We start from the raw sequence: 114,077 nt of genomic DNA, 5'->3' as shown, positions 1-114,077 counted from the left end.
GTGTCGACCTCAATCCCGGCGCCAAACAGCAGGGCGAAAAGTCCTGTTGTAGTAATGAGCTTAATCCCTGCCCCACCATAAAAGTCCCGCAAAACCAGGCCTACGCTCTCTTTCGTCACCTTGCGGCGCAGAACCCAGAGCGTGAACAGGGCTTGAGGAACCCAGTACATCCCCCCTCCGTAGAGAGAGGATTGTCCGGCGAACTCTCCCGCCTGATAAAACCAGACGGTGGCGATCGCCAGGATCAGGACCAGCTGACAAACGAGCATAGCCAAGGCCAGCGTCAAACCTTCCAAGGCTATTTTCTGCTTCACCAACCTACCCCTGAACATTACAGAACTGTAAAAAATCGGGATCCGAAGACCCCAGGTTCACAGCTCGAAAAGCCGGTCAAATTATACCCGTGAAGACGGCTATTGCAACATGGCAAAAATCCTTAATTTTTGCGGCTTTCCGCGCGAAATTAAGGTTATGTTCATATCGAAAGTAATGGATGTTTTATTACTACAAAAAGCGTAAAAATCACGATTCTGACAGGCCAAAATAGCCCAATACCCGGTCCAAATCTGCCAAGTTATCGTAACTTATTACTAACTTGCCGCTATCTTTCTTACCCGGCTGAAGTTGCACCTGATTGCCAATTTTTTCAGAAATCTGGCGCTCGAGATAACCAAACTGCGGATCGCGGACGGGTTCAACCCTGGTTTTTGCCGGTTCCAGTGCTTTTTGCACCAGCTTCTCGGTATCTCGCACTGTCAGCCCCTTCTGGGCCACCAGTTTGGCCAGCTCTGACTGGGCCTGGCCGCTCAGGGCCAGCAGGGCACGGGCATGCCCCATGTCGAGGTCGCCGTGTTCCACGAAGCGCTTCACGTCCTCGTTGAGCTGGTTGAGACGCAGCAGGTTGGTGACCGTGGTGCGGGACTTGCCTACCGCCTCGGCAACCTGCTGGTGAGTCAGTTCGAACTCCGTCAGCAGGCGCTGGAGGGCGACGGCCTCCTCGATGGCGTTGAGATCTTCACGCTGGATATTCTCTATGAGTGCGATGGCGACGGCCGCCTCGTCGGCGACATCCTTGACCAGGCAGGGCACCACTTCGAGACGGGCCAGCTGGGAGGCGCGCCAGCGGCGTTCACCAGCAATGATTTCGAAACGGTTTTCACCGATGGAGCGAACCACTATGGGCTGGATCACCCCTTGTGCACGGATGGAGTTGGCCAGCTCCTCCAGCGCGTCCTGGGACATATCTTTGCGCGGTTGGTATTTGCCGGACTGCAGCCACTCCACCGGCAGCTTGCGCAATTCCCCCTGATTGGTCGGGGCCATGGCCTGTTCGGTGCGCTGGTCGCTCATCACCTGTTTCTGGCGGGCGGCCGTGCTGGTGCTGAGCAGGGCGTCCAGCCCCTTGCCCAGCCCACGTTTCTTCGGCGTCATATGCTCTCTCGATCTGCGGTGAGCGGCTGGGACTCCTGTTCCTGGCGGCGCAGGATCTCGCCAGCCAGGGCCAGATAGGCCTTGGCCCCCACCGATGATTTGTCATAGTGCATGGCTGGCGCGCCAAAGCTCGGCGCCTCCGCCAGTCTTACGTTGCGGGGAATGATGGTGCGATAGACCTTGTCCCCGAAATGCTGCTTCAGCTGATCGGACACATCATTGGCCAGCCGGTTGCGATGATCGAACATGGTGCGCAGCACCCCTTCGATCTTCAGCTCCGGATTGACCACGGCTGCCAGCTTGCTGATGGTGTCCACCAGGGCGGTCAGCCCTTCCAGCGCATAGTATTCGCACTGCATGGGCACCAGCACGGAGTCGGCGGCGGCCATGGCGTTCACCGTCAGCATGTTGAGAGAAGGCGGGCAGTCGATGAAGACGTAGTCGTACTTCTCCCTGACCGAGGCCAGGGCGTTGCGCAGGCGGATCTCGCGGGCAAAAAACTCCATCAGGCGGATTTCTGCCGCGGTCACGTCGGCATTGGCGGCGATCAGGTGATAGCCTCCCGAGGTTTCGGGGATGATCACCTCGCCGATGGGGGCATCTTCGATCAGCAGTTCATAGGCGGTGCGCTCGACATCGTACTTGTCGACGCCACTGCCCATGGTGGCATTGCCCTGCGGATCCAGATCGATCACCAGCACCTTGCGCCGGGTAGCGGCCATGGAGGCGGCCAGATTCACACAGGTGGTGGTTTTACCCACTCCACCCTTCTGGTTGGCTATGGCAATGACTTTTCCCACACTGTCCCCTAAATGAATGCGGCGGCCCTATTCGGGCTGGATGGCTTTAAACTCCAGCAGATGGCGTTCGCCTTCCAGTTCCGGCACCACCAGCTTGTGGGTGGCAACCAGACGAATGCTGTCAGGCAACTGTGCCAGCTCCTGCTCGGGGTATTGTCCCTTGAGCGCCAGGAAGCTGCCCTCGGGTGACGGCAGATGATGACACCAGCTCAGCATGTCCTCCAGGGAGGCGAAAGCCCGGCTCAGTACACCATCAAATCCGGTCTCGGGTTGATACTCCTCCACCCGGGATTTGACGGGGGTCACATTGGTCAACCCCAGTTCCAGGATCACCTGGCGGATGAAGTTGATCCGCTTGCCCAGGCTGTCGAGCAGCACGAACTGTTTGTCCGGATTGATGATGGCCAGCGGCAGTCCGGGCAGACCCGGACCCGTTCCCACATCGATGAAGCGTTCACCGTGCAGGTGAGGACTCACCACCAGACTGTCGAGGATATGCTTGACCAGCATGGCGTCCGGATCTCGCACCGAGGTGAGATTGTAAGCCTTGTTCCACTTGTGCAGCAACTCGACCAACTGCACCAACTGGGTCTTCTGGGTTTCGGTGATAACAATTCCGGCCTGCATGAGCAGGCCGTTCAATCTTTGCAGCATGTTGTCCAACGGGGAATTCCTCAGGCGGTTTTACGCAGCAGGCCGTGTTTCTTCAGGTGCACCAGCAGAATGGAGATGGCCGCAGGGGTGATGCCGGAGATGCGGGACGCCTGACCAATGGTCTCTGGCTTGGCATCGTTGAGCTTGGCGATCACCTCGTTGGAGAGACCGTTCACGTCGCGGTAGTTCATATCCAGCGGCAGCAGGGTGTTTTCGTTGCGCAGCTGTTTCTCCACCTCGTCGTGCTGACGCTCGATATAACCGGCGTACTTGATCTGGATCTCCACCTGATCCGCGGCAGCCGCATCGGTCAATGCAGGCCCCACACCCTCGATGGCCATCAGGGCATCGTAGGTCACCTCGGGGCGACGCAGCAGCTCTTCCAGGCTCTGCTCCCGGGTCAGGGGAGTGTTGACCAGGGCGTTGACGGCCTCCAGAGACGGATGCTGCGGGTGGATCCAGGTCGAGCGCATGCGCTGACGTTCCTGCTCCACCTGTTCCACCTTGGCATTGAACAGGCTCCAGCGATGATCATCCACCAGACCCAGCTCGCGGCCGATGGCGGTCAGGCGCAGATCCGCGTTGTCTTCCCGCAGCAGCAGGCGATATTCGGCACGGCTGGTGAACATGCGATAGGGTTCGCGGGTCCCCAGTGTGGAGAGATCGTCCATCATCACGCCCATGTAGGCCTGATCCCGGCGTGGGTGCCAGGCTTCCTTGCCCTGGGCGCGCAAGCCCGCGTTCAGACCGGCCATCAAGCCCTGGGCAGCGGCCTCTTCATAGCCGGTGGTGCCGTTGATCTGGCCGGCGAAGAAGAGGTTCTCGATGCACTTGCTCTCCATGTTGGCCTTGAGATCCCGCGGATCGAAGAAATCGTACTCGATGGCGTAGCCAGGGCGAGTGATATGGGCATTCTCGAAGCCACGGATCGAGCGGACGATCTGCACCTGCACGTCGAACGGCAGGCTGGTGGAGATCCCGTTCGGGTAGAGCTCGTGGGTGGTCAGGCCTTCCGGTTCCACAAAGATCTGGTGCGCCGTCTTGTCGGCAAAGCGGGTGATCTTGTCTTCGATCGACGGGCAGTAGCGCGGGCCTATCCCCTCGATCACCCCGGCGTACATGGGGCTGCGATCCAGGTTGTTGCGGATCACCTCGTGGGTCTGCTCATTGGTATGGGTCACGTAGCAAGGCATCTGGCGCGGATGTTGGCTGGCGTTGCCAATGAAGGAGAAGACCGGGCGAGGATCGTCACCATGTTGCTGCTGCATCACGGAAAAATCGACGGTGCGTGCATCGATGCGTGGTGGCGTGCCCGTTTTGAGGCGATCGATGCGCAGCGGCATTTCACGCAGGCGCTGGGCGAGGGCAATTGAGGGAGGATCCCCGGCGCGGCCCCCTTTGTAGTTCTCCATGCCGATGTGGATCAGACCATTGAGGAAGGTGCCAACGGTCAGTACGACCGTCTTGCCGCTGATGCGGATCCCGCTCTGGGTAACGACCCCGGCGACGCGATCCCCGTCCATGACCAGATCGTCGCAGGCCTGCTGGAAGATCTTCAGGTTCGGGTAGTTCTCCAGGGTCTGACGCACCACAGCCTTGTACAGCAGGCGATCCGCCTGGGCACGAGTAGCCCGCACCGCAGGGCCCTTGGAAGAGTTGAGCGTGCGGAACTGGATCCCGCCGAGATCGATGGCCTGCGCCATGATCCCGCCAAGGGCGTCGACTTCCTTGACCAGGTGTCCCTTGCCGATCCCGCCGATCGCCGGATTGCAGGACATATGCCCCAGCGTATCTATGTTGTGGGTGAGCAACAGGGTATTGAGACCCATGCGGGCTGCCGCTGTTGCTGCTTCGGTTCCTGCATGACCGCCACCGACGACGATCACATCAAATTGTTCATGGTATTGCATTGGGGATCACCTTGATCTGCACGCCTGAAGATCTTTGTTTGCCTGGTCTGAAGGGCGGATCATTCTATCTGTTTAGCATCCGGAGGGGAACGTCTACTTCAGGATCAGTATGGATCAGGGATCAGTTAAATAGATCTTAAGGATCTTTAGATCGATCTTTTATTGGATCTTTTATTAGGATCCGCGACTTCTGTTGATAAGGCATTTTTGATCATAAAGATCATTCGGTTAAGGTCGATCGCTGCTTGTGGAAAAGCTTGGATCCAGAGGGGGCAAACGGAGGGATAACATGGGTTTTTATACACAGAAGCATGGTCGTCAAGATCTAATACATGAATAACTATAGGTTTTGCAGAGCTTAGCACCTAAGTTATGCACAATTATCCGAGCTCATGTGGGGAGCTCTCGGGAAAAACTTATCCGGATCCCCCTGTTAATAACCTGGTGGATAGGGAGCTGGGGATAACCAGGGAGATCGGGGGTCGTGACCGGATCTCCCTGGCCCTGATCAGCCGATCAAGGTCATCCAGTCGTGGATCCAGGTTTCTGCGGCATCTTCGGGGATCTCGTGCTGGGTCACGTCTATTTCCAGGAGATCCCCCAGTCGGCTGGCACCGCACCCGGCCAGCAGCCGATCCAGCGTCTTGCCGCCCTGGCAGAAGGTGTCATAACTGCGATCCCCCAGGGCGATCACTCCGTACTTGAAGGCGGCGAGATCCGGCTGCTGCTCGGCAAGATCCCGGGCAAAGGGCTGCAGATTGTCGGGTACATCCCCCGCACCATGGGTGGAAGTGACCACCAACACGATGGCTTCTGGCTCGGTCAGGATCCTGGCCAGGCTGGCGGGGTTGTGGATCTCCGCCTGGTGGCCCGCCTGTTCAAGCAGGCCGACCACATGATCTGCGACATATTCGGAGGCCCCCAGCATGGAGCCGACGACGAGGTTGAGTTTGGCCATGGAATGGATCCTGATGTCATCGAAAAAGTGAAGAGCGGGGATCTTACCGCCAAAGCATGTGGATAAATATGGATAAAGCTTGGGGATAAGGATCCTGTCCACTTTTTTGTTGCCAAAACCGGTCTCGTGGCCGCCATGCTGCCTTCTTTCCACCTGTTGTGACCTCATCGCACCTTTCGTTGTCAAACGACACTTCAAAACATCAATTAACAATGCAGATGCAAATGATTAGCAATTATTGAATCGATTCGATCACGGCACCTGTAGTAGCATGGCGCTGCTTTATTCGCCTGAGGCGCCGGGCTGACCGGTCCAATTGGGCACCCATAATAAGAAATCAAACATAACTTATTGATATTTGAGACACTTATATGATTGCGCAAAAAAATACCCCGAATGCCGTGATGCGAAAGAGAGGCGCACAGCTGCTGCCGCTCTCCTGTCTGCTGGCGTCCCTGCCCGTGTTGGCGGCGGAACAGACGGATAAAGAGTTGCCCAAGGCGGGTGAAACCATGGTCGTGACCGGGACCGCCATGAAGGTCGAGGTCCCCATGGCAGAGACCCCCCGTGCCGTCTCCGTGGTCAATCGCGAAGAGCTGGACCAGCACGCCGTACTCAAGCTCGACGAGTCCCTGCGCTATCGCTCCGGCGTCCTGTCCCAGTCCTATGGTTCGGACACGGATGCTGACTGGTTCAAGGTGCGCGGCTTCGATGCGGCTTCTTACCTGGATGGCAACCGCCTGTTCAGCACCGGTTACTATGTCTGGACCCCGGAACCCTTCGGCCTTGAGAGCGTGGAAGTGCTCAAAGGCCCGGCCTCCATTCTGTATGGCGAAGCCCCTCCCGGAGGCGTCATCAACGCCATCAGCAAGCGTCCGACAGCGACCCCGCAGGGTCTGGTGAACCTGCAACTGGGCAACCGGGATCTGCGCCAGGTCGGGGTGGATGTCTCTGACTCTCTTACCGACAACAGCCGTTATCGTCTGGTGGCCCTCTACAACGAGCGGGACGGCGTGCTGGATGGCACCTACAACGAGCGCGCCTATCTGGCGCCGAGCGTAACTCTGGATATTTCGGATCGCACCACGCTGACGCTGCTTTCCAGCTTCAAGCACGATGAAGGGGTGCCGACCAACGGCTTCTTCCCGGTTTACGGCACCCTGAATACCTCCGGCGGCCAGATCGATCCCTCCACCAACCTGAGCCAGCCGGATTACGACCGCAATCGCAATACCCAGATCTCCGCCGGGTACGAGCTGGCCCACCAGCTCAACCAGACCTGGGAGTTCAAGCAGAACGTTCGCTTCAACTACAACGATCTGCTGCTGCGCCAGACCTACATCTTCCCGACCTATGAAGGCACCACCGCCTACCGCGGCCTGGTCTACCGGGATGGGGATACCAAGAGCGCCACCATGGACAACCAGATGGTGGGCTACTGGAACACCGACAGCACGGAGCAGACCCTGCTGCTGGGGGTGGATCTGCAGCGCCATGTGAATGAAGGCCAGGAAGCCGACAACTATGGCATGGGCGCCATCAACACCATGAACCCGGATTACAGCGGTTTCCCCGGTTTTGATGAATCCACCGCGACCCATCAGAGGAGCACCAAGGGTCAGAGCGGCCTCTATGCCCAGCACCAGATCCGCTGGGATGATCGCTGGCTGCTGACCGCGGGCGGTCGTTTCGATTACGTGGAAACCCACAACATCAGCGAAGCCAAGAGCAAGAACGAGAAACAGTACGACGACAACCTCTCTCTCTCCGGCAGCCTGATGTACCTGGCCGACAACGGTCTCTCCCCTTACTTCGCCTATGCGGAATCCTTCGAAGTGCTGCCGGGGATAGACCCCAACACCGGCAACTCCTACAAGCCGCTGGAAGGCAAGCTCTACGAGACCGGCGTCAAGTACGCACCCAGCTTCCTCGATGGCTACATCAACCTGGCGCTGTTCGATCTGGAGCAGACCAACTCCCTGGTCTCTACCGGCTCCGGCCAGCAGACCCAGGCCGGTGAAGTGACCTCCCAGGGGGTCGAGCTGGAGGGGAGCGTGCAGGCCACCGAGGCCTTGCGCCTGACCGCTGCCTATACCTATACCGATGCCAAGACCAACGACACCGGCAACGGCGATCGTCGTGCGAGCCTGATCCCGCGCCACCAGGCCTCCTTCTGGGGCAACTACAAGGTGCAGCAGGGCCCGGTATCCGGTCTTGAGCTGGGTTCCGGCGTGCGCTATGTGGGTTCCAGCGTCGGCATCGGCGCGGTGAATGCGGACTACTCCCCCATCTATGGTTCCGCCCAGGTACCGGCACACACCGTATGGGATGCGATGATCGGGTATGACTTTGCCAAGAACTGGCGTGCCCAGATCAACGTCAACAACCTGCTGAACGACACCTATGTGGCGAGCTGCGACTACTACTGCTACTACGGCGAGCCGCGCAGCATAGTCGGCACCGTCAACTACCGCTGGTAAGCGACAGGCCGGGCGGGGGCGAAGGCTCCCGCCCTCCTTCCATTCATCTACAGGCCTGTCATGGAACTCTTGTCACTGGTTTATCGCCAATACCGTTGGCCCTTCATCGCCATTACCCTGCTCAGCCTGCTGAGTGCTGTCAGTGGGATAGGCGTCATTGCCTTCATCAATCAATCACTTATCGAATCAGTCGGGGATCCGCTGCCGATCCTGGGTCAGCTTGTCGGCCTTGTCTTGCTGCTGCTGGTGATCACGCTCGGATCCCAACTGGCCCTGACCACCCTGGGTCACCATTTCGTCTACCGGTTGCGTGGCCGCCTGCTCAAGCAACTGCTGGATACCGACGTCGCCCGTCTGCGTCAAATAGGGCAGGGGCCGCTCCTGGCCTCCCTTTCCAGCGACATCGGTCAGATCACCATCGCCTTCGTGCGCCTGCCGGAGCTGGTACAGGGCCTGGTGCTCACCCTGGGCTCCATCATCTACCTTGGCCTGCTCTCTCCCGCCTTGCTCGGTGTTACCGCCCTCTGGGTCACCGTGACCATGGTGGTGGGCTGGCTGCTGGTGAACCGGGTCTATCGCCACCTGGCGCACATGCGCCAGGCCGAAGACAGGCTCTACCAGAACTACCAGTCCATCATCGCCGGGAGCAAGGAGCTGGCGCTCAACCGCGAGCGTGCCCACTTCGTCTACCACCAGCTCTATGAGCAGAATGCCCGGGACTACCGGGAGCAGATCATCCGCGCCGATACCTACCACCTGAGCGCGGTGAACTGGTCGAACATCATGATGCTGGGTGCCATCGGCCTGGTCTTCTTTCTGGCCAACGGGCTGGGCTGGGCCAACACCAATGTGGCCGCCACCTTCGCCCTGACCCTGCTGTTCCTGCGCACTCCCTTGCTACAAGGGATCGGAGCCTTGCCGACCCTGATCGCCGCCCAGGTGGCGTTCGACAAGATAGCTGCCCTCAATCTGGCGGAGCCGGACGAGGCATTCCCGTTGCCGCCTGCGCCTCGCCCCTGGCAGCGCATCGAGCTGGAGCAGGTGAGCTTTCACTACCAGGGGGAGGGCGGTTTCTCCGTGGGCCCCATCAATTTGGTGATCGAGCGGGGGGAACAGATATTCCTCATCGGTGGCAATGGCTCCGGCAAGTCGACCCTGGCCATGCTGCTGACCGGGCTCTATCAACCGGTCTCTGGCCGGATCCTGCTGGATGGGGAGCCGATCACCGATCGCAACGGCTATCTGGGGCTCTTCTCCGCCATCTTCACCGACTACCACCTGTTCCAGCATTTGCTGGGGCCCGAGCCGAAAGAGGCGTTGGTCGCCGAGTGGCTTGAGCGGTTGCAGATGGGCAGCAAGCTTGCCATCGAGGATGGCTTCATCGCCGATATCGACCTCTCCCAGGGCCAGCGCAAGCGGGTCGCCCTGCTGCTGGCCCTGGCAGAGCAGCGGGAGGTGATGCTGTTCGACGAGTGGGCTGCGGATCAGGATCCCCAGTTCCGCCGCATCTTCTATCAGGTGCTGTTGCCGCGTCTCAAGGAGATGGGCAAGACGGTGATCGCCATCAGCCACGACGATCACTACTTCTCTCTGGCCGATCGCCTGCTGGAGATGCGCCAGGGCCGCCTCACCGAACTTACCGGCGAGCAGCGCGAGCAGGTGAGCCGGGATGCGGTCGCCCATCTGGATGGCAAGGTGCCGGCCTGATGCTGGCACCGATGAGACTGGCAGCAAGCCAGCACAGGAATTGCTTATGTTCGAGATGAAATCCGCCAGCTTCGCGGTCAATGACCGCACGCTGCTGCACCCCACCAGCCTTCGCTTCGAGCAAGGTCGGGTCTATGGCCTCATCGGCCACAACGGGTCGGGCAAATCGACCCTGATCAAGCTGCTGGCGCGCCAGCAACCCCACAGCGGCGGGGAGATCCTGTTCGATGACCAGCCGTTGTCTGCCTGGGGCAACCGGGAGTTTGCCCGTCAGGTGGCCTATCTGCCCCAGCACCTGCCGAGTGCCGAAAACCTGCTCGGCCGCGAACTGGTGGAGATGGGGCGCTACCCCTGGCGCGGACTGCTGGGCCGGATGGGAGCGGAAGATCACCGTCAGGTGGAGCGTGCCATCGCCCTGACCCACACCGAACGCTTTGCCGATCGGCTGGTGGATACCCTCTCCGGCGGTGAGCGGGGGCGAGTCTGGCTCGCCATGCTGCTGGCTCAGGAGAGCCGTTTCATCCTGCTGGACGAGCCGCTGGCCGCCCTGGACGTGGCCCATCAGGTGGAGGTGCTCACGCTCGTCAAGCAGCTCAGCCGCCAGCTCAACCTCGGGGTCATCATCGTCATTCACGACATCAACATGGCCTCCCGTTTCTGCGATCGGCTGGTGGCGCTGCACTCCGGCCGTCTGCTGACCCACGGCGAGCCCGAACAGATCATGACAGGGGAGACCCTGAACGCCATCTATGGCATCCCCATGGAGGTCATTCGCCATCCGGCCCATGACCACGCCATCGCCATCGTCTGACCGGGGGCCGCTCTTGAACCGTTTATTGAAGATGGCGCCCTGTCTGCTCAGTCTGCTGCTGCCCCTGGCAGGGGAGGCCGGGCAGCTTGTCACCGCCACCAGCGCCACGCCCCGCATCGCCACCGTGGACTGGACCATAGCCGAAACCCTGCTGGCGCTCGGAGTGACACCGATGGCGGTGGGGGATGTGGCCCCCTATCGCGCCTGGGTCGGTGAACCCCAGCTTCCTGCCGGGGTGATCGATATCGGGCTGCGTGCCCAACCCAACCGGGAACTGCTGGCGGAGCTCAAACCGGATCTTATTCTCATCTCGCCGCTGGCGGCCCCCCTGGCGCCGACCCTCTCCCGCATCGCGCCGGTGCACTCCATCGCCCTGTATGAACCGGGCACCGATCTGTGGCAGCGACTGCGGGAAGCGACCCTGACCATAGCCGCCCTGGTCAACAAAGAGACCGAGGCCGAACGCCAGCTCGCCGCGCTGGAGCTGGATCTGGCACAGATGCAGGCGGCGCAGCCCGCCGATCTGCCCCCCTTGCTGGTGGTGCAATTCATCGATGAGCGCCATGTGCGGGTGTTTGGCCGTGGCAGCCTGTTCGAGGCAGTGATGCAGCGCCTCGGCCTTCGCAACGCCTGGCAGGGAGAGACCAATGCCTGGGGATTCTCGGTCGCGAGCCTGGAGCAGTTTCTCGGGATGCCGGAGGCCAGGCTGGTGGTGGTGGACCCCGTGCCCGTAGGAGTTGGTGAAAAACTTCAGGAGCCTGGATTGTGGCAGCATCTCCCGCTGGTACAGAACAATCCGGTGATCCATCTGCCTGCGACATGGAGTTTTGGTGGCATATTGGCGGCCCGCCGCTTCGCCACCCTGCTGGACGGTGCCCTGCGGGAGCAGGCTGTCCACAGTGCAACCGGGGGATCAAATCAATGAGCTCTTCTCTTTCTTCGCCCCTGCTGCGCCCGGGTCTCTGCCTGTTGGTGCTGACACTGGGGCTGGCTTGCGCCGAGCTGGCGCGTCAACTGCCGGGGGCGCTCTGGTGGCAGGCCCTGTTCTCCCCCGAGCTGGACGATGCCCGCCAGGCGGTGGTTCATTTCAGCTGGCTGCCGCGCCTAGCCATCTGCCTGCTGGCCGGTGCCGCCCTCGGGCTCGCCGGTACCCTGATGCAGCAGGTGCTGCGCAATCCCCTGGCCTCGCCCACCACCCTGGGGGTGGCTTCCGGCGCCCAGCTGGCGCTGATGATGGTGACCCTGCTCGCCCCCTCCTGGCTGCTGATCGGGCGGGAGTGGATCGCCATGGCCGGGGGAAGCCTGGCCATGGGGCTGGTCTTCGCCCTGGCCTGGCGCCGCCAGCTCAATCCCGTGGTCATCGTCTTTGCTGGGCTGGTGATCAACCTCTATCTGGCCGCCATCAGCATGGGATTGCTGCTGTTCTTCCAGGAGGAGCTCAAAGGGTTGCTGGTGTGGGGGAGCGGATCTCTGGCCCAGAACAGCTGGAGCGGCGTCGGCTATCTGCTGCCACGGTTGCTGCTGGCCGCGATGCTGGCGGTGGTGCTGGTGCGCCCGCTGGCAGTGCTGGAGCTGGACGATGCCAGCGCACGCAGCCTGGGGGTCTCCCTCAAGCATCTGCGCCTGGCTGGTCTGGGTCTCGCCGTGTTCGTCACCGCCTGCGTGGTGAGTGTGGTGGGGCTGATCGGTTTTATCGGGCTGGCGGCGCCCGCCATGGTGCGGCTGCTGGGGGTCAGAAAACTGGCCCAGCGGCTGCTGTGGGCACCCATCCTCGGCGCCCTGTTGCTGGCGGCCACCGATCTGCTGCTGCAGACCCTGAGCCGGTTCTGGCCTGTGCTGATCCCGACCGGCGCCATGACGGCCCTGTTGGGGGCGCCGCTGCTGCTCTGGCTTATCCCGCGTCTTGGTATCAAGCAGAGTGCGCCTAAGGCAAACTCCTCCCTGCAGTTGGCCCGCCATCCGGCGCCGACTCGCCTTGTCGGCCTGATGGTGTTGGGGCTGGCTGCGGCGGTGATCGCCTCCCTGTTGTTTGGGCAGGGGATGGGCGGCTGGGGCTGGCCGAGCTGGCTGCGGTGGCAGGCCCAGCTGGAGTGGCGCTTGCCGCGCACGCTGGCAGCGGGTGCCGCAGGCGTGTTGCTGGCGCTGGCAGGCACCCTGTTGCAGCGAGTCAGCAACAACCCCATGGCGAGCCCCGAACTGCTGGGGGTAAGCGGTGGCACCTTCATGGGGGTGATTGCGGCGGCCCTGTTGCTGCCCGCCTTGCCGCTGCCCATGATGCTGCTGGGGGGGCTGGTGGGCGCCTTCGCCTGCCTGTTGCTGCTGGTGCTTATCAACCGGCGCAACGGCTTCCAGCCGGAGCGGATACTGCTGTCTGGCATCGCCATCACGGCGCTGTTCGAGCCGTTGCAGGCCATCGCCCTGGCCAATGGCGACCTGCGGGTGCAGCAACTGCTCTCCTGGATGTCCGGCTCCACCTATTACGTCACCCAGCCGGTGGCCCTTGCCCTGGTGGTGCTGGCGCTGCTGATGCTGGCAGCCTGCCTGCTGGTGAGCCGCTGGCTCGATCTCATGCCCATGGGGCCGGCGGTAGCGACGGCGCTCGGCATTCGCCTGAGCCGCGCCCAGCTCACCATCCTGCTGCTGGTGGCCGTGCTCACCGCCAGTGCCACCATGGTGATAGGCCCGCTCTCCTTTGCCGGTCTGCTGGCGCCGCACCTGGCCAGATTGATGGGGCTGGTGAGGGCGCGCTGGCACCTGCTCGGCGCCGCAGGCTGTGGTGCTTTGCTGATGGTGTCGGCGGACTGGATCGGCCAGCAGCTCCTCTTTCCCCAGGAGGTGCCCGTCGGTCTGGTCTCCACCCTGTTAGGGGGTGCTTACTTCATGTGGTGCCTGCGCCGCCTCTAGGTTGGTGGATGAAAAGCGCACAAAAAAAGCCCGGGATGAACCCGGGCTTTTCATTGCCTGCTCTGCGGACTTACTTGCCGATGCAGAATGTAAATAATCTATTATCTTCAATATGTTAGTGGCTTTTCGGGGGCCGCTTGGGGTAAAAGTAACTAAAACAGCATATTGAGAGGCCGCTCACGGGTTTCTGCTATCGTGCAGCGTTCCCACATAGTCCATTCTCGATCGTGCAGCCTTCCCATATGAATCAACGCGATGCTACTACACGCATTCAAAACCGCTTTTTAGGTGAGTTTTGAACATATTTTGAACCGCCCATAGCACCGTCCGGTGCCTGGAAAGCCGCTTTTACTCTTCGAACCGTGCAAACTTCCCATAGGTGGTTTGGCTAACCGTGCAATCATCCCACATACCGTCAATTTAATCCCAGCCCTTTATCAGCCTGGCTGAGCGGGCTTTTAGGCCCTCTAGAATGGTGCTGCTGATGGCATCGGGGAAGCCTGCTGGCAATTGCTGGGTAACACGCTCAATAACATCATCAACGGAGTTGGCCAGTTCTGTCAGGATCTCTTCCATAGCAGAACGCTCAAATCCCACAGCTTTTGCCGTTTGGAAGAAATGACGCGGGAATATCTGCTCAATGGCGTATTTCTTTCCCTTGCTGCTTGCTAGGCCCATAGCGAGCTTGGCGTCCCTTCGGTTGAGGCCTCGGCCGCCAAACACTGGATAGACAGATAGGATGTCGTAAAAAGGGGTCAGGCGAAAACGCCCTTCCGGTTCAATAAAGACCGAGAAGTTCTTTGCATGGCCATCGGTGGCTGCCAGCAGCCAGAACAGGACCTGAGATTTCATGAACAGGTAGCGATCCTGTTCTGGTGTCGCAGAGCCCAGCAAGGTTTTCATGATGTCAGTGATCCCTGGTCCTCCATGACTCTCGTATTTCCGTGCTGACGGAACATTCAATACCTGACAGAAATCTTCTTGGGGAAGGCGCATGATCCAACTGCGATCGGCAGCGTAACGTCTGTCGAAGCGTTCCACAGCCAGTGCTTTGACCTGGCCAACCTGCATCATGAAGCAGTGAGGTACGGGTAGACCAAACTCCTTGGCACTCAGAGTGCAGAGATATTCGTTTTCTACGCTCTGGGAGAGGTCTATCGAGTAGGAGTGGCTTTCAATCTTGCCAATAGGGAGTTTGATAATGTGGGTTGTCGGCGTTGCGTTGAGTGGCAAGTACCAACGGCCATCGATATAGAGCAGCGCAGTCTTTTCTTGCGCCCCGGCGATAGAGATCCGGAACTCCTCTTGCTCCCTGACCATCCCCAAAGGGATTCCTGATTTGTAGCTGGTCAGGATCTGCTCGAGCTCGTCATCGGAAAGTGCCTTGTAGTCGATTCGCCTGACATCTGGAACATCGTGCCCTTCGGTAACCAGCTGTAATGCCCCTACGCTATCCTGGCCAATGCAACTGAGCAGATCGAAGGGCTGGGTTGATGCCGCTTGATAGCGTGCTACAACCCTGTTTCTCACCTCCGTATTATCTGGCAGCAGGTTGTCGAAGAAGTTATAGGCTTCATTGCCCCGGTAGGCCTGATGGCGCAATGGCATGGAGAGTGAGATCGGACGGCTGCCCGGTTGTGCTAGCCATGACTCATGGTACTGAAACTGATGGGCACCGCTGGTAGTTTTGGTGAATGTGCCTACCCGATAGCCGTTCATGTAGACAGCCAGATTGGCCATTACCACTCCTCCTTCCAGCCCGATGCCGGACTCTCGGATGACTCATTGCGGGGTTTGATATCCACTGACAATTCGAGTGCCGCGAGGATCTTGAACAGGGTCTCCAGCTTGGTGGATTCAGGATTGAGCTCGAAGCTGGAGACTGTGTCTTGCCTAATCCCCACTTTCTCGGCCACTTTGCCTTGAGAGAGCTTTTGAGAAAGCCTGGCATCCTTGATACAGGCGCTCAGCTGCTTGGCGCTGGTTACTTTCATGATTCGACAACCTGGTAGCGTGCCTTCTTCCAATTTACACGCTATGGCAGGTATATCAATGTTTACCTGTTATAGAGGGTAAGTATCATTTACACGCCATAGGCGGTATTTAACATTTATTCCCTATAGCGGGTAAGAGAACAGCAGACGGGGAAATTACCAAACCATGGGGTAAAGAACTGCCGCGCTACGCTTGGCTGCTGGCTTGTTCGGCGAGTCGAAAAGATGACTCACCTCAAAGCCCAGCTTCTGTAGATTTCCTCCTTTGGCATCCCATTCAGCAGATCAGGAATCGTGGGCAACGTCGCTTAAATACTCAAATACAACTCAAAAGCGACTTTGTGGTGACGGATCATACTTAAATTTTGTGCTGTCAGATCAAAAGGCTATCGAAAGGTCGTGTTTTGATCGTCATGCGGTGGTTTCAAAAAAGGTATACCCCATAAAAACCACTTAATGCCCTCTCGAAAATCATATTGAAACCACTTATATTGAACCAATAATTAGGAACCACTTTAAACAGACTGATGGGGGCTCAATGTTCATACGGGCGTATTTACGTGCATCGACTGTGGAACAGGATGCTGAGCGGGCACGAGAGCTGCTGATTGGTTTTGCTGCAGAGCATGGCCATCAGATAGCCAGTTTCTATGTGGAGAATGAGTCTGGTGCAACGTTGGACAGGCCTGAGCTTATGCGGCTGATCCGCGACGCTGCAGATCGTGACATTGTGCTGGTAGAGCAGATTGATCGTCTGGCCCGTCTCAATCAGACGGATTGGCAAACATTGAAGCAGTTGCTGGCTCAGAAACAGCTCTCAATCGTTTCTCCGGAGCTTCCGACTTCCTGGGTGGCGTTACAGGGGGACTGCCGCTCCGAGTTCACCAGCGCCATTTTGCAGGCTGTAAATGGCATGCTGTTGGATATGCTCGCAGCAGTTGCTCGCAAAGATTATGAAGATCGCAGACGCAGGCAGCAGCAGGGTATTGCCAAGGCCAGGGATGAGGGGAAATATCGCGGTCGCCAGAAAGATGAAAAGAAGCGTCAGCACATCGCACAGTTGTTGAGCACCGGACACAGCTACTCGGTGATCCAGGAAATGTTGGGCTGCTCCCGCCATCTGATTTCGTGCGTGGCAAAAGAGGTCCGTTCAGCAAAATAGCGAGTCATTTATCCGAGGCACCCATGCGACGCTTCTCGATATACAGCCACGCAGCAAAGGCGCCAAACCCTATCAGGAATGAAAACAGGAGGATCAGGATGACGATGCTGTTCATGGTGATGGGCCTCAGGTGTAGCGGATAAAGGATGCAATCAGGTGATCGTGTGACCAAACTCCATATCACCATGGACTTCGCTCAGGAAAAAATCAACAAAGCACTGAAAGTATTGAAGTTTGTTCGCTCGTAACAAACATGATTGCGTGGAATCACGCAGGATGTGGAGCCATGGAATGAACACTGTCATTCCCAACCAATTCCTGTCCAGTTTCTTTCCACATAACTATCTATCTGGAAAAGTGGTGTGAATTTTCCACATAGTGGAATGCCTGTTCAGAACGAGTTATGTGGAATCCTGATCGAAGACTTCCTATCTATCTGGAAATTTCGTGCCGTTTTTCTCTTTGGAATATTGGTCATCTTGTTTGAAGGGATGATGGACTCTGGTGTGCTGAAATATGGGGAGCGGATTCCTATCTATCTGGAATTTTGCCCCTCATATTTCAGGATGTCAGCAGTCGGTGGGCCATCCCGTCGAGTAGCAGCTTAGTCTTCTCCCAAGTCGGCATCACCTGGCTGAGCAACCGCCAGAATCGCTCGCTGTGGTTGTGCTCGGCTAGGTGGCAAAGCTCGTGGAGGATGACGTAATCAATGCACTCTCTAGGGGCTTTTACCAAATGAGGATTGAGTGTGATCCGGCCATTGGGCGAACAGCTTCCCCATTGGGTTTGCATATTCAGCAGGCGTAACGGAGGGCGATCCACAACCCACAAGGCTTGTTCCAGCATGGCATCGAGACGTTTGGCGAAAAGCTCTCTGGCGCGGGTTCTATACCACTGGGTCAGTTGAGCCTTCACTGTCTCGGGTCCTGGCTTCCTGACTGATACTTCCAGCTTGCCTCGCAGCAGTTTGACCCCTTGCACACTGCTTGGTGCAACGATGACCTTGAGCAGGTATTGCTTGCCGAGGTAAAGGTGACTCTCGCCACTGACATAACGGCGTGGCGTGACATGTTCCAACTGCTGACGAAAGTCACGCAACTGCTCGTAGATCCAGCGGGCACGCTTTTTTACCGCCGCAAGCACCTCTTCATCTGGCGTTTGCGGCGGAGCCATCACCTCAACCCGGCAGTCAGGATGCACCTTGATCAGCAGTTTGCCTGCCTTGGGTCTGGTGAGCCGTTCGAACCTGATAAGCTCGCCACCATAGGAAAAGTGCTGGAGCCTATTGGCCATGTTGCCGGAGGTGCTCATCTGCAGTTACATCCCACTGTGACCAACTCGGGTAATCTGCACGACCATTTCCACCATGCGCTTGGCTTGATCCATGCCACAGCCGATGGACTTGCACTCGGTGAACAGCAATGGCAGCAGCTTCTTGCGAATATCGGCTTCAATATTTTGCGGGTTGATAGAGTGTTCGGCGACCGAGGCATCAACCAACCGGTCGATCTCGAAAGCGAGTTTGACCCACTTTTCTTCAACCTGAGCATCCTGGTTGTCAAACAGTTGTGGAAGGTTCTTTTTAAAGACACCGAAGTAGGCCTGAGCATGGCGGTTAGTGCCAAAAGCATCAGGCATATCGTTCAGGCGGCGTTCCTGTACCTGCTCTTCAAACTCGCGGAACAGCATGTACTGCTTGAGAGGGTGATCAAACAGTTTTTCCGCCTCTTCAATGGCGAGGCGCAACAAGGTTGAGAAAGACTCCTGAGCATAAGGGTCATCCATGAGATCCTGCTCAATCATGCGTGTGACGCGAGTCTTGATGATGTCAGTCTCGTTGCGGGTCTTCTCTTTGCTCCACTCTTCCGGCGGTTTTTGCAGTCCCATCTTGCCAACTTCATACACACCACCGGGCTCTTTGACCTCGACACCAACCACATGCTTGTCGAGCAGCTTTTTCACCTGCTGGGCATACTCGTCGTAGTCGACTCGTTCACCTGCATCCTGTTGCACTGTTTGCCGCAGGCTGGAGAACTGTTGCAGCGTCTCTTTGTAATGGCGGCGATCCGCTTCGGTAAAGGCGGTGTCCTCGAAGAACGAGGCCGACTGTAGAGCTACTTTCAGGCAACTGGCAAAGCGGGAGAGTGCCTCATAGAAGTCTTCACGCACCTTGAGATGCACATCTACCAGCTCTCCCTCTACCTCTTCCATTCGGGGTACCAGCACCTGGCGCAGTTGCTCTATGTCCTGCTTGTTCTTTACCCCGGCAAAGATGTTCCACAGGTCCTTGTAGAGCTGTGGCAGGCGCTTGTATTCAGAGCTCATCTGGTTGTAGAGGCCGGCGATGTCGTCAAGGTCGTAGCCGCCCTGAGTGCGTGAGGCGAGATCCTGATACTTGGCGATAGTGGTATCTAGCTCCGAGAGAATGCCGCGGTAGTCGATGAGCAAGCCAAACTCTTTGTCCGGGTGCAACCGGTTAACTCGGGCGATGGCCTGGATCAGGTTGTGTTCCTTCAAGGGTTTGTCGATGTAAAGCACCGTATTCTTGGGCTCATCGAAACCGGTCAGTAACTTGTCTACCACGATCAAGAGCTTGAGCGGATCATCCTTGTCGGCGAAGCGTTCGATAATCTGCTTGGTGTAGAGCTGCTCATCCTGGCTACCCACGTTATCTTTCCACCACTGCACGACCAGAGGGAGGGTTGATTCATCAACATCGGTATTGCCCTCCCGGCTATCGGGGGAGCTGATAACAATGGCAGATTCGAACAATCCAACCTCATCGAGATATTGCTTGTACTTGATGGCGGAAGACTTGCTGTCGCAGGCGAGCTGACCTTTCAGCCCTTCCGGAATGTTTTTGTCGAAGTGCTCGGCTATGTCGCGAGCGATTAGCTGGAGCCGGTCATCGGCTTTGTAGAGTTCACCTTTGCGCGTGTATTTGCGCTTCAGGTCAGCCTTTTGCTCCTCGGTCAGGTTGGTGGCGATGCGGTTAAAACCGGCATCAATCGCCCTGTCGTTCACATCGAGATCCGGGATGCGTTCTTCATAGAGCAGGGGGGTGACCGCCTTGTCCTCAACGGCTCGCTGCATGGTGTAAGCGTGCAGGATGGGGCCAAACTTGTTGGTCGTCTTGTCGTTTTTCAGTAGAGGGGTGCCGGTAAAGGCCACAAAGGCGGCATTGGGCAGGGCCAGTTGCATGCGAATGTTGTTTTCGCCCCCTTGGCTACGGTGCCCCTCATCAATCAGCACGATGAGGTCCGGGCTCTTGTTGACGCACTCAGGCAATTTGGTAGCAGTGTTGAACTTCTGGATCAGCGAGAAAATGATGCGCTCGGTACCCTTGCCAATTTGCTCGGCCAGTCGCGGGCCGGAGGTGGCCATCGCCGCGTCCTTGTCCTTCTTGCCAGCCAGTTCACCACTGGATGAGAAGGTCTTGCTGAGCTGGCTTTCCAGATCCACCCGGTCGGTAACGACAATGATGCGGCAGGCTTTCAGCGCATCATGCAAGATCATCGCCTTGCTCAGGAAGACCATGGTGAACGACTTGCCTGATCCTGTTGTGTGCCAGATCACCCCGCCTTGGCGGCCGCCATCAGGGCGCTTTTGGCTGATCCGCTCGATCAGTCGCTTGATGCCAAATACCTGCTGATAGCGGGCCACTATCTTGCCGGCTTTCTTGTCAAATAGGGTAAACAGACGGGTCATCTCCAGCAGCCGATCAGGTGACAGCAGGCTGATAAGCAGCCGATCCTGGTCTGTCACCGCCAACTCGCCCGCGGCTAATAGAGTCTGGTACCAATCCTGTGTGGCCGGTGGGCGATGATAAAACAGTGTCGAGAGGGTATCTTGGGGAATCGGCCGATTCTTGATCTCGGCCATCTGCGCGTCGCTTATGTCCTCTTCACGCCAGGCTGCCCAGAATTTTTCCGGTGTACCGCAGGTGCCATAGCGTCCTTCGATTCCGCTGATGGAGAGCAGCAACTGGCTATAGGCGAACAACAGCGGGATCTCACCGTGTAGCTGGTTGCGAATAGTCTGGGAGATCCCTTCTTTGACGGTTGGCCCCTTTTTGGCGTTGCTATCCGGGCGTTTCGCCTCGATCACCGCCAATGGCAGGCCATTGACGAAGCAGACGATATCGGGGCGACGAGACTCTATGCCACTGGCTCGGGTGACATGAAACTCTTCGGTAAAGGTGAAGCGGTTATTGTGCGGGTTATGCCAGTCGATCAAGGCAATGGTCGGGCTCACCTTCTTGCCGTCAATGAATTCGGTGACCGACATGCCATAGAGCAAATGGTTATAGATCCGTTCATTGGCGGTCATCAGCCCTTCGTTAAGCGCTGGAGTACACAGCTCACTTACCAGATTGTCGACTGACTTGGCGGACAGCGGATACCTCTTGCCAGCATATACAAAGGCGCGCTTGCTCAGCTCCTCGCGCAAAATCTGGCTCAGAACGACCTGGTCATATTTATTGTTACGGGCTGCCAGCGCCTGCTTGGGGGACAGAAAAGTCCAGCCCAGCTTGGTCAGCAGGGTCAGGGCTGGGATCTTGGCGCTGAACTCTTCTTGAAACTTGGGTGCGTGGTGATGATCAGTCATTGAGTTCAATTCCTCGTGCAGCGAGCCATTGGCGTCCTTTCTCTGTGGTTTGGTAAGCCTGTTCCGGATGATTGGGCACTTCTGGGTAGGCATAGCCAATCAAGCCCTCTTGTTCCCGCATAATGTTCAAATGGGACGCTTTTAGTGCGTTTTCCCGCCGGTTCAGCGTTTTGGCCAGTTGCTCAGTCTTGTAAGGACGCATGGCACAGAGCCACAGAATCACTGGCCACAGGTTATTTCTGCGTGCTTTGGGGGTGAGTTGGTCTATACGAGCGAGCAGATCTGACGGGAGGTCACCCGCATTTGAGCCGAGGTCACCTCTATTTGCCGCGAGGTCACCCGTATTTGCGTCGAGGTCACCCGTATTTGCCACATGGTCACCCGCATTTGAGCGGGGGCCCTCATCATTGGCAGCAGCAAACAGCGGGAGTTCGTGAGGCGCTGACAGCTCGTAGTAAGTGGAGGAGCCTGCCCCCCCTTTGACCAACAACTGGTACTGATGATGCAATCTTCCCAGTATCTGGCTGGCGGCGAGCGTATCAAGGCCGGTAATGGCGCGAAGGCCTGCGTTATCCACCGCTCCCGTCTCTTTGGCCAGGATCAGTGCTTTCGCCTCATCGTTGTTCAAGGTGAAATGAGCGAACTGTTTGAGCCAGGCCAACTGCTCTTCGCCCATCAGTTGATGCAATAGATAGGTTGCCAGAAACTGGTTCTGGATGACCTGACTCATGAAAACAGGCGCGGTCAGACCCACCTGGTCCAGCAGACGTCGCATGGTGCGGATGCCGGAGCCTTTGGTCTCGGCAAAGCTGACGTCGTAGAGCACAGAAGCCAGCACCGGATTGCGCAGGATAGAGCCCATCTCCCCCAGCATCGCCTCCGGCTTAAGAGAGTAGCCGGCGTTGCGTATCTCGAGGCGGTTGCTAAAGCGCACCACTATGATGGGCTGATTAACCTGATAATCACGGTGCATGACGGCGTTGACCACCGCTTCGCGAATCACCTTCTGTGGCAGCAAGGGCTGGTCGTCTCGCTGGGTTTTGCCCTCTTCCAGACGAAAATGCTTTGGCAAGTCATCCAGTATGGTGGCCTCCAGTTTGGGGATCAGCGTCAGCAGGGGTTCACGCAGATCCAGCGTAGTGTCGAAGCGCTGTTGAGGGTCTTCCACCCACTGAGTGCCGGCGACGCGCACGTAGTCCACGCGCATGGCGGGTAACAGTCTTCGCAGCGCCAGCGGTTTGCCAAGGAGCAACAAGCCGGCGATATTGGGTACCCATTCACCCAGGCGCTTTTTCACCAGATTGAGGGATTGGAGCATCTCACTGTCACTGGCCTGCAACTCTTCAGCATGAGGGCGAACCTTGCTGCGCAGCGTGCGATAGAGCTCGATGGCGTGGGGATCGAGATCATCCCAGTGGGCGTCAGGCAGCAGAACCTGCTCGAACCCTAGGCCATTTTTGGCGAGCAGCAAGGGCTCCAGCTCCAGCTGGGAGCATTCGTAATCACCGTTCAATCCCCGTCGCCAGACGCCGCTCTTGCGCTTGTTCTTGCTGTCGAACTTCCCCTTAAAGGTGCAAGGCTTGGCTGCCGGCTCCAGTTCGGGGACAAAGACGACTAGCACACGTTTGCCCTCCAGCTGATGGGCTTGCGCCTGTACCGGGATCGGCTGTTCAAACTGATCACGGCAGTTGGTCTGCAGCGTGTTGAGGAGCTGGTCACTGTGGCTGACACCGCATACCGAAAAGGTGTCGTGTGTTTCATCTGGCTCGTTAACCCCGAGCAGCAGATAGCCACCACCAAGGCTAGGCTCATTGGCAAAGGCACAGATCGACTGCATGACGGATGAACCGATGTCGCTGCCTCGCTTGGCCTCGATACGGGGACACTCATCCAGCTCGCGCAACTGAGCCAGCAACTGCTCCGGGGTAAATTCGATCATGCCTTTGAACGCTCCTTCAACTGTGTGCTACCGATGGCGTCTGTTCGGGGTCTTGCCATCTCAACTCAGTGCAAACAGCACTGTTTGAACTTCTTGCCGCTGCCACAGGGGCAGGGGTCATTGCGCCCGATCTTGGGGGTCGCTCTAACCGGCGGGGTTACTGGCGTGAGTGTTGGCGCAGATATCGGTGCTGTGCTTGGCCCCCGTTGGGCGAGAAAATGGGCGTGCAGCCGCAGGGCGGCAGGGCCCACTTCGGCCACGCTCTGTTGATGTTCCGGTAGCGAGAGGCTGGCAAGCTGTGGCAGCAGATCATCGCTGCCATGCAGGCGGATCACCTCAAGGGAGCGGCCCAGTGCCTCTGGCAAGGCTGGCCAGTTCCCCAGCGCCATGCCACGCAGATAGCCAAAGCACCAATCTTCGGCGTTGCAGATCTCCTGCCCTTCGACATAGTTGGCCATTAGCACCGGGATAAAGTGCTGAGGCTGATAACAGAGGGTGTGGGCCAGAATATTCATATGGTCGAGGATCAAATCCAGCGCCTGTTTCATCTCATGCTCGGAAGACCACTCAGGGGGCGTGCCACCCCAGAGTACCGGCCACCACTGGCTGGGTGGCACCAGCTCGGGGCCGGAGAGTACCGCAGTCAGAAAGCCGTCGAGCGCCGACAGACTCAGCATCGAGTCGTCGTTGCCATGGTCCATCAGCCGCTGCTCCAACCACTCCACATCGGCCTCTGTCATGGGGTGAATGGTCACTTTTTTCATGCGGCCTCCTCCACCTTGACCCGCCGTTTGCCGGTCAGCAGCTGTTGCATCAGCGCTTTTTTCTCTTGCTTTAGGGCGTCGAGCTTTTGTTGCAGGGCACTGATTTCTTGATCGGTGGTGGACAGGACTGCGGCGATTTTTTGTTGTTCCTCAAGCGTGGCTGGAATAACAACCTTTTCCTTTACAAACATATTGAAATTGAAGGTCATCTTTTCAATATGAACACCATAGCTACAAAGGAATGCCTTGTGATACATTATTTTTTGTTTGCTGAACCAAGAGAAAAAAGCAATATCTATTTTTTCATCATCTTTTGGCCTTAGAGCAATGTATGAGTCTGATATGTGACACTTATTAAACTCTTCTGTTACTAACCCTGTGGCTCCGTGAACAACCTGCATCTTTGAGATTAAAAAGTCACCGGCAAGTGCAGTGTTCATTTTTTTTGTCAAAATCTCTGAACCCTTTAAAATTTCACGAAGCACAACTCCCTCCGAGCGGCGCTTGACACTTAAAAGGTGATATTGACGATCATCGTCCCATTGAACTGGCCGCTTAACCTCTTTTAAAAGAGAACCAATACGTTGAGCTTTCCACTCCCCACTAAACCTCACCCCATTCTTATCCAATAGGCGTTTTTTGCCGGTCAGCAGTTGTTGCATCAGGGCTTTTTTCTGCTGCTGGCTATTGGCCAGCAGTTGCTCGGTGGTAGTGATAGCCTTGTCCCAAGTGGAAAGGATTTTGGCTATTTTCTTTTGTTCGTGGAGTGGAGGCAGCAAAAATACAACGTCGCTTAAAATCTGCTGACTTAAGTTGGAAATATTTGTCCCGCCACCATTTTTTGATATTTGTTGCTTCATCAGAGATGAACGCGCGACTAAGGAAATATATTCAGGTAAAGCAAACTTTTTGTTAACTCGACCTCGTATTGTGAAGCCTGAATATGAAAGTCTAGTGGCGACGGCAGGAAAAAATAAGCAGCGGCCAATTAAGTCTTTATTGCCATTCGACCTTACAAATAGCAAGTCTCCATCTTCCAAAAGCTCTTCGTCTCGAACCCTATTGTTTACATAAATCGTTTCCAGTAGATCAGTTGACCTGAGCTCGGCGAAGTCTTTGAAGTCGCCAACACCAACGATCTTAATCGCCTCACCCTTGTCTGATTTAGTGAAGTTAAGCCCATTTTTAAATTCGGCAATCTCTCCCAGAGTTGTGCGGTTCCAACCATTAGGCACCATAACCCAACTCCTCCAGATAGTTGGCCATCTCGGTTTCCAACTCGAGCAGCTGAGTTTTTAGCTGTTCACGCTCGGCACGCACCGCCAGCAGATCGATCTCTTCCTCTTCCTCGAAGGTATCCACATAGCGGGGGATATTGAGGTTGTAGTCGTTCTCCTTGATCTCTTTGAGCGAGGCAAGATAGGCGTATTTCTCGACATTGCCGCCGTTGCGGTAGGTTTTGACTATCTTGGCGATATTCTCCGGGCTCAGCATGTTCTGGTTCTTGCCGGCCTTGAACTCGCGGCTGGCGTCGATAAACAGCACATTGTCGTCCACCTTCTCTTTTTTGAAGATCAGGATGGCGGCGGGGATGCCGGTGCCAAAGAACAGCTTCTCCGGCAGGCCGATCACCGCATCGAGCAGGTTCTCGTCAATCAGATTTTGGCGGATCTTGCCTTCGCTGGAGCCGCGGAACAGCACGCCATGAGGGACTACGACACCCATGCGACCGCTTTTGGGTTTCAGGGTCTCGATCATATGGAGGATAAAGGCGTAATCCCCCTTGGTCTTGGGCGGGATGCCGCGCTTGAAGCGGCCGAACTTATCGTGCTCGGCCTCATCATGCCCCCACTTGTCCAGTGAGAACGGCGGGTTGGCTGTCACGATATCGAAGCGCATCAGATCGCCGTTTTTATCCAGCAGCTTGGGGTTGCGGATGGTGTCGCCCCACTCGATTTTGTGGTTGTCTTCCCCATGCAGGAACATGTTCATCTTGGCCAGCGACCAGGTGGAGCCGATGGCTTCCTGCCCGTAGAGGGCGTAACGCTTCTTGCCGTGGTTTTGCACCACCTTGCGGCCGCACTTCATCAAGAGCGACCCGGAACCACAGGCGGGATCACAGATGGTATCGTCGAGCTGCGGATCGAGCAGTTCGGCCATCAGGTCGGAGACCTCGGGCGGGGTGTAGTACTCGCCAGCCTTCTGGCCGCTGTTGGCGGCAAACTTGCCGATCAGGTACTCGTAGGCGTTGCCAATCACGTCAAGGTTGCCGACCCGGCTTGGTTTCAGGTTGAGCTCCGGTTTGGCAAATTCCTCCAGCAGATAGCGCAGTATGGTGTTTTTCTGCTTCTCTTCGCCGAGGCGATCGCTGTTGAAGCTGATGTCCTGGAACACGCTCTTGTTGCCATCTTTGAGCTTGGTACCGTTGGCTTCTTCCAGTGCATGCAGAGCCTGATCGATCCGCTCGCCGTTTCCTGGCTCGTGACGTCGTTCATAGAGTGTGTAGAAGCTGGATTGTTTGGGCAGCACAAAGCGCTCGCTCTTCATCATCTCTTCGATAAGCTCTGGTGCGTCGCCGTACTCTTTCTTGTAGCTGTCGTAATGGTCCTGCCAGACATCGGAGATGTACTTCAGGAACAGCATGGTGAGGATGAAGTCTTTGTAGGTGTCGGCGCTGATGGTGCCGCGGAAGACATCGCAAGCACCCCAAACGGTGTTGTTGATAACGTCCTGATTGATCTGAGTTGTCATTGTTTTTTCTCCTTAAGCAAATTCTGAAACATGCCTTGCAGCATGGTTTCTCGATTCTTTAACAAGGCTTGTGTCAGCTGTTGCTCCTGTTCCCACAATTTGTTCAGGTGCAGAATTTTTTCTTGCGTGGCTAGGGTTGGAATCTCCAGTTTTAGTTCTTTGGCCACCTTTGTATTGAGCATCACAATGTTGGTTCCCTGACTTGCCCCTTCAGACAACCAATACTGCATTGCCGGGCGGTTAAGCGCCCAGCACAAGAACTCAGGTAGAACACCTTGTTTCGGAGTAATAATTAGAAGCTGGCTACTGACCACAACAGGCAATTGACTCTGTTGGTCAGATGACAGATAAGAGGCTCGAAAGTATCCCCCTTTAGCTCCTCTAGCTGGAAGCAGAACTGAACCTGGGGAGGCAAAAGCTTTGTTACTACCCTCCCAGCGGATCAAAGGAAGTCGCTGAGCTTGAATGAGTGGGGTGTTTGTTCTCTCCCATATGTTGCGAACATCTTTGATTTGAACCACATGAGCATCGGCTTGACTATTAGATGAGACCTCATCGACTCTTTCTCGAAAGGTATACCCAGTTCGTATATCGGCAATATCCCCTAGTGAGAGAAGGTTAGGTATTGATGACATTACACTTTTCCCCATGACTGGGCCGGAGCGCGAAGCATGAAGCCTGCACACCGACAAGCTTGGATATTCGTCAGGAACACGACATCTTCCCAACCCGCGCGATAAGCTTCTTTTGTAAACCATGCCTTAACTGGGCTCGTAATTTTTTGCTGAGAGCCGCCATGATGTTTGTTGTAAAGAGCAATGATGCGGTCTGCATCGCAGAAAACTGCATCTTTTGCTGATTTCACGCTGTCGGGGGTAGGGAATGCCCATTTCCCGCGTTTGACTTCTAAACGAGGTTGGGGACCTGCATCATTGGGTTGTGTCATAGCCTTTGCTAACGCATTGCTCTGAACAAGACAGAAGCCTCTTACGATCCATCCATCTTGTAGTACTTCGTTTGTTTGATATGCTTGCATCATTCAAATCCTCCATAGTGACTAACTTCGGGTTGCTTGTGGTGTTTGAACGCAGAGACAGGCGGCCACCTGTCTCTGCATTTTCTCCCATCTCATACAGTAGAGCGTCTACGCACAAGATGTTTGTGTATGATGACTGCTCATATCGGTCTTTGTCAACCAAAAAATGACAGTAATCCTTCTACTGCATCGTGCTGTCTTGCCATACTTTATGAATTTCACATGTGAAATTTTTCCCGAAAGCGCTGTAAGAGCCCAAAACGGGCACTTACAGCGCTCTGGATTTTGTTAGGTCCCCGATACGCTCTTGCATGCTGATGTTTGTAACTAGGAGACAATCTGCATGCGCGAACAAAATTCGTCAGTTTTCAGTGATCCGAATGGGGCAATCCTGAAAGAGCTTTATGAGCTTAAGCAGTTGGTAATCCAGCAAGGACAGGCGCAAAAAGAGGTGCTTTCTGCCGAGGAGTGCGCTGAGTTGCTGGGGGTTTCTGTCTGCTATGTGTACCGGCTGACCAGCGAAAAGCGTCTGCCGCATTACAAGCCACAAGGCAAAAAGATCTACTTCAAGCGCGTTGAGCTGCTGGACTGGTTGCTCTCCCACCGCATTTCAGCAGACGCCGAACTCACTGAGCATGTAACCAAGCGTGTGCGGCAAGCTAGCCATGGGCGGTTGTGAGGTGGGTATGACACAGGATCTGATTACATCTCTCTGCCCCCAGGATCTCCGGTCGGCTTTTGTTGAGCCTCCAAAACCCCTCGATTTTGTCCTCCCGGGGCTGCCTGTTGGCTGCGTTGGTGCTTTGGTGTCACCGGGAGGGGTGGGCAAATCGATGTTGGCATTACAACTGGCAATGCAGATATCCGGTGGGCCGGATTGGATTGGGCTTGGCAATCTGGGCAGGGGAGCTGTGCTCTACCTGCCTGCCGAGGACCCTTGGCCTGTACTGCACCAGCGCTTGTTTGCCTTGGGCAGAGGTCTTGATGCTGAACTTCGTGCCAACGTTGAACGATACCTTCGTTTGATATCGCTTCAGGGTGCCAGCCCGAATGTGCTGGATAGCCATTGGTGGGAAGCGATTGCCATTTGGGCTGAGGGGGTCAGGTTGGTGGTTATCGATACACTGAGACGCTTTCACGATGCTGATGAGAATGCAGCCTGTGCTATGACACTGGTGCTGGGTCAGCTGGAACGGCTGGCCATGCTGAAGGGATGCGCTGTGTTGTTTGTACACCACACCAGTAAATCTGCGGTATTCCAAGAAGCTGGCGATCTGCAGCAGGCAAGCCGTGGTTCGTCGGTACTGGTGGACAACGTTCGCTGGCAGGCCTATCTCGCCACTATGACCAAGAAAGAGGCGCAGAAGCTGGGCGTATCGGTAGAGAAGAGCCAGCTTTACGTGCGGTTTGGGGTAAGCAAAAGCAATTATGGGCCGCCACTACCGGAGCGCTGGCTGGAGCGGAAGGAAGGAGGTGTGCTGTACCCCGCTGGTTTTGACGAAATACGCTGGGCTGGGGGCAAACGTGCCTTGCTTTGAATTGACTCATGCCCGGCACGACCATATGCACTGCCTTGCTCCCGGGTTGTTTAGGGCGATCTCGAATGGCCAACGCCGCCGTGACAAGCTGGAGGTGATTTACCGTTTGGATAACGGTAATCAGATTGAGTTTTCTGGGCCAGAACCCTTGGGGGCTGACGATTTGCGCGTACTTCAAGGGTTGGTTGCCCTAGCTGGGCTTGAATCAGAAAGTGGCAAGATTGGGACTATTGCGAGTGGTGAAACCGGAGAGATATTACGAGACCTACTTCAGCTGCGTGGGATTGCCAACCAGCAGGATGTCTTGGTAGTCAAAAGCAGCTTGCGCAAACTGGCCAAGGAGATTGGTTACGCAAACCCTCGTGACACCAATACGGTGCGTCGCACTGTCGAGCGGTTGTGGAAGGTGTCGGTAATAGCACAGGTAGCAGGCTTGCGTAGTGGTTTTCGTCTGCTGGCGAACTATGCCAGCGATCCCCTGACCGATAGGCTCTTTGTGGCGCTTAATCCATTGCTGACCAATGCCATATTGGGTAATGGCCGATATACCTATATCGATCTGGCTGAGGTACGGCAACTGCGTAGTAGCACTGCCCGGATATTGCATCAGCGGCTTTGTGCCTGGATTGATTGTGGCCGCAGCAAGCCAGTAGGTTTAGATAAACTGGTCTCTTACGCTTTTCCTGATAAGTCCAGCGCGGCCACCAACCGAAAGCGGCAATCGCGAGTTCGCAAGGCACTGTATGAACTGGCTGAACTGGGTTGGTCAATCAGTGAACATGCCAAGGGGCGGTTTACCATCGGCCGGCCTGCACTATCACGATAACGGTCACAAACTATCACGAAAGTGGTCACAAAGTTCACGATAACGGTCACAAGCCAATTCAGTGAAACCCAGTTACCGCTTGGGCTGCAGGGCGATCCTGAAATCCGATCTATATTATCTAAGATAATCTAGGCCAGCGCATGGTTGCGCTGGCCTATTTGTTGGCTCTTCCTGGCCATGATCTTGTCGAGGGTGCTTCTATCACCCCAAGACATTGGGGAAATCGAGCATGGCATCTCGGCGCCGCGATTCAAGAATGTCGGCGTAGATCTCGGTGGTTCTCAGCTCACTGTGCCCCAGCAAGCGGGAAAGGGCATAGATATCGACGCCGCGGTTAAGCTGGATGACGGCGAAGGTATGACGCGCGCTGTGGAAGGTTACCTTCTTGGTTATACTCGCCTGCAACGCCCACCGGGTGAGCTCCATGTTGTGCCAAGCCGAGTACTTGAGGCCCTTGAAGATCCGCTCTGTTGCCTTGCCTGGGCGCCCCATCAGCTGCATCGCCATGTCATTCAAATCCAGGTATTGCAGGCCGCTGGTCTTTTTCTGGGTGAATACGATACGGTAATGGCCATAGAAGGGCTCCAGCTCTGCCCAGGTCAGCTTGTGAATGTCGGACCAGCGCAAGCCAGTGCAACAAGAGAACAGAAAGGCGCGCTTAAGAACGTCGTACCGGCACTCGGCCTGGGCCAGGGCTCGTACCTCGTCTTCGGTCAGGTAAACCCGTTTGTTCTTCTCCCCCTGGATAGCTTTGACACGTCGTACCGGATTATCCGGTAGCAGCCGTTCCTGCTCAGCCTGGTTCAGGGCCGCCCTTAACTTGTTGAAATAGGCACTTTGGGTGTTGCGGCTCAGTGGTGTGCCGCTTTTGGTGCGGGCCTTGTGCATCAGGTAATGCCGAAACCCCTCCAGGAACAGCTGATCTACTTCCTCGAAAGTCAGCTCCGGCAGCTTATGGTACTGGCGTAAATGCTTGAGGGCTGATATCCAGATGGAGTGGTTGCTCTTGCTACCTGCCGCTTTTTGGTCTGTAACCTCTTGGAAGTACTCGAAGAAGCTGGCCTTGTAGGCGTTCGAGAAATCCAGATGGTGTTTACCAGTCTCGTACTCGAAGAGTCGCTTGGCGCGGATGGCTTCGGCTGCTCGCTGGGTTTCTTTGTTGTGGAGCCGCTGTGCTGGGGTACGCGGCTTGTCGTACAGGAAGAGATCCAGGGTCTCTCTGCTGCGTTTGTGCTTGCGGATGCCCGTGGTTTGGTCAAGGTAGGAGCCGGCGTAGTAGGTTAAGCGCAGAGCGCGCTTGCCTTCGGCGTCCGGTGCGCGGTATTCGATGCTGATCTTCATAAGTGTCCCCCAAAAGTACCCCAAGAGGTTACTTTGGGGTACTCTCGGGGTAAATTCTCACGAAACAAGATCAGGCAAGAATAGCCAGTAAAAAACAAAGTCCAATATTTACAATGTCTTATGTTCTCACTGGCTGCTTTTTATTGCTGATTTTTCACCACATTACTTGCCGATGCAGAAGCTGGAGAAGATGCGGCCCAGCAGATCGTCGGAGCTGAACTCGCCGGTGATCTCGGACAGGGACTCCTGGGCCAGGCGCAGCTCCTCGGCTACCAGTTCGCCAGCCACATAGACCTCAAGCTGCTCCCTGGCTACCAGCAGCCGTTCGGCGGCACGCTCCAGTGCGTCCAGGTGGCGGCGGCGGGCCATGAAGCCCCCTTCGGTGTTGCCCTGGAAGCCCATGCAGGCCTTGAGGTGCTCGCGCAGTGCGGGCAGCCCCAGCTCGGTCTTGGCGGAGATGCGATAGACGGCGTGGCCCTGCTCCTGGCTCGGTGCCAGATCCTCGCCGGTCAGGTCCGCCTTGTTGCGCACCACGGTGAGGCCGATGTTTTTTGGCAACCGATCAACGAATTCCGGCCAGATGTCGTGGGGATCGACGGCATCCGTGGTGGTGCCGTCCACCATGAACAGCACCCGGTCGGCCTGTTCGATCTCGGCCCAGGCACGCTCGATGCCGATCTGTTCCACCTTGTCCTGGGTATCGCGCAGGCCCGCGGTGTCGATGATGTGCAGCGGCATGCCATCCAGATGGATGTGCTCGCGCAGCACGTCGCGGGTGGTACCGGCGATCTCGGTGACGATGGCGGACTCGCGGCCTGCGAGGGCGTTGAGCAGGCTCGATTTGCCAGCGTTGGGGCGACCGGCGATCACCACCTTCATCCCCTCTCGCAGCAGGGCACCCTGCTTGGCCTCGCCGCGCACGTCGTCCAGCTCGGACATGATGGCGTAGAGGTCACCCGCCACCTTGCCGTCGGAGAGAAAGTCGATCTCTTCATCCGGGAAGTCGATGGCCGCTTCCACATAGATGCGCAGCCGGGTGAGGCTCTCCACCAACTGCTGAACCTTGCCGGAGAACTGCCCCTGCAGGGAGTGCATGGCGCTGCGGGCGGCCTGCTCGCTGGAGGCTTCGATGAGATCGGCGATGGCCTCGGCCTGGGCCAGATCCAGCTTGTCGTTGAGGAAGGCGCGCTCGCTGAACTCGCCCGGGCGGGCGGGGCGGATGCCGTCGATCTGCAGGATGCGGCGGATCAGCATGTCGAGAATGACGGGGCCGCCATGGCCCTGCAGCTCCAGCACGTCTTCGCCGGTGAAGCTGTTGGGGGCCTTGAACAGCAGGGCGATGCCCTGATCCAGCGCCTGGCCCTGCTCGTCCCTGAACGGCAGATATTCGGCATAACGCACCCTGGGGAGCTTGCCGAGCACTATCTCGGCGACCCGCTCGGCGGCAGGGCCGGAGACGCGGACTATGCCGACGCCGCCACGGCCGGGGGCGGTGGCCTGGGCCACGATGGTATCTGTTGTCATCTTGCTTGACTCGCTGGTTGGCTGAATGAGTAAGAGGGTGGGGGACATTGTAATAAAAAAGGCGGCCCGAAGGCCGCCTCTTTTGTCATCAGGAAAGATGGGCTGCGCATCAGTTGCGTGAGTGCAGGCCTTTCTTCTCCAGCTGACGATAGATGATGGTCTGCTGGATGATGGAGATGACGTTGCTCACCAGCCAGTACAGAGTCAGACCTGCCGGGAACCAGAGGAACATGAAGGTGAAGATGATCGGCATGAACTGCATCACCTTCTGCTGCATCGGGTCCGTGATGGTGGTCGGGCTCATCTTCTGCAGATACCACATGGAGGCACCCATGAGGATTGGCAGTACGAAGAAGGGGTCCTTCACCGACAGGTCGGTGATCCACAGGGCGAACGGCGCGTGACGCAGCTCGACAGACTCCATCAGTGCCCAGTAGAGGGCGATGAAGATGGGCATCTGTACCAGGATGGGCAGGCAGCCGCCCAGCGGGTTGACCTTCTCCTTCTTGTACAGCTCCATCATGCCCTGGGACATCTTCTGGCGATCGTCACCGAAGCGTTCCTTGAGCGCAGCCAGCTTGGGCTGGAGCATGCGCATCTTGGCCATGGAGGTGTACTGGGCCTTGGTCAGCGGGAACATGATGCCGCGCACCAGCAGGGTCAGCATGATGATGGCCAGACCCCAGTTCTGGACGAAACCGTGGAACACGGTCAGCAGCCAGTGCAGCGGTTGGGCGATGAACCAGAGCCAGCCGTAGTCGACGGTCAGATCCAGGTGGTTTGCCACCTTGGCCATCTGATCCTGCAGCTTGGGACCGATCCACAGCTTGCCGCTCACTTCGGCCTGCTGGCCGGCAGCGACGTCAACCAGCGGCGCCTTGTAGCCGATGATGGCCTGGTCCTTGCCCGGGATCACGCGGCTGTAGAAGCTGTTGGTGTCGTTGGCATTCGGGGCCCAGGCGGAGACGAAGTAGTGCTGCAGCATGGCGACCCAACCACCCTGGGTGGTCTTGTTCAGGTCGGCATCCTTCATCTCGTCGAAGGTGTACTTCTTGTAGCGGGAGTCTTCGCTGGAGAAGGCTCCACCACGGTAGGCACTGGCCACCATGGCATGACCTTCCTGATCCTTCGGCGTGGTCATGGTCTGCTTCAGCTGACCGTAGAACTGTACCTGGACCGGCTCGGCAGACTTGTTGTCGATCTTGTAGTCGACGCCCACGGCGTAATCACCGCGCTTGAGCACGAACTCCTTGGTGAAGACCACACCCTTGCTGTCGGTCCAGGTCATCGGAACGACGACTTGATCCTGACCATCGGCCAGCTGATAGCTGGTCTGGGCGGCTTCATAGGTGGGACGACCCTGGGCCTGGCTGTCCGGACCATTGCGACCGACCAGACCGCTCTGGGCCACATAGAGGTGGGCAGGCTGGCTGGTCAGCAGGGTGAACGGCTGTTCCTTCCCTTCTTCCAGCTTGTGGGCCAGCAGTTCGGCAGAGACGATGTCACCGCCCTGGGTGTCCAGGGTCAATTTGAGCACGTCGGAGGAGACGGTGATCAGCTTGCGCGCGGCGTTACCATTTGCTTGCTCGGAAACCTGAGGAATATCACCGGTCTGACCGGCTTCAGGTACGAAATGTTCGGTTTGGGCCACGGTAGTCGGGGCCGGCTTCGGAGCCTTGTCGGACTCCCACTGTTGCCAGAGCAAGAAGCTCACGAACAGCAAACCGATCAGGAGTAAATTGCGTTGTGATTCCATAGTCTTCAGTTTCTTCGCTTTGGTTGCGGAACCGGGTCATAACCACCCTCGGATAAGGGATGGCATTTTAATAGACGTTTGCTGGCTAACCAAACGCCTTTTATGAAACCGTGAAGTCGGATTGCTTCTATCGCAAATTGGGAACAAGTCGGGGTGAAACGGCAGCGCGGCCCGAGCAGGGGACTAATGATTAGCTGATACAGGCGTATCAGTTTGATTGCTACCCATTGCAACGGCGTGACAGAGTGCGCCATAGCTTTTCCAGTAACTTGAACAGCGCTTCGTTGTCCATCTCCTTCACGCCACCCTTGGCGATCACGACGATGTCGATAGCGGGCAGATTGGCTTGATTGAGGCGAAAACTTTCCCGAACCACTCGTTTTACACGGTTGCGCCAGACGGCACGCTTGAGCGCCTTTTTGGGCACGGCGAGGCCAAGACGGGGGTGTTCGAGGGAGTTGGGGCAAGCAAGAAGCGTAATTTGCGGAGAAGCGGCCCGGACAGGCTCGGCGAAAACGCGTTTGAAGTGTTCGGGAGTTAACAGACGTAACTCCCGAGAGAAGGTGTGCTGGGTAGGCATTAGACTACCAGGCGGGCACGACCCTTGGCACGACGAGCGGCCAGAACTTTGCGGCCGTTGGCAGTAGCCATGCGAGCGCGGAAACCGTGAGAGCGCTTGCGCTTCAGGTTGGACGGTTGAAAAGTACGTTTCATGATTCGATTCCGTATTTCTGTACAGTTTTGATTGTCACACTTAGCCGACGCGCCAGCTATAGCGTGTGACGACTAGCAAAAGAGGCCGAATTCTAAACAGAGTTCAGCTTCTCGTCAATCCGCCGTTCCTTTCCATCTCGCCCCGTTCGTCGACCGAGCGGGATAAATCTGGCAGGATCCGGAGGATCAAGGGCCCCGAATTATACTGGCAACCCGGGGTTAAACAAGGATCCCTCAAGAAAAAAGGCGGCCAGGCCGCCAAAGAGAGAGCTATTTAAGTACTTTGCGCAGGAACTCCCGGGTACGGGGATCCTGCGGATCGACCAATATCTGATCCGGCGGGCCCTGCTCCACGATCCGGCCTCCTTCCATGAAGATCACCCGATCGGCGACATCACGGGCAAACTCGATCTCGTGGGTCACCACCACCATGGTCTGGTGCTGGCGGGCGAGCTGCTTCATCAGGCCCAGCACCTCGTCGACCCACTCGGGATCGAGGGCGGAGGTGGGCTCGTCAAACAGGATCACCTTGGAGTGGGCCGCCATGGCCCGGCCGATGCCGACGCGCTGTTGCTGGCCGCCGGAGAGGGAGGCCGGGTAGGCATCCTGTTTCTCGGCGAGGCCGATGTCCTTGAGGATGCCCAGGGCAGTGGCACGAGCCTCCGCCTTCGGCTGTTTCCAGACGGTGATCAGCCCCTCGGCGATGTTGTCCAGCGCCGTCTTGTTGGCGAACAGGGCGTAGTTCTGGAACACGAAAGAGGCGCGTTTGCGCAGTTCGATGGCCTGCTGGTCGCTGGCCTTGGCCAGATCCACGGCGAGGTCATCGATGACGAGCCGCCCTGCATCCGGGGTTTCCAGCAGGTTGAGGCAGCGCAGCAGAGTCGACTTGCCGGTACCGGAGGGGCCGATGATGACGACAATCTCCCCCTTCTTTACCTCAAGATCGATGCCGTTGAGCACCTGATTTCCGTCATAGGCCTTGGAGAGACCCGTTAGGTTGATCATGACAGGCCTCCTTTAATAAGCACGGTTCAGCCGCACTTCCAGCAGATGCTGCAAGCGGGTGAAGAAGATGACCACCACCCAGTAGATCAGCGCCACCGCCATGAAGCTCTCGAAGAACTTGAAGGAGGAGGCCGCTTCCATCTGGGCCTTGCCCATGATCTCCGCCACTCCCAGGGTAAACGCCAGGGAAGTGCTCTTGATCATGTCGATGAAGTAGTTCATCAGCGATGGTGTCGCGATGCGGGCCGCCTGGGGCAGGATGATCCGCTGCATCGCCTGCAGCCGACTCATGCCGATGCTGAGGGCGGCTTCCATCTGGCTCTTGTGGATGCCGAGAATGGCTGCCCGGATCGACTCGGCCATGTAGGCGGCGAAGTGCAGGGTCAGGCCGATGATGGCGGCGGTAAAGGCATCCATCCCCACGAAGATGGGGAAGAGCTGCGGCAGCCCGTAATAGAGCAGGAACAGCTGGACGAGCAGCGGTGTACCCCGGAAGAACGAGATATACAGCATCGCCAGCCAGTGAAGTGCGGGAACGCGAAACACCCGTACTATCGCCAGGATCAGCGACAGTACGAGTGCCAATACGAATCCCCACAGGGCCATTTCCATCGTGGTGCCCAGGTATTTGAGCAGGATGGGAAACAGCCCTAGCGTGTACTCGAGGTCAAATTCCATCATTTATTTGCTGGTGATGTCCGCTGCGAACCATTTTTCGGAGATTTTGGTCAGGGTGCCGTCTTTGCGCATGGCGGTGAGGGCATCGTCAACCTTCTTCAGCACGGCCTGCTTTTCCGGGGTCTTCAGGAAGGGCAGGGCGTTCTCGATGGTTTCGAACGGTGCACCAGCCTGTTGCAGCGGCAGCTTGGATTCCTTGATCAGCTGGGCGGTGGAGACGCGGTCCATCACGAAGGCGTCGATGCGGCCCAGGGCGACATCCTGCTCGAAGGCGGAGTCATAGGTGCGGATGTCGATCTTCTTGTTGGGGTCGTTCTTGCGCAGCAGCTCTTCGAAGTTGGAGCCCAGGTTGACGGCGACCTTCTTGCCTTCCAGATCCTTGATGCCGTGGATGGTGTTGTTGCCCTTGCGGACCACGATCTGGGCACCGTCATAGACATAGGGCTGGGAGAAGGCGTACTTGGCCTTGCGCTCGTCGGTGATGGTGATCTGGTTGGAGATGGTGTCAACGCGGCCGGTTTCCAGCATGCCGAACAGGCCGGAGAAGCTGGCGGTCACGAACTCGACCTTGTAGCCGGTGCGCTCACCGATCTGGTTCCACATGTCCACCTCGAAGCCCTGCAGCTTGTCCTGCTTGACGAAGGTGAACGGGAAATATTTGCCGGACATGCCGACCTTGATGGTTTCCTGGGCGATGGCCTGGCCGGACAGGCTGGCCAGCAGAATGGCGGCGCCGGAAATCAGTTTGATGGTGGATTTCATGGGGATTCCTCTCTCTGTAGTGCTGTATTTTTAGTTGTAATCACGGGTTGGCGCTGATGTTATTGGAATAAAATATAAAAAATAAATGATATTTGGTTATATAAAATAACTATGGTTGCAGCGCGCCATTCTGTCCACATTGCCGATATCCGGCTGTGGGTAACTTTGGGGATGAAATGGGATCCTGGGGCGTTGGATCCTTGAAAGTCAAGGATCTTATTTGCTGGATCCGTGCGGCAGCAACTGGAGATCCGGCCACTAAAAACGTAGAATAGCCGGTCTTTACTTAATCAATTGACGGGAGTCTAGAGTGACTGCTTCGCTATGGCAGCAGTGCCTTAACCGGCTGCAAGATGAGTTGCCCTCGGCAGAATTCAGCATGTGGATCCGGCCGCTTCAAGCGGAGTTGAGTGACAATACTCTGACCCTGTATGCACCGAACCGCTTTGTTCTGGACTGGGTACGCGACAAGTACCTGCTCCGGGTCAACGGCATCATCAACGAGCTGTGCGGAGCCGACGCTCCCACCCTGCGTTTTGATATCGGCAATCGCCCTCATCCCGTCGCGGTCGCCAGGGCGCCGGCCCGTGGTGTCGATCCTGTGAATAACTCTCCCAAGAGCTGGGAAAACAAGGCCGAAAACAAGCCCGAGCCAAACCACAAGAGCAACACCAACGTGAACTATACCTTCGAGAATTTCGTCGAGGGTAAGTCCAACCAGCTGGCCCGTGCGGCCGCCCGTCAGGTGGCCGACAATCCGGGTGGTGCCTACAACCCGCTGTTCCTCTATGGCGGAACCGGCCTGGGCAAGACCCACCTGCTGCACGCCGTTGGCAATGCCATCAAGGATCGCAAGAAAGACGCCAAAGTCATCTACATGCACTCCGAACGGTTCGTGCAGGACATGGTGAAGGCGCTGCAGAATAACGCCATTGAAGAGTTCAAGCGTTATTACCGTAGCGTCGATGCCCTGCTCATCGATGACATCCAGTTCTTCGCCAACAAGGAGCGCTCCCAGGAGGAGTTCTTCCACACCTTCAATGCCCTGCTTGAAGGCAACCAGCAGATCATTCTGACCTCGGACCGCTATCCGAAAGAGATCAACGGGGTGGAAGATCGTCTCAAGTCCCGCTTCGGCTGGGGACTCACGGTGGCGATCGAGCCGCCCGAGCTGGAGACCCGGGTTGCCATCCTGATGCGCAAGGCGGACGAGAACCAGATCCATCTGCCGGACGAAGTGGCCTTTTTCATCGCCAAACGGCTTCGCTCCAACGTCCGTGAACTGGAAGGTGCCCTCAACCGGGTGATCGCCAACGCCAACTTCACCGGCCGCGCCATCAACATCGACTTCGTGCGCGAGGCGCTGCGCGATCTCCTGGCCTTGCAGGAGAAGCTGGTCACCATCGACAACATCCAGAAGACGGTGGCGGAGTATTACAAGATCAAGCTGGCGGATCTGCTCTCCAAGCGTCGCTCCCGCTCCGTTGCCCGCCCGCGCCAGCTGGCGATGGCGCTGGCCAAGGAGTTGACCAACCACAGTTTGCCTGAGATAGGGGATGCCTTTGGTGGCCGTGACCACACCACGGTTCTTCATGCCTGCCGCAAGATCGAGCAGCTGAAGGAAGAGAGTCACGACATCAAGGAAGACTATTCCAACCTGATCCGTACCCTTTCTTCCTGATAACGGAACGGAGTGCACAGATGCAGATTGCATGTTCCAGCCTGATCCTAATCCTTTCCTCCCAATAACAACGGAGAGCACAGATGCAGCTCGAAATTAGCCGTGAGGCCCTGTTACGTCCCCTGCAACTGGTGTCCGGTGCCCTGGGTGGCCGGCCGACCCTGCCCATCCTCGGCAACGTCCTGCTCGATGTCAGCAATGGCCTGCTGTCGCTGACCGGGACCGATCTCGAGGTGGAGATGATCGGACAGGTCTATCTCAACAGCGACAGCCAGGATGGCCGCACCACAGTGCCGGCGCGCAAGCTGCTGGACATCTGTCGCGGTCTGCCGGAGGGGGCGGAGATCCGCCTCAGCACCGAGGGAGAGCGCCTCATCATCCGTTCCGGTCGCTCCCGCTTCAACCTGTCGACCCTGCCGGCGACCGAATACCCGAACATCGAGGATTGGGAATCCGTGCTCGAGTTCGACATCAGCCAGCTGGAGCTGAAAAAACTCATCGACGCGACCCAGTTCTCCATGGCGAGCCAGGACGTGCGCTACTACCTGAACGGCATGCTGTTCGAGAGCGAAGGACACGGCCTGCGTACCGTGGCGACGGACGGTCACCGGCTGGCCACCTGCCGCCGCGAGGTGGTGGGGGAATCGTTGCCCGATCATCAGGTCATCCTGCCGCGCAAAGGGGTGCTGGAGCTGGTGCGCCTGCTGGAAGCAGAAGACAAGCCGGTACGGCTGCAAGTGGGCCGCAGCAACCTGCGCGCCGCCCTGGATGGCTTTATCTTCACCTCCAAGCTGGTGGATGGCCGTTTCCCGGACTGGCGCCGCGTCATCCCCCGGGGGAGTGATAAGGCCCTGATCGCCGGTCGCGAGGATCTGCGCCAGGCCTTTGCTCGTGCCGCCATCCTCTCCAACGAGAAATTCCGTGGGGTGCGTCTCAATCTGCAGGAAAACCTGCTGCGCATCACCGCCAACAACCCGGAACAGGAAGAAGCCGAAGAGCTGCTTGACGTACAATACGCCGCTGGCGAGATGGAGATCGGCTTCAACGTCTCCTATGTGCTGGACGTGTTGAATACGTTAAAATGTGACCAAATCCGGATCAGCCTGAGCGATTCCATCAGCAGCGCCATTATTGAGGATTTTGAGAACCAAGATGCCCAGTACGTGGTGATGCCGATGCGGATCTAGTCGTGTCCCTGGTCAAACTCCAGCTCAGCGACTTTCGCAATATTCAGCACGCCAGTCTCGCGCTGTCTCCCGGCCTCAATATCCTGGTCGGGAGCAACGGCAGCGGCAAGACCAGCGTGCTGGAAGCCATTCATTACCTTGGTCTCGGCCGCTCGTTTCGTACCCATTTGACCGGGCGGGTCATCCGCCAGGGCGAGCGGGCCTTTACCCTGTTTGCCCAGTGCGAGCTGGAGGGGCGTCAGGTGCCCATCGGGCTTGCCAAGGACAAGGGGGGCGAAACTCAGCTCAAGATCGCCGGTGCCCAGGCCCAGCGCCTGGCCGATCTGGCGGAGCTGTTGCCGGTACAGTTGATCCACCCCGATGGTTTCAGCCTGCTGACCGGTGGGCCCCAGGCTCGCCGGGCCTGGCTCGACTGGGGTGTTTTCCATCAGGAGCCGACCTTCTTCTCCCTCTGGGGGCGGGTGCGTCGGCTGTTGAAGCAGCGCAATGCCTTGTTGCGCCAGAGCACCCAGTATCGTCAACTGGCGTTCTGGGATCAGGAGCTGGTGCGACTGGGCGGCGAGCTGGCGGGTTTTCGCGCCAGTTATTGTCAGGCCATTACCCCCCTGATCAAGGAGATGACGGCAGATTTTCTGCCGGAGTTCGATATCAGTCTTGGATTCTATCGAGGCTGGGAAAAAGACACTCCCCTCGATGCATTGCTGGAGGCGGGGTTCGAACGGGATCGTTCGCTGGGGTACACTGGGGTCGGTCCGCAGAAGGCGGACGTGCGGCTCAAGGCGAACGGCGTGCCCGCGCAGGATATTTTGTCCAGGGGTCAGCTGAAGTTGCTGGTCTGTGCCATGCGGCTGGCCCAAGGGCTCTATTTGAATCAACATAGCAGCCGCGGCTGTATTTTTTTAATTGATGATTTTGCCTCTGAACTGGATGTCGACAAACGTCGTCTGCTGGCCGCAAGGCTGAAGCAGTGCGCGTCCCAGGTGTTCATCACCGCCATCGATACCGGTCAGCTCGCAGACATGATGGATGCGAGTGACTGCAAGCTGTTCCACGTGGAACAAGGCAAGATCTCCGAAACGTTAGAGAAGGCAGAGAGTAAGCTATGAGTGAAAATACTTACGACTCCTCGAATATCAAGGTGCTCAAGGGCCTGGATGCGGTCCGCAAGCGCCCGGGGATGTATATCGGCGATACGGACGATGGATCGGGCCTGCACCACATGGTGTTCGAGGTCGTCGACAACTCCATCGACGAGGCTCTGGCTGGCTACTGCTCCGATATCCAGGTCAAGATCCATTCCGACGGCTCCGTCTCCGTGCGCGACAACGGTCGCGGCATTCCGGTGGACATCCACCCGGAAGAGGGCCGCTCCGCCGCCGAAGTCATCATGACCGTGCTGCACGCCGGCGGCAAATTCGATGACAACTCCTACAAGGTGTCCGGCGGTCTGCACGGTGTGGGCGTTTCCGTGGTGAACGCGCTTTCCGACAAGCTGCTGCTGACCATCCGCCGCAACGGTCATGTCTACGAGCAGACCTATCACCTGGGCGAGCCGCAGGCACCCCTCAAGCAGATTGGTGACAGCACCGGCACCGGGACCGAAGTCCGCTTCTGGCCGAGCCCGACCATCTTCAGTGACACCCTGTTCCACTACGAGATCCTGGCCAAGCGTCTGCGCGAGCTCTCCTTCCTCAACTCCGGCGTCTCCATCCGTCTGATGGACGAGCGTGATGGCCGCGAGGCGCACTTCTGCTACGAAGGGGGCATCAAGGCCTTCGTCGAGTACCTGAACCAGAACAAGACCCCGATCCACCCCAAGGTGTTCCACTTCACCACAGAGCAGGACGGAATCGGTGTCGAAGTCGCCATGCAGTGGAACGACGCCTATCAGGAAGGGGTCTACTGCTTCACCAACAACATTCCGCAGCGGGATGGTGGTACCCACCTGGTGGGCTTCCGTACCGCGCTGACCCGGACGCTGAACAACTACATGGACAAGGAGGACTACAGCAAGAAGGCCAAGTCCGCCGCCAGTGGTGACGACGTCCGTGAAGGTCTGATTGCCGTTATCTCCGTCAAGGTACCGGATCCCAAGTTCTCCTCCCAGACCAAGGACAAGCTGGTCTCTTCCGAAGTGAAGACCGCCGTGGAACAGGCGATGGGTGAGAAGCTGGCCGACTTCCTGCTGGAAAACCCGGGCGACGCCAAAATCGTGGTCAACAAGATCATCGATGCGGCCCGTGCCCGTGAAGCGGCCCGCAAGGCCCGCGAACTGACCCGCCGCAAGGGCGCGCTGGATATCGCCGGTCTGCCCGGCAAGCTGGCGGACTGTCAGGAGAAAGACCCGGCGCTCTCCGAACTCTACATCGTGGAAGGGGACTCTGCTGGCGGTTCCGCCAAGCAGGGTCGCAACCGGAAGAACCAGGCCATCCTGCCCCTCAAGGGCAAGATCCTGAACGTGGAGAAGGCCCGTTTCGACAAGATGATCTCCTCCCAGGAGGTGGGCACCCTGATCACCGCCCTGGGCTGTGGCATCGGTCGCGACGAGTACAACCCGGACAAGCTGCGCTATCACAACATCATCATCATGACGGATGCGGACGTCGATGGTGCGCACATCCGTACCCTGCTGCTGACCTTCTTCTATCGTCAGATGCCGGAAATCATCGAGCGTGGCTATGTCTTCATCGCCCAGCCGCCGCTCTACAAGGTGAAGAAGGGCAAGCAGGAGCAGTACCTGAAAGACGAAGACGCATTGTTGCAGTACCAGACCGCCATGGCGCTGGACGGTGCGACCCTGCACGTCAACGAGTCTGCCCCGGCCATCGGTGGCGAGGCGCTGGAGCGTCTGGTCAACCAGCATCGCGCCGTGACTCACCTCATCACCCGCATGTCCCGCCGCGCGCCGGAAGCCGTGCTGACCCAGCTGATCTATCAGCCTGAGTTGAACGAAGCCCTGCTGGCCAGCGAGAGCGATCTGCAGGCCTGGTGCCAGAGCATGGAAGCCGTGCTCAACGAGAGCAACCACGGCATCCAGTACCAGATGCAGGTACGCCGCGACGAGGAGCGCAGCCTGTTCGTGCCCCACGCCGTGGTACGCCAGCACGGGGTTGATCGCGAATACCCGCTCAGCTATGACTTCCTGCAATCCTCCGAGTACCGTCAGCTGGTCTCCCTGGGCAAGGAGATCGCCAACCTGATCGAGGAAGGCGGTTACATCAAGCGTGGCGAGAAGGTGAAGCCGGTCGCCAGCTTCGTTGAAGCGGTCGAGTGGCTGATGGGCGAAGGCAAGCGTGGCATCTACATCCAGCGCTATAAAGGGCTGGGCGAGATGAACCCGGAGCAGCTGTGGGAAACCACCATGGATCCGGAAGCCCGTCGCATGCTGCGTGTCACCATCGACGACGCAGTCGGCGCCGACCAGCTCTTCTCCACCCTGATGGGTGACGCCGTAGAGCCCCGTCGCGACTTCATCGAGACCAACGCCCTGCGGGTTGCCAACCTCGACGTCTAACAGACGGTCCGACAACCATCAAAAGCCGCTCCTCGTGAGCGGCTTTTTGTTTTCTGGGGCAAGGAAAAGGGCGCGTTCCACGTGAAACATGAGGGACCTAGACTCTGTCACCGCGAAAGGTGCGGCGCCACTCCCGCGGCGACACTCCGAAGCGGGCGCGAAAGTGCTTGCGCAATATGGTGGCAGATCCGAGCCCCACCAGTTCGGCGATGCGTTCCACGGTGTGGGCGCTGGACTCCAGCAGCGTCTGGCTGCGGCGCAGACGCTCCGCCATCAGCCACTCCCCGAGGGAGAGACCGGTGGCGAGCTGGAAGCGGCGGCTAAAGGTGCGTCGGCTCATCATGCAATGTTCCGCCAGGCTGTCCAGGGTGTGGGGCGCGGCCAGGTGCAGGCGCAGGTGATCGAACAGCTGGTTGATCCTGGCATCCCGGGTGGTGGCGGGTACCGGCTGCTCGATGAACTGGGCCTGGCCACCCTCCCGGTGGGGAGGCACCACCAGCCGCCTGGCCAGCTTGTTGGCAATCTGGCTGCCGTGATGCTGGCGAACCAGATAGAGGCAGCAGTCCAGGCTGGCGGCGGTGCCAGCCGAGGTGATGAGCCCGTCGTCGTCGACGTAGAGGGCATTGGTATCGAGCCGCACCCGGGGGAAGCGCTGGACGAACTCCTGCTCAAATTCCCAGTGGGTGGCGGCACCGCGCCCGTCCAGCAGGCCGGCATAGGCCAGCACATAGGTACCGAGACAGAGCCCCACGATCTGGGCTCCCCTGATCCGGGCGGCAACCAGGGCATCGAGCAAGGGTTGGGCGGGGCGCTCGGCCGGATCGCGCCAGAAGGGGATGATGATGATATCCGCCTCCAGCAGACCCTCCAGGCCATAGTCGGCCTCCATGCGAAAGCCCTGGGAGGAGGCGGGTTGCCGCGTGTCATCCCCGGCGCAGAGTCTCAGCTCGAACAACGACTGGCCCGGCATCATCTTGTCGCCAAAGATGAGGCAGGGCACCGAGCAGTGAAAGGGGCTGAAGCGATCGAAGGTGATGACGGCGACGATGAGGGGACGGGGCATGGTGGCAAACTCCTTTGCACTCGGATCCCCATCATACGGGGCAGTAACAGAAAGCCGAAGAGCCATGTGGTGCCCGGCCCCTCGCTCAGAGCACCATGGTGTCGCCATCCTCGGGCACCCTTACCCGGGCGGCCATCCCCTGGCTGTCCAGGTAGTCGCGCAGCTCCCGCCGGGACAGCAGGGCATGATTGACCGCCTCCATGTGGCTGGCGATCAGGGTGGCCTGCGGGGCGGCCTGATAGACGGCGGCCACATCCTCCTTGCCCATGATGATGGCGCCCAGACCCGTCACCTGGGCATCACCGCAGTTGAGGACGACAACCTCGGGTTGGTGCCGGTGCAGCGCTTGTTCAACCTGGGCATTCCAGACGGTGTCGCCGGCCAGATAGAGGGTCTTTTCGGCGGGATGGGAGAAGACCACTCCACTGACCTCGCCAAGGCGATCCCCCAGCAGGGCCATGATGGTATCGCTGCCGTGTCGGCCTTCCGTCTGTTGCAGGCGGATGCCGGCGAACTCGCCGACCTCGCCCAGCAGGCGCACATCCTCGAAGCCGCATCCCCTCATGGTGTCGGCATCTTTTTGATGCTGCACGAACAGGGGAAGGTGCTTGGGGATCTTCGCTTTCGCGACATCGTCCCAGTGATCCAGATGGTCATGGGTGACGATCACCGCATCCACCTCCAGCAGGGTCGCCATGGGCAGCGGCAGCTCGACCAGGGGGTTGCGAAGATGGCTGTTGGCCATGCCTTCGAAGCCGGGGTAGCTCCCCTTGGGGGCCAGCATGGGGTCGATGAGGAAGCGGGTTCCTGCGTAGTGGATGAGCAGGGTGGCGTTGCGAACCTGGGTAATCTTCATGGCGTGCTCCGGTTTCTCGTTGGGGACACGGCCAGTATGGAGGGATGAGGGACGGATCATGAGTGGCCCGCAGGCCTATTATCGATCTAATCGGGCCATTTTTGATGGCCTGCATTTCTTTTGTTTTTACCCCTTGAAAGCCAAATGTTGGCCCCTATATAGATAACAAGGCCGGAACGCTCGACAGAGGTTTCGACCAGGCGCCCGTCCATCAGGAGGGCAAACAATCCGTTATCGCTCACAAGAGGGTAATACTATGCGTTCTATCGACTTTTCTCCGCTCTATCGTTCTGCCATCGGCTTCGATCGTCTGGCCACTCTCATCGAATCTGCGGCCAGCAATGGCAATGCCGGCTATCCCCCCTACAACATCGAGCAGCTGGGTGACAGCGACTACCGCATCAGCATGGCGGTGGCGGGCTTTACCCAGGAAGAGCTGGAGCTGAGCTTCCAGGAAAATCTGCTGACGGTGAAGGGCAGCAAGCAGGCCGACACCGAGCGCAACTACCTCTACCAAGGCATTGCCGAACGCGGCTTCGAGCGTCGCTTCCAGCTGGCCGACTATGTGCGGGTGAAGGGGGCCGACCTCAAGAACGGTCTGCTGCACATCGACCTGGTGCGCGAAGTGCCCGAGGCGATGAAGCCCCGCAAGATCGAGATCAACGGCTGACAGCCTGACCTCGTTGCATTGCTGATGTTTCCCGGGTGCCGATGGCGGGCCCGTGGAGAGTAAACCCTGTTGCTTTATAGAAGGATAGGATCATGCGTAACCTCGATTTTTCTCATCTCTATTCCAATGCCGTCGGCTTCGAGCGGATGGCCCGCGAGCTGGAAGGCCTGTTCGATCAGAAGACCTCGGCCTACCCCCCGTACAACATCGAAAAGCGGGATCACGACAGCTACCTCATCACGGTTGCCGTGGCCGGTTTCGATCGCAATGAGCTGGAGCTGGAGACCGAAAATGGCACCCTCAAGGTGAAGGGGCGCAAGGTCGCCACCATGGGCGAGCGCCAGTTCCTCCATCAGGGGATCGCCGAGCGGGACTTCGAGCTCGCCTTCAAGCTGAGCCAGCACGTGGAAGTGCAGGGGGCCAGGCTGGAGCACGGTCTGCTGACCATAGAGCTGGCCCGGGAGCTGCCGGAAGCGCTCAAGCCCCGCGCCATCCCCATCGGCAAACCCGATCAGCTGGCACTGCCCGGTTAAACAACATCGCTGACCACCTGATAGAAAAGAGGCCTGCATCTGCAGGCCTCTTTTTTTCATGCCGAAGGGGGAATCAACCGGCGTAGAGGGCGTTGATCTCGTCGGCCAGGATGGCGATGCCGCGACGCACCAGATCTTCGCTCTGGGCATAGTTGAGGCGGATGCACTCCTGGCTGTGGCGCCACTCGGGGTCGTCGATGCCGGGGAAGAAGTAGTGGCCGGGCACGATCAGCAGGTTCTTCGCCTTCAGTCGCTCATACAGCTCCTGGCAGTGGATCGGCAGGTCTTCGAACCAGAGCCAGAGGAAGAGGGCACCCTCCGGCTTGTGGATGTGGAAGCGCGGATCCGGAATGGCCTCGCGCAGCAGCTGGACCGCGAAGGTGGCTTTCTGCTGGTAGAAGGGTTTCACCACCTGCTCGCTCAGGGTGATGATGTCACCGCTCTCGATCATCGGAATGGTGATGGCCGGACCCAGGCTGCCCGGCGCCAGATTGATGATGCCGCTCAGGTTGGTGATGGCCCGGATGATCTTCTCGTCGGCGATGACGATGCCGCAACGGGTGCCCGGCAGGCCGAGCTTGGAGAGGCTCATGCAGAGGATGGTGTTGGCGTTCCAGAACGGCTTGGCGTCGCTGAAGATGATGCCGGGGAAGGGCACGCCGTAGGCATTGTCGATGAGCAGCGGGATCCCCTTGTCACGGGCAATCTGATCGAGGTGCTCGATCTCCTCGTCGGTGAGCACGTTGCCGGTGGGGTTGGTCGGCCGGGAGACACAGATCACCCCGATGTCGTCGCCCACCTGCAGGCTCTCGAAATCCACGTGGTATTTGAACTGGCCGTCGGGCAGCTTCTCGATGGTGGGCTTGTAGGCGACGAAATGATCGTCCGAGAGGGCCGAGTCGGCATAGCCGATGTATTCGGGGGCCAGGGGGAACAGCACCTTCTTCTTGCGACCGTCGGCGAACTCGCCGGCCAGCAGGTTGAACAGATAGAAGAAGGCGTTCTGGCTGCCATTGGTCAGGGCGATGTTGCGGGCGGAGATCTCCCAGCCCAGCTCCTTGCTGAGCAGGGTCGCCAGCGCCTTGGTGAACCTGTCTTTGCCCTGGGGGCCATCGTAGTTGGCCATGGCCTTGATCAGTTCGCCGTTGTCGAGCAGGGTGTTGGCCTCGGCCTGAAAGCGTTCCAGCATGGCGGGGATGGGGGCCGGATTGCCGCCTCCCAGCATGATGGCGTCGGGATTCAGCAGCCCTTGATTGAGGTCGTCCATGAGTTGGGTAATACCGGCGTGGCGAGTGAACTTCTCGCCGAACAAGGAGAATTCCATTCGGTGGCAAATCCAGAGTCAGTTAAGGGGGGAGCTAGCACCATAGCTCACTTCAAAAGCGGGTGTCGATCAAAAAAACGGGGCGTTTCACGTGGAACAGGGTTGCCATGATGGAGGTGGTAAAAAAAACCATTTATAGGTTTTAAAATAACCAACATTCGATTCAGGAAGGGGGGGGGCAGCATCAAAAAATTATTTATATCAATAAAATCATGCTGTTACAAATCTGGCACAACTATTGGAATAGCTATCTGGTCATCTCAACCACACCGGAGCACACCAGATGAAGACCCTGATCGCTACCCTGATTGCCAGCAGCCTGAGCCTGAATGCCATGGCCGCCGAGAACCCCAGACCCGAGCTGGATAGCGCCGCCCTGCAACAGGAGATGCTGGCCTTGCAGCAGCAGGCCTCCCATGACGTGGTGGCAGAGGCCATCCACAACCTCAAGCCGCTGGCCCTGGAGACCCTGGTGGTGGAGGCGAGCTCGGCCGATGCGACTCATCCCGAGAGTTGAGGTAGCGCAAGGGGGTCTGCCCCGTGTGCTGCCTGAAGAAGGCGATGAAGGCGCTGTCGCTGGCGAACTCCAGGGCAGCGGCCACCCGGCTGATGGGCTCGGCTTCGGCCAGCAGCTCCATGGCCCGCAGCAGTCGCCACTGCTGGCGCCAGGCCTGGTAGCTCATGCCGGTCTCCCGCATGAAGATGCGGCCTATGGTCTTGTCACTGGCACCCACCCGTTCGGCCAGCCGGTTGAGCCGATCGGGCAGGGTGTCACCCCGCTTTATCTCCTGCAGCCAGCCGGTCAGACGCCCGTCTGACGGCAGCGGCAACTGCCAGGATTCCCGCGGCGCTTGCGCCAGCTCTTCTTTCAATAATGCCAGTGTGCAGGTTTGTTCTGCTTCCGGCTTGTCCCACGGCCAGAGCGCCATCCGCTCGATGATCTCCCGCAGCAGCGGGTTGACGGCCAGCACCGCCATCTCGTTTGGCAACGCGGGCTCCGGCTGGAAGTAGAGGGAGCGATAGGCCACTACCCCGCGCATCAACACCCGGTGGGGCAGGCCTGCTGGCAACCAGGCCGCTCGCGTCGGCGGCAGCAGGCAGACCTGATCGTCCAGCTCTATGGTCATGCAGCCTGCCTGGGCGAACAGCAGCTGGTGGCGCTGGTGCTGATGGCGGCCGGAGTCGTGCCAGCCGAGGGCGGCGGCAATACCGATGGCGCTGCCGTCGTGCTGGTCCGGATCAAAGGGGTGATCGGGAAGAATAAAGGCCATGTGTCCGATTCTTGCTGTTTATAGTCCGCCTTATTGTAATCGGACATGTTATCCCTCTCTAGAATGGCGACCTCTTGTGAAGGAGGTGTGTCATGAACAACAGGTTGCCACCGCGCTGGCTGGTGGTCGGATTGATGATGTTTCCCCAGATAGTGGAGACCATCTACAGCCCGGTGCTGACCCATATCGCCACTGAGTTTCGGGTGAGCGAGGGGCTGGCGTCCCAGACCCTGTCGGTCTATTTTCTGGCGTTTGCGGCGGGCGTGGTCTGCTGGGGCAGGTTGTGCGATCTGGTCGGGCGGCGTCCCGCCATGCTGGCGGGGCTGCTGACCTATGGCGCCGGCACCCTGCTGGCGTTGCTGGCCACTCAATTTGAAACCCTGCTGCTGGCCCGGGTCATCGCGGCCTTCGGCGCCGCCGTGGGTTCCGTGGTGACCCAGACCATGCTGCGCGACAGCTATCAGGGCAGCGATCTGGCGCGGGTCTTTTCGGTGATGGGCATCGCGCTCTCCCTCAGTCCGGTGCTGGGGCTGGTGAGCGGCGGCCAGCTGGCGAGCGGGTTCGGCTATCTCGGGGTATTCGGCGCCCTGCTGGTATTGGCAGTTGGATTGCTGCTGGTCACTTGCTGGCAACTGCCGGAAACCCGCCCGGCCATCACTCAGAGGGTCGCACTCTGGCCGCTGGCCTGCCGGATGGTGCGTGATAGCGGCTTGTGGCGCAGCGCCGCCCTGGTGGCGCTGTTCAACACCATGCTGTTCGGCTACTACAGCCTGGCGCCGTTTCTGTTTGCCAGTCTGGGGCTGAGCGCGGGGGAATTTGGTTACTCCGGCATCGTGCTGGCGCTGGCGACCCTGGTGGGCAGCCTGCTCAACAAGCGCCTGCTGGGCCGTGGCTGGACGCCTGCCTCGTTAATACGGCTCGCCGCCGTGCTGGCGTTGGGTTCGGGTTGGCTGGTGTGGGCCAGTCAGGCATCGCTCTGGTTTCTGCTGCCCATGACGGGAGTGGTGATCGCGTTCGGGCTGGCTATCCCCAATGTGCTGAGCCAGGCGCTGCTGGCCTATCGGGAGGTGGCGGGCAGTGCCGGGGCCCTGTTCGGGCTTGGCTACTACCTGCTACTCAGCCTGGGGTTGGCGGTTGCAGCCAGCTTGCAGGATCTCGGACTGCTGTTCGGGGGATGCGGTCTGTTGGCACTCTGTTGTTGCTGGCGTCGTTCCACGTGAAACATCAGCTGCCGATAAAGCGGTAGCCGATGCCGGCTTCGGTCTCGCTCAGGGTGGGTTGCTGGGAATGTTGCCGCCCAGCTTCTTGCTGCAACATCAGCTGCCGATAAAACGGTAGCCGATGCCGGCTTCAGTTTCGATCAGGGTGGGTTGCTGGGGGTTATCTCCCAGCTTCTTGCGCAGGCTGGCGATGACGATGCGCAGGTAGTGAGTGTCCTCCTTGTGGCTCGGTCCCCAGATGTCGATGAGCAGTTGGGTCTGTTGCACCAGCTTGCCGGGGTGGCACACCAGCGCCTGCAACAGGGCGAACTCCTTGCGGGAGAGGGGGATCTCCTCGCCCTGCAAGGTCACCTTGTGGCTGCTGCTGTCCAGGGTCAGGCCACAGTGGGGGAAGTGTCGACACTCGCCGCTGGTGGCACCGACTCGCTGGCGCAGCAGCACCCGGATACGGGCCATCATCTCCCCGACGCCGAACGGCTTGCTCATGTAGTCGTTGGCCCCCGCATCCAGCAGCCGCACCTTCTCCTGCTCCGAGTCCCGCGCCGAGAGCACCAGCACGGGATTGGCGTGGTGCTCGCGGATGGCGTGCAGGATTTGGATGCCATCGCCATCCGGCAGGCCGAGGTCCAGGATCACCAGATCGGGATTGAGGTGGCGATACTGCGCCATCCCCTCGGTGACGCCGACCGCCTCGCTCACCTGATGTCCTTCGGCGATCAGGCTGATCCGCAAAAAACGGCGGATGGCCGCCTCGTCGTCGATGACCAGTATGTGAGCCATTCAGCCTCCCGTTTGCTGATTGAAAAGGGCGGCGACCATCAGGCCGCCGGTGCGTTGAGGGCCAGCGGCAGGGAGATGCGCATGCAGGTGCCGTTGCCGTTGGGGCCGGCGAATGCCCAGATGCGGCCGCCGTGGACCTCTATCATAGCGCGGGAAATGGCGAGGCCAAGCCCGGTGCCGCGGCTGCCGCAGTCGCCGACCGGCTGGGTGTAGAACAGATTGAAGATCTTGTCCCGATCCGACTCGGCGATGCCGACCCCGATATCGATGATGTCGATGATGAGGTCGGGGTCCGCCAGCATCACCTTGAACTCGATGGGGGTGCCGGCCGGCGAGTAGCGGGAGGCGTTGTCGAGGATGTTGACCAGCACCTGCTCGATCAGGGCACCGTGCACATAGAGCCGGGGGATCTGCTGATCGAAGTGCACCAGCAGCTTGTGCTGGCGCCAGGAGGAGTCGAGTCTGCGGCGGGCGCTCTCCACCAGGTCAGCCAGGTCAACCCAGTCCCGTTTCAACTGGAAGTCCGGTGAGCCGATGCGGGTCATGTCCAGCAGGTTTTGCACATAGCCGTGCAGGCGGCGCGCCTCGTCCTGCACCGAGTGCAGCAGTTCGATGCGGTCCTCCGCACTTATCCGGTCCCCGTATTCCAGCAGGGTGCTGCCGGCCCCCATGATGGTGGCCAGCGGCGTCTTCAGGTCGTGGGAGACCGAGGAGAGCAGGGCGGCGCGCATCCGGTCGGTCTCCGCCTGCAACTGGCTGTCCGCCAGCCGCTCGTTGAGATCGATCCGCGCCAGGGCGGCGCGGATATCGGTGAGCAGGGCCTGCAGCTGGTGCTCGGCGGCGGAGGTGAGCGGGCTGGCCAGCCGGATGCCCAGCACCAGGTCATCGCCGAGGTGATGATACTGAGCCTCGGCGGCGTTGAGGGTGGCGGTATGGGCACCAGCGCTCTGCTTCTGGGCCAGGCACCAGTCAATGGCGGCCTTGTCGGTCTGGCCCGGCCCGGTCTGGGTGTCACCGGCCCGGTACTGGTAATCCCCATCGAGCGCGAACACGGGCTGCCCAAGGGCGAGGGCGATGGCCTGGGTTCCCTGTCTCAGCACGTCCACCGGGCTGCTGGCGGTGGCCAGTCCCTGGCTCAGGGAGAGCAGGGCGTTGCCCAGTTGCTGGGTCTCGCGCAGGCTGACCAGTTGCTGACGCTGGCGGGAGGCGAGGCGCCCGGCCGCGATGCCGACGATGAGCAGCACGAACAGGGTGAGCAGGTCGCTGTGGCTGGCCACGCTCAGGGAGAAGTAGGGGAAGGTGAACAGCAGATTGTGGCCGACGAATCCCAGCACGGCGGCCAGGATGGCGGGGACCAGGCTGGTGGTGAGCGCGGTGGCCAGTACCCCCAGCACGAACAGCATGGGCAGGGAGGCGGGGGGCAGCCAGTGGGAGAGGGCCCAGACCGCGGCCGAGGTCCCCCCCATGATGGCCACCGCCAGCAGGCTCTGGCGAAGCTCACCCGGGCCTGCCGTTGGCAGGGTCAGACCGGGCTTGCGCTTCTCGGTATCCACCAGCGTGATCTCGAATCCCTGCGCCTGTTTGAGCAGGTGCTGTACCAGGGATCGACGCCAGGGCGGGTTGCGGGATTTGCCGAGCAGCAATTGGGAGACCTGCTGCTGTTCGGCGGTCTCCAGCAGGGCATCGGCCACGGCCGGGCTGGAGAGGGTCAGCACCCTGGCCCCCAGCTGGGAGGCGAGGGCCAGCGCCTGCTCCAGCTCGGGGGAGCGTTGCCCCTTGCTGTCGATGTGCACCACCAGCCAGGGCAGTTGCCTGCGCTGGGCGAAGCGGTGGCCGTAACGCACCAGGGCGGCGCCGTGCTCATCCCCGATGCAGACCATCAGCTTGCCCCGCAGCGGCAGTGTGGTCTTGCCGGCGGCCTGCCACTGCAACTGCAGATCCCCCTCCACGTGGCTGGCGGCGGTCTGCATTGCCAGCTCCCGCAGGGCGGTCAGGTTGTTGAGGGAGAAAAAAGACTGCAGGGCGGCCTTGGCCTGGTGGGGCACATAGACCTTGCCCTCCTTGAGGCGGCCGAGCAGCTCCTTGGGGGGGAGGTCGATCAGCACTAGGCTGTCGGCCTCCAGCAGCACCTGATCCGGCAGGGTCTCCTTGACCCTGACCCCGGTCAGCTGCCACACCAGATCGTTGAGGCTCTCCAGGTGCTGCACGTTGAGGGTGGTATAGACATCGATGCCGGCGCCCAGCAACTCCTCCACATCCTGCCAGCGCTTCTCGTGGCGGCTGCCGGGGGCGTTGCTGTGGGCCAGCTCGTCCACCACGGCGATGGCGGGTTTTCGCGCCAGCAGGCCGTCCAGATCCATCTCCTCCAGTCGCTGCTGGCGGTGCAGGTGCAGCTTGCGCGGCTGGATGGCGAGCTTGTCGAGCAGGGCCAGGGTCTCCTGGCGGCCGTGGGTCTCCACCACCCCGATCAGGATGTCGACTCCCTCTCTGGCCTGCTCCCGCACCGCCTGCAGCATGGCGTAGGTCTTGCCGACGCCGGGGGCCGCGCCGAGAAACACCTTCAGCTTGCCCCTGTGCTCCTGCTCCAGGCTCGCCAGCAGGGCGTCTGCCCTCACTTCATCACGCATCCCCGTGCTCCCGTTGCATCGGCCGAACTGCGGCCGTGACCTCATTGCTCATGCTTGTCCCCGTTGTCGAAAGGGAGCCTTCCCGAACGGCAAGGAGCGCCCTCAGGCGCCCTTTTGATGATCGAGTTGCAGGTTCAACTGGAGAATGTTGACCACCTGCGGGCCAAGGATACCAGCTTGTGCCGCCGACTTGACCTGCTCCGTCAGCTGAACGGGATCCAGCCCCCGTTGCCCTGCGACCCTATCCACCTGGGCCAGCGCTGCATCGAGGGGAAGATGGGGATCGAGGCCGGAGGCGGAGCGGGTCAGCAGGGCGGGGACCCTGGCTTCCGTCTGCGCCCTGGCCGCCGCGGCGGCAAACTCGGCCCGTAGCGGCGAGCTCATCCCCAGGTTGCTTCCGCCGCCACCTATGGTGGCGAAATCGCTGGCGGAGGGGCGGGAGTGGAAGTAGTCGGCCCGCTCGAATTTCTGGGCCAGCAGGGCGCTGCCGACCACCTGCTGCTTGGCGTTGGTGAGCAGGCTGCCGTTGGCCTGCCAGGGGAAGAGCAGCTGGGCCAGCCCGGTGACGGCCAGCGGATATGCCACCCCCAGCAGCAGGGTCAGGGTCAGCAGGGTTCTGATTGCTATCATGATTTTTTGCTCCAAAAGATTGATGGGGTACAAGCCAGGCCTGCACCCCGCTATGTAGTCACACTAGGCCCAGGCCGGTGATAACCAGGTCGATCAGCTTGATACCTATGAAAGGCACTATCAGGCCGCCGACGCCGTAGATCAGCAGGTTGCGGCGCAGCAGGCTGGCCGCCGTTCCCTTCAGGCTGACCCCGCGCAGGGCCAGCGGCACCAGCGCGACGATGATCAGGGCGTTGAAGATGATGGCCGACAGGATGGCGCTCTCCGGGCTGCCCAGCTGCATCAGGTTCAGCGCCCCCAGCTGCGGATAGGCGGCGATGAACAGGGCTGGCAGGATGGCGAAGTACTTGGCCACGTCGTTGGCGATGGAGAAGGTGGTCAGGGCGCCGCGGGTCACCAGCAGCTGCTTGCCCACCAGCACCACGTCCAGCAGCTTGGTGGGGTTGGAGTCGAGATCCACCAGGTTGCCCGCCTCCTTGGCGGCCTGGGTCCCCTCGTTCATAGCCAGGCCCACGTCGGCCTGGGCCAGCGCGGGTGCGTCGTTGGCGCCGTCCCCGCACATGGCGACCAGCCGGCCGTCGGCCTGCTCCTGGCGGATGTAGGCCAGCTTCTTCTCCGGCGTCGCCTCGGCGATGAAGTCATCCACCCCGGCCTCGGCGGCGATGGCGGCGGCGGTCAGCGGGTTGTCACCGGTGATCATCACGGTGCGGATCCCCATGTGGCGCAGGATCTGGAAGCGGGCCTTGATGCCCGGCTTGATGATGTCCTTGAGGAACACTACCCCCAGCAGCTTCTCGTGGGTACAGACCAGCAGCGGGGTGCCGCCCTGGCGGGCGATGTTGTCCACCGATTTGAGGATGAGCTCGGGCACCGCCTTGCGATCGAGGGAGAGGTAGCGTAGCACCGCGTCCACCGCCCCCTTGCGATAGTGATGGCCGTTGCGATCCAGCCCGCTCAGCCGGGTCTCGGCGCTGAAAGGGATGATGATGTCGCTCTCCAGCTGGCTCGGTCTGGTGTGGCTCTTGCCCGCCAGGGTCAGGATGGATTTGCCCTCCGGCGTATTGTCACCGAGCGAGGCCAGCATGGCGGCCTGGGCCAGCAGGGAGGGGTCCACGCCGGGGGCCGGGATCAGCTCGTCCGCCATCCGGTTGCCGAAGGTGATGGTGCCGGTCTTGTCCAGCAGCAGGGTGCGCACGTCGCCGGCGGCTTCCACCGCCCGGCCCGACTTGGCGATCACGTTGAGCTTCACCAGCCGGTCCATGCCGGCGATGCCGATGGCGGAGAGCAGGCCGCCGATGGTGGTCGGGATCAGGGTGATGAACAGCGCCAGCAGATAGAGCCGGGGCACCTGGGTGCCGTTGTAGTCGAGGAACCAGGGCAGGGTGGCCACCACCAGCAGGAAGATCAGGGTCAGCCCTACCAGCAGGGCGTCCAGCGCCATCTCGTTGGGGGTCTTCTGCCGCTTGGCCCCTTCCACCAGGGCAATCATGCGATCCAGCGTACTTTCGCCCGGGTTGTTGGTGATACGCACCCAGATCTCGTCGGAGACGACGGTGGTGTTGCCGGTCACGCCGCTGCGGTCGGTGCCGGACTCGCGGATGACGGGGGCGGATTCGCCGGTGATGGCCGCCTCGTTGACCGAGGCGATGCCGGCGACCACTTCGCCATCGGCCGGGATCATCTCGCCGCTGCGCACCAGCACCAGGTCGCCCTTGAGCAGGCTGGTGGCCGGTACCCATTCGCCCTTGTCATCCTGCGGGCTGGTGACCCGACGAGCCTTGAGCTGGCTCATGCCGGCCTTCAGGCTGTCGGCCCGCGCCTTGCCGCGACCCTCGGCCAGGGTCTCGGCGAAGTTGGCAAACCAGAGGGTCAGCCAGAGCCAGGCGGTCAGCTGCCAGGCCAGCGAGGGGGCGACGCCGGAGAGCGGCTGCCCCAGCAGGGACTCCAGGGTCGCCATCACGGCCGCCAGCCAGAGGGTGAACAGGATGGGGCTGCCGAGCAGCGCCCTGGGGTTGAAGCGATAGAGGGCTTCCACCATGGCCTGCAGGATCTGTGATTTCTGTTTCTTGCCCTTCACCTGAATGGTGTCGGTGCTCATTGAAGCGGACTTGCTCATTGGAAAGCTCCCTGCATCGAATAGTTGGTCACGCAGATCATTCGGGTGTGCAGCATCAGAAGGCTCCTCCCAGCAGACTCAGGTGTTCCGCCACCGGGCCCAGCGCCAGCACCGGCAGGAAGGAGAGACCCCCCATCAGCAGCACGGTGACGATCAGCAGAGTGATGAAGAGCGGGCCGCTGACGGGGAAGTCCCCCTCGCTTCGCTCCTGACGCGGGGCGCGGGCCAGCTGGCCGGCGATGGCCAGCACCGGAATGATGTAGCCGAAGCGGCCGAGCAGCATGGCCAGCCCGATGGCGATGCACTGCCAGCTGTCGGCGGCGGCAAAGCCGGCGAAGGCGGAGCCGTTGTTGCCGGCGGCCGAGGCGTAGGCATAGATCAGTCGTGACAGGCCATGGGGGCCATCGTGACCGATGACGGTGGCGGAGTTCGGCATCAGCAGGGTAATGCCGCCGATCACCAATACCCCGACCGGCATCACCAGCATGCTGGCGACCACCCACTTCATCTCGGTGATGCCGAGCCGTTTGCCCAGATAGGTTGGGGTGCGCCCCACCATCAGGCCGCACAGGAACACGGTCAGCAGCACGAACAGCATCATGCCGTAGATGCCGGCCCCGACGCCGCCGAACACCACTTCACCCAGCAGCATGTTGATCATGCCGACCATGCCGGCGAGGGGGGTGAAGCTGTCGTGCATGGCGTTGACCGAGCCGTTGGAGGCGGCGGTGGTGGCCACTTCCCAGATGCTGGACAGTACGGGGCCGAAGCGACTCTCCTTGCCTTCCCAGTTGCCGGCTTCGCTGGTGAGGTGGGCGAGGGCGGGATCCGGCTTCAGCTCCTGGCCGATGGCGAGGCAAAGCCCCAGCACCAGCATGATGGTCATGGCGATGAGGATGGCGCGGCTGTGGGCCAGATCCTTCACGTAACGACCCAGGGTGCAGACCATGGCGGCGGCCAGCGTCAGCAGGGCGACCATCTCCAGCCAGTTGGAGAGGGCAGTGGGGTTTTCGAACGGATGGGCCGAGTTGATGCCGAAGAAGCCGCCGCCGTTGGAGCCGAGCTGCTTGATGGCGATCTGGGAGGCGGCCGGGCCGAGCGGCAGCAGCTGCTCCTGGCCTTCCAGGGCGTGGAACGGCATATAGGCCGACAGGCTCTGGGGCACCCCCTGCCATACCAGCAGCAGCGCCAGGATCAGCGCCATCGGCAGCAGCACGTAGAGGCAGAAGCGCACCAGATCCTGCCAGAAGTTGCCGAGGTGGGTGGTCTGCTGGCGGGCGATGCCGCGAAACAGGGCGATGGCGACGGCGGCGCCGGTGGCGGCGGAGACGAAGTTCTGGGTGGTGAGCCCCACCATCTGGCTGAAGTAGGAGAGGCTGGCTTCGCCGGAGTAGGCCTGCCAGTTGGTGTTGGTCATGAAGCTGACCGCGGTGTTGAAGGCGAGTTGCCAGTTCAACCCTGGCAGTTGCTGCGGGTTGAGGGGCAGCAGCCCCTGCGCCATCAGGATCAGGAACAGCAGGCCGAAACCGGCGCCGTTGAAAGCCAGCAGGCTGAGGGCGTAGGACTTCCAGTCCTGCTCGCGCCCGTCCGTGCCGCAGCAGGCCAGGGTGGCGCGCTCAAGCGGGGCCAGCCAGCGACTCTTGCCTTCAAACACCCGATACAGGTAGTTGCCAAGCAGAGGCGCCGGCAGCAGCACCAGCAGCACGAACGCGACGGGATAGATGATCTCTTGCCACATATCCGGTTCCTCACTCATGGGTGCGCGCGAGGGCGCGCAGCAGATAGCCCGCGAGGGCGAGGACCAGCAGCAGATATAGCCAATTCATAACGACTCCGTTGAGGTAATTAGCGTCAGGGATCGATGCATATCCGTGTCGATCCCATAGGTCTCATTGACGCTGAAAGGGTATGTAGAACGGGCGTAAAGGCGCCATAAAGCCCAATTTGGCTGGCGTAAAATCGGCGTAAAGAAGGCGGGTTTTGCTAGCTGGTTGATGGGCAAGGCACAAAAAACCCGGCCTGAGCCGGGTTTTGGTAGCAAGTGGTGGAAGCTGACCCGATGGTGATGAGGTCAGCTTCAACTCCACTTATCGCATGGTCACAAACTCTTCCGCGCTGGTCGGATGGAGAGTGTAAACACAGTTGTAGAAGCTGGTCTGATAATGACAGGCCAGCTTCAACCCCGCTTATCGCATGGTCACAAACTCTTCCGCACTGGTTGGATGAATGGCGACGCAGTTGTCGAAGTCCGCCTTGGTGGCGCCCATCTTCATGGCGACGCCGAAGCCTTGCAGGATCTCGTCCATGGCGAAGCCGATTCCATGCAGGCCGACCACCTTCTCTTCCGGCCCGACGCAGACCAGTTTCATCCGGGTGGGCTGGCGATGCTGGGTCAGTGCCGAATACATGGCGGTGAACTGGCTACGGTAGACCTTCACCTGATCTTCACCGTATTCGGCGACGGCTTCCGGCTCGGTCAGGCCGATGGTGCCGATGGGCGGGTGGCTGAACACCACGGTCGGCACCAGATCGTAGTTGAGGTGCTCGCCCGGCTTGTTGTTGAACAGCCGCTCCGAGAGGCGGCGGCCTGCCGCGACAGCCACCGGGGTGAGCTGGATGCGGCCGGTGTTGTCACCGACGGCATAGAGGTTGGCGACGTCGGTGTTCTGGAACTTGTCTGTGGGGATGAAGCCCTTCTCGTCCAGGGTGATGCCGGTGGCAGCCAGATTGAGGTTGTCGGTGGCGGGCACGCGACCGATGGCCCAGATGAGGCAGTCCACGGTGAGGTGGCGACCATCTTCCAGTTGCAGGGTCAGGCTGTCGTCTGCGTTCTTGATGACGGCCTTGGGAATGGCGTGGGTGTGCAGCTTGGGCCCTTCCTGCGCCATGATCTCCACCAGGGTCTCGTGGATCATGGGGTCGAAGTTGCGCAGCGGCGCATGCTTGCGCACCACCAGATGGGTCTCGGAGCCAAGAGCCTGCATCACGCCTGCGATCTCCACGGCGATATAGCCGGCACCCACCACGGCAACCCGTTTGGGCTGGCTTTTCAGGTCGAAGAAACCGTCGGAGTCGATACCCAGTTCGGCGCCCGGAATGGTCGGGACCTCGGGGCGGCCGCCGGTGGCAATCAGGATGTGATCGGCGCTGTAGTGCTCGCCGTTCACCTCGACGGTATGGCTGTCGATGAAGCGGGCGAAGCCCTTGATGACAGTGATCTGGTTCTTGCCCAGCACGTTCTGGTAGGACTGGTGAATGCGCCCGATATAGGCCTGACGGGATTCGACCAGCTTGGCCCAGCTGAAGTGGTTGAGCGTGGTGTCGAAGCCGTAGTCGGCGCCATATTTCAGGGCATCGGCGATCTGGCCTGCATACCACATGGCCTTCTTCGGTACGCAGCCGACGTTGACGCAGGTGCCACCCAGCTCTTTGGCTTCGATCAGGGCGACTTTCTTGCCGTACATGGCTGCCCGGTTGGCCGAGGCGATGCCGCCGCTGCCGCCACCGATGGCGATGTAGTCAAAATGCTGTGCCATTGCGAGGTTCTCCGCTCGTTAAGAATGCAGTCACAGCATGATGGGGACAAAGCGGCCGGCCCACAAGAGCCGGTGCTCAGTTCTGCTGGATGGGCAGGCGAATGTGGAACTGGGCACCCTGGCCCGGTTCGCTGGCGCAGTGGATGCGGCCACGCAGCAGCTGGACCACCAGGTTGTAGATGATATGGGTGCCGAGCCCGCTGCCACCCTGGCCCCGCTTGGAGGTGACGAAGGGATCGAAGATGCGCGGTAGTATCTCCGGGGGGATGCCGCGGCCGTTGTCACTGTAGTCGATGACCAGCTCGTCTCCCTGCTGCGCCACCTGGATGGTGATCTTTCTGGGCCTGTCCCAGCCATCGAAACCGTGATGGATGGAGTTGAGGATCAGGTTGGAATAGATCTGGGTGAAGCTGCCCGGGAAGGAGTAGATGCTCAGCTTGGGATCGCACTGGATGTCCACCTCGCACTGGGCCTTCTTGAGCTTGTAGCCGAGGGAGACCACCACCTGATGCAGGTTGTCGGCGAGGCTGAAGTTGTAGCGGGCCTCGGAGGACTGATCGACCGCTACCTGCTTGAAGCTGGCGATGAGCTCTGAAGCGCGTCTCAGGTTGCCTTGCAGCAGTTGCATCGACTCGTCGAGATTCTGGGTGAATTCGTTGAGGTAGGTGCGGGAGAGCTGCTTGGCCTCGATATGCTGCTTGAAGTCGGCCACCCGCTCCTGCAGGTAGGAGGAGGCGGTGACGCTGATGCCGATGGGGGTGTTGATCTCGTGGGCCACGCCGGCAACCAAGGAACCGAGGGAGGCCATCTTTTCCGACTCCACCAGGGTCTGCTGGGCCTGCTTGAGATCGTCATAGGCCTTGCCCAGCTGGTCGTTGGCATCACTCAGGCTGCGGGTACGCTCCGCCACCTTGCCTTCCAGCTGCTCGTTGAACAGGGTGATCTCCCGCTCGACCTTTTTGAGGGGGGTGATGTCATAACCAAAGCCGATCAGGTACTTGAGGTTGGGCCCCTCGTAGAAGGGAGCGAAGGTCCACTGCAGTACCAGCTCGTTGCCCTGCTGGTCGTGCATGGTGATCTCCCTGTCCTCCAGGGCGCCCTGCTCGGCCAGGGTGGCGGCCAGCTCGTCACGCTGCTCCTTGCTGACGAAGAGATCCAGCCAGTTGTGCTGCAACAGCTCCTGGTGGTGATAGCCGGTGAGCAGGATGGCCGCCGGGTTGATGCTGGCGATGTTGAGATCCGGCTCCATGCAGCAGATGACCATGTTGGCGGAGTTGATCAGGGTGGCGGAGAAGTCCCGCTCCTGCTGGAGCTGATCGGCGGCCTGATGGCGGGCCGTGAACTCGTCGTTCAGCCGGGTGCGCATCTGGTTGAGGGTGGCGGCCAGGGTATCGAATTCGTCAGGGGACTTGCGGGGCAGGGGGCGACCCTCCAGGGTCAGCTCCACCGCGAGGCGATCCAGGCTCAGTTTCTGGGCATAGCTGACGATGCGGTTGATGTGACGGATCACCAGATAGTAGATGATGACCAGGATGCAGAACGAGACGACCAGGGTCTTGATGGTCTGGCTGACCAGGATCAGCACGGATTTCTCGATGAGGCGCTGGTAGACCTGCTCCAGGGAAGCGGCGACGAACAACTTGCCGACCACTTCCCCCTGGTAGCTCAGGGTGAACTCGCGGGAGATGTCGTATTGGGGCTGCTCCACCCCCTGGGTGAGCAGAGGTACTTCCGAATTGCCCAGCATCTCCTTGACCATGACGAACTGCATGTTGGGCAGGTTCATGATGCCCTCGATCTGCACCTTCACCTGCTCTTCATCCAGATTCCAGAGACTGGCCGAGATGGGTTGCAGGAAGGAGGCCTCGATCTGGCCGATGCTGGCCTCGATGACGGTCACATCCTTGTTGTAGTCCCAGGCGAGCTGAAGCACGGTGATGAGCAGTGCCAGCACCGTACTGCAGATCAGAATGTAGGAAAGCAGACGATAAGAGAGTCCGTTAAGGCCGACGGCCTTGGAGAAGATTCCTGACATGGCGTCCTTGCGGTCTGGATTGAGTGCGGTTTAGTTTAACTGCTTCATGGACTTATGTCGTGTGTCATCCAATGGATAAAAACAAGGCCCCTTTCGGGGCCTTGTTTGTGTGGGCTGGGATCAGTGACCGCCCTTGGCTTTTGCCGGGATGGATTCGTCGAATTCCGGCAGCGGCTTGTGCTCGGATGCCAGGAAGGTGTAGATGACCGGCAGCACGAACAGGGTGAACAGGGTGCCGATGGCCAGACCCGCCACGATGACGATGCCGATGCTGAAGCGCTGTGCCGCCCCCGCACCCGAGGCATAGAGCAGCGGGATAAGGCCTGCGATCATCGCCGCCGTGGTCATCAGGATGGGGCGCAGACGGACCTTGGCAGCCTGCATCACGGCTTGCATCCGGTTCAGACCATGGAGCAGCTGCTCCTCCTTCGCCACCTCGCAGATCAGAATACCGTGCTTGGTAATCAGACCGACCAGGGTGATGAGACCGACCTGGGAGTAGATGTTCATGGTGGCCATGCCCCACGCCAGGGCGATCAGCGCGCCACTGATGGCCAGCGGCACCGACACCATGATGACCAGCGGGTCACGCACGGATTCGAACTGGATCGCCAGCACCAGGAAGATGATGGCCAGGGCCAGGGCGAAGGTGGCGTAGAGCGCATTCCCTTCGGTCACGAACTGGCGGGCTTCACCCATGAAGTCGTAACGATAGCCTTGGGGCAGCTTCTCTTCCGCGGTCGCCTTGAACCAGTTGATCGCATCCCCCATGGCCACGCCCGGTGCCGGCACGGCGCCGATGGTGGCGGAGTTCAGCTGGTTGAAGTGGGGCAGGGCACGGGGCTCTCCCTTCACTTCAATCTTGATCAGGCTGCCCAGCGGGATCGACTTGCCGTCGGCGGCACGCACGTAGTACCCCTTGATGGACTCGGGGTTGAGACGGAACTTGCGCTCCACCTGCGGGATCACCTCGTAGGAGCGGCCATCCAGGTCGATACGGTTGACGTAACCGTCCGCCATCATGGTGCCCATGGTGATGCCGATGTCCTGCATGGTGATGCCGTAGGCACCCGCCTTGTCCTTGTCGATGCTGATCTTCATGGTGGCCGAGTCGTAGTTCAGATCGAGATCCGAATAGACGAACTGGCCGTTGGCCTGGGTTGCCGCCAGCATCTCACCCGCGATCAGGAACAGGCTCTCGAAGCTGTTCGGGGTGGTGATGACGAACTGGATGGGCAGACCGCTCGAGGCCCCCGGCAGTTCCGGGAACTGGAAGGTGGTGATGGCCATCCCGGGGATGTCCTTCACCAGACCGGCGACCCGATCCAGCACCTCTTTCTGGCTCGCTTCACGCTGGCTCCAGGGCACCATGGAGGCGATACCGAACGCCTGGTTGGAGTTGAACACCCCCGAGAAGACCTGGGAGTAAGCGATTTCCGGCTGGTCGTCCAGGACTTTGTTCACGTCCGCCATGGTGTTTTCGATGTAGTCCAGGTTGGCGTTGGAAGGAGCCGTCCCCAGCACCGCCATGACGCCTTTGTCCTCGGACGGGGCCAGCTCGCTCGGAATGAACTTGAACAGCAGCGGCAGGCTGGCGAACACGATGACGGCAAACAGGATGACCACGATGCGCTTTTGCATCACGGCATGGAGCATGGCGTCGTAGCGGGCCGTCATCCGGTCCAGCAGATCGTGTACGGTACGCTCGAACTTGCCGGGCTCCTCGTTGGCCCTGAGCATCTTGGCGCACATCATGGGCGACAGGGTCAGGGCGATGATGCCCGAGACGAACACGGCGCCCGCCAGGGTCAGCGCGAACTCCTTGAACAGGGAGCCGGTGATGCCCCCCATCAGGGCGATGGGCGCATACACCGCCGCCAGGGTGACCGTCATGGCGATGACGGGCACGGCGATCTCCCGGGTACCTATGATGGCGGCCCGGAACGGCTCTTCCCCTTCCTTGATGTGACGGTCGACGTTCTCCAGCACCACGATGGCGTCATCCACCACCAGACCGATGGCCAGCACCATCGCCAGCAGGGTCATGAGGTTTATGGAGAAGCCGAACATGTCCATCATCATCACCACGCCGATGAGGCTCAGGGGAATGGTGATGATGGGGATGATGACCGCCCGGAACGAACCGAGGAACAGGGTGATCACCACCAGTACGATGGCTGCCGCCTCCAGTATGGTCTTGATGACCTCGTGGATGGATTCGTTGATGGCGATGGTGGAGTCATACAGGACGTTCACCTGCATGGTGCTCGGCATGTTGCGCTTCAGGCTCGGCAGCAGCTCCAGCACATCGTGGGCAATGTTGATGGGGTTGGCTGTCGGGGCTGCGTTGATGGCCAGAACTACGGCCTCGCGGCCGTTGGCGCTGGCGCGATAGATGTCGTGGCTCTTCTCCAGGGAGACCTTGGCGATGTCGGAGAGACGGATCACCTTGCTGTCGCGGGTGGCGACCACCAGACGCTTGAGCTCTTCGATGTTGCCGACCTGGGTCTCGGCGTTGCCGTTGAACAGGGTGAAATAGCCGGTGGCCTGGCCGGTCGCGGACTGATAGTTGTTGCTGTTGAGCACCGTCATCACGTCGCTTGAGGTCAGGTCAAAGGCGGCCATCTTGGCCGGATCCAGCCACACCCGCAGGGCGAATTCGACCCCGCCATACAGATCCACTTTGGAGACCCCGCCCACGGTAAACAGCTGGGGCTTGATGACCCGCTCCAGGTAGTCGGTGATCTGGCTGGAATTGAGCTCCGGGCTGGTGAAGCCCATGTAGAGCACCGCCGTGGTGGAGCCGGTGGAGGAGGTGACCGAAGGGTCTTCCGCCTCTTTGGGCAACTGGGAACGCACCGAGTTGACCTTGGCCAGGATGTCGGACAGCGCGGCGTTCGGATCGGTGTTGAGCTTCATGTACGCCGTCACCGTGGAACTGCCCAGCTGGCTCGAGGAGGTCATGAAGTCGATGTTGTCGGCCTGGGCGACCGCCTGCTCCAGGGGCTGGGTGATGAAGCCCTGGATCAGGTCCGCACTGGCGCCATAGTAGCTGGTGTTGACCGTGATGACGGTGTTGATCACCTCGGGGTATTCACGCACCTGCATCTTGAAGATGGCCTGGAAGCCCAGCAGGGCTATCAGGAAGCTGAGCGAGATCGCCAGCACAGGCCGTTTTATGAATATGTCAGTAAATCGCATCGCAGCTCTCCGCGCTTACAGCATCGGGGTTTGTGCCGGAACGGCAAGGGCATCGTTCTCGACCACGTGCACCTTGGTATCGTTGCTCAGGCGAACCTGACCCGACAGCACGATTTGATCGCCAGCCTTGATGCCGGACAGCACATGGACATCGTTGCCGCGACGCTCACCTGCCTTGACCACCACCTGCTTGGCGCGTTTCACGCCGTCAGCCTCGTGAATGACGTAGACGTTCTCGCCATAGAGGGTGAAGGAGATGGCGGACTGCGGGATCACGATCTGGTCCTTCACCGTGGGCAGTATGATGCTGGCGCGGGCGAACATGCCGGAACGGAGCTGGCCGTCGTTGTTCGGGATGTCTGCCTGCACCTGGATCAGGCCGCTCTGATAGTTGACCGCGGGCTCGATGGCCGTGATCTGGCCGTCAAACTGGGTCTGGGGATAGGCATCCACGTTGATCTTGATGGTCTGTCCCAGGGTGATTTTGGAGATGTCGGTCTGGGGCACGGTGAAGCGCAGGCGCATCACGCTGGTGTCTTCGAGGCGCACAATCTGGGTACCCGGTTCCAGATACTGGCCGAGGAAGACGTTGCGCAGGCCCACGGCACCGCTGAAGGGGGCACGCACCTCACGACGGGCGATGGTGGCCTTCAGACTGTCGATGTCCGCCTCCAGGGAGCGGTAGCTTGCCTCGGCATCATCCAGCTGGTCCCGGGAGATGGAATTCTTCTGATAGAGGTTCTTGTAGCGCTCGAACTTGGCCCTGGCTGCCGGCAGCCTGGCCTGGGAGGAGTTCAGATTGGCTTTTTCCACACTGGAGTCCAGGCTCAGCAGCAGTTGATCCGCTTTGACATGTGCCCCGGATTCGAACCGGATGCTGTCGATGGTGCCTGACAGCTCGCTGGAGAGGGTGACCCCCTGGTTCGGCTCGATGAAGCCGATGGCTTCAATGGTGGGGACCCAGTCCTGCGCCTTGGTGACCATGGCGGTGACCGGGAACTCGGGCTCGGGCCGATTGGCCATGAACTCTGCAATCTTCTTCTGCTTGAACATATTGAAGCCGATGACACTGCCAAACAGGGCGAGTGCTATCAGCAACATGATGGCCATCCACTTTTTCATGAACAGGCTCCTGTGATGGAAACATTAGGGTTTAAAATGGCATTCCAGCTGGCCCGGATGACCGTCTCCAGCTGTTCCTGCGTCAATTCGAAATCGTGAACCCGGCGCTGCTGTGCCAGGTTGGCCACGCAATCCAGACTCAATGCTTGCAACACCAGAATGGGGAGATCGATGAAGAGTCCCTGTTGGCGTCCTTGCTCAAAGAAGCGCTCAAGTGGCGCCCACGTCGCCATTATGACCGGATCCCGCTCCAATTCAGCCCCCAATGGAGAACTTTCGTACTGCAATTTGCACTTGAGTGCATTGGGGTAGCTGGTGAAGATGGCATCGATGTTGAGCCAGAGGCGTCGATACTGCTTATAGGACACCTCTTCTATCTGCACACCTTCCATGACCAGGGGATGAAACTTGAGGATAGTGTGCTGATAGAGCTGGCGGATCAGGTCATCCTTGTCGCTGAAATAGCGATAGATGGTACCTGCCGCCACCTTGGCTTTCTTGGCGACCACGGCAATGGAAAGGCCGTAGAAGCCCTGCTCGCCGAGGATCTCGTGAGCTGCTTCGAAAATGCGTTCTTTCTTATCCATGGTTATCAGAGGTCAACGACTGAATGAACGTTCATTCATTCTAGGTGGGCGCAAAGGCAAGTCAAGCATTGCCCATCATCTTTGACCCTATGGGGTGAGGGATTCAAAAAGTAGTGGGGAATTGCTGGATCCAGCCTGAACAAAACAAAAATAGTTGAAAAGGGTCGGAAGTGATTGAAAAACAGGCACTTGATTCTTTGTGTCAAAAAAAGAGTAGACAAGGTCGGCATCATCATCAATAATGCGCCCCGTTCGACAGCGTAGCGCCCGTAGCTCAGCTGGATAGAGCGCTGCCCTCCGGAGGCAGAGGTCACAGGTTCGAATCCTGTCGGGCGCACCATCAAAAGTGCGCCGGTTAAACGGGCGTGTTGAAGAACGAAAACAGCTGTGGTGGCTGTAGCTCAGTTGGTAGAGTCCCGGATTGTGATTCCGGTTGTCGTGGGTTCGAGCCCCATCAGCCACCCCATTTTACAGCTTGTCAGGTACGCGAAGGTGGCGGAATTGGTAGACGCGCTAGCTTCAGGTGTTAGTGCCCCCCGGGTGTGAGGGTTCGAGTCCCTCTCTTCGCACCATACTTGCTGTATGACGAGGATGACCAGATGGTCATCTTTGTGTTTTTGGAATACCCCCTCGGTGATTAGCGCAGCCCGGTAGCGCATCTGGTTTGGGACCAGAGGGTCAAAGGTTCGAATCCTTTATCACCGACCACATTTGAAAACCCCGCTCAGGCGGGGTTTTTGCTTTTTGGTGTTTCTCTTCCGCTTTTTCCTGTCACGTCTTTTTACACTTCTTCAGGCGCCTGTTCGCCACGAGTTCGGTATGCTGGGCCCGGAGCCGCGAGACAGGGGACGCTCGGGCACGGACCAGATACAAGGCCTATGCATCACCATATCACTTCTCTTCAACTCTCCGTGCTGGCCATGGCCGCACTGCTGCTGGGTGGCTGCGCCCTGCAGCCAAAACCGGAAGATCTTCTGATGGGCGCCGCCCCCAAGCCAAAGGCCGAACTCGAGGCCACCTTGGTGACCAGTGGTGGCTTCTGCGTGACCCTGAGCGAGCAGGGCCGTCTGCTGACTCAGCCCTGCGATCAGCAATCGAACCAGTCATTCAGCTGGGATGTCGGTGCCCTGCAACTGGCCGGGGATTGCCTGGTCGCCAAAGGGGAGGATGATCTGGGGATGGAGGCGTGCCGGGAGGAGAGCCATCAATGGCTGTGGCAGGGGGATCGTCTGTTCAATCGGCAGGTGTCACTGTGCCTGGATGTGGCGGGTCGCCGTCACAAGCCCGCCGTCCCCCTGCGCCTCGCCGAATGCTATGGCGGCGCCAACCAGAGTTTTGAGTGGACGCCATCCGGCACGCTGTTGAACCGTCTGGTGCGCCCAGCTCTGGCGTGGTGACAAGAGAGCGAGAAACAAAAAGGGTGGCCACATGGGCCACCCTTTTTCGATCCGCGATGGGGATGCCTTATCAGCGGGTCTGGGAGGCGAACAGTTTCTCCAGATAGACGGCAACGCCATCTTCATCGGAAGTGAGGGTCTGTTCATGCTCTGGCAGGGCCTGTTTGAGGCGATCGTGGGCGTTGCCCATGACGACGCCACGGCCCACCATGCTCAGCATCTCGAAGTCGTTCATGCCATCGCCAAAGGCCACTGCCTGGGACATCTCCAGCCCGTGCTGCTCCAGCACGGCGCGCACGGCATTGCCCTTGTGCACGCCGGCGTGCATCACCTCGAGGCAGTCAGGCAGGGAGAAGGTGACGTTGATCCGATCACCATATTGCTGGTTGAGGTGCGCCTCTATCTTCAGCAGCTTGTCGTGGTCGCCGATGTAGAACACCTTGTTGACCCTGTCCTTCGGGTGGTTGGCCAGATCCGCCAGGCGGTAGCTGAAGCCGGAGTCGTGATGGAACTGCAGCAACCAGGGCAGCTCCTCTTCCACCAGCCACTCGTCGCCGTAGTAGACGTTGATGTGGATGGAGGGGTCGCGCTCGAGGGCGATCAGTTCGGCCGCCACTGTGGCCGGCAGTGCCTGGTTGTAGACCAGCTGGTCCTGCTTGTCGTGCACCACGGCGCCATTGGAGGTGATGAGGTAGATATCCAGCCCCAGCGCATCGCGGATGCTGCGCACGTCCACGTGATGGCGGCCGGTGGCGACCACGAATTTGACGCCCTGATCGACCAGACGGTGCAGGGTATCCCGGGTGCGGGAGGAGATCTGGTGCTGCCCGTTGAGCAGGGTACCATCGAGATCGGACACAACTACCTTGAACATCATTACCTCGACTTCAATTGAACGCCGGGGGAGTGTACCCCAGCGTCTGCCGTCACCCCATTTATTTAGGGATCCAAAAAATAACCAGCCCCTTCTGGTCGCGTCAGTAGCGCGCGAAGAAGGCCAGGGTTGCATTGAGCGCGGCCTGGCGCTGGGGATCCGCCTCGATGAAGAGCTCGTGCCAGGCCCCGTCGATGCGCAGCGGCTTGCTCCCTTCACATTGGGCCTTGGCGCAGAAGGCCTCCTGGGCGGCGTTGTCCACCACGCTGTCCTCACCGGCCTGCAGCAGCAGCAGCGGCGTCTTGATGGCGCCGGCGTCGGCCACGGCCGCGTCCGACCCTGTGATGGCCTGATGGATCCAGTGGGCGGTGGCACCCCCCAGCCTGACCTGGGGATGCTGTTCGTAGATCTGGCGGAAGGCCTGATAACGCGCCGTGCTGTGGGTCAGCTCGTTGTCGGCAAAGCCGTGATCCTCATAGGGTCCCTGACCCGGGCCGTAGGGGGGCTCGCCCACCCAGCCGCCGACCGTGCCGATGGTGGCCGCCAACCCCTTGGCCAGCCACTTGGGCAGGCCGCCGAGGTTGATGCCCATCATGGGGGAGGAGAGCACCGCCGCCTGGATGTCGTCCGGCCAGCGTTCCAGATAGCGGGCCGAGATGGCCCCCCCCATGGAGTGGGCCAGCAGGAACAGCTTGGCGGGTTGGTCCTGGGCGATCACTTCGTCATGAAACTGTTTGAGATCGGCGACATAGTCGTCGAACTGGTCGACATATCCCTTCTCTTTGTCGGCCAGCATGCGGTCTGACATTCCCTGGCCGCGATGATCGATGAGGTAGAGGCTGTAACCCTGGCGCCAGAGATCCCAGGCCAGCTCCTGATACTTGAGGTAGCTCTCAACCCGGCCGTTGACGATGAGGATGGCGCGATCGATCTTGGGCTGGCGCAGGGCGGCATAGCGGAGGGTGACCCCGTCCTTGCCCTGGAACTCCCCCTCGACGGCATGCTGGCGCCAGAAGTCGGGCAGGGTCTGCTGATAGAGGGCGGGGACGTCGGCTTCAGTGGTCAGCTGGTAAGGATTGTTCACGGCAAGGGCTCCGGCAGAAAACAGGGTCAGGGCCAGCAGGGAAAGGGAGGCAGGTTTCATCGGGCAAGCTCCTCGCGCCAGTGGTGGTAGAGCGCAGTGATATCGTTCGAGCAGAGCAGGGGCATGGCGGCTTGCAGGCTGGGCAGCGGCCAGTCCCACCACTGCATGGCTTGCAGCATGGCGACCTGCTCCTCGTCAAAGCGGGGGCGGATCGGCTTGGCCGGGTTGCCGCCCACTATGGAGTAGGGGGCCACATCCCGGGTGACCACGGCCCGGGTGGCAATGACGGCGCCATCGCCGATGGTGATGCCGGGCATGATCATGGCTTCCGAGCCGATCCAGACATCGTTGCCGATCCGGGTGTCTCCCTTGCGCAGAAAACCGTCCTGCACGCCATCACCGAAGCGGGCGGCATCGAAGGGGAAGGTGGATACCCAGTCCATCCGGTGACCCTGGTTGCCCGCCAGCATGAAGGTGGCGCCGGAGGCGATGGAGCAGAACTTGCCGATGATCAGACGGTCAACTTCCTTACCCCACTGGCCACTGTCCCAGGACTCTCGCGTCGAGCCATCGCCGAGCAGGTAGCGCACGCAATGATCCTCGAACGGCTTGCCATGGTAGTAGCCGGAGTAATAGCTGTACTCCCCGGCCTCGATATTGGGGTTGGTCAGATGATCCCGTATGACCTGGGATTCCAGCCAGCTGCCGAACGGATTCTCCATCACTGATCCTGCCATTCATCTTCTTCCTGTTGTGCGGCCCATCCTTTGCGCGTCAGCTGCATCTGCTGCCACCAGCGTTCGTCCGCCAGGATCTCGCCGGCCGGACCGAGCTGGGGGTAGGGCATCTCTTTCTCCTTGCAGAGCTGGGCATAGACGGGATAGCCCCCCTCGAACAAGATGGTGTTCTGCTCTTCCAGGCTGAGTGGACAGCCGCGCTGATAACAGCCGGCCAGTTCGCGCTGGCGCTGGGCCTCGTAGAGGATGGCGGCGGCGGCCACCGAGACATTGAGGGACTGCACCATACCTACCATGGGGATGACGATATGGTGATCGGCCAGGGCCAGCGCCTCTTCGCCGATGCCGTGCTTCTCCTGGCCCACCAGGATGGCGGTGGGTCTGGTGTAGTCGATGGCACGAAAGTCCACGGAGCTGTCGGAGAGGTGGGTCGCCAGGATCTGCATGCCGGAAGCTTTGAGTTCGGCCACCGCACTGCCGATGTCCGGGTGCAGCTTCACGTCCACCCAGTTCTGGCTGCCGCGGGCGGTGCCCTTGCGCTTGTGGATCCAGCTTTTGGGCCAGACCGCGTGCACCCTGTGGATGCCGATGGCATCGGCGGTGCGCACGATGGCGGCCAGGTTGTGAGGTTTATGAACCTCTTCCATGCAGACGGTCAGGTCGAGCTGGCGCTGGGCCAGCATGTCGGTGATGCGCTTGAAGCGTTCAGGAGTCATATCAGTTTCTATGTCGTGAGGCTTGTGCACGCATCTCTTGCATGCAGACGGTCAAATCGAGCTGGTGTTGGGCCAGCATGTCGGAAATGCGTTTGAAGCGTTCAGGAGTCATGTCGGTTTCTATGTCGTGAGGCCGGTGCATGCAACAAGGCTGGTGGCCTGCGGCATGGGGCCCTGGGTATCTCTTGAAAAGCAGCAGGCGGCTTGCGCCGCCTGTGTTCAGTTTTTCTGTCGGCTCACCCTGAGCACGTTGGGCATGACCCGGATCTTGCGCATGATGTTGGCGAGGTGGATCCGGCTCTTGGTGGTGATGAGCAGGGTGACCACATAGACCCGGCCATCCTTCTCCTCGGTGCTGATGGCGTGGATGTTGGCGCCGGTGGCGGCAATCACGTTGGCCAGCTCCGCCAGGGCGCCCTGGTGGTTGACGATCTCGATGCTGATGCCGGTGCGGAATTCCTGCTCTTGCTCCTTGTCCACCTCCCACTGCACCGGCAGGTATTTGTCCGGTTCGCGGCTGTAGCCCTTGATGTTGCGGCAGGACTCCTGGTGGATCACCAGTCCCTTGCCCGGGCTGATGTGGGCGATGATGGCGTCCCCCGGGATGGGGCGGCAGCAGTTGGCGAAGGTGACCAGCATGCCGTCGGCACCCTTGATCGGCATCTTCTTGCTGGTGGATTTGGGCTGCTCTTCCGGCGGCAGCTCATCCCCCAGCATGCGGCGGGCCACCATGACGCTCATGGCGTTGCCAAGGCCCACGTCGGCCAGCAGCCCCTGCAGGTTCTCGTGTTTGGTGTCGGCCAGCACCTGCTTGACGCGGGCTTCCGGGATGTCTTCGATGTTCTTGGCGCCCAGCGCATGGTTGAGCAGGCGACGACCCAGCACCACGGACTCTTCGGTGCGCAGGTTCTTCAGGAACTGACGGATCTTGGAGCGCGCCTTGGTGGTCACCACGAAGTTGAGCCAGGCCGCGTTCGGGCGGGCGCCGGGGGCCGTGATGATCTCCACCGTCTGACCGGAGTGCAGCGGGCTGCTCAGCGGATAGGGGTGGCGGTCGACCCGGGAACCGACGCAGGCATGACCGATGTCGGTGTGCACCGTGTAGGCGAAGTCCACCGGGGTGGCGCCGGCGGGCAGCTCCATGATGCGGCCCTCCGGTGTGAAGACGTAGATCTCGTCGGGGAAGAGGTCGGTCTTGACCCCCTCGATGAACTCGAAGGAGCTGCCGGCGCTCTGTTGCAGCTCCAGCAGGCTCTGCATCCAGCGCTGGGCGCGGATCTGGGCCGTGGTGCCCGAGCTGTCCCCATCCTGCTTGTAGGCCCAGTGGGCGGCGACGCCCTTGTCGGCCATCTGGTCCATGAACTCGGTGCGGATCTGCACCTCCACCGGTACCCCGTGGGGGCCCACCAGGGAGGTGTGCAGGGACTGGTAGCCGTTGGTCTTGGGGATGGCGATGTAGTCCTTGAAGCGACCGGGGCGCGGCTTGTAGAGGCTGTGCATCTGCCCAAGCACCCGGTAGCAGGTGTCTATGTCTTTCACTCTCACTCTGAAAGCATAGATATCCATCACTTCGTGGAATTGCAGTTCTTTCTTCTCCATCTTGTTGTAGATGGAGAACAGGTTCTTCTCGCGTCCGCTCACCTGGGCATCGATGCCGGCTTCCCGCAGACGCCCCTCAATCTCGCTCTGGATGGAGTCGATGATCTCACGCCGGTTGCCACGGGCGCGGCGTACCGATTCCCGCAGTACCCGGGAGCGCATGGGGTAGAGCGCCTCGAAGCCGAGCTCTTCCAGCTCGTTCTTCATGGTGTGAATACCGAGGCGGTTGGCGATGGGGGCGAAAATCTCGAGGGTTTCCCGTGCGATGCGGCGGCGCTTGTCCGGCCGCAAAGATCCCAAGGTGCGCATGTTGTGGGTGCGGTCGGCCAGCTTGATCAGGATGACCCGGATGTCCTGGGTCATGGCCATCATCATCTTGCGGAAGTTCTCGACCTGGGCTTCCTTGCGATCGCGGAACTTCAGCTTGTCGAGCTTGGAGACACCGGAAACCAGCTCGGCGACGGCGTTGCCAAACTGCTCGGCAAGATCGTCCTTGGTGACAGGGGTATCTTCGATGACGTCGTGCAGCACGGCAGCCATCAGAGTCTCGTGATCGAGGCGCATGTCGCCCAGGATGCGGGCCACGGCAACGGGATGAGTGATGTAGGGTTCGCCACTGGAACGCATCTGTCCCTGGTGAGCATCACGGGCTACCACATAGGCTTGCCTGAGCTTCTCAACCTGCTCGGGTGGCAGGTAGGAACTGGCTATTTCTTTAAGATTTTCAAATAAATACAAGACAGTCCCCGCAGCGGTTAAACGGCAATCCGTGAAATTGAGGGTATGCCCTCGAGTTTGCGAGGTTTTCGAGCGGTTGTAAATGGGGAGAACAGCCGGCACCCGGGCGGGCGCCGACTATGGGAAGCGACTGACTTAGCCGCGACCTTCTGCGATGGCAGCAACGGCAGCCAGCTCGGCGGCTTCCTGCTCTTGCTGCTCGTAGCGGTCCTGAGTATCCATCACCTGGTTGTTGACCAGACCCAGTTCGATCTCGCGCAGGGCGATCACGGTCGGCTTGTCGTTCTCTTCGTCGACCAGGGGATCCTTGCCTTGTACCGCGATTTGACGAGCGCGGCGCGCGGCGACCAGCACCAGGTCAAAACGGTTACCTACCTGTTTTACAGCATCTTCTACAGTAACGCGGGCCATGCGGGACTCCAGTGTTTGGGCTTTCTGTGATTGAAAAAGCGGTGTTTAAAAATGACGCAAAAGTTTACTTGTTTTTGGCTTACTCTGCCAGTAGCTGTTTCAGCAAGTTTTGCTGGGCCTGCTGTTGCTGACGCATTTCCAGGCGCTGGCACTCGATGACGGCCCTGAGCTGGAACAGTGCCAGCTCAAAGTCTTCATTGATGATGACATAGTCATACTCGTCATAGTGCACCATTTCGGCAATGGCTTTCTCCATCCGGCCCTTGATCACCTCGGCGCTGTCCTGGCCGCGGCCGATCAGGCGGCGCTCCAGCTCCTCGCGGCTGGGAGGCAGGATGAAGATGGACTTGGTCGGCATCTGTTCGCGGATCTGGCGGGCGCCCTGCCAGTCGATGTCGAGGAAGACGTCGATGCCCTGCGCCAGGCAGGCCTCGATGGCGGCGCGGGAAGTGCCGTAGTAGTTGCCGAAGACTTCTGCCCACTCGAGAAAGTCACCGCGCTCGATCAGCGCCTTGAACTCTTCCACCTTGACGAAGTGGTAGTGCACCCCGTGCTCTTCACCGGGACGGGTGGCGCGCGTGGTGTGGGAGACCGATAGCTGCATCTTGCCGGCGGCGTTGTGCTGGGTCAGCAAGGCATTGAGCAGGCTGGACTTACCGGCCCCGCTCGGGGAAGAGATGATATAGAGAGTGCCTTGTTGCGCCATGTCTGTACCTTTAAGCGATGATCCGCGCTTTGGTTGTAGCAGAGGCCGCCGTCTTGTGCCCGATAAGGGAGACGGTTGCTCGCAATGCGCGGAGGAATCAGAGTCAGGAGGATGTAAAGGCGGCGAATGTTAGCAGATGGGGGCGGATAAAAAAACGGCCGGAATCATATTCCAGCCGATCAAAATATCCGTAGCTTGCTGTGCGGGCGTTACCCGCATAGAGGGCCATTCTGCCCACGGAGCCGGGGCCGGGCCATCAGATTATCCCTGCGCCAGGGCTCGGAATTTCCGAGTTGCCCTGGGTCGGTAGAAGATGCTTGTCGGTACAGAGGCGGTCGAAGGCGGCGATGACCCGCTCGCGGCTTATCTTGGCCATGGCGTCCGGATCCTTGAGGCGGGTGCGCCAGCCGAGCTCGGCCAGCGGCTTGCCGGTCTCCTGCTCAATCAGTTCTTGATAGACGCTGACCAGATAATCCCGGCACAGATAGGGTCCGGTACGCTCCGGGTTGTGGTGGGCGTAGAGGCCGATCACGGGTGTCCCCACCAGGGTAGCCATGTGGGCAGGGCCGGTATCCGGGGCCAGCACCAGGCTCGCCTCGCCAATCAGCGCCAGCAATTGCTTGAGGCTGGTCTGCCCCACCAAATCTGCCGGCTTGCTCTGGCTGAGGCGCTGGATCTCGGCGGCGAGATCCCGCTCCAGCCTGGCCGGTCCGCCACACAGATAGACCTGAAAGCCCTTGTCTGCGGCGTGATCCGCCAGCGCGGCATAGCCGGCGGCAGTCCAATTCTTGAATGCCTTGCTGGCAGCGGCGCAGATGAGCAGGGCCGGCTTGCCGCCAATTTTCTCCTTCGCCCAGGCCTGGTGCTCGGCGCTGATGGGCGGTTGCCAGTCCGGGGTCAGATCCTTTATCCCGAGCTCTTTGGCGAAGGCGAGAAAGCCGTCCAGCACGTGGGGGGAGGCGGGTGAGGGAACTCGATGGTTGGTGAACAGCCACTGACCGTCGCTGGCGCGCTCCCGATCAAACCCGAGTTTGACCTTGGCCTTGATGCCGAGGGTGGCGATGCTGGCGCGCATGGCGGCCTGCAGGTGGAGCAGGGCATCAAACCTGCGCCCCTTGAGGGTCTGCCAGAGATCGCGATAGCCGCGCACCCCCTTGCTCTTGTCGAAGGGAATGACCTCGACCCCCGGCAGATCGGCAAACAGGGTCGCCTCAATCTTGCCGGTGATCCAGGTGATGCGGGTCTGGGGCCACTCCCGCTGGATGACGCGCACCAGCGCCAGCGCGTGGCAGCAATCTCCGATGGCGGAGAGCCGCAGGATGCAGATGGAGGAGGGCGGCGTTTGGAACAGCGGCATGATGTGGCGCAACGATGGCAAAATGGATGGATGGCATTATGCAAACTCCCCTGTGGATTGTAAAATTGCGCCGGTTGCCCGACCGGCACGGCTTTCTGAATGGATGCCCTGCACCCACTATCGACCGGAATTCTCATCATGCTGACACACACCACCCACAACCAGGTCTGCTGGTATGCCGACGGAGTCTTCCGCGATCCTTCCCCTGCCTTGTTCGATCCTGTCTGGTGGCAGACCCATCGCCAGGTGGTAGGTTCTTCCATCGGTCGCGGGGTGACCTGGTTCGTGAAGGATGAATCCCGCCACTTGGTGCTGCGTCACTACTACCGTGGCGGCATGGTGGGCAAGCTGGTGCGTGACCGGTTCTGGTTTGAGGGGGTGGAGAGCAGCCGGGCCATGGCTGAATATCGTCTGCTGGCGACCCTGAGTGAACAGGGGCTGCCGGTGCCGCGCCCCTTTGCGGCCCGCATGGTCAAGCAGGGACCCTTCTATCGGGCCGACATCCTGATCGAGCGCATTCGCGGCGCCAAGGATCTGGTGGCCCTGCTCAAGCAGGGGCCGATCGCCGGTGAGGTGTGGCACAAGATAGGCAAAACGGTGCGCCAGTTGCACGATGCAGGGGTCTATCATGCGGATCTCAACAGCCACAACCTGCTGCTCGACAAGGAGGGTAAGGTGTGGGTGATCGACTTCGACAAAGGAGCCATCCGCTCCCCCGGCAACTGGCAGCAGGCCAACCTGGAGCGGTTGCTGCGCTCCTTCAACAAGGAGTCGCAACTGCACACCAGCTTCCACTTCGTGCCGGAGAACTGGCAGGCGCTGATGGCAGGCTATCAGGGCAAGGTGGCGTGACGTCGGGTTTCACTTCGTAGCTGGAGGCTGGCAGGCCCTGATGGCAGGCTATCAGGGCAAGGTGGCGTGACGTCGGGCTTCACTTCGTAGCTGGAGGCTGGCAAGCCCTGATGGCGGACCACCGGGGGCGAGAGGTGCGAGGCCAGCGATGCTGGCGCGGTTGCTCGGCGCCAGCACCAATGTTACTTATTGAGTGTGATTGCTTGGACAGATATTCAGATCCGGTTTCGAGGCGCGTGATGGAAAGGTATGAGACTCCCGGGGTTGAGGTCACCACTCCCCTTGAGGTGACGCTGATGGCACAGGCCATGGCGATGTTGGAGGCCGGGATCTGGACCTGGTCGGCCGGGCAGGGTCTGAGGCGGGACCCTTCCTGTCTGCAACTGCTGGGTCTGGAGGGGGGCGAGCTGGGGGATCTCGGCTGGCTGGATCGGGTACATCCGGATGATGCTCCCCGTCTGGCAGAGGCCCTGGAGGCCTGTCAGCAAGGGCGCAGCAACGGGCTTCGACTCGAGTACCGCATCCTGCACCATCAGGGCCATTACATCCGGCTGGAGGAGCGGGTCCGTCGCGACGAAGGGGGTCAACTGCTGGGGGTGGTTCGCCATCTGGATGCCGCCATGGCGCCCCTGGAGGATCGCCACGACACGGATCCCCTCACCGGCCTCGAGAGCCGCAGCCACTTCGAGCTATTGCTGGATGAACGGCTGGCCAGCGAGAGCGGCAGTTTCTGTCTGCTGCAGTTCAGCGTGGATCACCGCAGCAAGATCCTGCAGTTGTTCGGGGAGGCGGCCTGCGACGCCATGCTGGCCAAGCTGGCCCGCATCGTGCGCCGCGAGCTGCGTCGGGAAGATCCCTTCGCCCGTTGGGACGAAGACGGCTTCATTCTGATGCTCTCCCAGACCGATCGGTTGAGCGGCCTGGAGATTGCCGAGCGGCTGCGGCTCGAGATCGCCGACGCCAGCCTGCTGCCCCAGCGTCCGGTGACCGTGAGCATCGGCCTGGTGCAGAGCCAGAGTGCCGAGCAGCTCGATCACCTGCTGGCCCGGTTGGCCTCCTGCCACGGTCAGGCGAAGCGGGAACACAACGCCGTGGTCGGCTGACGGCCAGTCACTGTCCGCGAACCCATTGACGCCGATGGACCCATCAGCGTCAATGGTTTTCAGTCAGTGCTCACTGACCTGCTGACGCTGGCAGACCCAGAGGGAAGCCAGCATCAGCAGGGCGCCCAGACCGAGCCTGAGCAGGTCGGTATCCTTTCCCCAGAGCACCAGATTGACCAGCAGACCCGCGGGGATCAAGGCGTTGTTCATGATGGCCAGCACGCCGCTGCTGACCAGGGTCGCCCCCTTGTTCCACAGGAAGTAGCCGAGCCCGGATGCCCCGACCCCCAGCCAGAAGAGGATGCCCCATTGCAGGGGGCTGGTGGGATATTGAGGTTTGCCCAGCAGCCACCAGGCGGGCAGGGCGATCACCAGGGCGCCCAGATAGAAGCAGCCGAACACCGCCAGCTGGGGCGGCTGCTCAGCCTCCCGGGCCAGCAGCACCTTGTAGCCCACCTGGCCCAGGGCGAAGCAGACGTTGGCGCCCTGCACCACCAGGAATCCCAGTACATAGCTTTCGGTCAGGCCGTCGAAACGGATGACGGCCGCCCCCAGCACCGCCAGCAGGGCCCCCCACAGATAGACAGGCTTGAAGCGCCCTTCCAGCAGGTCGTGGATCAGGGTGACATAGATGGGGGTGAAGATGGTGAACACCAGTACTTCCGGTACCGTCAAGAGCAGGAAGGAGTGGTAGTAGAAGAGATACATGATGCCGAGCTGGATGGCACCGAGGGCCATCAGCTTGGCCACCAGATCGGGGCGCAGCCAGCGACGGCGCAGGAAGGGCAGAAACACCAGGCTGGCGAGCACGATGCGGGTCAGTACCGAGAAGTAGGCATCCACCTGACCGGCAAGGTAGACCCCGATCAGGCTGAAGGAGAAGGACCAGAGCAGGGTAACCCCTATCAAGTAGTTCATGTGATTGAATTGTCGTCAGTTGTCAATTTGGAGGGCGCTATGATGGCCGAGTTGGAAGGCGCGATCCAGCGTTTATGGGAAGGGTTGTCACAGATCGGAGCATTTGCCTTCGAGGCGAGCAACGGGGTCGGATCCGCCACCGACTGGTGCGGTCGCGGGGAGGGTGCCGTGGTGGTGACCGATCACCATGGGGGGTGGCTGTATGCCGAGACGGGTCGCTACACCACGCCCCATGGCCGGGAGCTGACCATGCACAACCGCTTCTGGTGGCAGCGCACCGCACGGGGGATCATGCTCTCCCACCTGCGCTACGAGCAGCCGGTGATGCTGTTCGAGCTGTTGCCCCGGGGGGACGGGCACTGGGTCACGGCCGAGCCTCACCTGTGCGGGCAGGATCACTACAGCGCCGAGCTGACCGAAACCGGCGAGGGTTTCCTGCTCGCCTGGCAGATAACGGGGCCGCGCAAGAACGAGCGGTTGAGTTATCGCTACGGACCAGAGGCGCAGAGATAAAAAAACCGGCGCAGGGCGCCGGTAGAGGGGACAAATCGGAGGTTTTGTTAAAACGGTCCCAAAAACAGGAGAGATATACTCTCGTCACACACGCAGAGAGGGTCTTCAGGCATTCAGTGCATAGTTCAGCATGGCTTGCAGCTTGCTGTCGAAGAACCAGGGCAGCAGCACCATCAGCAGACCCAGCACCCCGGCCAGCCGGTGGCGATACTGCCAGCCGGCTATCAGTACCAGACCGCCGCAGAGGGTGGTCAGGATGCCTGACATAGGGCAGCCTCCCGCTGTTGGCGGCGCTGCTGTGCCCACTGGTTGAGGGCGACCGAACCCAGGATCAGGGCCAGCGCCACGCCCGTGGTGGACTGGATCTGCTCGCCGAGGAACAGGGCTCCCAGCATGACGCCGAACAGCGGCACCAGGTAGTTGCTGAAGGAGGCGAAGGTCGGGCCCGCCTTCTGGATCAGCGCCATGTAGAGGAAGTAGACCAGGCCGGTACAGAAGATCCCCAGCATGGCGACGGCGCCCATGGCCTGCTGGCTCGGCAGGGTGATGCTGCTCAGGTCGGCCACGAAGGGCGCGGCCAGCAGCAGCTGGATGGCTGAGGAGATCAGGATGTTGCGGGCCACGACCACAGGATGGTCCTTAGCGAAGCGCTTGATCATCAGCAGGCCGATGGCGAAGCAGCTGGCACCGAACAGGATGGCCATGGCACCGAGCAGGCCGGCATTCATGCCGCTGGTCAGCTTGGGCCAGAACAGTACCAGCACGCCGATGAAGCCGATGATCACGGAGACGAGGCCGCCCTTGGTGATTCTTTCACCAGAAATAAACAAGGGAGCCGCCAGAATGGTCACAAAGGGGATACAACCCATGACCACGGCCGCGATGGCGCTGTCCACATACTGTTGTCCCCAGGCCACCATGATGAAGGGGATGGTGGCGTCGAGCAGGGCGATCAGCATATAGGTTCGCCAGGGCGTGTGTTCACTCTTGAGGCGCATGAACAGGCAGAGCAGACCCAGGGTCAGGCTGCCGCACAGGGCGCGTCCGGCGGCCACCATGATGGGGGGCAGTTCAGCCACGGCCTGGTGCATGAAAATGAACTGGGAGCCCCACAACAGGCCGATCGCCAGCAACAACAGATAGCTACGCATTTGAATCTCCGATGTAATTCGCCCGCGCATTCTATGCAATCTGCTACTATGCCAAAAATGAATTGTCGTCATTCAACTATGGCCAATATCGATGGAACTGCCCCTCTCCCGCCTCGACCTCAACCTGCTCACCGTGTTCGACATGCTGATGCAGGAGCGCAACGTCACCCGTGCCGCCGAACGGCTGCACCTCTCCCAGTCCACCGTCAGCCACGCCCTGGGGCGGCTGCGAACGGCGCTTGACGACCCCCTGTTCGTGATGAGTCGGCGCGAGATGATGCCGACCGAACGGGCCAAGGCGCTGGCGAGCCCGGTGCGCCAGGCGCTGGCCATGCTGGAGCAGGGGCTGCGTCAGGCCAAGGGATTCGACCCGGCAAGTGCCCGGCGGATCTTTCGCATCGCCACCCCGGGCTCGGTGGAGCACGGCCTAGTGCCGGTGCTGGTGGAGTGGATGGTGCAGCAGGCTCCCCACTGCCGACTGGAAGTGTGCGAGCTGGCGGACAGCGACTACGAGCGGGAGCTGGAGAAGGGGGAACTGGATTTGGTGATCGGGTTTGCCGGTGCCAACCATCTCTCGCCCCGGTTGTGGCGCGAGGAGTGGTTCAGCAATCCGCTGGTCTGTTTGTCGCCCCTCGGCAGCGCTCTGCCCGACATGCTGGGGCCGGGAGAACTGGTCAGCCGCCCCCATATCCACACCTCCAGCTGGGGCCACAGCCAGGCCATGGTGGATCTCTGGCTGGCCCGTTTCGGGGTGGAGCGGGAGCTGGGGGTCAGGCTGCCGAGCTTTATGGCGGTACCGCCGCTGATGGCGACCGGCCGCTACCTGGTGGTGGTGCCCGAGATGATCGGGCGCCACTTCTGTCGCCACTATCCGTTGCGCCTGCACCAGCTGGAACCCGCCATCCCCATCGTCTACCTGATGGCGGGCCACCCGCTCAGTGCCCATGACGAGGCGATCGGCTGGTTCAAGGGGTTGTTGCACCGGCTGGCGAGGGAGCGCTACGGCGCGGATGCGCTCGGCCATCCCGCGCCGCAGGGGGCAGATCACGCCAATCCGGAGAAGTAGTCCAGCCCCATCGCCCCCTTCACCTCGGCCAGCACCTCGTCGGTGAGGGCCCGGGCCTGCTCGGTACCCTGCTGCAACAGGCGCAGCAGCTGGCGCTTGTCGGCGATGGCTGCCTCGCGCCGCTCCCGCATCGGAGCGAGCAGGGTCTGCAGGCAGTCGTTGAGTACCTGCTTGCAGCGCATGTCCCCCAGACCACCACGCTGGTAGTGGGCCTTCATCTCGGCCACCAGGGCCTTGTCGGGGTGGAAGGCATCCAGATAGGCGAACACCGTATTGCCCTCCACCTGACCCGGATCGCTCACCTTGAGGTGATTGGGGTCGGTATACATGGCGAACACCGCCTGCTTGATCTCGCCGCTCGACATGCCGAGTTCGATGGTGTTGCCAAGGGACTTGGACATCTTGGCCTTGCCGTCGATGCCGGGCAGGCGGCCGGTGTCGCTCAGGATGGGCTGGCACTCGGTCAGCACCTCTTTGCCAACCAGGGTGTTAAAGCGGCGCACTATCTCGTTGGTCTGCTCCAGCATGGGCAGCTGATCCTCGCCCACCGGTACGTGAGTGGCACGAAAGGCGGTGATGTCGGCGGCCTGGCTGACCGGATAGACGAGGAAGCCGGCGGGCAGGCTGCGCTCGAACCCTTTTTGCTGGATCTCGGCCTTCACCGTGGGGTTGCGCTCCAGCCGGGCGACGCTGACCAGGTTGAGGTAGTAGGTCGTGAGTTCGGCGAGGGCGGGCAGGGCGCTCTGGAGACAGAAAGTGGTCTTGGCCGGGTCGAGGCCGGCGGCCAGGTAGTCGGCCATCACCTCCAGCACGTGGTCGGTCACCTTGGCCGGGTTGTGGCCGTTGTCGGTCAGCGCCTGCAGATCGGCGATCATGACGAACTGGCGGTAATGGTGCTGGGCGGCCACGCGCTGGCGCAGGGAGCCGACGTAGTGGCCGATGTGCAGTTTGCCGGTGGGGCGGTCGCCGGTCAGGATCACGGGGTTGTGCATGTCACTCTCTCCAGTGGGGTGAGCCGGGAGGCGACAAAGGGATGAAAACAATGACCGCCTCTCGGCGGTCACGGTGTTTTCTTTGGGAAATTCTACATAGAAAAGCAGTGCCGCCTGTTTAGAAGCAGCACCACCAGTAGTTGTGATTGAATGAGGTCATATTCATGGCAAATCACACTACGCCTGTTCGATCACTTCTGCAAGGGCACGACCAGCATGTCGCAGGGCACGGTATTCATCAGCTGGCGTGCGCTCGAGGTGAGCAGGCTCCAGAAGCTCTGGCGATGGCCGCACACCAGCAGGTCGATCTGGTAGTCCTTGACCGCCTGGTTGACCCGCTCGCTCAGATCGCCGCAGATGACCAGCTTCTTCTCGATGGGGTAGTCCACCGAGGCGAGGAAGGCTTCCAGCTTCTCCTTCGCTTCGGCGATCACCTGGTCCTGCACGTTGTCGATGTCGATGTCGATCATCTCGGTGTAGAGATCCTTGAGGTCCACATCCACATGGATCACCGACAGCTTGGCGCCGTTGGAGCGGGCCCGGTCGACCGCCTTCTCGATCACCTTGCGGTTGTCTTCCGACAGGTCGATCGCGGCCAGTACGTGTTTGTAATAGGTTCCATTCATGGGAGTTCTCCTCACTGATCCTGGGTCCACTATACCAATGTCTGCTGAAACTAAAACGGCATCGTCGCCACAGTTTCAGGATTTGCCTGACCCCGAACCGGAAGGCGTAGAGGTGCAGGTGGCCGGGGAGTGCATATTTTGAACAGGAGTTTGACGCCGGTCACAGGCGTGCTATTGCCCTCGGGAAGGTGGGGGAATAGGATGTGCCCGTGCTTCGCAATGAACACAAAACAACAAAAAGCATCTGAATACCGCTTTGGGGAGCCTCGCGCTCCCTTTTGTTTTTCTGCCCTCTTCCAGTCCATATCCCGTCCGACATCAAGGTAATCCCGCCCCCCTTGGTTATGCTGTAGCCAGTTCCCTTGGCAAAACGGCCAGGGCTCCTCACCTGCAACCGGGTGACGCTGTCATGGCCGTTTCTCATGTCCCACCGATGCACCGGAGAGTCCTTCATGATCATTCATCCCCAGATCCAGGGTTGTGTTGCCCGCAATTGCCACCCCATGGGTTGTCGCGCCGCCGTGCTGCAACAGATCGAACAGGTGCGGGCGGCGGGGCCGTTCAACGGGCCGAAACGGGTGCTGGTGCTGGGGGCATCGTCCGGTTTCGGGCTGGCGTCCCGGATCGCGCTCACCTTCGGCGCCGGGGCCGATACCCTGGGCGTCTCGTTCGAGCGGGGTCCCTCCGACAAGGGGCTCGGCAGTGCTGGCTGGTACAACAACATCTGGTTTCGTCAGGCGGCGGAGCAAGCCGGTCGCATCGCCGTCAACCTGATCGGAGATGCCTTCTCCGACACCATGCGCCAGCAGGCCATCGACGTCATCCGCCAGCGACTCGGGCAGGTGGATCTGGTGGTCTATTCGCTGGCGAGCGGAGTCAGGGTGATGCCGGATGGCACACAGGTACGCTCGGTGCTCAAGACCACAGGCCAGCCGCTGCAAGGCTGGGGGCTGGATCTGGAGCACGATGCGCTGGTGCAGCAGTCGCTGGTGCCAGCCACCCCGGAGGAGATCCGCGACACCGTCACCGTGATGGGGGGCGAGGACTGGCAGCGCTGGATGCAGGCATTGCAGCAGGCGGATTGCCTGGCCCCCGGCGCCCGGACCGTTGCCTACTCCTATATCGGCCCCGAGTCCACCTATCCCCTCTATCGGGACGGCACCATCGGCTATGCCAAGGAGCACCTGCACGCCACCGCCGAGACCATCAACCTGCAACTTGCCGGGATTGGCGGTCATGCCTGGGTGTCGGTTTGCAAGGCGCTGGTGACCAAGGCGAGCGTGTTTATTCCGGTGCTGCCTGTCTATCTGGGCCTGTTGATGGGGGTGATGAAGGAGCGTGGTGTCCACGAGGGCTGCATCGAGCAGATGCAGCGGCTGTTTGCCGACAAGATGTACGGGCCCAGAGGGGTCGTCGCCGATGGCAACCGGCTGATCCGGATGGATGACCACGAGCTTGAGCCAGCGGTGCAGGCCGCCGTCTCGGCGCTCTGGCCCAAGGTGACGCCGGAGAACTTCCGCACCCTGGGGGATTTTGCCGGGTTGCGCCAGGAGTTCATGCAGCTCAACGGCTTCGAGCTGCCGGGGGTGGATTACGGTGCGCCGGTGAACGTGGCGTCACTCACTGAGCTGACGCCCTGACACCCGCACGAGGGGGCATCAGGCGACGTTGCAGGCCAGTTCAGGGGAAAGATTGGGAGACTGGGCCAGCACGGTCTGGTTGCGCCCCTGGCGCTTCGCCTGATACATGGCCATGTCGGCCCGATGGATGAGCTGGCTCAGGCTGTCATCCTGCGTCGAGCGTTCCGCCACTCCGATGCTGATGGTCATGTGGGGGGCCGCCAGGTAGGCGATCCGGCTTCTCAGCTGCTCCGCCTGCCGCCAGCAGGTGGCCCCGTCCTGGGTCATGGCCACCAGAAATTCTTCCCCGCCCCAGCGCCCGATCAACTGCTGGTCCGGCGCCCAGCTCTTGAGCTCCCTGGCCAACTGCCGGATAGCCTGATCCCCCGCCTGGTGACCATGCTTGTCGTTGATCTGCTTGAAGTGATCGATGTCGATGATGAGCAGGGTCAGGGGCGTTTCGTGCAGCCATTGCTGACCCAGTCTCTCCAGCAGGGCGCGCCGGTTGGGCAGCCCGGTCAGCTGATCGAAGGTGGCGAGCTTGTAGAGGTGGCGCGAGCTGCGGTGGAGCCTGCGGGTGGTGAGCCCGAGCAGGATCAGAGCGACGGCCAGCAGCACCAGCAGCAGCAATTGGTAGTAGCGGGCACTCTGCTGGTAGAGCAGTTGCTGGCGCTTGCTCTCGTTCTCCTGCTGCAACGCGCGATTGCTGGCCTCGCTGCGAGCCAGATCCATCTCGACCTGGAAGGCGGCCGCGTGCTGGCTCAGGGTCTGGTTGAAGTGCTGCTTGTAGTACTGCATGTAGCGGGTCATGGCCCCGTAGGCCTCGGGGTAGCGGCCCAGATCGGCCAGTAACCTGGCCTGCATCGCCCGACCATCCATGGAGAGAGGGGCGGTGTGCTCCATCAGCAGTTGCAGGGCCAGCTGCTTCTCGCCACGACCCAGCAGGGTTCTTGCCCTGATCTCGGTCAGACGGGAGGCCGCCTGCGGGCTATCCAGCCTGTCATAGATGGCTTGTGCCTCCTCCAGGCTGCGCCAGGCGGCGTGCCAGTCCGCCCGTGCGTTGAACACCATGGCCTGGTAGCCGAGGACGATGGCGCGATAGTGGGGTGACAGGCTCGGCGTGGCCAGCAGGGTATCGAGCAACTGGCTGGCTCTGGCAGGCTGGCCCATGTCGATGTAGAGCCTGGCCATGTTGGCCCGGATGATGGCCTGGCTGTTGGGTTCGTTGAGCTGCACCATCTGGCCGAGGGCATCCTGATAATAGGTCTCGGCCTCACGGTAGAGATTGAGGTCCGCATAGAGGTTGCCGAGGGTCATCAGCAGACGGCCGCACTGCAAGGTGGAGAGGATGGAACCCGGCTCTTTCTGCTTGAGGTGATAGGCGGTCTTGAGCTCGAGGATCGCCTCTTTCATCTGCTGGGTACGGTAGAGGGCGAGCCCGTTGAGGGCATGCCACTCCGAGACCTGCCTGGGGTGATGCCGGACCGCTGGCCAGAGCTGGGTGAGCAGCTCGAGCGCCTGATCCGGCGTATCGGCATCCAGGGTCAGGGCAATCTGCTGCAACCGGAAGTCGAGCAGGCGCAGGGTCTCCTGCTGGGCATTGGCCAGACCCCGGGCGCGGGCATTGTCGCGCTGTGCCTGGGGATAGCGGCCTAGGGCTGCCTGGGCCAGGGACCTGGCGTAGAACAGTTCCATATCCTGCTGGGGACTGGCGTCGAGGCGCTGCAGATAGCCGACGGGATCGCGCGCCGCCTGCAATTCAGCCTCTTTCAGCAAGGAGGGAGCTGCCTGCAACTGGGTCATCCAGAGCAGCGCCAGTGCCATTATGAATCTCATTGAATCCTTTCCCCGACCAATGGCGCCATCATAATGGCTGATGTCACCTACACCATGTTTCTTTGCTTCTCTATAACCGTATGGGGGAGAGGATGAGGTGAAAAGTCGTCGCAACTGCGGGGTGCGTCGGTTGTCTCTGGTTGCGTCAGGATGCAACAGTGGCGACAATCGTGGGCAAATCACAGTGGAGAATCATCATGTTGGCCAAAGCCATGATCGAGAAGTTGAACGAGCAGATTAATCTTGAATTCTATTCCTCCAACCTCTACCTGCAGATGAGCGCCTGGTGCGAGGACAAGGGCTTCGAGGGGGCCGCCACCTTCCTGCGCCAGCATGCGGTCGAGGAGCGCCAGCACATGGAGCGCCTGTTCACCTACGTGAGCGAGACCGGCGCCATGCCGGTGCTGGGGGCCATCGAAGCGCCTCCCCATGAATTCAAGTCCCTGGGTGACATCTTCCGCACCACCCTGGAGCACGAGTATCACATCACCAAGTGCATCAACGGTCTGGCCCACGTCGCCTTCACCACCCAGGATTACTCCACCTTCAACTTCCTGCAGTGGTACGTGGCCGAGCAGCACGAAGAGGAGAAGCTGTTCAAGAGCATCGTCGACCGTCTGAGCCTGGTGGGCGAGGATGGCAAGGGCCTCTATTTCATCGACAAGGAGCTGGCCGAGTTGGCCAAGGGCGCCCCGGCCAGCATCATGGACGGCAACGCCTGATAGTCGTGGACACTTAGTGTTCAGTCAGTACAATGACGGCCCCTTGTAAAGGGGCCGTTTTTCTTTTGATGGGTGAGTGACGATGAAACAGGTGGATGTGGTGGTGATCGGTGCCGGGGCGGCCGGATTGATGTGTGCGGCCCAGGCTGGCTACCGGGGTCGCTCCGTGCTGGTGCTCGACAACGCCAAGAAGCCGGGCCGCAAGATCCTCATCAGCGGCGGCGGTCGCTGCAACTTCACCAATCATCAGGCGGGTCCCCATGCCTTCCTTTCGGCCAACCCCCACTTCTGCAAATCGGCGCTGGCGCGCTATACCCAGCAGGATTTCATCGATCTGGTGGACAGGCACGGCCTGAACTACCACGAGAAGACGCTGGGCCAGCTCTTCTGCGACGACAGCGCCAAGGATATCGTCGACATCCTGCTGACCGAGTGCGACTGGGCTGGCGTGACCCTGCAGTTCCAGACCGAGATCCTCACCGTCAGCAAGACAGATGAAGGCTTCGTGCTCGACACCAGCAAGGGGAAGATCGCCTGCTCGTCGCTGGTGGTCGCCACCGGCGGCCTCTCCATGCCGAAACTCGGTGCCACCCCCTACGGCTTCAAGCTGGCGGAGCAGTTCGGCCTCACCGTGCTGCCGACTCGCGCCGGGTTGGTGCCCTTTACCCTGCACCAGGCCGACAAGGAGGCCTTCGCCGATCTGGCGGGGGTCAGCCTGCCGGTGGCGGTGACCGCCGAGGATGGCACCCGCTTCAAGGAGGCCATGCTGTTCACCCATCGCGGCCTCTCCGGCCCCGCCATCCTGCAGATCTCCTCTTTTTGGCTGGCGGGGGAGAAGATCCACATCAACCTGCTGCCGGATCTCGACATTCCAGAGACCCTCAAGACCTGGGCCCAGGCCCATCCTGCCCAGGAACTGAAAACCGTGCTGGGGCGCGAGCTGCCCAAGCGCTTCGTCGACAAGCTGGTGGAGCTGGGATGGCTGGTGAGCAAGCCGATGCGCCAGTACAACGAGCGGGAGCTGGAGGCGGTGGCCACCCTGCTGGGGGATTGGCAGATCCTGCCCAACGGCACCGAAGGGTATCGCACCGCCGAAGTGACCCTGGGGGGAGTGGATACCAACGCGCTCTCCTCCAAGACCATGGAGGCGCGCACCGTGCCCGGCCTCTACTTCATCGGCGAAGTGGTCGATGTGACCGGCTGGCTCGGTGGTTACAACTTCCAGTGGGCCTGGTCGTCGGGCTGGGTGGCAGGCCAGTACTGCTGAGGGACGCCGCGGCCCTGCGGTGAATGGTCCCGTCAGCGGCCTCTCGGGTGACAACTTCCAGTGGGCCCGCTCGTCGGGCTGGGGGAGAGGCCGTATTGCTGACAAAGAGGCTCGGCGGATGAGTCCGAGCGGATCGGGCCGTGTCAGGCGGCCCGAGTGATGGAACCAGACGCGGCCTGCTCAGGCCGCGTTTTTTATGGTCGGTCGACTCGTCCGTCGACGCTGGCGGCCGCTTGGCCTCTAGCCTCTCCTGATATTGGGCAGGAAGGCGGTCAGCAGGCCAATAAGGGGCAGATAGGCGCAGACCTGATAGACGGTTTCGATGCTGGTGGCATCGGCCAATTTGCCCAGCAGGGCGGCCCCTATCCCTCCCATGCCGAAGGCGAAGCCGAAGAAGAGGCCGGAAATGGTGCCGACCTTGCCGGGTACCAGATCCTGGGCGTAGACCAGGATGGCGGAGAAGGCCGACGCCAGGATGAGGCCGATGACGATCGACAGCACCGAGGTCCAGAACAGGTCGACGTGGGGCAGCAGCAGGGTGAAGGGAGCGACGCCGAGGATGGAGATCCAGATCACCCGCTTGCGACCGATGCGATCGCCGAGCGGCCCGCCGAGCACTGTCCCCGCCGCGACGGCAAACAGGAAGGCGAACAGATAGAGCTGGGCGCTCTCCAGCGACAGGTGGAACTTGTCCATCAGGTAGAAGGTGTAATAGCTGCTCAGGCTGGCCATGTAGAAGAACTTGGAGAACATCAGCAGACCGAGGATGGCCAGTGACCAGCCAATCTGGCGGCGGCTCAGGCCGGTACCGGCATGGGCTCTCATCCGCCGATGGAAGCTGGCGGCATGGTGGCTGGACCAGCGGCCGACGAAGCTGAGCACGATGACCCCGATGAGTGCGAACAACGAGAACCAGGCCGCACTGCCCTGTCCCTTCGGCACTATGATGAGCGCCGCGAGCAGGGGGCCGATGGCCGATCCCAGATTGCCGCCGATCTGGAACAGAGACTGGGCCAGACCAGGCTGGTTGCCGGCCGCCATGCGGGCGACCCGGGAGGATTCCGGGTGGAAGACGGAGGAGCCCATGCCGATCAGCATGGCCGACAACAGCACGGCGCCAAAGCTGCCTGCCTGCGACAGGTAGAGCAGCCCCACCAGCGTGAAGCCCATGCCCAGAGGCAGGGAGTAGGGCATGGGTCTGCGGTCGGTATAGAGGCCGATCAGGGGTTGCAGCAGCGAGGCCGTGAACTGGTAGGTGAGGGTGATGAGACCTATCTGGGTGAACGACAGATCGAGCCCCAGCTTCAGGAGGGGATAGATGGCCAGCAGTACCGACTGCATCATGTCGTTCAACAGGTGCGAGAAGCTGATGGCGGCGATCACCGGATAAGCGGTGGTAGTCGGGTTGTCCACCGCGGGCGGGGCGGTGATCGGGGTGTCGGTACTCAAGGTCTTGTCCATGGCTGGGGTATCACTCCCTCTACCATGCCCTATCCCGGCGTATCTGGACATAACCAAAGTGGGCGAACGCCCGGATTGCGTTCGCGTGGCGCGCAGGCCGTTCATGCTGACGGCGTGTGGATGGCTGGTCAGATCTTGTGCTTGGCGCGGGGCGGATTAGTATAGAAGGCCTGCCGCCGTTATCCGGCTCATCACCCGCCATGGAGGGAACATGTTCGAAAGCCTGGGTGTCATCAACGTCTGGACCTATCTGGTCGGTCTCTTCTTCATCATCATCGCCCCGGGCCCGAACTCCCTCTACGTGCTGCGAACCGGTGCCGTGCGCGGCATAGGCCCGGGTTATCGCGCCGCCCTCGGCGTCTTCGTCGGCGATGCCATTCTCATTTTCTGCGCCTATCTGGGGATCGCGTCCCTCATTCGCACCACCCCATTGCTCTTTACCCTGGTGCGCTATCTGGGCGCCATCTATCTGCTTTATCTGGGGGTGAAGATCCTGCACGCGAACTTCATCGCCAAAAAGGCGGGACCGGCGTCCGAGATGGATCCCGGTGAGCGCTATTTTACCAAGGCCCTCACCCTGAGCCTCACCAATCCCAAGGCGATCCTGTTCTACGTCTCTTTCTTCGTGCAGTTCATCGACTTCAGCTATGCCCACACCTGGATCTCCTACCTGGTGCTGGCTGGCATGCTGGAAGCGATGAGTTTCGTCTACCTGACCCTGCTGATCTTCGGCGGTACCCTGATGGCCCGCTTTTTCCGTCAGCGCCAGACGGCGGCCCGTCTCGGCAACGGCCTTATCGGCCTCTTCTTCATGGGGTTTGCGGCCAGGCTGGCGACGCTCTCCTCCTGACCCTGGGGATTGCTGACCGTCCGGTGTCGGGCACCTAGTCTGGCCAGCAATCCTTGCCCACCGGGATGAAGCGGGACTGGTAGACGATGAGCTTCTGGTTGCCCGGCTGATTGATCCGGGGATTGTGGTAGGTCTCCCCGGGCAGCAGGTACTTGCTGTCCGCCTCGCTGTCCGCCTGCTGGCAGCCCCGTTTCACCATGAACTCGAAATAGGTGTTGCCGGTATTGGTGATGGTGCTCTGTGCCGGGTCCAACTGGTATGCAAAACGTGACTGACGCGGACGCACCACCAGGATGGACTGCAGGGCCAGTTTCACCTCGACGGTTCCCTGGTGCTGCGTCTGGCTGCCTTCATCCACCTGGGCTGCTGGTGACTCGGTGAAGGTGATGCGGTAGTAACGCTCATGGTCATCGGCGGGCCCCTTGTAGTAGAACTTGACGTTCTGGGCATGTCTGGCGTGCAGGGTGAAGCGCCTGGGGGCAAACAGCAGCTCACCGGGGACGGTGGGCAGTGTCCTGCCTCTGGCCGTGGGGTCGCTGATTTTTTCCATCTGTATGTCGTACAGCTTGGGTGAAGCACTGTTGTTGGTCAGGGTTCTGGTAATGAACTCCTGCTCTGGCGCCATGGCAAGAGTCATGGCGCCGATGTCGAGGGCGGCGGCCTGTGAGGCCAGCAAGCCGCCCAGCAAGGGCCAAAGTAGACGATGCATGTTGTACTCCATGGTCAGCGCCAGGTCCCCTTGATGGTGATGGTGCCGCTTTGTTCCACCTCGCCTTCCCACATCTCGTCGCCCATGGTGCGCTGCACCATGGGATCGGTCAGGTCGAATTCCAGCGCCAGCTTGTAAAACCGGGTGATGCCCTGACCGTTGACGGGATCATTCCACTCCTGCGGTGGTTGATTGTCCTGTATTCCGAGGGTGCGAATATCCACCGGTGTGCGATCGCAGCGAATGGCGTGCCGTGAACCCGCTCCATGAGCCACCGAATCGAATACCAGCCTGGTAGGGATGGGGACGGCCTGTTCAGGTGCGAAGGAGCCTGCCGGATAGAAAGTGCAATATCCCCGATAAGGCGACCCCCTGTCCTGTGAAATAGAAATTTCCAGCATATCGGCACTGATGGGGCCGCTATCAGAGATATTGTATGAGAAGCTCAGAATGTCTTTTCCGACCTGCCCCTCCCTGTAAGGATTGCTGACGCCCTCCGAAGACAAGATGGATACGCTGAAGTCCCGCGGCTTTATCACGATTTCAGTGGTGCCACTGAATTCATAAAACCCACTTTCTGGTGCTTTGACATTTCGCATGTTGAAGTTAATCAAACTTCTTGTCAGTTGATCCTGAAGCCCGAGTCTGACCACCTGTTTGAAAAAATTACTGGAGAGAAACAGATAAATAGACGACTGCCCATTGAGATAGCCGATCTTGTAGTCAGCACCCTTGCTTGCCCAATTGGTGAGATTTGCGCTCATTTGCACATCTGCACTGGCAATGGCGCTGTTCAGGGCCGCATTTTTTATGTTTGTGTATACATAGGGATCGGAGAAGGACTGACTACCATCCTGACTGAAATCGTAGTCAAGAAAACGGCAGAGAATACCATCACGGGTACCCAGCCGATAATTCTCGCAGCCTTGTGAACCGGGTAACACATAGGGTGCTCCATTGCTGTCCACGATCACTTCACTGATGGCATTGGTCTGTATAAAACGAAGATGACCCGCTTTCTTGTGCTGTACCTTTCTCACATACCAGGTGCCGCTGCTTTGATCTATGCAACGCTCACCCGAGGCTGCATCATAGGCTCTGGTGGTCCTGCAGAGGTTCATTTCCCTGTTCAGGATGGCTCCAACCGGCATTGTACGCAGGTAATCAAAGAAGCTGGCGCTCAATTTTGCATGAGCATATCCAGTTGCCGCCTTCGTTAATCCAAAGAAACCTGTTTCATTGACGACGCTCGGCTTGTTGACCGCCTCTGCCGTTTGCGGGTCACATCCAGACCAGCTCTTTATGCAACGCTGATTGATATAAGGATACCGAATCGGGCCGTTTTCCCACATGTCGATATTGTCGTTGGTGACTGTGTAGTTATAGCCATTGTCAGCATATGCCAGGCTGACCTGTCTGGAGTCGGACGTCCAGGCATTGCCACCTGACAAGCGAGGGTCCAGATAATCGGTTGGGGTAATGAATAAATTGTTGTCCTCCTGATTTTCAATAAACAGCAAATGACGAAGATCGGCATCAGCCAGATTATATTTTGTGACAGCCGCACTGCCTTGCTGTGCCCAGCCGGCGCCAAGTGCAATGACCAGCAGCAATCTGTGTGTGATGTTCATGTTCAATACTCTCTCACCATGGCGTAGGTGGGCAGTCCCTGGCAGGTCACGATGCCGACCCAGGCCGCGCCCGTGTGTTGTGCAAGATCCAGGTCGGCTTCACAGAAGTCGCTTCCCCGGCGGAAAGTCAGCATGGGGTTGGCCTTGTCCACGTCCAGGGTGAACTCGCCGACCTCGTTGGTCACCGTGGTGCCGATGTGGTTGTCAATGCGGGCGTTAGCAAGCAGCGAGCCATCTTCTGCCCTGAGTACGCCAAACACGGTGACCATCTCCTTGATGCTGCTGCCGGCATCCAGAGTGGCGACGTTGCCGGGGAACAGGGTATAGCGCTGCTTGCCGGTGTTGATGTCATAGCTGTCCTTGCCCGTCTTGCTGTTGAGCAGTTCCACCTCGTATTCCTGATAAGGCGGGAGCGCCAGGAAGGTCTGTTCCCCTTGCAGGGGGTAGTCCTGTCCATTCACCTTGGCGAGCATCTGTCCTTCCCGGTGGATGCCGGTATTGATGATGAGGCCTGAACCAGAGGTGCTCCGGCTGGATGCGATCACGTCGTTCTCCGTGGTGATCAGGGCACCCCGTGCAATCAGGTTGCCATTCACGTCGCCGCCATGACCGCGACCCAGCGTTATGGTGCCGCCGATGACCCTATTTTCGAACCCCAGGGTGCCGGAAAGCGCCATATTGTGTGTGTCGCTGCCGTGCATCATGCGGGAGGCATTCAGTGCGGCCAGGTTGATGGCTCCCTCCATGCGCTTCTGATAGTTGAGGTTGGCCGTGGTCTGGCCCTGCTCGTTGCTGCTCATGCCGAAGCTGAACAGATTGTCGAACGGGATGGAGTAGTCCAGGGTGATGCTCTTGTTGCTGAATCCATTGAGTGTGCCACTGTCGCTCTGCAGGCTGGCGCGCATGGAGAGGGTGCCGTATCGGCCCGCATAGAGGTGCTGGTAGTAATCCGCATAACTGCGATCGCTGTTCATCTGACGGTCGTGCGTGGTGTTGAAGGTCAGTTGACCCATGCCGCTGACCCAGCCACCCAGATTGATCGTGATGCCGGCAGAGTAGAGCTCGGTTGCACTCACTCCCAGGGCATCGCCTGCATACAGTTTTTCCTGGCTGACCCACAGGGAGGCATTGTCATGGGCTTGCCAGGAAAGGCTGGACGCCAGCCGCCAGGAGTGATCGGTGGACAGCATGCTTTGCAACTGGGTGCCGAGGCGATCCGTGACCTGCCAGCTTGCGCGTGCCTCGCCGACGGCCGCATCCCTGAAAGCATAGGTGGTCGTCGCCAGATCAAGGGCATCCAGCGAGCGTGCCAGCGACAGACCGAGCAGGGGGGAATCGCCGCTGTGCTGGCTGTTCTCCATCATGCCTCCCCACCATTGCCATCCCCACTCCCGGGTAAAGCCCTGATTGCCGCCCAGCTTGGTGACTCGCTGGGTGGTCGTGCTGGTCAGGCGGCCGTCGACATAGACTTCGACCGTGACGTTGTAGACCCCGTTGGGGAACGCGGAGGTGTCGATGTGCTGGTTGCCGATCGCCAGGTTTTGCAGGCCTATCAGGCGTTCATCCCGATAGACCCTGACCTCGCCGTTGGCGGGCATGAAGACTTGCACCGGAGTGGTCGATTCGTTGGTGGTCTGTTTTCGAGATTGCGCCTGGTTGCCATAGGATGCGCCGTAGAGGCGACCCGTGGTCAGGCCCGTCACCACCCCCAGGGTCTGCAGGTCCCATGTCGAGACCATGCCTGCTGCGATGCGGCGATCATCGAGATCCCGTTCGTACATGGCGCGGTAGATATCGCCGCTCTGCTCCGGCTCACCCAGGTTGTAAAGGGAGGCATCCACGGCGACATGGTGCGCGCCCAGCCCGACGGTACTCTCCAGCTGCAGGAAATTGGAGTCCTGGTGTCCGCTCTGGGGGGTATTGATGAAGGAGTAACCCAGGTTGTAGCGCTGTACGCCCGTCAGGGTGTCCACCGTCGGGGTCAGTGCGACACGGTTGTCAGATTGCCTCGCCTGGCCAAAGGCATCCCGTGACACCCGGATGGTGAGCAGCATGGCGACGAGGTCCAGCTGCATGCTGGCATCGGCATCGATCTGCAAGTCGCCATCGGCAGAAAAGGTGCGTCTTTGCTTGCTGGAGAGCAGAGTGGTAAGGGCATCGTTCAGCACACCTTGCTGCTGGCCGGCACTGAAATCAAGGTGCAACAAGTGCAGCTTGCCGTCTTGCAGCAGCAGGGTGGCATTGCCGATGGTGTCGTCGGTCAGGGTGTCGATCCTGTTGTCCTCATCCGTGTATCGCAGGCGTACCGGTACCGCCAGCCCCTCTTCCAGCGCCTTGGCAAAACTGGCAGGAATGATGACGTTGGCAATTTTGAGAGGGGCAGCAGTGCTGGCCGAGGCTGACATCGCAATCAGCCAGGAGAACGGCAACAGCCAGGCTTTTTTCAACATATCGAGCACCATGGTTCCGGGTGTGGAGAACGAGAGCCGTCACCCTGCAAGAGGGTGGGGCGGTACCGTGATTGGGGATTACTTGATGACGACGAATTCCTGACCCAGCCAGAGTCCCAGGTGGCTCTTTGGATCACGCATATTGACCTGCTTGAACCGGCGCTGCTTGCCCGGCAGGTCGTAGTAGGTTTCCTTGCACAGCTCCTCGCCTTTCAGGCAGGGGCCATACGCTACCGTGCGATAGGAGGCATTGCCCTGGTTGGTGAGCATGTCGTCCTTCAGGTCGTAGGCGAACCGGTGCTGGCGTGGTGTTACCACCAGAATGGTGCCTATCTGTGCTGACGTGGTGGCAACCGCCTGGCGGCGTTCGTTGCGCTGATCGTCGACGGAGAGCGCCGTGTCCAGCCAGCGGATGCGGTAGTAACGCTCCTTGTCATCCTGCGGGCCCTTGTAAAAGAACCTGACGTTGTTTCTGGCATTGGCGGGCAGCATCAGCCGACTGGGTGACAACATCAGCTCGCCGCTGACTTCCATGGGGATCTCCTGCCCTCCCTCTTCCGGTGAGGTGATGCGTGTCACGCTGATCGTGACCAATCTGGCCTGGTCGCTGCCATTTTCAATCTGTTTGGCGACCTCCTGGCTGCCTGCATCGATGAAGGTGGTGACGGCGCCGACATTGATCGCCTGGCTGATACCGGGAATGAGCAGCAGCCAGATCGCTGCAATTTTCAGGTTCATGATGTGCCCCTAAGAGAACAAAGGGCCCCGCAGGGCCCTCAATGGTATGCGGTGGATGAGTTAGCTCCAGTTCGCTACGAACTCGACGTTGACTTCACCGCTCCACAGGCCGTCCGGCAGGGCGTCAAAGGTGGTGGGGGTGCCGCTGGCAGTGGCACTTTCAATGTTGAAAGTGAAGGAACCCTGCGCCGTGACGCGTTCGGCATCGTTCTTGAAGCCGTTGGCAAGAGGAGAAAGATTCCCCCCCGTGATGCCGGCAGCGGTGTCGATCAGGGTGGTGTAGGCGGTTGTGCTGACCGGTGCGCCGCCCCACAGCACGCCCACATCGACGGTGGAGTCGCCACCGAGGTGATTCAGGGTGCCGTTCAGTTTCTTCGCCTTCAGGGTGAAGTCGGTCGCGCTGGCATCACCCTTGATGGCGACATCGAACAGGCCGTTGACGGTGTTGAACCCCTTGATCCCTTCGGCATATTGGAAGGAGAGGCTGGAGAGCGGGGTGACCACCAGCTCGGAAGTGGTGTCTTTCTTGGCAGTGGCCTGCCAGGTCGCGACGGCAGACGCTTCTACGGCGGCTTGAGCGGTGGCGGCAAAGCCCAGGGTAGCCACGGACAGAGCAATCAGAGTCTTCTTCATTACGATATTTCCTACATATCTTCTGGATGGTATTGACCACCCGGTTGGTTCATTGCCCGTCAGGGGCATGCCTTGCCACGTTGGTGACGATTCGACCAGTCGTGGCAGCCGGACCTGGAACAGGTTGCTCCTCGGACCAGCTTGTTTTTTCGTCGATCAAGATAGCGATCGGATCTGTCTTGATCGACCGAATGGTGTGTAGGAAAAATCCCAAAGGAAAGTGGGTGTAAACCCTTATAAAATAAATTTTTTTCTTTTTCTTTCAGTGGCTTGCCTCTTCCCATGTATTTGATTTATATGTTTTTTTGGTCTTTTTTTCGTAGGAGGAAGACAGTTGGAAAAACCGGGAAGGGGGGAAATCAGCAAGGGAGGAAAATTGGCAAAAAAGGGCCTCATACGAGGAAATGTAAGTGCAATGTATTGATAAATATATAAAAAATTAGTGAAGCTATAATGATGATTAACTTGAAAATGCCATTTTTATATTCATTTAACATATGTAAAACAAAAATGGGTTGTATGGTGTCGTTGCTTGATTTGTAGTTAATATGCTCGTCGGACAGGGCTGAATAACGGATCTATATATGGCGAAGGTATTGATAGTAGATGATCATCCAGCAATAAGAATGGCCGTGAGCATGTTGTTAAAGCAGGATGAACATCATATTTTAGGCGAAGTGGATAATGGTGTCGATGCTATCGCCATGGCCAAGAAAACCCATCCGGATATTGTCATTCTTGATATTGGAATACCTCAGCTTGATGGCATCGAAGTGATAAAAAGAATCAAGATGCTGGATATTGGCGCCAAGATTCTGGTGCTGTCTGCACAGTCCACCCACCATATTATGGTGCGGTGCCTGCAAGCCGGTGCCGAGGGGTTCTTGTCCAAGCTGGATGATTTGTATTTGCTGAAGGATGCGATCGCAAAAATAGAGAAGCGGCAACTCTATTACCCCCGTGACGTCATCGCCGGCGCCAGACATGCCCACACCGTCGATCGGGAAGATCTGCTGTCGACCCTCTCTTCCCGCGAGATGAGCGTGCTGCTGCAGATTTGTCAGGGCCATGCCAACAAGCAGATTGCCCAAAGCATGCTGCTGAGCGAGAAAACCGTCAGTACCTACAAGACCCGGTTGATGAAGAAACTCAACATCACCAACATCGTTGATCTGTTCAGTCTGGCCAGACGGCAGAAACTGCTGTGAACAGGGGGAAACCGCTGCTGTTCCTGCTGGCGCTGGTCTGGGCGTGGCCACTGGTGGCCCGGGAACCGGAAGAGCCCCTGCTGCAAGTCTATTCGCGGGATGGCGGGGAATACCTCGATGCCAGCCCCTTGCCGCTGCATGGGGAGGAGTGGCGCTGGTTGCAGGAGCGCGAGCGGCTGATCCTGGGGGTGCCCAGACCCGACAACCCCCCCATGGACATCACCCTGAGGGCGAATGCTTATGAAGGGGTGACGGCCGACATCGTCGGCATGTTGACCCATCTGCTGCACATCGAGATCCTGGTGAAGGGATATCCCTCCAGGGCGGCTGCCATTGAAGCGCTCCAGCGGGGGGAGATCGATCTGCTGAGTACCTCCAACTCCTATGAGCGTGAACAGCATCTTCTGCTGACTGACAAATATATTGCTGATGACCCTGCCATCTATAAAAACATTCAGATCAAAGAGCGGGAAATAAGAACAATAGCCGTGCCGGAGTATTATTTGCCGTTCATGGACATCATGCGCTATCTGTCGGACTACAAAATTAAAATATACCCGTCCCGCTATAGTGCATTGTCCGCGGTGGCATATGGTCAGGTTGATGCCGTCATGGTGGACATGATCTCCGGCAATTTCATCGTCAACAAGTTCTATCAGAACAGCATTCAATTATTGAAGCCGCTCTATATCGATACCGCCGGTTTTGCCTTTGCCCTCAACCCCAAGGAGCGGCGACTCAAGAGGATCATGGATATCGCGCTGGGGGAGATCCTCGATGGCAAGCGAGCGGAAGTGGCCAAACGCTGGAATGGGGGCGGTCTCTCCATCGGTGCCAGCAGGATCGACCTGAGCCGCGAGCAATGGAAATGGCTGGGCAAGCGAGAGAAAATCCGGATTGCGGTGAACAGCGGCATTCCGCCCCTCAGTTTTTATGACGTCACCGGTACCATGCACGGCGTGGTCGCCGATCTGCTGCAGGTCATGCGGGCCAAGCTGGGAGTGGAGCTCGAGGTGGTGCCTGCCAAGACACCGGAGCAGATGACCCAGTTGCTGGATAGCGGCCAGGTGGATGCGGGAGTGTTGAGCCCCTCTGCCGAGCGCAGGAACCGCTATCTGTTCAGCCGGGCCTTTGTCCTCGATCCCCTCTCCTATGTGGTGGGGCTGCACCACAGGAAGACTCCCCCTGCATCGCTGCTCAAGACCGGTACCGTGGCCATGGTCAGGGGCTTTATCTCGACCCAGGCCATCGAGGCGGAATACGGCAAGCTGACGTCGCGGCAGTTCGATACGATTGAAGACGCCATGCGTTGTGTGGCGATGGAAGTGTGTGATGTGACCATACTGCCGCTGCGGGTGGCCAAGTACTACGTCAACAGCAAATTCCCCGACAGCCTGCTCATCACGGGAGAGCTGTTCGATTCCATCCCCATCGGTGCCGCGTTTGCGGTCACCCCCGCGCATCCCGTACTACGGGACATTCTGGACAAGGTGATTGCCATCATTCCGCCGGATGAGCTGGAAGGGCTCTCCAACCGCTGGCGGGTCAATGTCAAACAGGAGAGTGTCTCCTGGCAGGAGTTGATTCAGGAGTTCGGGGTCTTTATCGCGTTGATCCTGCTGTTGACCCTCTGGGTTGGCCTGTGGGGCCTGTCCCTGCGCAAGCAGATCCGCGAGCGGCGGCTGGTGGAGGGGGCGCTGAGCACCCAGCTCAAGTTCATCGCCGATCTGGTGGACGGGACACCTCACCCCATCTATGCGCGGGATCTGAACGGGATCCTGGTGCTGTGCAACAGCAGCTATGCCAGCTTCCTTGGCGAGCCCAAGGCCGGTCTGCTCGGCACGGGCCTGGACGACGCGCGAACGCGCTGGCCTTTTCTTGCTCCCTTGCTCGGGGATCTGGTGCTTTCCTGTGACAGCCGCCGCGCCCAGGAGGGGGATCACCGTCTGGGCCTGCCGACGGGCGGGGTCGACGTCTATCACTGGGTTCAGCCTTACTACGATCTGGACGGCAATGTGCAGGGGGGGGTGGGGGGCTGGATTGACGTCAGCGAACGGGTACGCCTGCTCGATGAGCTGGCGGTGGCCAGCCAGGAGGCCCAGGAGGCTAACCGTGCCAAGAGCACCTTCCTCGCGACCATGAGCCACGAGATCCGTACCCCCATGAATGCCATCATCGGCTTGCTGGAACTGGCGCTCAAGCGGGGTCGGCTGCACGAGGAGGATCAGGCCTCCCTCGCCATTGCCCATGGCTCGGCCAGCGATCTGCTGAGCCTCATCGGCGACATCCTGGATATTTCCAAGATCGAGTCTGGCCGGTTTGAACTGGCCCCCGAGCCCCATGACATCGTGACCCTGACTGCGTCGGTCGTCACCGTATTCACTGCGCTGGCGAGGCAGAAAAACCTGCGGCTGGAGCTCGTCACGGGCGATCCGTCCTGGGTGCAGATCGATGGTCTTTGTTACAAGCAGATCGTCTCCAACCTGATCAGCAACGCCATCAAGTACACCGATTGCGGATCGGTCACGGTGACGCTGGCTTCTCGGGTCAGCGATGGCTGGTGTACCGTGCAGCTAACCATCCTGGATACCGGTATCGGCATCGATCAGGCCGAGCAGGCCAGGCTGTTCGAGCCCTTCAGCCAGGCCAGCCAACCCGAGAAAATCCAGCAGTCGGGTACAGGCCTGGGTCTGATGATCTCCCGCTCCCTGTGCGAGACGATGGGCGGCTCCTTGAAACTGGAGAGTACGCCCGGGCAGGGGACCCGGGTCAGTGTCGAGATGAAGCTGCCGGTGGCCGATGCCGTGGCGATGCCCGCTGCGCTTGCACAGGATCCGGTGGTGGAGCCGGGGCGGCGACTGAAGATCATGGTCGTGGACGATCATCCAGCCAACCGGTTGCTGGTCAGCCAGCAGCTGGCCTATCTGGGTCATGACGCCACGGCCGTCGAGTCGGGAGAAGAGGCGCTGCGGCGGCTGGTCGAAGCCAGGGTGGATGTCGTCATGACCGACTTCAACATGCCCGGCATGAACGGATTCGAGCTGGCTCGTCAGTGCCGTGAGCTGGAGCGGCTGCACGGCTGGCGACGCACCGTGATCCTCGGGCTGACGGCCGATGCGCGGCAGGAGCAGATCAATGAAGGGCAGGCGGCAGGGATGGATGACTGTCTGTTCAAGCCCGTCGGACTGGAGGCGCTCGATCACTGCCTGCGTCGGCACATGCAGCGGGAAGAGCAGAGTGACATGGCCGCCTGCATGGAGGAGATCCGGCGGTATCTGGGGCCGCTGACTGCACACCAGTCGACCCTGATGGTGCCTCTGCTGGCGGAGTTCGTGCGGGCCAGTGACGACGATATCGCGGGATTGCAACGGGCTGCGGAGGAGGGGCATGTTGGCCAGTTCATCGACCGCATACATCGCCTGAAAGGGGGCGCCAGAATAATGGGCACTCTGAAACTGGTGGCGACCTGCAGCGAAATAGAATCCTGGGAACTCGATCAGGCCAGGCTGCCCGAGGCGCTGGCCCGTTTGCAGCAAGAGTACGAGGTTGTTCGGCTGGCGGCGACCCAACTTCAGGTGATGGACGGGGAGGAATGAAGGCATGGGGACATGCCTTCGGATCCTGTGGTCAGCCCAGCCAGTACACCATCAACTCATAGGCGGCGTCGCCCACCTGGTCCGGTCTGGCTGACGGGGCCTGATAGCTGAGGTAATAGCGGGTCGCCTGCGCCAGGGGGAGGGCGCAGCTTGCTTCGAGGGGTTGTCCGTTGAGCGCCAGCGTGATCCGGAGATCATCCTGCTGTGGCAGGGAGCCGTAGAGTGCGCGGGCTTGCAAGCGATAGGTGGTGTTGAAATCCGGGTGGCTCAGGTCTGCTGCCAGGATCTGGACGGGAGCCTGTGCCGGATCCGAATTGATGGCCTGGAGACCTGGGTGGGTAAGCGCTACTTCCATGCTGGTCTCTTTGCTGGCGGTGGCCTGCCAGTTCAGCTGGCTCACCTGCGTATTGGCGTGAACGGCGGCACTGCTGCAACCGATCATCACTGCCAGCACCATGCTTTTTTGAAACATAGTTATCTCCTTTGTCGGACTGGGCCCTCCTTGGCGAGGGCCTCCTCTTATCGGCGCTTTCCCCGAATGCTGAACCGCTCTCCCCGGATTCGCCCATGAGTCGGCGGCAGATAAGGGGTATGATCCGCCCCTGGCGCCATGCCATTGACGGAGGAGAGCCATGCTCGAAAATCAGATGATGTTGTTGGCAGTGTTTGAGCGAGCGGCGCTGATGCTGATGACGCTCTTTCTTCTCACCCGCACCCGGCCGTTCCAGCGATTGTTCCAGAAGCGTGACCACACCCCGGCCGAGCTGGTGCTGGTGGCGGCCATCTTCTGTCTGTTCGCGGTGTTCAGCACCTACACCGGCATTCCGGTGGAGGGGGCCCTCATCAACGTGCGGATCATCGCCATCATCTCGGGCGGCATCCTGTTCGGCCCCTGGGTCGGCATTCCGGCCGGGGTCATCTCGGGGCTGCACCGTTATCTCATCGACATGGATGGTCACACCTCCATTCCCTGTCTCATCGCCAGCATCATCGCCGGCCTGCTTGCCACCTGGCTGCACCTGCGCTGTCGCAAGTCGCGGCTCTGGCTCTATGGCATCCTGGCGGGGATGGCCTGCGAGGGGCTGACCATGCTGCTTATCTGGCAACTGACCGAGCCCCATGCGGTAGGTGTGGAGATTGTCAGTCATATTGCCTACCCGATGATCGCCGGGGCGCTCTGTATCGGGCTCATCATCAAGCTGGTGCAGGATCTGGATGACGAGAAGGAGCTGATTGCCGCCAAGCAGGCGAAGCTGGCGCTCGACATCGCCAACAAGACGTTGCCGTTTTTCCAGAACATCGATCGCCACTCCCTGAGCCAGGTGTGCGGCATCATTCGCAGCGAGATCAGCGCCGATGCGGTGGCCATCACCGACACCCGCGATGTGCTGGCCTATGTGGGGGTGGGCAAGGATTACTACGAGCTGGACGAACACCACGCCATCAGCGACATGACCCACAGAGCGGTGCTGCTCGACCAGATCATCATCAACAACGATCTGCGCCAGTATCACCTCTCCGATTTCCATTCGGTCATCATTATTCCGCTGCGGGAAAACGGCGCCGTCAGCGGCACCCTCAAGATCTACTATCGCCGCACCCACAGCATCACCAGCTCCCTCAAGGAGATGGCGGTGGGTCTCTCCCAGCTCATCTCCACCCAGATGGAGGTGTCGCGCATCGAGCAGCTCAAGGAGATGACCCGCAAGGCGGAGTTCACCGCGCTGCAGAGCAAGATCAACCCCCACTTCCTGTTCAACGCCCTCAATGCCATCTCGTCGCTGATCCGCATCCGTCCCCAGCAGGCACGCCAGCTGATCGCGAACCTCGCGGATTACCTGCGCTACAACCTCAACAAGGGGGACACCCTCATCGACATCCAGGAGGAGCTGCAGCAGGTGCGCGACTACGTGGCCATCGAGCAGGCCCGCTTCGGCGACAAGCTGGAGGTGGTGTTCGAGGTGGACGACGTGCATATCCAGGTGCCGAGCCTGCTGTTGCAGCCGTTGGTGGAAAACGCCATCCTGCACGGCATCCAGCCCCGCAGTGCGCCGGGTCGGGTCACCATCGAGGTGAAGCAGCTGGCGGGCGGCATCCGGGTCGCGGTGCGCGACACCGGCTACGGCATCAGCCAGGCGGTGATCGACGGGGTCGCCGCCGGTCGGGTGGAGAGCCGCAGCATCGGTCTGATGAACGTGCATCAGCGGGTCAAGCTGCTCTATGGCGACGGCCTGCACCTCAAGCGGCTGGAGCCGGGGACCGAAGTCTGTTTCTATCTGCCTGATCAGGAGGCAATGCCATGCTGAAAGCCATCATAGTGGAAGACGAATGTTTGACACGGGAGGAGCTGGCCTCTCCTGTGCTCCTTATGGGGGCAATGTCATGCTGAAAGCGATCATTGTGGAAGATGAGTATCTGGCCCGCGAGGAGCTGGCATTTCTGGTGGGGCAGCACAGCAACATCGAGATAGTGGCGAGCTTCGAAGACGGGCTGGAGGCGTTCAAGTATCTGCAGGATCACGAGGTGGACGTGGTGTTTCTGGATATCCAGATCCCCGCCATCGACGGCCTGCTGTTGGCCAAGAACCTGCACAAGTCCAGCCACCCGCCCCACATCGTCTTCGTCACCGCCTACAAGGAGTTTGCGGTGGAGGCGTTCGAGCTGGAGGCATTCGACTACATCCTCAAGCCCTACAACGAGCCGCGTCTCATCAATCTGCTGCAGAAGCTCGAACTGGCGGGCAAGTCCCAGCCCCAGGGGGCGGAGTCCGGGACACCACAGAACCGCACCGTCAATCTGGTGAAGGGGGAGCGCATCATCGTCACCCCCTGCGAGCAGATCTACTACGCGGAAGCGGACGAGAAGCTGACCCATGTCTACACCCGTACCGATCGCTACGTGATGACCATGACCCTCAGCGAGTTTGTCAGCCGGTTGCCGGCCGAGGGGTTCTTCCGCTGCCACCGTTCCTACTGCGTCAACATCAACAAGATCCGCGAGATAGTGCCCTGGTTCAACAGCACCTATCTCATCCGGCTCCATGACCTGCCATTCGAGGTGCCGGTCAGTCGCAGCAACATCAAGGCATTCCGTCAGCTGATGCGGCTCTGATTGTCATTCATTCCCGCCGATCTGCATTTCATGCCGTAATCGGTCGGCGGGAGCGGCGTCTTGCCTATAGTGGCCCCAGTTTCCTTAAGGCCATTCCTCGAGACGCATCATGACCAGAGAGCTGAATCGCACCCGCTACCTCACCCTGTTGGGGACCATCATCACCCAGTTCGCGCTGGGATCCGTTTACACCTGGAGCCTGTTCAACGCCCAGCTCTCTGACAAGCTGGACGAGCCGGTGAGCCAGGTCGCCTTCGCCTTCGGCCTGCTCAGCCTCTCCCTGGCGGTGGCCTCCTCCCTGGCGGGCAAGCTGCAGGAGCGGTTCGGGGTGCGCAACGTCACCCTGGGTGCCGGCGTGCTGCTCGGCATCGGCTTCTTCCTCACCGCCCATGCCAGCAACCTGGCGATGCTCTACCTCTGCGCCGGCATCCTGGTCGGTTTTGCCGACGGTACTGGCTACCTGATGACCCTCTCCAACTGCGTGAAGTGGTTCCCGGAGCGCAAGGGGCTCATCTCCGCCTGCTCTATCGGTGCTTATGGCCTCGGCAGCCTGGGCTTCAAGTACATCAACCTGCTGCTGCTCTCCAGCAACGGCCTTGAGACCACCTTCCAGCTGTGGGGGCTGATCGCCATGTCCATGGTGCTGGTGGGTGGCATGCTGATGAAGGATGCACCCAAGCAGGCCGCCGCCGTGCAGCAGAGCGAGAGCCGCGACTTCACCCTGGCCGAGGCGATGCGCAAGCCCCAATACTGGATGCTGGCGCTGATGTTCCTCACCGCCTGCATGAGCGGTCTCTACGTCATCGGCGTGGCCAAGGACATCGGCGAGAAGATGGTGGGCCTGCCGGCCGTGGTCGCCGCCAACGCCGTCGCCATCATCGCCATGGCCAACCTGGGCGGCCGGCTGGTGCTGGGCATCCTCTCCGACAAGATGTCCCGTATCCGGGTCATCACCATCGCCCAGTTGATTACCCTGGCGGGGATGGCGCTGCTGCTGTTCGTGCCGCTCAATGCCAACCTCTTCTTCGTGGCGGTGGCCTGCGTGGCGTTCAGCTTCGGCGGTACCATCACCGTCTACCCCTCGCTGGTGAGCGACTTCTTCGGCCTCAACAACCTGACCAAGAACTACGGCGTCATCTATCTGGGCTTTGGTCTGGGCAGCATCATCGGCTCCATTGTGGCCTCCCTGTTCGGCGGCTTCATGGCGACCTTCAACCTGATCCTGGTGTTGCTGGTGGTGGCCCTGGTGCTCTCCCTCACCATCCGCCTGCCGGCTCCCGTTGCGGCTGTCGACAGGGCCTGACCCCTCTCGCTTCTCAAGTTATAAAAAAAGACCCGGGCCTTGGCCCGGGTCTTTGCATGTCAAGGGGTGGACTCAGCGCGGGGGCAGACCCAGCAGGGCGCGCAGCTGGTGCGCGGTGGCCTCGACGGCGGGCCAGTCACGGCCAGTGACGGTGACGTGGCCCATCTTGCGGCCGGGGCGGGCTTCGCCCTTGCCATAGAGGTGAAGGTGGACCCCGGGCAGGGCCAGGGCGCTAGCCCAGTCCGGCGTGCCGTCTTGCCACAGATCCCCGAGCAGGTTGAGCAGGATGGCGGGCTGAACCTCAGCCTGTGCCGGCAGCGGCAGATCGCACAGGGCGCGCACCTGCAACTCGAACTGGCTGCAACCGGCATTGTCGATGCTGGGATGACCCGAATTGTGGGGCCGGGGGGCCATCTCGTTGACCAGCAGCTCACCGCCGACCAGGAAGAACTCCACCGTCAGCACACCCACATAGTCGAGGGCGGCGATGATGTGCTCGGCGATGCGCTGGGCTTCGCGCTCCAGGGCGGGCACATTGGCCGGGGAGCGGGTCTGATCCAGGATGCCGCCGCTGTGCCAGTTCTGCACCAGGGGCAGGGCACTGATGGCACCGCTCGGACTGCGGGCCAGGGTGAGGGCAAACTCCCCCTCCAGTGGCAGACGTTTTTCCAGCACGCAAGGGACACCGCTGGCGGCCAGGGCCGCTGGCAATTCGCCCGCATTGTGGATAGTCCACTGCCCCTTGCCATCGTAGCCCTCGCGGGCGGTCTTGAGGATGGCGGGGAAGAGGTCGCCGGGCTGGGCGGGCAGCGGCTCGCCGGGCAGCAGGGTCAGGTTCGGGGCGACCGGTACGCCGGCGCGGGTCAGGAAGGCTTTCTCTTCCCGGCGATCCTGACAGACACGTACTGCGCTCGCTGCCGGGCGCACCGGCTTGTACTGCTCCAGCAGGGCCAGGGAGGCGGCGGGCACGTTTTCGAACTCGCAGGTGATGGCGTCGCAGCGGCTGGCCAGGTCGCGCAGGGCATCGGCATCGTCATAGGCGGCAACGATCTGCTCGTCGGCGGCTGCACCGGCGATGCTGATGGGGTCCGGGTCCAGCACGATCACCTTGTAGCCGAGACGGTGGGCAGACATCACGAAGTAGCGGCCGAGCTGGCCGCCACCGAGCATACCCAAAGTGGCGGGGGGCAGTATCATGCTGGCTCCTCCAGGGTGAGCGCCAGCACCCGGTCGCGCTCCTTGGCGCGGAAGCCGTCGAGCTGCTGGTGATAACGGGGAGCGTCGCCATCCTGGGCGACAGAGAGCAGGGACACGGCGAACAGACCGGCATTGGCGGCACCCGCCTCGCCGATGGCGAAGGTGGCGACCGGCACGCCCTTGGGCATCTGCACGATGGAGAGCAGGGAATCCATCCCCTTGAGCTGGCGGGTGGGGATGGGCACGCCCAGCACCGGGATCGTGGTCTTGGCGGCCAGCATGCCCGGCAGGTGGGCTGCGCCGCCGGCGCCAGCGATGATGGCGCGCAGACCACGATCGCGCGCACTGGCGGCATATTCAAACAGGAGATCCGGGGTGCGATGGGCGGATACGACGCGCGCTTCATAGGGCACGCCGTGCTCCTTGAGGATGCGGGCGGCGGCCTGCATCACGGGCCAGTCAGAGTCGGAGCCCATTACCAGGCCGATCATAGGGGGGGTCGTCATTACGGCTTCCTCGGATGTCAAACGTTTGCCGCATGTTACCAAAAAGCCGTGGGATCTGGCTCAACATTTCTTGTGTTTGACCCGCTCGAATGACGGTCAACGAGCCTCAAGGTACGAGAGGGGGCGAGGATCTGCGCCACTTGGCACCGACTTTGGGTAAAAACGACATTAGAAATCCAGATGGCTATACATCCAAGACAGCTCTGCCTATAATCCCCCCGCTTTGGCGCATCATGCTTAAAAGGGAATCCGGTGAGAATCCGGAGCTGGCGCGCAGCGGTAAGGGGGAACGAAGCGACATCAGGGCACTGCCGTCAGGTGGGAAGCCGTCGCCGTAGGCCATCAGCCCCCAAGCCCGAAGACCTGCCAAAGTTCGTATTTCGGGCCGAGAGAAACCGGCCACGAAGTAGATGCTTACGCGAACTTAAGGATCTCTCATGTCCAAGACATTATTGGCGGCTGCCCTGTTGCCAACGGCGGCCTTTGCCCAACAACTGACCATCCCCGTCAATCCCACCATGGTGGTGACCGCTACCCGTGTCGCCCAGCCTGCCTCCAGTGTGCTGGCTCCCGTCAACGTGGTGACCCGTGACGAGATCGATCGCCTGCAAGCCCAGACCGTGACCGACGTGGTCAAGACCCTGCCCGGCGTGGAAGTGGTCAGCAACGGCGGCCGCGGCCAGCTCAGCTCGCTGCGGGTACGTGGTGGCACCTCTTCCCAGACCCTGGTGCTGGTGGACGGGGTGCGCAGCGCCTCTCTGACCGCCGGGATGACCGAGCTCAACAACCTGCCCCTCAACCAGGTGGAGCGGATCGAATATATCCGCGGTGCACGCGCCACTATTTATGGGTCCGATGCCATCGGTGGGGTCATCAACATCATCACTCGCCCGGACCAGGGGACCAATCAGCACCAGTTCAACCTGGGCGCGGGCTCCCACAAGCAGCGTCAGGCTGCCTTCAGCAGCGCCAGCCAGGTGGGTGATGCGGGTCAGATCAAGGTCGCTGGTGGTTTCGATGACGAGACCGGCTACAACGTGCATCCCATCGTCGGGGTGAACGATGGCGACAAGCATGGACACCGGGGCTATAACGCCATGGTGGATTATCAGCAGGCGCTGGCCAGCAACTGGGATCTGTTCGGTACGACCCGCTGGTTCCGCAACATTGCCCAGTACGACAGATCCTCTGCCGCTTCCGCCTGGGGCCCGGCGTTTCATCAACGCAACGAGACCTGGACCGAGAACCAGAGCTACCAGCTCGGCTCCCGCTATCATGACGAGCGCTACCTGAGCGAGCTGCGCGGCGCCTTCTCCAAACAGGATGCCTACGACTACCCGGATACCAGCGGCCGCGATCAGTCCGCTGATCGACTCTATACCCGTCAATACACCCTGAACTGGGTCAACAGCGTCAAGTTGGACGAGAGCTGGACCCTGGGGGGCGGCGCCGACTGGCAGCGCGACATGCTGGACGATAGTTCCCGCTCCTCTGGCGTCGCCTTCCCGAGTGAGGCCGATGAGCGTGACAACACCGGGCTCTATGCCCTGGCCCAGTTTGACAACCAGGTCTGGCAGGCCGAGCTGAGCGGTCGCAGCGATGACAACGAGCAGTTCGGACGTCACAACACCTGGCAAACCGGCGCTGGCTGGCGCTTCGTTGAGGATTATCGCCTCAGTGCCCGTTACGGCACCGGTTTCCGTGCCCCCTCCTTCAACGATCTCTACTACCCGGGGTCCGGCAATCCGGATCTGAAGCCGGAAGAGTCGAAAAGCCACGAGTTGATGCTGGACGGACAGACCGCTGGTGTGGAGTGGCGCTTGACCGGTTATCGCAACGACTTCGAGCAGATGATCCAGTGGGCACCGGACAGCCAGGGCATGTGGACGCCGCAAAACGTCGGCAAGGCGCGGATTGAAGGGGTTGAGCTGGAAGGGGAGTTCGAGACCGGCTGGCTGAGCCATCGCGTTTCCGCCGAATACAAGGATCCCAAGGACAAGGTCACCGACAAGCAGTTGCAGCTGATCTCCCGCAAGGGGGCCAAGTGGGTGAGCCAGGCGCAGTGGCAGCAGTTCGATGGCTCCCTGAGCTGGATCTACCAGGGTGAGCGTTATGGTGACGCGGCCAATACCACCCAGCTGGGCGGTTACAGCGTGTGGAACCTGGCGGTGGGCTATCAGGTTGCACCGTCCTGGAAGGTCTCCGGCAAGGTCAGCAACCTGCTGGACAAGGAATACCAGACCTCGGTGGGTTACCCGGCTGACGAGCGTGCCTACTATGTGACGGTGGACTACGCACTCTGATCCCCTTGTCTGGATCTGAAAAATCAGGGGCCCTGCCATTGGCAGGGCCTTTTCTATTGGCGCCGGGCGGGAGTATGATCGCGGCCTCGCATTCAAGGGGGAGCTCAGGTGGCCAATATTCTCGTGTTCGACTCCGGTATGGGCGGTCTGACCGTCTATGGGGAGATCCGTCGCGCTCTGCCGGAGCACAACTATTTCTACAGTTTCGACAATGCCCACTTTCCCTATGGCGAGCTGAGTGAGGCGGCCCTCATCGAGGCTTGTACCGGACTGGTCAGCCACATGGTGGCCGAGCACGCCATTGATCTGGTGGTGATCGCCTGCAATACCGCCAGCACCATTGCCCTGCCATCCCTGCGTACCGCACTCAGCATTCCCGTGGTCGGCGTGGTCCCCGCGATCAAGCCTGCCGCCGCCCTGACCCGTAACGGCTACATCGGTCTGCTGGCAACGCCCGGCACCGTCAGCCGTGACTATACCCATGAACTCATTGCCCAGTTCGCCCCGGGCAAGCATGTGCTGCTGAAGGGGGCCACCGAACTGGTTATCGAAGCCGAGCGCAAGCTGGCGGGGTTGCCGGTCAATATGGCCCTGCTCAGAGAGGTGCTCGCAGACTGGATGGAAGGGGAGGAGAGGCCGGATACCCTGGTACTGGGATGTACCCACTTCCCCTTGCTCAACGAAGAGATCAAACAGCTGATGCCGGAATGCCAACTGGTCGATTCGGGTCTTGCCGTGGCAAGGCGGGTGGCGCATCTGCTGGCGACACTGCCGGTCCAGGCGCCTGGCGAGGGGACGGGACGTGCCTACTGCACGCGACTGGATGCTGGGGCCCAGAAACTGACAGCCCCCTTGCAAGCTTGGGGGCTGTCGTCACTCGAAGAAGTGGTGTACTGAATATCAGGCGTCGACGTCGTTGACGTCCTTCTCATCCCGGTCCCGCTTGTCATTTGCTTCACGCACTTTCAGGGTGCGCTGCTGATACTCCTTGTCATTGAGCGCGGCGATGGCCTTGGCCGCATCGGCGACAGGCATCTCCACAAACCCGAAGCCCCTGCGTTTGCCGGTGGCCTTGTCCTTCATCAGACGAACTGACAGTACCTGACCTTGCTCGGCAAAGAGTTCGCGCACCGCAATCTCGTTGGCGCGATAGGGCAGGTTGCCTACATATAAGGTGCAAGTCTCCTGATTGGCGATCGCTTCAGCTGCATTAGCCGGGGTTCTTTTCAGGAGCAGCGGTACCACGAAACCGCCAATGGCCAGACCGGCGGCAAAAATGACTTCGACTTTCAGAGAGAACTGCAGGGCCTGGGCAACCAGATAGCCGAGCAGCGCCAATACCAGAGCAAGAACTGCTGCCTGCACATAAACGGGAAACTTGGATAAATTCATCTTTAAAGACCTTTTGTAAATGAAAGCAAAAAAGGTGCAACACTCTATTCACCTTCATGGTAACCAGCTTTACGACCAGACGCTACCATGGACCACTTGAGGCAAATTATCCGCTTCAGTATGGCATTCCTTCAGCCAGGAAGATCCTGATAAATGCCAATAAAAGAGGGCTGAAATCATCAGCTTGTGGATAACATTGTATATATACACTGGGTAAGTTGTTTCTAACTGGATAATTTGAAGTTTCCGTGACTTTCTTCAAAAAATCCCTTGTCATCGTAACCGGCCTCCCTATAATGCGCCCCTACCAGCACGGCGGACCACGCCGAACTGATGAGCTAGCTTCCTCGTGAAGCCAGCGCCGAAAGAAAAGCGAAAACAACCGCTTGACTTTCGAAGTGAGGAGCGTAAGATGCGCCTCCTCAACGCGATAAGCGTGACGCTCTTTAACAATTTGAATCAAGCAATCTGTGTGGGCACTCACAGCATCGAGCATCAAAAACAATTTTTGATTTTCAATGTCTGATGAAGTGACCAAAGCAACGAAAGTTGCAGCAGTTAATTCAGCAATTCATTGAGCCGCTTTGCTTAAGCGATTAAGCAGGCAACCAAACTTAAATTGAAGAGTTTGATCATGGCTCAGATTGAACGCTGGCGGCAGGCCTAACACATGCAAGTCGAGCGGCAGCGGGAAAGTAG

General features: G+C 60.0%; 96 protein-coding genes, 4 tRNA genes, 1 rRNA gene, 1 pseudogene and 1 riboswitch (1 of these 103 running past the window's edge). Of the genes and pseudogenes, 38 read left to right on the top strand and 64 right to left on the bottom strand.

Going from position 1 to position 114,077, the window contains the following annotated elements; all coding sequences use genetic code 11:
* From AB5Y68_RS14790 to mioC, 6 genes are all read right to left on the bottom strand, one after another.
* A protein-coding gene (locus tag AB5Y68_RS14790; RefSeq protein ID WP_010672267.1) for an ATP synthase subunit I crosses the window boundary here: on the bottom strand, nt 1-332 show its 5' portion. The gene continues 79 nt to the left of window position 1, outside the view; only the first 332 of its 411 coding nucleotides appear in the window; it begins with the start codon at nt 330-332; the stop codon falls past the left edge of the window.
* Between the two features lie 190 nt (nt 333-522).
* On the bottom strand, nt 523-1,431 hold the full coding sequence (locus tag AB5Y68_RS14785; RefSeq protein WP_010672268.1) for a ParB/RepB/Spo0J family partition protein: 909 nt from the start codon (nt 1,429-1,431) through the stop codon (nt 523-525).
* Nucleotides 1,428-2,231 carry a ParA family protein gene (locus AB5Y68_RS14780; RefSeq protein ID WP_039040627.1) on the bottom strand — a complete coding sequence of 268 codons (804 nt, stop codon included), beginning with the start codon at nt 2,229-2,231 and terminating at the stop codon, nt 1,428-1,430. Before AB5Y68_RS14780 ends, AB5Y68_RS14785 begins: the two co-directional genes overlap by 4 nt.
* 27 nt (nt 2,232-2,258) lie before the next feature.
* On the bottom strand, nt 2,259-2,885 hold the full coding sequence (rsmG, locus tag AB5Y68_RS14775; protein WP_010672270.1) for a 16S rRNA (guanine(527)-N(7))-methyltransferase RsmG: 627 nt from the start codon (nt 2,883-2,885) through the stop codon (nt 2,259-2,261).
* Between the two features lie 20 nt (nt 2,886-2,905).
* Nucleotides 2,906-4,795 carry a tRNA uridine-5-carboxymethylaminomethyl(34) synthesis enzyme MnmG gene (gene mnmG, locus AB5Y68_RS14770; RefSeq protein ID WP_010672271.1) on the bottom strand — a complete coding sequence of 630 codons (1,890 nt, stop codon included), beginning with the start codon at nt 4,793-4,795 and terminating at the stop codon, nt 2,906-2,908.
* Between the two features lie 508 nt (nt 4,796-5,303).
* Nucleotides 5,304-5,753 (bottom strand): FMN-binding protein MioC, encoded by a 450-nt coding sequence (gene mioC, locus AB5Y68_RS14765; protein ID WP_039040628.1) that lies wholly within the window; start codon nt 5,751-5,753, stop codon nt 5,304-5,306.
* Between the two features lie 371 nt (nt 5,754-6,124).
* On the opposite strand from mioC, the gene AB5Y68_RS14760 reads away from it, so the two are divergent.
* The 5 genes from AB5Y68_RS14760 to fhuB are packed head-to-tail and all read left to right on the top strand — an operon-like array spanning nt 6,125 to nt 13,655.
* Entirely contained in the window at nt 6,125-8,233 is a 2,109-nt protein-coding gene (locus tag AB5Y68_RS14760) for a TonB-dependent siderophore receptor (protein ID WP_039040629.1), read from the top strand.
* A gap of 60 nt (nt 8,234-8,293) precedes the next feature.
* Entirely contained in the window at nt 8,294-9,940 is a 1,647-nt protein-coding gene (locus tag AB5Y68_RS14755; protein ID WP_039040630.1) for a multidrug ABC transporter permease/ATP-binding protein, read from the top strand.
* Nucleotides 9,941-9,986: 46 nt separating this feature from the next.
* Entirely contained in the window at nt 9,987-10,751 is a 765-nt protein-coding gene (locus tag AB5Y68_RS14750; protein ID WP_010672275.1) for an ATP-binding cassette domain-containing protein, read from the top strand.
* A gap of 31 nt (nt 10,752-10,782) precedes the next feature.
* The gene (locus tag AB5Y68_RS14745; RefSeq protein WP_039040690.1) at nt 10,783-11,676 is read left to right on the top strand and encodes an ABC transporter substrate-binding protein; all 894 of its coding nucleotides are present in this window, start codon (nt 10,783-10,785) and stop codon (nt 11,674-11,676) included.
* Nucleotides 11,673-13,655: a Fe(3+)-hydroxamate ABC transporter permease FhuB gene (fhuB, locus tag AB5Y68_RS14740; protein WP_039040631.1), complete on the top strand. Its 1,983-nt coding sequence runs from the start codon at nt 11,673-11,675 to the stop codon at nt 13,653-13,655. Before AB5Y68_RS14745 ends, fhuB begins: the two co-directional genes overlap by 4 nt.
* A gap of 420 nt (nt 13,656-14,075) precedes the next feature.
* On the opposite strand, the gene AB5Y68_RS14735 is transcribed toward fhuB, so the two are convergent.
* The gene (locus AB5Y68_RS14735; protein ID WP_039040632.1) at nt 14,076-15,395 is read right to left on the bottom strand and encodes a type II toxin-antitoxin system HipA family toxin; all 1,320 of its coding nucleotides are present in this window, start codon (nt 15,393-15,395) and stop codon (nt 14,076-14,078) included.
* The gene (locus tag AB5Y68_RS14730; protein WP_017410478.1) at nt 15,395-15,649 is read right to left on the bottom strand and encodes a helix-turn-helix domain-containing protein; all 255 of its coding nucleotides are present in this window, start codon (nt 15,647-15,649) and stop codon (nt 15,395-15,397) included. The genes AB5Y68_RS14735 and AB5Y68_RS14730 overlap by 1 nt, the downstream gene beginning before the upstream one ends.
* Before the next feature lie 538 nt (nt 15,650-16,187).
* Here AB5Y68_RS14730 and AB5Y68_RS14725 point away from each other — a divergent pair.
* On the top strand, nt 16,188-16,811 hold the full coding sequence (locus tag AB5Y68_RS14725; RefSeq protein WP_039040633.1) for a recombinase family protein: 624 nt from the start codon (nt 16,188-16,190) through the stop codon (nt 16,809-16,811).
* A 561-nt stretch (nt 16,812-17,372) separates the two neighbouring features.
* Here AB5Y68_RS14725 and AB5Y68_RS14720 read toward each other — a convergent pair.
* From AB5Y68_RS14720 to AB5Y68_RS14685, 8 genes are all read right to left on the bottom strand, one after another.
* On the bottom strand, nt 17,373-18,122 hold the full coding sequence (locus tag AB5Y68_RS14720; protein WP_234704035.1) for a M48 family metallopeptidase: 750 nt from the start codon (nt 18,120-18,122) through the stop codon (nt 17,373-17,375).
* A 6-nt stretch (nt 18,123-18,128) separates the two neighbouring features.
* The gene (locus tag AB5Y68_RS14715; protein WP_039040635.1) at nt 18,129-21,419 is read right to left on the bottom strand and encodes a type I restriction endonuclease subunit R; all 3,291 of its coding nucleotides are present in this window, start codon (nt 21,417-21,419) and stop codon (nt 18,129-18,131) included.
* Nucleotides 21,412-23,358 (bottom strand): RNA-binding domain-containing protein, encoded by a 1,947-nt coding sequence (locus AB5Y68_RS14710; protein WP_039040636.1) that lies wholly within the window; start codon nt 23,356-23,358, stop codon nt 21,412-21,414. Before AB5Y68_RS14710 ends, AB5Y68_RS14715 begins: the two co-directional genes overlap by 8 nt.
* 65 nt (nt 23,359-23,423) lie before the next feature.
* Nucleotides 23,424-24,122: a UPF0149 family protein gene (locus tag AB5Y68_RS14705; protein WP_039040637.1), complete on the bottom strand. Its 699-nt coding sequence runs from the start codon at nt 24,120-24,122 to the stop codon at nt 23,424-23,426.
* Nucleotides 24,119-25,360, bottom strand: coding sequence for a restriction endonuclease subunit S (locus AB5Y68_RS14700; RefSeq protein WP_052258867.1), 1,242 nt, complete (start codon nt 25,358-25,360; stop codon nt 24,119-24,121). Before AB5Y68_RS14700 ends, AB5Y68_RS14705 begins: the two co-directional genes overlap by 4 nt.
* Nucleotides 25,350-26,873, bottom strand: coding sequence for a type I restriction-modification system subunit M (locus tag AB5Y68_RS14695; RefSeq protein WP_039040638.1), 1,524 nt, complete (start codon nt 26,871-26,873; stop codon nt 25,350-25,352). Before AB5Y68_RS14695 ends, AB5Y68_RS14700 begins: the two co-directional genes overlap by 11 nt.
* On the bottom strand, nt 26,870-27,508 hold the full coding sequence (locus AB5Y68_RS14690) for a restriction endonuclease subunit S (protein ID WP_039040639.1): 639 nt from the start codon (nt 27,506-27,508) through the stop codon (nt 26,870-26,872). Before AB5Y68_RS14690 ends, AB5Y68_RS14695 begins: the two co-directional genes overlap by 4 nt.
* Entirely contained in the window at nt 27,508-27,912 is a 405-nt protein-coding gene (locus AB5Y68_RS14685; protein WP_152610198.1) for a hypothetical protein, read from the bottom strand. The genes AB5Y68_RS14690 and AB5Y68_RS14685 overlap by 1 nt, the downstream gene beginning before the upstream one ends.
* Nucleotides 27,913-28,252: 340 nt before the next feature.
* Between AB5Y68_RS14685 and AB5Y68_RS14680 the strand changes: the two genes are divergently transcribed.
* From AB5Y68_RS14680 to repC, 3 genes are read left to right on the top strand one after another with little or no spacing between them, the layout of a single operon-like run.
* Nucleotides 28,253-28,588, top strand: a complete 336-nt coding sequence (locus AB5Y68_RS14680; RefSeq protein ID WP_368207297.1) for a helix-turn-helix domain-containing protein — start codon at nt 28,253-28,255, stop codon at nt 28,586-28,588.
* A gap of 7 nt (nt 28,589-28,595) precedes the next feature.
* On the top strand, nt 28,596-29,447 hold the full coding sequence (locus AB5Y68_RS14675) for a helicase RepA family protein (protein ID WP_368207295.1): 852 nt from the start codon (nt 28,596-28,598) through the stop codon (nt 29,445-29,447).
* 25 nt (nt 29,448-29,472) lie between these two features.
* Entirely contained in the window at nt 29,473-30,273 is an 801-nt protein-coding gene (gene repC / locus AB5Y68_RS14670) for a replication protein C, IncQ-type (RefSeq protein WP_058056544.1), read from the top strand.
* Nucleotides 30,274-30,474: 201 nt separating this feature from the next.
* On the opposite strand, the gene AB5Y68_RS14665 is transcribed toward repC, so the two are convergent.
* The 9 genes from AB5Y68_RS14665 to AB5Y68_RS14625 form a co-directional block, all read right to left on the bottom strand.
* Entirely contained in the window at nt 30,475-31,614 is a 1,140-nt protein-coding gene (locus AB5Y68_RS14665; RefSeq protein ID WP_368207293.1) for a site-specific integrase, read from the bottom strand.
* A 162-nt stretch (nt 31,615-31,776) separates the two neighbouring features.
* Entirely contained in the window at nt 31,777-33,138 is a 1,362-nt protein-coding gene (gene mnmE / locus AB5Y68_RS14660) for a tRNA uridine-5-carboxymethylaminomethyl(34) synthesis GTPase MnmE (RefSeq protein WP_010672278.1), read from the bottom strand.
* Between the two features lie 109 nt (nt 33,139-33,247).
* Nucleotides 33,248-34,894, bottom strand: coding sequence for a membrane protein insertase YidC (gene yidC / locus AB5Y68_RS14655; RefSeq protein ID WP_010672279.1), 1,647 nt, complete (start codon nt 34,892-34,894; stop codon nt 33,248-33,250).
* Between the two features lie 5 nt (nt 34,895-34,899).
* Complete coding sequence (gene yidD, locus AB5Y68_RS14650; RefSeq protein ID WP_010672280.1) at nt 34,900-35,148, bottom strand: membrane protein insertion efficiency factor YidD; 249 nt, start codon at nt 35,146-35,148, stop codon at nt 34,900-34,902.
* The gene (gene rnpA / locus AB5Y68_RS14645) at nt 35,115-35,474 is read right to left on the bottom strand and encodes a ribonuclease P protein component (protein WP_010672281.1); all 360 of its coding nucleotides are present in this window, start codon (nt 35,472-35,474) and stop codon (nt 35,115-35,117) included. Before rnpA ends, yidD begins: the two co-directional genes overlap by 34 nt.
* Nucleotides 35,474-35,608 carry a 50S ribosomal protein L34 gene (rpmH, locus tag AB5Y68_RS14640; RefSeq protein WP_005307156.1) on the bottom strand — a complete coding sequence of 45 codons (135 nt, stop codon included), beginning with the start codon at nt 35,606-35,608 and terminating at the stop codon, nt 35,474-35,476. The genes rnpA and rpmH overlap by 1 nt, the downstream gene beginning before the upstream one ends.
* 270 nt (nt 35,609-35,878) lie before the next feature.
* Entirely contained in the window at nt 35,879-36,613 is a 735-nt protein-coding gene (locus AB5Y68_RS14635; RefSeq protein ID WP_010672282.1) for an amino acid ABC transporter ATP-binding protein, read from the bottom strand.
* A gap of 12 nt (nt 36,614-36,625) precedes the next feature.
* Nucleotides 36,626-37,294 carry an amino acid ABC transporter permease gene (locus tag AB5Y68_RS14630; protein WP_010672283.1) on the bottom strand — a complete coding sequence of 223 codons (669 nt, stop codon included), beginning with the start codon at nt 37,292-37,294 and terminating at the stop codon, nt 36,626-36,628.
* Nucleotides 37,295-38,053: an amino acid ABC transporter substrate-binding protein gene (locus AB5Y68_RS14625; RefSeq protein WP_039040644.1), complete on the bottom strand. Its 759-nt coding sequence runs from the start codon at nt 38,051-38,053 to the stop codon at nt 37,295-37,297.
* Nucleotides 38,054-38,363: 310 nt separating this feature from the next.
* Here AB5Y68_RS14625 and dnaA point away from each other — a divergent pair, with 310 nt between their 5' ends.
* The 4 genes from dnaA to gyrB all read left to right on the top strand — a co-directional run bounded on the left by dnaA (nt 38,364) and on the right by gyrB (nt 44,435).
* On the top strand, nt 38,364-39,734 hold the full coding sequence (gene dnaA / locus AB5Y68_RS14620; RefSeq protein ID WP_039040645.1) for a chromosomal replication initiator protein DnaA: 1,371 nt from the start codon (nt 38,364-38,366) through the stop codon (nt 39,732-39,734).
* An 83-nt stretch (nt 39,735-39,817) separates the two neighbouring features.
* On the top strand, nt 39,818-40,921 hold the full coding sequence (dnaN, locus tag AB5Y68_RS14615; protein ID WP_039040646.1) for a DNA polymerase III subunit beta: 1,104 nt from the start codon (nt 39,818-39,820) through the stop codon (nt 40,919-40,921).
* A gap of 2 nt (nt 40,922-40,923) precedes the next feature.
* Nucleotides 40,924-42,027, top strand: a complete 1,104-nt coding sequence (gene recF / locus AB5Y68_RS14610) for a DNA replication/repair protein RecF (RefSeq protein ID WP_010672287.1) — start codon at nt 40,924-40,926, stop codon at nt 42,025-42,027.
* Complete coding sequence (gyrB, locus tag AB5Y68_RS14605; RefSeq protein WP_039040647.1) at nt 42,024-44,435, top strand: DNA topoisomerase (ATP-hydrolyzing) subunit B; 2,412 nt, start codon at nt 42,024-42,026, stop codon at nt 44,433-44,435. The genes recF and gyrB overlap by 4 nt, the downstream gene beginning before the upstream one ends.
* Nucleotides 44,436-44,532: 97 nt before the next feature.
* Here the strand turns inward: gyrB and AB5Y68_RS14600 are convergent, their stop codons facing one another.
* Both AB5Y68_RS14600 and AB5Y68_RS14595 read right to left on the bottom strand, forming a co-directional pair.
* Nucleotides 44,533-45,498: a GlxA family transcriptional regulator gene (locus AB5Y68_RS14600; protein ID WP_039040648.1), complete on the bottom strand. Its 966-nt coding sequence runs from the start codon at nt 45,496-45,498 to the stop codon at nt 44,533-44,535.
* 85 nt (nt 45,499-45,583) lie between these two features.
* Nucleotides 45,584-46,354: an MBL fold metallo-hydrolase gene (locus AB5Y68_RS14595; protein WP_039040649.1), complete on the bottom strand. Its 771-nt coding sequence runs from the start codon at nt 46,352-46,354 to the stop codon at nt 45,584-45,586.
* Between the two features lie 256 nt (nt 46,355-46,610).
* Between AB5Y68_RS14595 and AB5Y68_RS14590 the strand changes: the two genes are divergently transcribed.
* Together AB5Y68_RS14590 and AB5Y68_RS14585 are read left to right on the top strand one after the other, a co-directional pair.
* Nucleotides 46,611-47,024, top strand: coding sequence for an Hsp20 family protein (locus AB5Y68_RS14590; protein ID WP_010672291.1), 414 nt, complete (start codon nt 46,611-46,613; stop codon nt 47,022-47,024).
* Between the two features lie 92 nt (nt 47,025-47,116).
* On the top strand, nt 47,117-47,557 hold the full coding sequence (locus tag AB5Y68_RS14585) for an Hsp20 family protein (protein ID WP_010672292.1): 441 nt from the start codon (nt 47,117-47,119) through the stop codon (nt 47,555-47,557).
* Nucleotides 47,558-47,630: 73 nt separating this feature from the next.
* On the opposite strand, the gene AB5Y68_RS14580 is transcribed toward AB5Y68_RS14585, so the two are convergent.
* On the bottom strand, nt 47,631-48,881 hold the full coding sequence (locus AB5Y68_RS14580; RefSeq protein ID WP_039040650.1) for a valine--pyruvate transaminase: 1,251 nt from the start codon (nt 48,879-48,881) through the stop codon (nt 47,631-47,633).
* Nucleotides 48,882-49,164: 283 nt separating this feature from the next.
* On the opposite strand from AB5Y68_RS14580, the gene AB5Y68_RS14575 reads away from it, so the two are divergent.
* Nucleotides 49,165-49,398, top strand: a complete 234-nt coding sequence (locus tag AB5Y68_RS14575; protein ID WP_080770057.1) for a hypothetical protein — start codon at nt 49,165-49,167, stop codon at nt 49,396-49,398.
* Here the strand turns inward: AB5Y68_RS14575 and AB5Y68_RS14570 are convergent.
* Nucleotides 49,328-50,152: a helix-turn-helix transcriptional regulator gene (locus AB5Y68_RS14570; protein WP_039040651.1), complete on the bottom strand. Its 825-nt coding sequence runs from the start codon at nt 50,150-50,152 to the stop codon at nt 49,328-49,330. The genes AB5Y68_RS14575 and AB5Y68_RS14570 overlap by 71 nt on opposite strands.
* A 92-nt stretch (nt 50,153-50,244) precedes the next feature.
* On the opposite strand from AB5Y68_RS14570, the gene AB5Y68_RS14565 reads away from it, so the two are divergent.
* On the top strand, nt 50,245-51,372 hold the full coding sequence (locus tag AB5Y68_RS14565) for a multidrug effflux MFS transporter (protein ID WP_039040652.1): 1,128 nt from the start codon (nt 50,245-50,247) through the stop codon (nt 51,370-51,372).
* A 96-nt stretch (nt 51,373-51,468) separates the two neighbouring features.
* On the opposite strand, the gene AB5Y68_RS14560 is transcribed toward AB5Y68_RS14565, so the two are convergent.
* The 10 genes from AB5Y68_RS14560 to AB5Y68_RS14515 all read right to left on the bottom strand — a co-directional run bounded on the left by AB5Y68_RS14560 (nt 51,469) and on the right by AB5Y68_RS14515 (nt 68,006).
* Complete coding sequence (locus tag AB5Y68_RS14560) at nt 51,469-52,152, bottom strand: response regulator (protein ID WP_039040653.1); 684 nt, start codon at nt 52,150-52,152, stop codon at nt 51,469-51,471.
* A 38-nt stretch (nt 52,153-52,190) separates the two neighbouring features.
* Nucleotides 52,191-54,779, bottom strand: a complete 2,589-nt coding sequence (locus AB5Y68_RS14555; protein ID WP_039040654.1) for a sensor histidine kinase KdpD — start codon at nt 54,777-54,779, stop codon at nt 52,191-52,193.
* Nucleotides 54,780-54,881: 102 nt separating this feature from the next.
* On the bottom strand, nt 54,882-55,409 hold the full coding sequence (locus AB5Y68_RS14550) for a potassium-transporting ATPase subunit C (protein ID WP_039040655.1): 528 nt from the start codon (nt 55,407-55,409) through the stop codon (nt 54,882-54,884).
* Nucleotides 55,410-55,467: 58 nt separating this feature from the next.
* Nucleotides 55,468-57,525, bottom strand: a complete 2,058-nt coding sequence (gene kdpB, locus AB5Y68_RS14545) for a potassium-transporting ATPase subunit KdpB (RefSeq protein WP_052258870.1) — start codon at nt 57,523-57,525, stop codon at nt 55,468-55,470.
* 55 nt (nt 57,526-57,580) lie between these two features.
* The gene (gene kdpA, locus AB5Y68_RS14540; protein ID WP_039040657.1) at nt 57,581-59,263 is read right to left on the bottom strand and encodes a potassium-transporting ATPase subunit KdpA; all 1,683 of its coding nucleotides are present in this window, start codon (nt 59,261-59,263) and stop codon (nt 57,581-57,583) included.
* Nucleotides 59,264-59,711: 448 nt separating this feature from the next.
* Nucleotides 59,712-61,061 (bottom strand): glutathione-disulfide reductase, encoded by a 1,350-nt coding sequence (gorA, locus tag AB5Y68_RS14535; protein ID WP_039040658.1) that lies wholly within the window; start codon nt 61,059-61,061, stop codon nt 59,712-59,714.
* Nucleotides 61,062-61,137: 76 nt separating this feature from the next.
* Nucleotides 61,138-63,096 (bottom strand): ATP-binding protein, encoded by a 1,959-nt coding sequence (locus AB5Y68_RS14530; protein WP_039040659.1) that lies wholly within the window; start codon nt 63,094-63,096, stop codon nt 61,138-61,140.
* A gap of 120 nt (nt 63,097-63,216) precedes the next feature.
* On the bottom strand, nt 63,217-66,297 hold the full coding sequence (locus tag AB5Y68_RS14525; RefSeq protein WP_039040660.1) for a multidrug efflux RND transporter permease subunit: 3,081 nt from the start codon (nt 66,295-66,297) through the stop codon (nt 63,217-63,219).
* Nucleotides 66,298-66,312: 15 nt separating this feature from the next.
* The gene (locus AB5Y68_RS14520) at nt 66,313-67,419 is read right to left on the bottom strand and encodes an efflux RND transporter periplasmic adaptor subunit (RefSeq protein WP_039040661.1); all 1,107 of its coding nucleotides are present in this window, start codon (nt 67,417-67,419) and stop codon (nt 66,313-66,315) included.
* Complete coding sequence (locus AB5Y68_RS14515; RefSeq protein ID WP_039040662.1) at nt 67,416-68,006, bottom strand: TetR/AcrR family transcriptional regulator; 591 nt, start codon at nt 68,004-68,006, stop codon at nt 67,416-67,418. The genes AB5Y68_RS14520 and AB5Y68_RS14515 overlap by 4 nt, the downstream gene beginning before the upstream one ends.
* 263 nt (nt 68,007-68,269) lie before the next feature.
* Here AB5Y68_RS14515 and AB5Y68_RS14510 point away from each other — a divergent pair.
* The 5 genes from AB5Y68_RS14510 (at nt 68,270) to AB5Y68_RS14490 (ending at nt 69,403) form a co-directional block, all read left to right on the top strand.
* Nucleotides 68,270-68,346: transfer RNA gene (locus AB5Y68_RS14510), tRNA-Arg, on the top strand.
* A 50-nt stretch (nt 68,347-68,396) separates the two neighbouring features.
* Nucleotides 68,397-68,472, top strand: a tRNA-His gene (locus AB5Y68_RS14505).
* A gap of 20 nt (nt 68,473-68,492) precedes the next feature.
* Nucleotides 68,493-68,578 (top strand) — tRNA-Leu (locus tag AB5Y68_RS14500).
* 59 nt (nt 68,579-68,637) lie between these two features.
* Nucleotides 68,638-68,714, top strand: a tRNA-Pro gene (locus tag AB5Y68_RS14495).
* A 170-nt stretch (nt 68,715-68,884) separates the two neighbouring features.
* Nucleotides 68,885-69,403, top strand: a complete 519-nt coding sequence (locus AB5Y68_RS14490) for an RICIN domain-containing protein (protein WP_039040663.1) — start codon at nt 68,885-68,887, stop codon at nt 69,401-69,403.
* Nucleotides 69,404-69,473: 70 nt separating this feature from the next.
* On the opposite strand, the gene AB5Y68_RS14485 is transcribed toward AB5Y68_RS14490, so the two are convergent.
* The 9 genes and pseudogenes from AB5Y68_RS14485 to AB5Y68_RS14445 form a co-directional block, all read right to left on the bottom strand.
* Nucleotides 69,474-70,277, bottom strand: a complete 804-nt coding sequence (locus tag AB5Y68_RS14485) for a Cof-type HAD-IIB family hydrolase (protein ID WP_039040694.1) — start codon at nt 70,275-70,277, stop codon at nt 69,474-69,476.
* Between the two features lie 103 nt (nt 70,278-70,380).
* Complete coding sequence (locus AB5Y68_RS14480) at nt 70,381-71,421, bottom strand: alpha/beta fold hydrolase (RefSeq protein WP_039040664.1); 1,041 nt, start codon at nt 71,419-71,421, stop codon at nt 70,381-70,383.
* The gene (locus AB5Y68_RS14475) at nt 71,418-72,083 is read right to left on the bottom strand and encodes a CatB-related O-acetyltransferase (protein ID WP_039040665.1); all 666 of its coding nucleotides are present in this window, start codon (nt 72,081-72,083) and stop codon (nt 71,418-71,420) included. The genes AB5Y68_RS14480 and AB5Y68_RS14475 overlap by 4 nt, the downstream gene beginning before the upstream one ends.
* Nucleotides 72,083-72,814, bottom strand: coding sequence for a tRNA (guanosine(18)-2'-O)-methyltransferase TrmH (trmH, locus tag AB5Y68_RS14470; protein WP_039040666.1), 732 nt, complete (start codon nt 72,812-72,814; stop codon nt 72,083-72,085). Before trmH ends, AB5Y68_RS14475 begins: the two co-directional genes overlap by 1 nt.
* A gap of 15 nt (nt 72,815-72,829) precedes the next feature.
* A pseudogene (locus AB5Y68_RS14465) lies at nt 72,830-72,926 on the bottom strand (tRNA (guanosine(18)-2'-O)-methyltransferase TrmH); the annotation flags it as partial.
* A gap of 107 nt (nt 72,927-73,033) precedes the next feature.
* Nucleotides 73,034-75,151 (bottom strand): bifunctional GTP diphosphokinase/guanosine-3',5'-bis pyrophosphate 3'-pyrophosphohydrolase, encoded by a 2,118-nt coding sequence (gene spoT / locus AB5Y68_RS14460; RefSeq protein WP_039040667.1) that lies wholly within the window; start codon nt 75,149-75,151, stop codon nt 73,034-73,036.
* A gap of 135 nt (nt 75,152-75,286) precedes the next feature.
* A complete protein-coding gene (gene rpoZ / locus AB5Y68_RS14455) occupies nt 75,287-75,562 on the bottom strand; it encodes a DNA-directed RNA polymerase subunit omega (RefSeq protein WP_005307060.1) in 276 nt (91 codons plus the stop codon).
* 79 nt (nt 75,563-75,641) lie between these two features.
* Entirely contained in the window at nt 75,642-76,268 is a 627-nt protein-coding gene (gene gmk / locus AB5Y68_RS14450) for a guanylate kinase (protein WP_039040668.1), read from the bottom strand.
* A 256-nt stretch (nt 76,269-76,524) separates the two neighbouring features.
* Nucleotides 76,525-77,625 carry a glycosyltransferase family 9 protein gene (locus tag AB5Y68_RS14445; RefSeq protein WP_039040695.1) on the bottom strand — a complete coding sequence of 367 codons (1,101 nt, stop codon included), beginning with the start codon at nt 77,623-77,625 and terminating at the stop codon, nt 76,525-76,527.
* Between the two features lie 138 nt (nt 77,626-77,763).
* Here AB5Y68_RS14445 and AB5Y68_RS14440 point away from each other — a divergent pair, with 138 nt between their 5' ends.
* Together AB5Y68_RS14440 and AB5Y68_RS14435 are read left to right on the top strand one after the other, a co-directional pair.
* Nucleotides 77,764-78,477 carry a 3-deoxy-D-manno-octulosonic acid kinase gene (locus AB5Y68_RS14440; protein ID WP_010672321.1) on the top strand — a complete coding sequence of 238 codons (714 nt, stop codon included), beginning with the start codon at nt 77,764-77,766 and terminating at the stop codon, nt 78,475-78,477.
* A gap of 239 nt (nt 78,478-78,716) precedes the next feature.
* Nucleotides 78,717-79,580 (top strand): sensor domain-containing diguanylate cyclase, encoded by an 864-nt coding sequence (locus AB5Y68_RS14435; protein WP_039040669.1) that lies wholly within the window; start codon nt 78,717-78,719, stop codon nt 79,578-79,580.
* A 63-nt stretch (nt 79,581-79,643) separates the two neighbouring features.
* On the opposite strand, the gene AB5Y68_RS14430 is transcribed toward AB5Y68_RS14435, so the two are convergent.
* Nucleotides 79,644-80,498: a DMT family transporter gene (locus AB5Y68_RS14430; protein ID WP_039040670.1), complete on the bottom strand. Its 855-nt coding sequence runs from the start codon at nt 80,496-80,498 to the stop codon at nt 79,644-79,646.
* Nucleotides 80,499-80,540: 42 nt separating this feature from the next.
* On the opposite strand from AB5Y68_RS14430, the gene AB5Y68_RS14425 reads away from it, so the two are divergent.
* Complete coding sequence (locus AB5Y68_RS14425; protein ID WP_039040696.1) at nt 80,541-81,011, top strand: DUF6314 family protein; 471 nt, start codon at nt 80,541-80,543, stop codon at nt 81,009-81,011.
* 105 nt (nt 81,012-81,116) lie between these two features.
* Here the strand turns inward: AB5Y68_RS14425 and AB5Y68_RS14420 are convergent, their stop codons facing one another.
* Both AB5Y68_RS14420 and AB5Y68_RS14415 read right to left on the bottom strand, forming a co-directional pair.
* Complete coding sequence (locus AB5Y68_RS14420) at nt 81,117-81,278, bottom strand: hypothetical protein (RefSeq protein WP_010672325.1); 162 nt, start codon at nt 81,276-81,278, stop codon at nt 81,117-81,119.
* Nucleotides 81,263-82,162 carry a DMT family transporter gene (locus tag AB5Y68_RS14415; RefSeq protein WP_039040671.1) on the bottom strand — a complete coding sequence of 300 codons (900 nt, stop codon included), beginning with the start codon at nt 82,160-82,162 and terminating at the stop codon, nt 81,263-81,265. Before AB5Y68_RS14415 ends, AB5Y68_RS14420 begins: the two co-directional genes overlap by 16 nt.
* A 91-nt stretch (nt 82,163-82,253) precedes the next feature.
* Between AB5Y68_RS14415 and AB5Y68_RS14410 the strand changes: the two genes are divergently transcribed.
* Nucleotides 82,254-83,228 (top strand): LysR family transcriptional regulator, encoded by a 975-nt coding sequence (locus AB5Y68_RS14410; protein WP_039040672.1) that lies wholly within the window; start codon nt 82,254-82,256, stop codon nt 83,226-83,228.
* Here the strand turns inward: AB5Y68_RS14410 and trpS are convergent.
* Together trpS and AB5Y68_RS14400 are read right to left on the bottom strand one after the other, a co-directional pair.
* The gene (trpS, locus tag AB5Y68_RS14405; RefSeq protein WP_039040673.1) at nt 83,207-84,220 is read right to left on the bottom strand and encodes a tryptophan--tRNA ligase; all 1,014 of its coding nucleotides are present in this window, start codon (nt 84,218-84,220) and stop codon (nt 83,207-83,209) included. The two genes, AB5Y68_RS14410 and trpS, sit on opposite strands and share 22 nt — an antisense overlap.
* Nucleotides 84,221-84,411: 191 nt before the next feature.
* Complete coding sequence (locus AB5Y68_RS14400) at nt 84,412-84,846, bottom strand: universal stress protein (protein WP_010672329.1); 435 nt, start codon at nt 84,844-84,846, stop codon at nt 84,412-84,414.
* A 452-nt stretch (nt 84,847-85,298) separates the two neighbouring features.
* On the opposite strand from AB5Y68_RS14400, the gene fabV reads away from it, so the two are divergent.
* The gene (fabV, locus tag AB5Y68_RS14395; RefSeq protein WP_039040675.1) at nt 85,299-86,486 is read left to right on the top strand and encodes an enoyl-ACP reductase FabV; all 1,188 of its coding nucleotides are present in this window, start codon (nt 85,299-85,301) and stop codon (nt 86,484-86,486) included.
* Nucleotides 86,487-86,504: 18 nt separating this feature from the next.
* On the opposite strand, the gene AB5Y68_RS14390 is transcribed toward fabV, so the two are convergent.
* Complete coding sequence (locus AB5Y68_RS14390) at nt 86,505-88,289, bottom strand: diguanylate cyclase (protein ID WP_039040676.1); 1,785 nt, start codon at nt 88,287-88,289, stop codon at nt 86,505-86,507.
* 209 nt (nt 88,290-88,498) lie between these two features.
* Between AB5Y68_RS14390 and ftnA the strand changes: the two genes are divergently transcribed.
* Together ftnA and AB5Y68_RS14380 are read left to right on the top strand one after the other, a co-directional pair.
* On the top strand, nt 88,499-89,023 hold the full coding sequence (gene ftnA, locus AB5Y68_RS14385; protein WP_010672333.1) for a non-heme ferritin: 525 nt from the start codon (nt 88,499-88,501) through the stop codon (nt 89,021-89,023).
* Nucleotides 89,024-89,105: 82 nt separating this feature from the next.
* Entirely contained in the window at nt 89,106-90,290 is a 1,185-nt protein-coding gene (locus tag AB5Y68_RS14380) for an NAD(P)/FAD-dependent oxidoreductase (protein ID WP_039040677.1), read from the top strand.
* A 240-nt stretch (nt 90,291-90,530) separates the two neighbouring features.
* On the opposite strand, the gene AB5Y68_RS14375 is transcribed toward AB5Y68_RS14380, so the two are convergent.
* Nucleotides 90,531-91,751 (bottom strand): MFS transporter, encoded by a 1,221-nt coding sequence (locus tag AB5Y68_RS14375; RefSeq protein WP_039040678.1) that lies wholly within the window; start codon nt 91,749-91,751, stop codon nt 90,531-90,533.
* A 211-nt stretch (nt 91,752-91,962) separates the two neighbouring features.
* Here AB5Y68_RS14375 and leuE point away from each other — a divergent pair, with 211 nt between their 5' ends.
* Nucleotides 91,963-92,601: a leucine efflux protein LeuE gene (gene leuE, locus AB5Y68_RS14370; protein ID WP_010672336.1), complete on the top strand. Its 639-nt coding sequence runs from the start codon at nt 91,963-91,965 to the stop codon at nt 92,599-92,601.
* A gap of 34 nt (nt 92,602-92,635) precedes the next feature.
* Here the strand turns inward: leuE and AB5Y68_RS14365 are convergent, their stop codons facing one another.
* From AB5Y68_RS14365 to AB5Y68_RS14345, 5 genes are all read right to left on the bottom strand, one after another.
* Nucleotides 92,636-93,310, bottom strand: a complete 675-nt coding sequence (locus AB5Y68_RS14365; protein ID WP_039040697.1) for a fimbria/pilus periplasmic chaperone — start codon at nt 93,308-93,310, stop codon at nt 92,636-92,638.
* Between the two features lie 14 nt (nt 93,311-93,324).
* Nucleotides 93,325-94,941, bottom strand: coding sequence for a hypothetical protein (locus tag AB5Y68_RS14360; protein ID WP_039040679.1), 1,617 nt, complete (start codon nt 94,939-94,941; stop codon nt 93,325-93,327).
* Nucleotides 94,942-94,943: 2 nt separating this feature from the next.
* A complete protein-coding gene (locus AB5Y68_RS14355; RefSeq protein WP_234704038.1) occupies nt 94,944-97,391 on the bottom strand; it encodes a fimbrial biogenesis outer membrane usher protein in 2,448 nt (815 codons plus the stop codon).
* A gap of 78 nt (nt 97,392-97,469) precedes the next feature.
* The gene (locus AB5Y68_RS14350; RefSeq protein WP_039040681.1) at nt 97,470-98,129 is read right to left on the bottom strand and encodes a fimbria/pilus periplasmic chaperone; all 660 of its coding nucleotides are present in this window, start codon (nt 98,127-98,129) and stop codon (nt 97,470-97,472) included.
* Between the two features lie 60 nt (nt 98,130-98,189).
* Complete coding sequence (locus AB5Y68_RS14345; protein WP_010672341.1) at nt 98,190-98,762, bottom strand: common pilus major fimbrillin subunit EcpA; 573 nt, start codon at nt 98,760-98,762, stop codon at nt 98,190-98,192.
* 584 nt (nt 98,763-99,346) lie between these two features.
* Between AB5Y68_RS14345 and AB5Y68_RS14340 the strand changes: the two genes are divergently transcribed.
* On the top strand, nt 99,347-99,970 hold the full coding sequence (locus AB5Y68_RS14340) for a response regulator (protein ID WP_368207291.1): 624 nt from the start codon (nt 99,347-99,349) through the stop codon (nt 99,968-99,970).
* A 53-nt stretch (nt 99,971-100,023) separates the two neighbouring features.
* On the top strand, nt 100,024-103,566 hold the full coding sequence (locus AB5Y68_RS14335) for a transporter substrate-binding domain-containing protein (RefSeq protein ID WP_234704039.1): 3,543 nt from the start codon (nt 100,024-100,026) through the stop codon (nt 103,564-103,566).
* Between the two features lie 31 nt (nt 103,567-103,597).
* Here the strand turns inward: AB5Y68_RS14335 and AB5Y68_RS14330 are convergent, their stop codons facing one another.
* Nucleotides 103,598-104,038, bottom strand: coding sequence for a hypothetical protein (locus tag AB5Y68_RS14330; protein WP_039040683.1), 441 nt, complete (start codon nt 104,036-104,038; stop codon nt 103,598-103,600).
* 160 nt (nt 104,039-104,198) lie between these two features.
* Here AB5Y68_RS14330 and AB5Y68_RS14325 point away from each other — a divergent pair, with 160 nt between their 5' ends.
* From AB5Y68_RS14325 to AB5Y68_RS14315, 3 genes are all read left to right on the top strand, one after another.
* Entirely contained in the window at nt 104,199-105,872 is a 1,674-nt protein-coding gene (locus AB5Y68_RS14325; protein ID WP_039040684.1) for a sensor histidine kinase, read from the top strand.
* A gap of 76 nt (nt 105,873-105,948) precedes the next feature.
* A complete protein-coding gene (locus tag AB5Y68_RS14320) occupies nt 105,949-106,677 on the top strand; it encodes a LytTR family DNA-binding domain-containing protein (protein ID WP_039040685.1) in 729 nt (242 codons plus the stop codon).
* Between the two features lie 109 nt (nt 106,678-106,786).
* Nucleotides 106,787-107,980, top strand: a complete 1,194-nt coding sequence (locus AB5Y68_RS14315) for an MFS transporter (RefSeq protein ID WP_039040686.1) — start codon at nt 106,787-106,789, stop codon at nt 107,978-107,980.
* A gap of 72 nt (nt 107,981-108,052) precedes the next feature.
* Here AB5Y68_RS14315 and AB5Y68_RS14310 read toward each other — a convergent pair whose 3' ends face one another.
* Together AB5Y68_RS14310 and purE are read right to left on the bottom strand one after the other, a co-directional pair.
* Nucleotides 108,053-109,177 carry a 5-(carboxyamino)imidazole ribonucleotide synthase gene (locus AB5Y68_RS14310; RefSeq protein WP_039040687.1) on the bottom strand — a complete coding sequence of 375 codons (1,125 nt, stop codon included), beginning with the start codon at nt 109,175-109,177 and terminating at the stop codon, nt 108,053-108,055.
* Nucleotides 109,174-109,683, bottom strand: a complete 510-nt coding sequence (purE, locus tag AB5Y68_RS14305; RefSeq protein ID WP_029313402.1) for a 5-(carboxyamino)imidazole ribonucleotide mutase — start codon at nt 109,681-109,683, stop codon at nt 109,174-109,176. Before purE ends, AB5Y68_RS14310 begins: the two co-directional genes overlap by 4 nt.
* A 207-nt stretch (nt 109,684-109,890) precedes the next feature.
* A riboswitch (cobalamin riboswitch) is annotated at nt 109,891-110,069 on the top strand.
* A 51-nt stretch (nt 110,070-110,120) separates the two neighbouring features.
* Between purE and AB5Y68_RS14300 the strand changes: the two genes are divergently transcribed.
* Nucleotides 110,121-111,986: a TonB-dependent receptor gene (locus tag AB5Y68_RS14300; RefSeq protein ID WP_039040688.1), complete on the top strand. Its 1,866-nt coding sequence runs from the start codon at nt 110,121-110,123 to the stop codon at nt 111,984-111,986.
* A gap of 108 nt (nt 111,987-112,094) precedes the next feature.
* Nucleotides 112,095-112,883, top strand: a complete 789-nt coding sequence (gene murI / locus AB5Y68_RS14295) for a glutamate racemase (protein ID WP_010672351.1) — start codon at nt 112,095-112,097, stop codon at nt 112,881-112,883.
* A 3-nt stretch (nt 112,884-112,886) separates the two neighbouring features.
* Here murI and AB5Y68_RS14290 read toward each other — a convergent pair whose 3' ends face one another.
* On the bottom strand, nt 112,887-113,378 hold the full coding sequence (locus AB5Y68_RS14290; protein ID WP_039040689.1) for an RNA-binding protein: 492 nt from the start codon (nt 113,376-113,378) through the stop codon (nt 112,887-112,889).
* A 616-nt stretch (nt 113,379-113,994) separates the two neighbouring features.
* Here AB5Y68_RS14290 and AB5Y68_RS14285 point away from each other — a divergent pair.
* A 16S ribosomal RNA gene (locus AB5Y68_RS14285) occupies nt 113,995-114,077 on the top strand; the annotation flags it as partial.

This window comes from Aeromonas sp. R6-1 (assembly GCF_040908165.1).
GTDB classification, from domain to species: Bacteria; Pseudomonadota; Gammaproteobacteria; order Enterobacterales; family Aeromonadaceae; genus Aeromonas; species Aeromonas caviae.
Note: the sequence above shows the minus strand (reverse complement) of the source record. Positions and strands in the feature narration are given on the sequence as shown.

Coding starts and splice junctions, on each gene's coding strand:
- AB5Y68_RS14475 (WP_039040665.1), bottom strand. CDS start 72,083: ATGGAGAATCCGTTCGGCAGCTGGCTGGAATCCCAGGTCATACGGGAT.
- trmH (WP_039040666.1), bottom strand. CDS start 72,814: ATGACTCCTGAACGCTTCAAGCGCATCACCGACATGCTGGCCCAGCGC.
- AB5Y68_RS14745 (WP_039040690.1), top strand. CDS start 10,783: ATGGCGCCCTGTCTGCTCAGTCTGCTGCTGCCCCTGGCAGGGGAGGCC.
- AB5Y68_RS14600 (WP_039040648.1), bottom strand. CDS start 45,498: ATGCCCCGTCCCCTCATCGTCGCCGTCATCACCTTCGATCGCTTCAGC.
- AB5Y68_RS14625 (WP_039040644.1), bottom strand. CDS start 38,053: ATGAAATCCACCATCAAACTGATTTCCGGCGCCGCCATTCTGCTGGCC.
- AB5Y68_RS14665 (WP_368207293.1), bottom strand. CDS start 31,614: ATGAAGATCAGCATCGAATACCGCGCACCGGACGCCGAAGGCAAGCGC.
- AB5Y68_RS14310 (WP_039040687.1), bottom strand. CDS start 109,177: ATGATACTGCCCCCCGCCACTTTGGGTATGCTCGGTGGCGGCCAGCTC.
- AB5Y68_RS14575 (WP_080770057.1), top strand. CDS start 49,165: ATGAAGACCCTGATCGCTACCCTGATTGCCAGCAGCCTGAGCCTGAAT.
- AB5Y68_RS14785 (WP_010672268.1), bottom strand. CDS start 1,431: ATGACGCCGAAGAAACGTGGGCTGGGCAAGGGGCTGGACGCCCTGCTC.
- AB5Y68_RS14560 (WP_039040653.1), bottom strand. CDS start 52,152: ATGGCTCACATACTGGTCATCGACGACGAGGCGGCCATCCGCCGTTTT.
- mioC (WP_039040628.1), bottom strand. CDS start 5,753: ATGGCCAAACTCAACCTCGTCGTCGGCTCCATGCTGGGGGCCTCCGAA.
- AB5Y68_RS14360 (WP_039040679.1), bottom strand. CDS start 94,941: ATGAACATCACACACAGATTGCTGCTGGTCATTGCACTTGGCGCCGGC.
- AB5Y68_RS14720 (WP_234704035.1), bottom strand. CDS start 18,122: ATGAGCACCTCCGGCAACATGGCCAATAGGCTCCAGCACTTTTCCTAT.
- AB5Y68_RS14315 (WP_039040686.1), top strand. CDS start 106,787: ATGACCAGAGAGCTGAATCGCACCCGCTACCTCACCCTGTTGGGGACC.
- AB5Y68_RS14730 (WP_017410478.1), bottom strand. CDS start 15,649: ATGAAAGTAACCAGCGCCAAGCAGCTGAGCGCCTGTATCAAGGATGCC.
- AB5Y68_RS14330 (WP_039040683.1), bottom strand. CDS start 104,038: ATGTTTCAAAAAAGCATGGTGCTGGCAGTGATGATCGGTTGCAGCAGT.
- AB5Y68_RS14420 (WP_010672325.1), bottom strand. CDS start 81,278: ATGTCAGGCATCCTGACCACCCTCTGCGGCGGTCTGGTACTGATAGCC.
- AB5Y68_RS14480 (WP_039040664.1), bottom strand. CDS start 71,421: ATGAAACCTGCCTCCCTTTCCCTGCTGGCCCTGACCCTGTTTTCTGCC.
- AB5Y68_RS14400 (WP_010672329.1), bottom strand. CDS start 84,846: ATGAATGGAACCTATTACAAACACGTACTGGCCGCGATCGACCTGTCG.
- AB5Y68_RS14345 (WP_010672341.1), bottom strand. CDS start 98,762: ATGAAGAAGACTCTGATTGCTCTGTCCGTGGCTACCCTGGGCTTTGCC.
- AB5Y68_RS14375 (WP_039040678.1), bottom strand. CDS start 91,751: ATGGACAAGACCTTGAGTACCGACACCCCGATCACCGCCCCGCCCGCG.
- AB5Y68_RS14735 (WP_039040632.1), bottom strand. CDS start 15,395: ATGGCCAATCTGGCTGTCTACATGAACGGCTATCGGGTAGGCACATTC.
- AB5Y68_RS14355 (WP_234704038.1), bottom strand. CDS start 97,391: ATGTTGAAAAAAGCCTGGCTGTTGCCGTTCTCCTGGCTGATTGCGATG.
- AB5Y68_RS14350 (WP_039040681.1), bottom strand. CDS start 98,129: ATGAACCTGAAAATTGCAGCGATCTGGCTGCTGCTCATTCCCGGTATC.
- mnmG (WP_010672271.1), bottom strand. CDS start 4,795: ATGCAATACCATGAACAATTTGATGTGATCGTCGTCGGTGGCGGTCAT.
- kdpB (WP_052258870.1), bottom strand. CDS start 57,525: ATGAGCAAGTCCGCTTCAATGAGCACCGACACCATTCAGGTGAAGGGC.
- AB5Y68_RS14320 (WP_039040685.1), top strand. CDS start 105,949: ATGCTGAAAGCGATCATTGTGGAAGATGAGTATCTGGCCCGCGAGGAG.
- repC (WP_058056544.1), top strand. CDS start 29,473: ATGCACTGCCTTGCTCCCGGGTTGTTTAGGGCGATCTCGAATGGCCAA.
- AB5Y68_RS14290 (WP_039040689.1), bottom strand. CDS start 113,378: ATGAATTTATCCAAGTTTCCCGTTTATGTGCAGGCAGCAGTTCTTGCT.
- AB5Y68_RS14380 (WP_039040677.1), top strand. CDS start 89,106: ATGAAACAGGTGGATGTGGTGGTGATCGGTGCCGGGGCGGCCGGATTG.
- AB5Y68_RS14435 (WP_039040669.1), top strand. CDS start 78,717: ATGGAAAGGTATGAGACTCCCGGGGTTGAGGTCACCACTCCCCTTGAG.
- AB5Y68_RS14705 (WP_039040637.1), bottom strand. CDS start 24,122: ATGAAAAAAGTGACCATTCACCCCATGACAGAGGCCGATGTGGAGTGG.
- AB5Y68_RS14530 (WP_039040659.1), bottom strand. CDS start 63,096: ATGTCAGGAATCTTCTCCAAGGCCGTCGGCCTTAACGGACTCTCTTAT.
- AB5Y68_RS14715 (WP_039040635.1), bottom strand. CDS start 21,419: ATGACTGATCATCACCACGCACCCAAGTTTCAAGAAGAGTTCAGCGCC.
- AB5Y68_RS14580 (WP_039040650.1), bottom strand. CDS start 48,881: ATGGAATTCTCCTTGTTCGGCGAGAAGTTCACTCGCCACGCCGGTATT.
- leuE (WP_010672336.1), top strand. CDS start 91,963: ATGTTCGAAAGCCTGGGTGTCATCAACGTCTGGACCTATCTGGTCGGT.
- fhuB (WP_039040631.1), top strand. CDS start 11,673: ATGAGCTCTTCTCTTTCTTCGCCCCTGCTGCGCCCGGGTCTCTGCCTG.
- fabV (WP_039040675.1), top strand. CDS start 85,299: ATGATCATTCATCCCCAGATCCAGGGTTGTGTTGCCCGCAATTGCCAC.
- AB5Y68_RS14410 (WP_039040672.1), top strand. CDS start 82,254: ATGGAACTGCCCCTCTCCCGCCTCGACCTCAACCTGCTCACCGTGTTC.
- AB5Y68_RS14525 (WP_039040660.1), bottom strand. CDS start 66,297: ATGCGATTTACTGACATATTCATAAAACGGCCTGTGCTGGCGATCTCG.
- kdpA (WP_039040657.1), bottom strand. CDS start 59,263: ATGTGGCAAGAGATCATCTATCCCGTCGCGTTCGTGCTGCTGGTGCTG.
- AB5Y68_RS14485 (WP_039040694.1), bottom strand. CDS start 70,277: ATGTTCAAGGTAGTTGTGTCCGATCTCGATGGTACCCTGCTCAACGGG.
- rpmH (WP_005307156.1), bottom strand. CDS start 35,608: ATGAAACGTACTTTTCAACCGTCCAACCTGAAGCGCAAGCGCTCTCAC.
- gmk (WP_039040668.1), bottom strand. CDS start 76,268: ATGGCGCAACAAGGCACTCTCTATATCATCTCTTCCCCGAGCGGGGCC.
- AB5Y68_RS14365 (WP_039040697.1), bottom strand. CDS start 93,310: ATGCATCGTCTACTTTGGCCCTTGCTGGGCGGCTTGCTGGCCTCACAG.
- AB5Y68_RS14675 (WP_368207295.1), top strand. CDS start 28,596: ATGACACAGGATCTGATTACATCTCTCTGCCCCCAGGATCTCCGGTCG.
- AB5Y68_RS14415 (WP_039040671.1), bottom strand. CDS start 82,162: ATGCGTAGCTATCTGTTGTTGCTGGCGATCGGCCTGTTGTGGGGCTCC.
- AB5Y68_RS14390 (WP_039040676.1), bottom strand. CDS start 88,289: ATGGCACTGGCGCTGCTCTGGATGACCCAGTTGCAGGCAGCTCCCTCC.
- AB5Y68_RS14725 (WP_039040633.1), top strand. CDS start 16,188: ATGTTCATACGGGCGTATTTACGTGCATCGACTGTGGAACAGGATGCT.
- AB5Y68_RS14595 (WP_039040649.1), bottom strand. CDS start 46,354: ATGAAGATTACCCAGGTTCGCAACGCCACCCTGCTCATCCACTACGCA.
- yidC (WP_010672279.1), bottom strand. CDS start 34,894: ATGGAATCACAACGCAATTTACTCCTGATCGGTTTGCTGTTCGTGAGC.
- AB5Y68_RS14685 (WP_152610198.1), bottom strand. CDS start 27,912: ATGATGCAAGCATATCAAACAAACGAAGTACTACAAGATGGATGGATC.
- AB5Y68_RS14755 (WP_039040630.1), top strand. CDS start 8,294: ATGGAACTCTTGTCACTGGTTTATCGCCAATACCGTTGGCCCTTCATC.
- mnmE (WP_010672278.1), bottom strand. CDS start 33,138: ATGACAACAGATACCATCGTGGCCCAGGCCACCGCCCCCGGCCGTGGC.
- AB5Y68_RS14520 (WP_039040661.1), bottom strand. CDS start 67,419: ATGAAAAAGTGGATGGCCATCATGTTGCTGATAGCACTCGCCCTGTTT.
- AB5Y68_RS14515 (WP_039040662.1), bottom strand. CDS start 68,006: ATGGATAAGAAAGAACGCATTTTCGAAGCAGCTCACGAGATCCTCGGC.
- AB5Y68_RS14700 (WP_052258867.1), bottom strand. CDS start 25,360: ATGGTGCCTAATGGTTGGAACCGCACAACTCTGGGAGAGATTGCCGAA.
- gorA (WP_039040658.1), bottom strand. CDS start 61,061: ATGGCACAGCATTTTGACTACATCGCCATCGGTGGCGGCAGCGGCGGC.
- AB5Y68_RS14440 (WP_010672321.1), top strand. CDS start 77,764: ATGCTGACACACACCACCCACAACCAGGTCTGCTGGTATGCCGACGGA.
- AB5Y68_RS14695 (WP_039040638.1), bottom strand. CDS start 26,873: ATGACAACTCAGATCAATCAGGACGTTATCAACAACACCGTTTGGGGT.
- AB5Y68_RS14300 (WP_039040688.1), top strand. CDS start 110,121: ATGTCCAAGACATTATTGGCGGCTGCCCTGTTGCCAACGGCGGCCTTT.
- rpoZ (WP_005307060.1), bottom strand. CDS start 75,562: ATGGCCCGCGTTACTGTAGAAGATGCTGTAAAACAGGTAGGTAACCGT.
- AB5Y68_RS14550 (WP_039040655.1), bottom strand. CDS start 55,409: ATGATAGCAATCAGAACCCTGCTGACCCTGACCCTGCTGCTGGGGGTG.
- AB5Y68_RS14635 (WP_010672282.1), bottom strand. CDS start 36,613: ATGATCAACCTAACGGGTCTCTCCAAGGCCTATGACGGAAATCAGGTG.
- AB5Y68_RS14445 (WP_039040695.1), bottom strand. CDS start 77,625: ATGCCGCTGTTCCAAACGCCGCCCTCCTCCATCTGCATCCTGCGGCTC.
- AB5Y68_RS14710 (WP_039040636.1), bottom strand. CDS start 23,358: ATGATCGAATTTACCCCGGAGCAGTTGCTGGCTCAGTTGCGCGAGCTG.
- AB5Y68_RS14750 (WP_010672275.1), top strand. CDS start 9,987: ATGTTCGAGATGAAATCCGCCAGCTTCGCGGTCAATGACCGCACGCTG.
- rsmG (WP_010672270.1), bottom strand. CDS start 2,885: ATGCTGCAAAGATTGAACGGCCTGCTCATGCAGGCCGGAATTGTTATC.
- AB5Y68_RS14425 (WP_039040696.1), top strand. CDS start 80,541: ATGGCCGAGTTGGAAGGCGCGATCCAGCGTTTATGGGAAGGGTTGTCA.
- yidD (WP_010672280.1), bottom strand. CDS start 35,148: ATGGCGCACTCTGTCACGCCGTTGCAATGGGTAGCAATCAAACTGATA.
- AB5Y68_RS14340 (WP_368207291.1), top strand. CDS start 99,347: ATGGCGAAGGTATTGATAGTAGATGATCATCCAGCAATAAGAATGGCC.
- AB5Y68_RS14325 (WP_039040684.1), top strand. CDS start 104,199: ATGCTCGAAAATCAGATGATGTTGTTGGCAGTGTTTGAGCGAGCGGCG.
- AB5Y68_RS14565 (WP_039040652.1), top strand. CDS start 50,245: ATGAACAACAGGTTGCCACCGCGCTGGCTGGTGGTCGGATTGATGATG.
- AB5Y68_RS14630 (WP_010672283.1), bottom strand. CDS start 37,294: ATGATGGAATTTGACCTCGAGTACACGCTAGGGCTGTTTCCCATCCTG.
- purE (WP_029313402.1), bottom strand. CDS start 109,683: ATGACGACCCCCCCTATGATCGGCCTGGTAATGGGCTCCGACTCTGAC.
- trpS (WP_039040673.1), bottom strand. CDS start 84,220: ATGCACAACCCCGTGATCCTGACCGGCGACCGCCCCACCGGCAAACTG.
- AB5Y68_RS14760 (WP_039040629.1), top strand. CDS start 6,125: ATGATTGCGCAAAAAAATACCCCGAATGCCGTGATGCGAAAGAGAGGC.
- gyrB (WP_039040647.1), top strand. CDS start 42,024: ATGAGTGAAAATACTTACGACTCCTCGAATATCAAGGTGCTCAAGGGC.
- AB5Y68_RS14490 (WP_039040663.1), top strand. CDS start 68,885: ATGCATCACCATATCACTTCTCTTCAACTCTCCGTGCTGGCCATGGCC.
- AB5Y68_RS14430 (WP_039040670.1), bottom strand. CDS start 80,498: ATGAACTACTTGATAGGGGTTACCCTGCTCTGGTCCTTCTCCTTCAGC.
- AB5Y68_RS14585 (WP_010672292.1), top strand. CDS start 47,117: ATGCGTAACCTCGATTTTTCTCATCTCTATTCCAATGCCGTCGGCTTC.
- AB5Y68_RS14555 (WP_039040654.1), bottom strand. CDS start 54,779: ATGCGTGATGAAGTGAGGGCAGACGCCCTGCTGGCGAGCCTGGAGCAG.
- AB5Y68_RS14590 (WP_010672291.1), top strand. CDS start 46,611: ATGCGTTCTATCGACTTTTCTCCGCTCTATCGTTCTGCCATCGGCTTC.
- AB5Y68_RS14570 (WP_039040651.1), bottom strand. CDS start 50,152: ATGGCCTTTATTCTTCCCGATCACCCCTTTGATCCGGACCAGCACGAC.
- AB5Y68_RS14680 (WP_368207297.1), top strand. CDS start 28,253: ATGCGCGAACAAAATTCGTCAGTTTTCAGTGATCCGAATGGGGCAATC.
- ftnA (WP_010672333.1), top strand. CDS start 88,499: ATGTTGGCCAAAGCCATGATCGAGAAGTTGAACGAGCAGATTAATCTT.
- rnpA (WP_010672281.1), bottom strand. CDS start 35,474: ATGCCTACCCAGCACACCTTCTCTCGGGAGTTACGTCTGTTAACTCCC.
- dnaN (WP_039040646.1), top strand. CDS start 39,818: ATGCAGCTCGAAATTAGCCGTGAGGCCCTGTTACGTCCCCTGCAACTG.
- AB5Y68_RS14690 (WP_039040639.1), bottom strand. CDS start 27,508: ATGTCATCAATACCTAACCTTCTCTCACTAGGGGATATTGCCGATATA.